Origin of the sequence: Bartonella sp. AA81SXKL, assembly GCF_042196945.1 — a bacterium.
Lineage (GTDB): Bacteria > Pseudomonadota > Alphaproteobacteria > Rhizobiales > Rhizobiaceae > Bartonella.
In genome coordinates this window covers 57,672-144,953 of the sequence record NZ_JBHIRH010000004.1, presented here as the reverse complement: position 1 = coordinate 144,953, position 87,282 = coordinate 57,672, and the positions used below count along the sequence as shown (strand labels likewise).

Annotated in this window: 66 protein-coding genes, 3 tRNA genes, 1 other RNA gene and 8 pseudogenes (1 of these 78 cut by a window edge); 36 read left to right on the top strand and 42 right to left on the bottom strand. The window is 37.9% G+C overall.

The features are described from left to right. The 4 genes and pseudogenes from ACFINZ_RS04000 to rpsL form a co-directional block, all read right to left on the bottom strand. A pseudogene (locus ACFINZ_RS04000) lies at positions 1-76 on the bottom strand (elongation factor Tu); the annotation flags it as partial. 62 nt (positions 77-138) lie between these two features. Then, on the bottom strand, positions 139-2,223 hold the full coding sequence (fusA, locus tag ACFINZ_RS03995; RefSeq protein ID WP_375632905.1) for an elongation factor G: 2,085 nt from the start codon (positions 2,221-2,223) through the stop codon (positions 139-141). A gap of 24 nt (positions 2,224-2,247) precedes the next feature. Next, positions 2,248-2,718 carry a 30S ribosomal protein S7 gene (rpsG, locus tag ACFINZ_RS03990; RefSeq protein WP_375632907.1) on the bottom strand — a complete coding sequence of 157 codons (471 nt, stop codon included), beginning with the start codon at positions 2,716-2,718 and terminating at the stop codon, positions 2,248-2,250. Positions 2,719-2,736: 18 nt separating this feature from the next. Beyond that, entirely contained in the window at positions 2,737-3,108 is a 372-nt protein-coding gene (gene rpsL, locus ACFINZ_RS03985; RefSeq protein ID WP_005773262.1) for a 30S ribosomal protein S12, read from the bottom strand. A gap of 488 nt (positions 3,109-3,596) precedes the next feature. On the opposite strand from rpsL, the gene xth reads away from it, so the two are divergent. The 5 genes from xth to ACFINZ_RS03960 all read left to right on the top strand — a co-directional run bounded on the left by xth (position 3,597) and on the right by ACFINZ_RS03960 (position 7,781). Then, entirely contained in the window at positions 3,597-4,379 is a 783-nt protein-coding gene (gene xth / locus ACFINZ_RS03980; RefSeq protein ID WP_375634813.1) for an exodeoxyribonuclease III, read from the top strand. Between the two features lie 125 nt (positions 4,380-4,504). Continuing rightward, positions 4,505-5,410 (top strand): transporter substrate-binding domain-containing protein, encoded by a 906-nt coding sequence (locus ACFINZ_RS03975; protein WP_375634815.1) that lies wholly within the window; start codon positions 4,505-4,507, stop codon positions 5,408-5,410. A gap of 141 nt (positions 5,411-5,551) precedes the next feature. Continuing rightward, positions 5,552-6,304, top strand: coding sequence for an amino acid ABC transporter permease (locus ACFINZ_RS03970; protein WP_375662114.1), 753 nt, complete (start codon positions 5,552-5,554; stop codon positions 6,302-6,304). 2 nt (positions 6,305-6,306) lie between these two features. Next, entirely contained in the window at positions 6,307-7,023 is a 717-nt protein-coding gene (locus tag ACFINZ_RS03965) for an amino acid ABC transporter permease (RefSeq protein WP_375621443.1), read from the top strand. Positions 7,024-7,034: 11 nt separating this feature from the next. Further along, complete coding sequence (locus ACFINZ_RS03960) at positions 7,035-7,781, top strand: amino acid ABC transporter ATP-binding protein (RefSeq protein ID WP_273791447.1); 747 nt, start codon at positions 7,035-7,037, stop codon at positions 7,779-7,781. A 104-nt stretch (positions 7,782-7,885) separates the two neighbouring features. Here the strand turns inward: ACFINZ_RS03960 and ACFINZ_RS03955 are convergent, their stop codons facing one another. The 6 genes from ACFINZ_RS03955 to ACFINZ_RS03930 form a co-directional block, all read right to left on the bottom strand. Next, a complete protein-coding gene (locus tag ACFINZ_RS03955; protein WP_375618569.1) occupies positions 7,886-8,677 on the bottom strand; it encodes a tetratricopeptide repeat protein in 792 nt (263 codons plus the stop codon). A 1,144-nt stretch (positions 8,678-9,821) separates the two neighbouring features. Next, on the bottom strand, positions 9,822-12,545 hold the full coding sequence (locus tag ACFINZ_RS03950; protein ID WP_375701177.1) for a valine--tRNA ligase: 2,724 nt from the start codon (positions 12,543-12,545) through the stop codon (positions 9,822-9,824). Between the two features lie 148 nt (positions 12,546-12,693). Next, positions 12,694-13,248: a DUF2497 domain-containing protein gene (locus tag ACFINZ_RS03945; protein WP_375632919.1), complete on the bottom strand. Its 555-nt coding sequence runs from the start codon at positions 13,246-13,248 to the stop codon at positions 12,694-12,696. A gap of 252 nt (positions 13,249-13,500) precedes the next feature. Beyond that, the gene (locus tag ACFINZ_RS03940) at positions 13,501-14,793 is read right to left on the bottom strand and encodes a TolC family outer membrane protein (RefSeq protein ID WP_375632921.1); all 1,293 of its coding nucleotides are present in this window, start codon (positions 14,791-14,793) and stop codon (positions 13,501-13,503) included. Between the two features lie 66 nt (positions 14,794-14,859). Further along, complete coding sequence (locus ACFINZ_RS03935; protein ID WP_375613722.1) at positions 14,860-15,534, bottom strand: protein-L-isoaspartate O-methyltransferase; 675 nt, start codon at positions 15,532-15,534, stop codon at positions 14,860-14,862. A 220-nt stretch (positions 15,535-15,754) separates the two neighbouring features. Continuing rightward, positions 15,755-15,828: transfer RNA gene (locus ACFINZ_RS03930), tRNA-Cys, on the bottom strand. A gap of 184 nt (positions 15,829-16,012) precedes the next feature. Between ACFINZ_RS03930 and ACFINZ_RS03925 the strand changes: the two genes are divergently transcribed. After that, a tRNA-Asn gene (locus ACFINZ_RS03925) sits at positions 16,013-16,087 on the top strand. Between the two features lie 1,393 nt (positions 16,088-17,480). On the opposite strand, the gene ACFINZ_RS03920 is transcribed toward ACFINZ_RS03925, so the two are convergent. From ACFINZ_RS03920 to ilvA, 3 genes are all read right to left on the bottom strand, one after another. Then, entirely contained in the window at positions 17,481-18,863 is a 1,383-nt protein-coding gene (locus tag ACFINZ_RS03920) for a DEAD/DEAH box helicase (RefSeq protein ID WP_375683980.1), read from the bottom strand. A gap of 290 nt (positions 18,864-19,153) precedes the next feature. Continuing rightward, a complete protein-coding gene (locus tag ACFINZ_RS03915) occupies positions 19,154-19,684 on the bottom strand; it encodes a hypothetical protein (RefSeq protein ID WP_375607472.1) in 531 nt (176 codons plus the stop codon). A gap of 35 nt (positions 19,685-19,719) precedes the next feature. Beyond that, the gene (gene ilvA / locus ACFINZ_RS03910) at positions 19,720-20,997 is read right to left on the bottom strand and encodes a threonine ammonia-lyase IlvA (RefSeq protein ID WP_375612449.1); all 1,278 of its coding nucleotides are present in this window, start codon (positions 20,995-20,997) and stop codon (positions 19,720-19,722) included. Positions 20,998-21,143: 146 nt separating this feature from the next. Here ilvA and ACFINZ_RS03905 point away from each other — a divergent pair. From ACFINZ_RS03905 to ACFINZ_RS03860, 10 genes and pseudogenes are all read left to right on the top strand, one after another. Then, positions 21,144-21,229 (top strand) — tRNA-Leu (locus ACFINZ_RS03905). Between the two features lie 527 nt (positions 21,230-21,756). Continuing rightward, positions 21,757-22,071, top strand: a pseudogene (locus ACFINZ_RS03900) (hypothetical protein). Between the two features lie 676 nt (positions 22,072-22,747). Continuing rightward, a complete protein-coding gene (locus tag ACFINZ_RS03895; RefSeq protein ID WP_375632929.1) occupies positions 22,748-23,050 on the top strand; it encodes a hypothetical protein in 303 nt (100 codons plus the stop codon). A 103-nt stretch (positions 23,051-23,153) separates the two neighbouring features. After that, entirely contained in the window at positions 23,154-23,486 is a 333-nt protein-coding gene (locus tag ACFINZ_RS03890) for a hypothetical protein (RefSeq protein ID WP_375632931.1), read from the top strand. A gap of 171 nt (positions 23,487-23,657) precedes the next feature. Then, positions 23,658-24,045: pseudogene (locus tag ACFINZ_RS03885) on the top strand (hypothetical protein). 49 nt (positions 24,046-24,094) lie between these two features. Next, positions 24,095-24,322: pseudogene (locus ACFINZ_RS03880) on the top strand (antitoxin). A gap of 60 nt (positions 24,323-24,382) precedes the next feature. Beyond that, positions 24,383-24,637: a type II toxin-antitoxin system PemK/MazF family toxin gene (locus ACFINZ_RS03875; protein ID WP_375637025.1), complete on the top strand. Its 255-nt coding sequence runs from the start codon at positions 24,383-24,385 to the stop codon at positions 24,635-24,637. 146 nt (positions 24,638-24,783) lie between these two features. Further along, positions 24,784-25,104, top strand: a pseudogene (locus tag ACFINZ_RS03870) (hypothetical protein). 3 nt (positions 25,105-25,107) lie between these two features. Then, a pseudogene (locus tag ACFINZ_RS03865) lies at positions 25,108-25,690 on the top strand (hypothetical protein). Positions 25,691-26,276: 586 nt separating this feature from the next. Beyond that, positions 26,277-26,955, top strand: a pseudogene (locus ACFINZ_RS03860) (phage antirepressor KilAC domain-containing protein). Positions 26,956-27,199: 244 nt separating this feature from the next. Here the strand turns inward: ACFINZ_RS03860 and ACFINZ_RS03855 are convergent. From ACFINZ_RS03855 to ACFINZ_RS03845, 3 genes and pseudogenes are all read right to left on the bottom strand, one after another. Continuing rightward, positions 27,200-27,730 carry a hypothetical protein gene (locus tag ACFINZ_RS03855; RefSeq protein ID WP_375632935.1) on the bottom strand — a complete coding sequence of 177 codons (531 nt, stop codon included), beginning with the start codon at positions 27,728-27,730 and terminating at the stop codon, positions 27,200-27,202. A gap of 36 nt (positions 27,731-27,766) precedes the next feature. After that, entirely contained in the window at positions 27,767-28,006 is a 240-nt protein-coding gene (locus ACFINZ_RS03850; protein WP_375633050.1) for a hypothetical protein, read from the bottom strand. A 486-nt stretch (positions 28,007-28,492) separates the two neighbouring features. After that, positions 28,493-28,941, bottom strand: a pseudogene (locus ACFINZ_RS03845) (DEAD/DEAH box helicase family protein); the annotation flags it as partial. Between the two features lie 594 nt (positions 28,942-29,535). Between ACFINZ_RS03845 and ACFINZ_RS03840 the strand changes: the two are divergent. Both ACFINZ_RS03840 and ACFINZ_RS03835 read left to right on the top strand, forming a co-directional pair. Further along, positions 29,536-30,144 (top strand): fumarylacetoacetate hydrolase family protein, encoded by a 609-nt coding sequence (locus ACFINZ_RS03840; RefSeq protein ID WP_375632937.1) that lies wholly within the window; start codon positions 29,536-29,538, stop codon positions 30,142-30,144. A gap of 143 nt (positions 30,145-30,287) precedes the next feature. Further along, positions 30,288-30,554: a LysE family translocator gene (locus tag ACFINZ_RS03835; protein WP_375635037.1), complete on the top strand. Its 267-nt coding sequence runs from the start codon at positions 30,288-30,290 to the stop codon at positions 30,552-30,554. On the opposite strand, the gene ACFINZ_RS03830 is transcribed toward ACFINZ_RS03835, so the two are convergent. After that, positions 30,547-30,759: a hypothetical protein gene (locus tag ACFINZ_RS03830; RefSeq protein ID WP_375632939.1), complete on the bottom strand. Its 213-nt coding sequence runs from the start codon at positions 30,757-30,759 to the stop codon at positions 30,547-30,549. The two genes, ACFINZ_RS03835 and ACFINZ_RS03830, sit on opposite strands and share 8 nt — an antisense overlap. A 796-nt stretch (positions 30,760-31,555) precedes the next feature. Here ACFINZ_RS03830 and ACFINZ_RS03825 point away from each other — a divergent pair. Next, entirely contained in the window at positions 31,556-32,956 is a 1,401-nt protein-coding gene (locus ACFINZ_RS03825; RefSeq protein WP_375632941.1) for an amino acid permease, read from the top strand. Between the two features lie 999 nt (positions 32,957-33,955). After that, the gene (locus ACFINZ_RS03820; protein ID WP_375632943.1) at positions 33,956-35,347 is read left to right on the top strand and encodes an amino acid permease; all 1,392 of its coding nucleotides are present in this window, start codon (positions 33,956-33,958) and stop codon (positions 35,345-35,347) included. 115 nt (positions 35,348-35,462) lie between these two features. On the opposite strand, the gene ilvC is transcribed toward ACFINZ_RS03820, so the two are convergent. The 3 genes from ilvC to ACFINZ_RS03805 form a co-directional block, all read right to left on the bottom strand. Continuing rightward, complete coding sequence (gene ilvC / locus ACFINZ_RS03815; RefSeq protein WP_375632945.1) at positions 35,463-36,482, bottom strand: ketol-acid reductoisomerase; 1,020 nt, start codon at positions 36,480-36,482, stop codon at positions 35,463-35,465. 1,065 nt (positions 36,483-37,547) lie between these two features. After that, on the bottom strand, positions 37,548-38,282 hold the full coding sequence (locus ACFINZ_RS03810; RefSeq protein WP_375632947.1) for a pyridoxine 5'-phosphate synthase: 735 nt from the start codon (positions 38,280-38,282) through the stop codon (positions 37,548-37,550). An 86-nt stretch (positions 38,283-38,368) separates the two neighbouring features. Further along, positions 38,369-39,490 (bottom strand): ATP-dependent RecD-like DNA helicase, encoded by a 1,122-nt coding sequence (locus ACFINZ_RS03805; RefSeq protein ID WP_375632949.1) that lies wholly within the window; start codon positions 39,488-39,490, stop codon positions 38,369-38,371. A gap of 1,040 nt (positions 39,491-40,530) precedes the next feature. Between ACFINZ_RS03805 and ACFINZ_RS03800 the strand changes: the two genes are divergently transcribed. The 4 genes from ACFINZ_RS03800 (at position 40,531) to ACFINZ_RS03785 (ending at position 43,920) form a co-directional block, all read left to right on the top strand. Continuing rightward, positions 40,531-41,457, top strand: a complete 927-nt coding sequence (locus ACFINZ_RS03800) for a D-2-hydroxyacid dehydrogenase family protein (RefSeq protein ID WP_375683982.1) — start codon at positions 40,531-40,533, stop codon at positions 41,455-41,457. A 231-nt stretch (positions 41,458-41,688) separates the two neighbouring features. Then, positions 41,689-41,814, top strand: coding sequence for a hypothetical protein (locus ACFINZ_RS03795; RefSeq protein ID WP_375632953.1), 126 nt, complete (start codon positions 41,689-41,691; stop codon positions 41,812-41,814). Positions 41,815-41,848: 34 nt separating this feature from the next. Beyond that, the gene (locus tag ACFINZ_RS03790) at positions 41,849-42,688 is read left to right on the top strand and encodes an MFS transporter (protein WP_375636784.1); all 840 of its coding nucleotides are present in this window, start codon (positions 41,849-41,851) and stop codon (positions 42,686-42,688) included. 404 nt (positions 42,689-43,092) lie between these two features. Next, entirely contained in the window at positions 43,093-43,920 is an 828-nt protein-coding gene (locus tag ACFINZ_RS03785; protein WP_375632955.1) for a TauD/TfdA family dioxygenase, read from the top strand. A 656-nt stretch (positions 43,921-44,576) separates the two neighbouring features. Here the strand turns inward: ACFINZ_RS03785 and ACFINZ_RS03780 are convergent. The 7 genes from ACFINZ_RS03780 to ACFINZ_RS03750 all read right to left on the bottom strand — a co-directional run bounded on the left by ACFINZ_RS03780 (position 44,577) and on the right by ACFINZ_RS03750 (position 53,471). Then, positions 44,577-46,376, bottom strand: coding sequence for an acetolactate synthase 3 large subunit (locus tag ACFINZ_RS03780; RefSeq protein WP_375676882.1), 1,800 nt, complete (start codon positions 46,374-46,376; stop codon positions 44,577-44,579). 270 nt (positions 46,377-46,646) lie between these two features. After that, entirely contained in the window at positions 46,647-47,519 is an 873-nt protein-coding gene (gene miaA, locus ACFINZ_RS03775) for a tRNA (adenosine(37)-N6)-dimethylallyltransferase MiaA (RefSeq protein WP_375634613.1), read from the bottom strand. A gap of 776 nt (positions 47,520-48,295) precedes the next feature. Then, positions 48,296-49,819, bottom strand: a complete 1,524-nt coding sequence (locus ACFINZ_RS03770) for a Do family serine endopeptidase (protein ID WP_375632961.1) — start codon at positions 49,817-49,819, stop codon at positions 48,296-48,298. A gap of 151 nt (positions 49,820-49,970) precedes the next feature. Continuing rightward, on the bottom strand, positions 49,971-50,909 hold the full coding sequence (gene hflC, locus ACFINZ_RS03765; RefSeq protein WP_375628861.1) for a protease modulator HflC: 939 nt from the start codon (positions 50,907-50,909) through the stop codon (positions 49,971-49,973). 2 nt (positions 50,910-50,911) lie between these two features. After that, positions 50,912-52,051 (bottom strand): FtsH protease activity modulator HflK, encoded by a 1,140-nt coding sequence (gene hflK, locus ACFINZ_RS03760; protein WP_375632963.1) that lies wholly within the window; start codon positions 52,049-52,051, stop codon positions 50,912-50,914. 119 nt (positions 52,052-52,170) lie between these two features. Next, entirely contained in the window at positions 52,171-52,680 is a 510-nt protein-coding gene (locus tag ACFINZ_RS03755) for a dihydrofolate reductase (protein ID WP_375632965.1), read from the bottom strand. Continuing rightward, positions 52,677-53,471 carry a thymidylate synthase gene (locus ACFINZ_RS03750; RefSeq protein ID WP_375618242.1) on the bottom strand — a complete coding sequence of 265 codons (795 nt, stop codon included), beginning with the start codon at positions 53,469-53,471 and terminating at the stop codon, positions 52,677-52,679. The genes ACFINZ_RS03755 and ACFINZ_RS03750 overlap by 4 nt, the downstream gene beginning before the upstream one ends. A gap of 213 nt (positions 53,472-53,684) precedes the next feature. On the opposite strand from ACFINZ_RS03750, the gene ACFINZ_RS03745 reads away from it, so the two are divergent. The 3 genes from ACFINZ_RS03745 (at position 53,685) to ACFINZ_RS03735 (ending at position 59,215) form a co-directional block, all read left to right on the top strand. Further along, on the top strand, positions 53,685-54,992 hold the full coding sequence (locus ACFINZ_RS03745; protein WP_375632967.1) for an MFS family transporter: 1,308 nt from the start codon (positions 53,685-53,687) through the stop codon (positions 54,990-54,992). 952 nt (positions 54,993-55,944) lie between these two features. Next, positions 55,945-57,255, top strand: coding sequence for an MFS family transporter (locus ACFINZ_RS03740; RefSeq protein WP_375632969.1), 1,311 nt, complete (start codon positions 55,945-55,947; stop codon positions 57,253-57,255). A gap of 652 nt (positions 57,256-57,907) precedes the next feature. Then, positions 57,908-59,215 (top strand): MFS transporter, encoded by a 1,308-nt coding sequence (locus ACFINZ_RS03735; protein WP_375636794.1) that lies wholly within the window; start codon positions 57,908-57,910, stop codon positions 59,213-59,215. A 68-nt stretch (positions 59,216-59,283) separates the two neighbouring features. On the opposite strand, the gene ACFINZ_RS03730 is transcribed toward ACFINZ_RS03735, so the two are convergent. Next, on the bottom strand, positions 59,284-59,589 hold the full coding sequence (locus ACFINZ_RS03730; protein ID WP_375618238.1) for a DUF2853 family protein: 306 nt from the start codon (positions 59,587-59,589) through the stop codon (positions 59,284-59,286). Positions 59,590-59,686: 97 nt separating this feature from the next. Between ACFINZ_RS03730 and ssrA the strand changes: the two genes are divergently transcribed. The 5 genes from ssrA (at position 59,687) to ACFINZ_RS03705 (ending at position 63,688) form a co-directional block, all read left to right on the top strand. Beyond that, positions 59,687-60,043: a transfer-messenger RNA gene (gene ssrA, locus ACFINZ_RS03725) on the top strand. A 179-nt stretch (positions 60,044-60,222) separates the two neighbouring features. Then, positions 60,223-60,774 carry an SspB family protein gene (locus tag ACFINZ_RS03720; protein ID WP_375636796.1) on the top strand — a complete coding sequence of 184 codons (552 nt, stop codon included), beginning with the start codon at positions 60,223-60,225 and terminating at the stop codon, positions 60,772-60,774. An 8-nt stretch (positions 60,775-60,782) separates the two neighbouring features. Next, a complete protein-coding gene (locus ACFINZ_RS03715) occupies positions 60,783-60,965 on the top strand; it encodes a DUF4169 family protein (RefSeq protein ID WP_375612011.1) in 183 nt (60 codons plus the stop codon). 10 nt (positions 60,966-60,975) lie between these two features. Further along, complete coding sequence (locus ACFINZ_RS03710) at positions 60,976-61,227, top strand: ribbon-helix-helix domain-containing protein (RefSeq protein ID WP_273788067.1); 252 nt, start codon at positions 60,976-60,978, stop codon at positions 61,225-61,227. Between the two features lie 121 nt (positions 61,228-61,348). Then, positions 61,349-63,688, top strand: coding sequence for an ATP-dependent helicase (locus ACFINZ_RS03705; protein WP_375636798.1), 2,340 nt, complete (start codon positions 61,349-61,351; stop codon positions 63,686-63,688). Between the two features lie 56 nt (positions 63,689-63,744). Here ACFINZ_RS03705 and ACFINZ_RS03700 read toward each other — a convergent pair whose 3' ends face one another. After that, the gene (locus ACFINZ_RS03700) at positions 63,745-64,374 is read right to left on the bottom strand and encodes a DapH/DapD/GlmU-related protein (protein WP_375636800.1); all 630 of its coding nucleotides are present in this window, start codon (positions 64,372-64,374) and stop codon (positions 63,745-63,747) included. Positions 64,375-64,510: 136 nt separating this feature from the next. Between ACFINZ_RS03700 and ACFINZ_RS03695 the strand changes: the two genes are divergently transcribed. The 4 genes from ACFINZ_RS03695 to ACFINZ_RS03680 all read left to right on the top strand — a co-directional run bounded on the left by ACFINZ_RS03695 (position 64,511) and on the right by ACFINZ_RS03680 (position 69,092). Beyond that, on the top strand, positions 64,511-65,092 hold the full coding sequence (locus tag ACFINZ_RS03695; RefSeq protein WP_375632977.1) for an SCO family protein: 582 nt from the start codon (positions 64,511-64,513) through the stop codon (positions 65,090-65,092). 26 nt (positions 65,093-65,118) lie between these two features. Next, positions 65,119-65,988, top strand: coding sequence for a 50S ribosomal protein L11 methyltransferase (locus ACFINZ_RS03690; protein WP_375632979.1), 870 nt, complete (start codon positions 65,119-65,121; stop codon positions 65,986-65,988). A 17-nt stretch (positions 65,989-66,005) separates the two neighbouring features. Beyond that, positions 66,006-67,832, top strand: a complete 1,827-nt coding sequence (locus tag ACFINZ_RS03685) for an aminopeptidase P family protein (RefSeq protein WP_375636803.1) — start codon at positions 66,006-66,008, stop codon at positions 67,830-67,832. A 921-nt stretch (positions 67,833-68,753) separates the two neighbouring features. Further along, positions 68,754-69,092 carry a hypothetical protein gene (locus ACFINZ_RS03680; protein WP_375680377.1) on the top strand — a complete coding sequence of 113 codons (339 nt, stop codon included), beginning with the start codon at positions 68,754-68,756 and terminating at the stop codon, positions 69,090-69,092. A 753-nt stretch (positions 69,093-69,845) separates the two neighbouring features. On the opposite strand, the gene ligA is transcribed toward ACFINZ_RS03680, so the two are convergent. From ligA to murD, 13 genes are all read right to left on the bottom strand, one after another. After that, positions 69,846-72,005, bottom strand: coding sequence for an NAD-dependent DNA ligase LigA (gene ligA / locus ACFINZ_RS03675; RefSeq protein WP_375701176.1), 2,160 nt, complete (start codon positions 72,003-72,005; stop codon positions 69,846-69,848). Positions 72,006-72,116: 111 nt separating this feature from the next. Then, on the bottom strand, positions 72,117-73,778 hold the full coding sequence (gene recN, locus ACFINZ_RS03670; protein ID WP_375683988.1) for a DNA repair protein RecN: 1,662 nt from the start codon (positions 73,776-73,778) through the stop codon (positions 72,117-72,119). Positions 73,779-73,784: 6 nt separating this feature from the next. After that, positions 73,785-74,678: an outer membrane protein assembly factor BamD gene (locus ACFINZ_RS03665; RefSeq protein ID WP_375632987.1), complete on the bottom strand. Its 894-nt coding sequence runs from the start codon at positions 74,676-74,678 to the stop codon at positions 73,785-73,787. 158 nt (positions 74,679-74,836) lie between these two features. Next, positions 74,837-75,721, bottom strand: a complete 885-nt coding sequence (gene lpxC / locus ACFINZ_RS03660; protein ID WP_375632989.1) for a UDP-3-O-acyl-N-acetylglucosamine deacetylase — start codon at positions 75,719-75,721, stop codon at positions 74,837-74,839. A 213-nt stretch (positions 75,722-75,934) separates the two neighbouring features. Continuing rightward, the gene (gene ftsZ, locus ACFINZ_RS03655) at positions 75,935-77,698 is read right to left on the bottom strand and encodes a cell division protein FtsZ (protein ID WP_375632991.1); all 1,764 of its coding nucleotides are present in this window, start codon (positions 77,696-77,698) and stop codon (positions 75,935-75,937) included. Between the two features lie 65 nt (positions 77,699-77,763). Beyond that, positions 77,764-79,065, bottom strand: a complete 1,302-nt coding sequence (ftsA, locus tag ACFINZ_RS03650; protein ID WP_375683989.1) for a cell division protein FtsA — start codon at positions 79,063-79,065, stop codon at positions 77,764-77,766. Further along, complete coding sequence (locus ACFINZ_RS03645) at positions 79,062-79,973, bottom strand: cell division protein FtsQ/DivIB (protein ID WP_375671905.1); 912 nt, start codon at positions 79,971-79,973, stop codon at positions 79,062-79,064. The genes ftsA and ACFINZ_RS03645 overlap by 4 nt, the downstream gene beginning before the upstream one ends. Then, a complete protein-coding gene (locus ACFINZ_RS03640) occupies positions 79,961-80,881 on the bottom strand; it encodes a D-alanine--D-alanine ligase (protein WP_375701175.1) in 921 nt (306 codons plus the stop codon). The genes ACFINZ_RS03645 and ACFINZ_RS03640 overlap by 13 nt, the downstream gene beginning before the upstream one ends. A gap of 237 nt (positions 80,882-81,118) precedes the next feature. Beyond that, positions 81,119-82,096: a UDP-N-acetylmuramate dehydrogenase gene (murB, locus tag ACFINZ_RS03635; protein ID WP_375634623.1), complete on the bottom strand. Its 978-nt coding sequence runs from the start codon at positions 82,094-82,096 to the stop codon at positions 81,119-81,121. Further along, positions 82,074-83,501, bottom strand: a complete 1,428-nt coding sequence (murC, locus tag ACFINZ_RS03630; protein ID WP_375634624.1) for a UDP-N-acetylmuramate--L-alanine ligase — start codon at positions 83,499-83,501, stop codon at positions 82,074-82,076. The genes murB and murC overlap by 23 nt, the downstream gene beginning before the upstream one ends. After that, on the bottom strand, positions 83,485-84,621 hold the full coding sequence (gene murG, locus ACFINZ_RS03625; RefSeq protein WP_375632997.1) for an undecaprenyldiphospho-muramoylpentapeptide beta-N-acetylglucosaminyltransferase: 1,137 nt from the start codon (positions 84,619-84,621) through the stop codon (positions 83,485-83,487). Before murG ends, murC begins: the two co-directional genes overlap by 17 nt. Beyond that, positions 84,614-85,768, bottom strand: a complete 1,155-nt coding sequence (locus ACFINZ_RS03620; RefSeq protein WP_375632999.1) for an FtsW/RodA/SpoVE family cell cycle protein — start codon at positions 85,766-85,768, stop codon at positions 84,614-84,616. The genes murG and ACFINZ_RS03620 overlap by 8 nt, the downstream gene beginning before the upstream one ends. A gap of 143 nt (positions 85,769-85,911) precedes the next feature. Beyond that, on the bottom strand, positions 85,912-87,282 hold the 3' portion of the coding sequence (gene murD / locus ACFINZ_RS03615) for a UDP-N-acetylmuramoyl-L-alanine--D-glutamate ligase (RefSeq protein WP_375633001.1). Its footprint extends 24 nt past the window's final position; 1,371 of the gene's 1,395 nt are visible here — the last part of the coding sequence; the start codon falls outside the window, past its right edge; the stop codon is at positions 85,912-85,914.

The following is an 87,282-nucleotide window of genomic DNA, read 5'->3' as shown; positions in this document are numbered from 1 at the left end:
TCTTCCCATGATCAACGTGACCAATCGTACCAATATTAACATGCGGTTTTGTTCGTTCAAACTTGCTCTTCGCCATTTGAGCTCTCCATTTTCCGTCCAAGCCAAGGACTAAGTTAAAAATTAATTACCAACCTGAAATTACGCGTATTTCTTTTGAATCTCCAAAGCAACAGCTGAAGGCACAGGCTCGTAATGATCAAACTGCATTGTATACTGCGCACGCCCCTGACTCATAGAGCGAAGAGTATTCACATAACCAAACATATTTGCCAAAGGAACCATTGCATTCACAACCGTTGCAATGCCGCGCGCTTCAGTTCCTGAAATCTGTCCCCGACGAGAATTGAGATCACCAATAACATCACCAACATAATCATCTGGTGTAACAACTTCCACCTTCATGATCGGTTCAAGAAGCTGTGCACCAGCCTTCTTTGCCCCATCACGAAAAGCCGCACGAGCAGCAATCTCAAAAGCCAAAACCGAAGAATCAACATCGTGATAGCCACCATCAATGAGAGTCGCTTTTACACCAAGCATAGGAAAGCCCGCAAGAGGACCTGACCCCATAACACTCTCAATCCCTTTTTGGACACCGGGAATATATTCTTTAGGAACAGCACCACCAACAATCTTTGACTCAAAAATAAAGTCATCACCATCATGAGGCTCAAAAACAATTTTCACACGAGCAAATTGACCTGCACCACCCGATTGTTTCTTATGCGTATAATCAATTTCCGCCATTTTAGTAATTGACTCACGATAAGCAACTTGAGGCTGCCCAACATTTGCTTCAACCTTAAACTCACGCCGCATACGATCAACAATAATATCAAGATGAAGCTCACCCATTCCAGCTATAATAGTCTGACCAGATTCCTCATCCGATTTAACACGAAATGAAGGATCTTCGGCTGCTAGACGGTTAAGAGCAATACCCATTTTTTCTTGATCTGCTTTTGTCTTCGGTTCAATTGCAATCTCAATAACAGGCTCTGGAAATTCCATCCTCTCCAAAATAACAGGCTTCAAAGGATCACAAAGAGTATCCCCTGTTGTCGTCTCCTTAAGTCCTGCAAGAGCAACAATATCACCAGCAAATGCTTCTTCAATATCCTCACGAGAATTTGAATGCATTTGAAGCATACGCCCCAAACGCTCTTTTTTCTTTTTCACAGTATTCTCAAGAGAAATACCTTTCTGAACTTTACCTGAGTAAATACGACAGAACGTCAATGAACCAACAAAAGGATCATTCATAATTTTAAAAGCAAGCATAGATAACGGAGCATCATCAGAAGATTCGCGTGTCGTCTCAGCCTCATTCTTTACATCAACACCCTTAATCGCCGGAATATCAATTGGAGAAGGAAGATAGGAAACAACAGCATCCAAAAGTGGCTGCACCCCCTTGTTTTTAAAAGCCGTACCACAAAGAACCGGATGAAACTGAACTTCTACTGTCCCCCTACGAATGAGAGAAACAAGCTGCTCGTTGGTTGGCATAACACCTTCCAAATAAGCCTCTGTCGCAGCTTCATCAACCTCCACAGCCATCTCAATCAATTTCTCGCGATATTCTTCAGCTTTCTCCTTTAACTCAGAGGGAATTTCACTTATCACTGCCGAGGCACCAATAGAACCATCCCACTTTAAAGCCTTCATTTCTACAAGATCAACAACTCCTTCAAAGTCATTTTCAGCACCAATCGGCAACTGCAAAACAAGCGCTTTAGCACCTAACCGAGAACCAACCATCTCCACACTACGATAGAAGTCAGCTCCTATTTTGTCCATTTTATTAACAAAAACCATACGAGGCACGCGATACTTCTCAGCTTGCCGCCAAACAGTTTCCGTTTGAGGCTCCACACCAGCATTTGCATCCAACAAGGCTATTGCACCATCAAGAACACGCAAAGAGCGCTCAACTTCAATCGTAAAATCAACGTGCCCTGGCGTATCAATAATATTAAAGCGACGCTTCCGACCGTCTTGCCCTTCCCAAAATGTCGTTGTCGCAGCAGACGTAATCGTAATACCACGCTCCTGCTCCTGCTCCATCCAATCCATTGTAGAAGCCCCATCATGGGTCTCGCCAATTTTATGATTCTTACCGGTATAGAACAGAATACGTTCAGTCATCGTAGTTTTACCAGCATCAATATGCGCCATAATACCAAAATTACGATAATCTTCAATTTTATATTCGCGAGCCATTATATTTGCCTTAGTTTAAAACTTCTACCAGCGATAGTGAGAAAAAGCACGATTAGCTTCAGCCATACGATGAACATCTTCACGCTTCTTCACGGCAGAACCACGATTATTAGCCGCATCCATCAATTCACCAGATAAACGCTCAACCATCGTCGTTTCATTTCGACCACGTGCCGCCGCAATCAACCAACGAATAGCAAGAGCCTGACGACGATCAGGACGAACATCAATCGGAACTTGATAAGTAGCGCCACCAACACGGCGTGAACGAACCTCAATATGAGGAGCAATATTCTCTAAAGCTCGATGAAATAGAGCCACAGGATCTGTTTTTACTCTTTTTTCCACAGAATCGAGCGCACCATAAACAATACGCTCTGCAACTGATTTTTTACCATCAAACATAATGGCATTCATAAATTTCATAATAACCAAATCACCAAATTTGGGATCTGGATTAATCTCACGCTTTTCTGCTCTATGACGACGGGACATTAGCTTTGTCTCTCAATATTATTTTGGACGCTTTGCGCCATACTTTGAACGACGCTGTTTACGATTCTTGACACCCTGCGTATCAAGTAAACCACGAATAATGTGATAACGAACTCCTGGCAAATCTTTCACACGACCACCACGAATCATTACAACAGAGTGCTCTTGAAGATTATGTCCCTCTCCAGGAATATAACCAATTACCTCAAATCCATTCGTCAAGCGAATTTTAGCAACTTTACGAAGAGCAGAATTAGGTTTCTTCGGTGTTGTTGTATAAACACGCGTACAGACACCACGCTTCTGCGGATTCGACTGCAGAGCAGGAACCTTATTACGTTTAACTGGCGCCACACGCGGCTTGCGAATCAACTGGTTTACGGTAGGCATGCAACCTTCCTCTTTTCGATCTACATTCGTCTCACCCAATCGGGCTTTTCTATTTTTATTTCTATCCACCCCAACAGAATCGGAACAGATATCTAAGTCTATACACAAAATCGGGCACACCTGCAAAAAACAGTTTACCCGACCATAAGCAGAGAAGGCAATAGCCTTTTGCACTAGCATTTGCTTTTAATCTTCTTAACACCTGTGAATGATCCGGTTCATATCCAAAACACCTGATTACATTCACATCGGTTATATCCATCTCTAATAGCGAGAACACGTACATTCGTCAAGAACTAAACAGCAGAAAGTTTTTAAAAATGAAAATAAATTAAATTTTAAAACTTTAAATTTGCTTTTACCGCTACTCTTGATAAATCAATTTACCATAGTAATATCCCCTATAAACAAAAAAACAGCGATGTGACTGTAGTAAAACATACATGCAGTAAATTGAATTGCATATTGGATATCTAATGATGAGCGCCATGAAAATAGCAACGTGGAATATTGCCGGGATAAAAGCACGACATGAAACATTATGTCAATGGCTGCAGCAAAGCCAGCCGGACATAGTCTGTTTACAGGAAATTAAAAGTATCGATGAAAATTTTCCACGCGATGCAATTGAAAGTTTAGGTTACCATATAGAAACACACGGACAAAAAAGTTTTAATGGCGTTGCGATTCTCTCTAAAAAAACACCAGATGAAGTGATCCGTCGATTACCAGGCAATGATAATGATAAACAAACACGTTACATTGAAGCTGTTTATTCAACAAACAAAGGTGTTGTTCGTGTTGCATCTCTCTATTTGCCAAATGGGAATCCTATTGAGAGTGAAAAATATTCCTATAAGATAGAATGGATGGAAAGATTATATACACATGCAAAATCATTGCTTGCGTATGAAGAACCTCTTATTCTAGCAGGTGATTATAATGTCATCCCCACTCCATTAGATGCAAAAAAACCTCAAGAATGGTATCAAGATGCCTTATTTCTTCAAGAAACAAGAAAAGCATTCCAACGTATTCTCCATTTAGGTTTTTATGATGCTATCCGGAATGTCACCGATACTCCCTCCTTCAGTTTTTGGGATTTTCAGGCAGGTGCTTGGCCTAAGAATAATGGGATTCGCATTGATCATTTATTATTATCACCAGAAGCTGTTGATCAATTAATTTGCGCTCATAGCCAAACAGAAGTAAGGGGATATCAAAAACCATCCGACCACGTTCCTGTTTGGATTAACCTTAATATCAATTAAGAAAGTAAAATCCTCATTTCATGAGACAACAAAAAAAATTCCACTCAAAAATAATAACTATGCTACAGCATATAAACAGTATATCTTAAGCAAATAAAATAAAAATAAATGAATGGAGGACATAAATGAAGAAATCATTATTAATGCTTATTGCAGCAACGTCCATTGGATTCTCAAGTTTCGCGCATGCTGAACATGATACTCTTGAAAAAATAAAACGAACAGGTGAAATTACTTTAGGTGTCCGTGAATCATCTGGTTTAGCCTACGCCCTTGGTAATAATAAATATGTAGGCTTTCATACAGAAATGGCAGAACGGATCATTGATGATATCTCAAAAAAAATTGGTAAACCAATTAAAATTCATTATCTTCCCATCACTTCTCAAAATAGAATTCCTCTCTTAAAAAATAAAACCTATGATTTTGAGTGCGGCTCAACAACACATGATATTGCCCGCAGTAAAGAAGCAGCATTTGCTTATACGACATACATTGAAGAGGTTCGGATTGCTGTAAAGAAAAACTCTAACATTAAATCTCTTGAGGATTTAAATGGAAAAACAGTTGCAACGACCACCGGTACAACATCTGTTCAACTTATTCGTAAAAATAAACGTGCAAAAAACATTCAGTTTAAAGTTTTAAAGGGAAAAGATCACGGAGATAGTTTTTTATTATTAGAATCTGGTAAGGCAGATGCTTTTGTCATGGACGCTTCAATTCTTGCTGGACATATTGCTAAATCAAAGAATCCATCTGATTATGTCATTCTTGATACTGTACTTTCAGTCGAACCTATTGCCTGTATGCTCAGATTAAATGACAAAAAATTTGAACAAACAATCAACGATAGTATCGTACGTCAGATTAAAGATGAATCACTGGAAAAGCTTTATAATAAGTGGTTTATGAAACCGATCCCACCTGCTAACACTGTTATGAACCTTCCCTTGTCAAAACAAACAAGATATGCTTGGGATCACCCAAATAATAAGCCTCGAGAAAGCTACGCGGAAAAAGATTTATAGAATTTAATAAAGAAGAACCACACTCTTTTGAAATTGAGTGTGGTTTATATTTTAATTCACTTTTTAATAAATTTGGCCTATGTAGATGCGCTTGGTTTATTGCCCTATTTGTGAATGACTAATTTGAGGGAATATCAATTAATGGACTTTTCTTTCCTTTGTAGAGATGACCTTACTCAAACATTGGTAACAGGATGCTTGGGAACTCCCGGTGTGAGCCATACCTATTTAGATACACTTCTCGATGGCTTTAAAAATACGGTTATATTGTCTATCACTTCACTTATATTAGCTGTATTGTGTGGTGTTATTATAGGAACAATGCGCACTTTACCCAAAACATCCATAATCAATTATATATTTCGCACTATCGGTACTATTTGGGTAGAGATTATGCGTAATATTCCCCTCCTTGTACAAGTGTTTTTGTGGTATTTTGTTGTTCCGAAGATTTATCCACCAGCGATGAAATTTTCCCCCATTCTCTTAATAACATGCGCATTGGGATTCTTTACATCTGCACGCATTGCTGAACAGGTTCGTTCAGGCATTGAAGCGATTCCTTCTGGACAACGCTATGCTGCTATGGCAATGGGGTTTACAACTTATCAAAGTTATCGCTATATTATACTACCACGTGCTATACGTGCAATTATGCCACCTCTTACTTCAGAAGCAATGGGGATTGTGAAAAATTCGTCTATAGCATTCGCCGTTTCAATAAATGAGCTCATGCAATTTCAATACCAAGCAATTGAAGAGGTAAGCCATGTTTACGAAAATTATTTACTTGTTACGATCCTTTATATTCTAATAGCCTTATTCGTATTCATTGTGATGACAGTCATTGAACAAATACTCAAAATTCCTAATTTTCAAATAAAGGGAAATTGAATATGATGAATTTCATAAGCTCTCAGTTTGGACTTTATTTTCCTTTCAATTTTTCCGACTTTGATTTTTCCTTTTTTACCTTTGATGTATTTCGTTCTTACATTTTATCAGGTTTACTCTTTAGCGTTTTTCTAACTCTTTTTGCAACGGTATTGGGGTTTGTTTTCGGTACGCTTTTAGCAATGATGCGCCTTTCTTCCATAAAACTTCTTTCTTGGTTTGCAATCAGTTACATAACAGCTATGCGTTCAATACCACTTGTGATGGTTATCTTATGGTTTTTCGTGCTTCTGCCTTTTTTAACCGGTATATCCATTGGTGCAAATAAATCAGCACTCATTACCTTTACCGCATTTGAAACGGCTTATTTTGCTGAGATTATGCGTGCTGGAATCAATTCAGTTCCGCAAGGACAAAAATATGCAGGACAAGCTCTTGGAATGACATATTGGCAAAGTATGTACATTGTCATTCTTCCTCAAGCCTTTAGAGATATGCTTCCAGTCTTTTTAACACAAGTTATTATCCTTTTTCAGGATACAACCCTTGTTTATGCCATCAGTGGTCATAGCCTTTTGAATGGTTTTGATATTGCTGCTAATAATTTTGGTGTAAAGCAAGAAGCTTATATCTTAGCAGCTATTTTCTATTTTGTTATCTGTTTTACACTGTCACAAATAGTTTTGTATTTACAAAAAAAAGTATCCATTATTCGCTAACAGGAAAAAAAATGTCTACTCATATGATCGAAATAAAAAATGTTTCTAATTGGTATGGCGAAATTAAAGTCCTTAAAAACTGTACAACCAATATTAATAAAGGAGAAGTCGTTGTCGTTTGTGGTCCATCAGGCTCAGGAAAGTCAACACTCATTAAAACTATTAACGCTCTCGTCCCTTTTCAAAAAGGTGAAATTTGGATTAATGGAATACCTGTTCATTCAAAAAAAACGAATCTGCCTAAATTGCGAAGTCAGGTAGGAATGGTGTTTCAACACTTCGAGCTTTTCCCCCATTTATCTGTCACAGAAAATTTGACAATTGCACAAATCAAAGTCCTAAAACGAAGCAAAAAAGAAGCACTTGAACGTGGATTGTTATATCTTGAGCGCGTTGGCCTCATTGAACACAAAGATAAATATCCTGGTCAACTTTCTGGAGGGCAACAACAACGTGTTGCTATTGCACGTGCCTTAACTATGGATCCACTTGTCATGCTTTTTGATGAACCAACATCTGCTCTAGATCCTGAAATGGTAGGTGAAGTACTCGATGTCATGATTAGCTTAGCAGAAGAAGGTATGACGATGATTTGTGTAACCCATGAAATGGGATTTGCGCAAAAAGTCTCTGAGCGTGTTATTTTCATAGATCAAGGAACAATTCTTGAAGACTGTTCATCTAAAGAGTTTTTTTCTGATCCGCAAGCAAGAAAACCGAGAACGCAAGAATTTTTGTCTAAAATCTTAAGTCATTAGCCATTAGATTATCAAAAAAAAAGCTATCTTTACTATGAACTTGTATACAAGAAAACAGAGTTTAATATAAGATGAGAGAATGTAAAAATATTACAATCAGATGTTTAAAAACTGTTATTCTTTAAAATCTCAGCAACCAGTGAAATTGCTGTACGTCTCTCAGATTCATTACAAAGAGCAAAAGCCTGTTCTTGCAAAGGATGAATCCAATTTTTGTCTTTTACGTTAGCTTTTTCATAGGCAGCAGTTAACATTGCTGCCCCACGGACAATTTTTCCTTCTTGAAGCAGTATATTTCCAAGCATTGCTTGGGCAGAAGGATTTCCTTTTTTTGCTGAAAGTTGAAACCATCGTGCTGCTTGTATAAGATTCTTCTCCCTTCCCTCTCCCTTTAAAAATATTTTTCCTAAATGATACTGAGCTTTAGGATTTCCATAGTTTACCGCAGCCTGCATATAAAGATGAGCAGCATAAGAAGGATCAGGTTTCACAGGTGATTGAGGAATACCTTTTTTTATATATCTCGCAAGTTTAACCAATGCATCAGAAACATAACTTTCATCCTCTGAACCAAGATCAGCACCTTTTTCAACAATATATGCAAAAAAATTATATGCCTTATAATCATTTTTAGGAACACCATCACCGTTGGCATAGATAGAGCCAAGTTTCCAATTCGCACCAATATGGCCTCTCTTAGCTGCACAACGTAATGCTGCAATAGCCTGATTTATATGCCCATTTTTATAAGCAGACATGCCACGTTTAAAAAAATAAAACGAACCATCATTCGCTTCTTGCAAGCTATTGACATCTATTACATAAACAGTCGAAAAAAATCCCCCTAAAATCACAACAATCGTGACTTTTTTCCATATCTGAAACCTATTAACCATTTCCCCCCCTATCTCAATTTTAATGATTATATCTGTTACAAATTTCTTTGTAGATATTTAAACTCTTTTTCTTAGTAAGAAGCATACGCGATTTTAAAGTAAAAATTTTAAAAGAAAAGACAAATAGATAAAAATCATCCAAAATGTTCGATAAAATTAAGTATCCATTTTTATATACAACAAATTGATTTTTAAATATAAATCATCATTCTATATTTTGTAACACATCCTTTAACATTCTAAGCTTTATCGATCTTAAAATTTTATACGTATGAGTAAAAATCGTTCAATAAAATAACGTACATTAAACAGCAACTTGAGAATGAAGAGAATACATGATGAATGGTAAGCGTTTAAATATAAAAAACAATACGAAAGATGGATAAATATAATGATGATAGTTAACTTATAACTTCACGACTGCCTTACCACCTTAAAGATGAAGTTTTTTGTCTCCGTCAATCTATAAACAATACAAGCTTTTTGTTTAACGGATTGCACCTGACATCATTTCACATGGGGTTACTTCATACTTTACACACAAGTTCTACCTCAGAATACTCACCACTACATACAAAAAATACCACATGTGTAATTTTACATGCCTTATATTGCTACTCTAAATGATGATATTTTACAGAAATAAAACAATGTTTTGATTTATAATGATGATTTACCTTTTTGCATATTGAATGAGGACCTCGAATATCGTAAGATTCTCTCATTCCAAACCTGTTCCATGTTAAATCAATCAAAACCATCCGCTTGCACATTACAAGCAGAGAGAGCTATGTGGATAAAAACTCTGTGTAAGAAAGAACTAAAAATGCCTCTTACGAACGGTTTGAGCTAAGGGTTATCCGGATATTGGACAGAATGGTGCCCCCCGGCGCTTGTTACTTCACAAGCATAAAGAAGGGAAGCTCAATGGATTTACCGTTATACCACTCATGATCTACGTCGTGGAATAGGCTTGGATGCCTTAAAAGATGTCTCTTTAATGATAAACATAAAACAATGGATTTCAGTAGAGATTTTATGATCGTTCATGAAAAACTAACAAAAGAAAAAGTTTCCTTTTAAAGAAGATCTATACTAGCCCTACTGGTATGCAATTATCTATCAAAAAAATAAAAAGTTGAAATCAATCTAACCGCTCTAAAGCAACAAATATTTTTTTCTGCGCTGCACGCAGTTCTACAACCCTGTTCCGCTCACGCTCAACAATTTCTGCTTTTGCATTTGCTATAAATTGGGGGTTGTTTAACTTAAGCGATATTTTTTCAATATCTTGTTCAATTTTACTGACATCCTTCCTCAAACGAACACGTTCAGCCTCCAAATCAATCAACTGTCCTAATGGTAAACAAAAAACAGCCTCTCCCAAAATCATTTGTGCCGATACTTCCGGAACTTTATCAGAGAAATCAATAACTTCAATACGCGCTAATTTTTTAAGAAGTGCATCATAACGCTTCACACGCTCTCGCGTTACTTCCCCTCCTTCGACAACAACAAGAGGTGTTTGTGTCGCCACTGGAATATTCATTTCAAAACGTACAGACCGAATCCCCGTGACGACATCAATAAGCCAATTAATATCATCAGCAGCTTCTTCATCTATCAATGTTTTCTCTGGCCATTTTGTCAATGCGAGCATATCCTCACGCTTGATGGCTTGCGTTTCTGTAAGAGACCACAACTCTTCCGTCATATAAGGCATAAAAGGATGAAGAAGTTTATAAACCTCATCTAAAACCCAAGCAGTACAAGCTTGAGCCTCATTTTTAGCATCTTCATTTTCCCCCTGAAAAATAGGTTTGAGAAGCTCCAAATACCAATCACATAATGTATTCCAAATGAAACGGTAAAGAGTGGCAGCTGACTCATTAAATTTATAGTGTTCAATACCAGTCGTAACCGCTGAAATTGTTTTAGATAACTCTGTTAAAATCCAACGATTAAGCGCCAATTTTGCTTGTTCTGGTTTAAAAGCTGGATCATGCTTCACACCATTCATCTGTGCAAATCGGGTAGCATTCCACAATTTCGTAGCAAAATTACGATAACCAGCAATACGGGAAACATCAAGTTTTACATCACGACCTTGTGCTGCCATAATAGCTAAAGTAAACCGAAGTGCATCAGCACTATATTGATCAATAAGCTCTAAGGGATCAATAATATTTCCCTTTGATTTTGACATCTTTGCACCCTTTTGATCCCGCACAAGAGCATGCACATAAACCGTTGGGAAAGGAACGTCACCCATAAAGTGAAGTCCCATCATCATCATACGAGCAACCCAGAAAAAAATAATATCAAATCCTGTCACAGATAAAGATGTTGGGTAAAAAGTAGATAATTCAGTCGTTTTATTTGGCCATCCTAATGTTGAAAAAGGCCAAAGAGCTGATGAAAACCAAGTATCTAAAACATCCGGATCACGGATTAATTCAACAACCTCACCATAATGAGCAAAAGCTGAATCTAAAGCCTCTTTTTCACTTTTTTCAACAAAAACCGTTCCATCAGGACCATACCAAGCAGGAATCTGATGTCCCCACCATAATTGGCGAGAAATGCACCAAGGTTGAATATTTTCCATCCAATTGAAGTACGTCTTTTTCCAGTTATCGGGAACGAACTGCGTTTTGCCTTGTTGAACAGCCTCTATCGCTGGCTTTGCTAATTCAGCAGCATGAACATACCATTGATCTGTCAAAAAAGGCTCAATAGGGACACCACTGCGATCTCCATGAGGAACCATATGGGTATGATCATCAACAGAAGCTAAATATCCCTGTTCTTCCATCAAAGAAACAATCTTCTGGCGAGCAACAAAACGATCAGATTTATCGAGATTTTCTACTAACATTTTTAATTCATCTGATAAAATCAAACCATCGAAAAATGCTTCATTTTTACGAAGAAAAATCTCGGCTTGCTGGGTAAAAATATTGATCAAGCGTAAATGATTACGCTGTCCTACTTCAAAGTCATTAAAGTCATGAGCTGGTGTGATTTTTACAGCACCACTTCCAGCTTCAGGATCAGCATGGCTATCACCAACAATTAATAACCTACGACCAACAAGCGGCAAAAGAGCATTTTTACCGATAAGATTTTTATAACGCTCATCTTCAGGATTAACAGCAATTCCTGTATCACCAAGCATTGTTTCTGGTCGTGTTGTCGCCACTGTTATAAAAGTTGTCGCATCATTTGGATCAAAAATTTTACCTTCAAGTGGATATCTAAAGTGCCACAAACGTCCTTGAACTTCTTTTTGCTCAACTTCAAGATCTGAAATAGCTGTCAACAATTTAGGATCCCAATTGACGAGGCGCTTATCCCTATATATCAACCCTTGCTTATAAAGCGTGACAAAGACTTCACGAACCGCCTGCGACAACCCCTCATCCATTGTAAACCGCTCACGCGACCAATCACATGAAACCCCAAGGCGACGCAACTGGTTTGCAATAACGCCTCCAGTTTCATAACGCCATTCCCAAATACGCTCAATAAACTTTTCTCTCCCCATTTCTTGACGCGTTGGCTCTTGGCGTTCTGCAAGTTGACGCTCCACTACCATTTGCGTAGCAATCCCAGCATGATCCATACCAGGCTGCCACAACACATTTCTGCCACGCATCCGCTGAAATCTAACTATTATATCTTGAATTGTCGTATTGAGCGCATGCCCCATATGAAGTGAGCCCGTAACATTAGGAGGAGGAAGCATAACGCAAAAAGGTTCTGCACCGCTTTTAGAACCAGCTCCCGCTTTAAAAGCCCCACGAGTCTCCCATCTCTTTGCAACCCGTTGCTCTATAGAGGCAGCATCATAGTTTTTTTCTAACATTCTATCCATCCATAACGCCGCTGAAAAACACAATATATGATCAAAACCTGATCAGAATCTCGTGAATCTCAGCCATTCACTAGAGAGCTCGCAAAATCGCAAACAAAATTCTCATAAAATGAAAAACATAAAAATAATGTAAAAATAATTAAGACGATTTTTTAATCGCCTTCATAATCTCTTCACGCAAAATATCTTCCAGCAAAATAGGCAATTTAGACTGTAACCATTCTGCTATAGCAGGACGCAACACATCCTTTGCAATCTTTTCTGCAGAAGAAATACAATATGCAGACAATTCCACATGACCATCCCTTCCAGCGTCTGACTGTGATTTCCTTATCTCATCTTCATATTCTTTTGCTTTATAAACAGAATTCCGTTCTTCAGAAGAAAGCTTCATCTTTTGCATATCCATACCAACTGTATTATTTTCTGCCTCTATATCCTCTTTCTCTTGCGTTATCTTCCCTCCTTGATTTTCAGAAGAAAGACCAATACGATCAGCTAAAGCTTTCATAGCATCATCAACCGATAAGGTTGTATCATAAATACCCTCGGATGCCACTTCTGAAGCATTCACTGCAACATCTTCATTTAAAAAGTGATCAGATTGAACCGCATTTTCTTCGATTATTTCACGAATAGATGTTAAAATTTCATCCATACTTGGCTCACGTAACACGCTTGAACTCTGTACCATACTTTACAACCTCTCAAAGACGCAACAACAAATAGAATCATATTTTCAGTGTATGCAAAAGAATTATAAGATCAACATGCCTCCTACGATATTTTCAAATATGCTTGTCATAAAGAGGGCGCTACACACAGTTTTCTACACTTATAAAAATAATATCTCGCCGCAATATCTTTCAACATATTCAACTGTTGATTTACTAAGCTTTTAAAAACTAAAATAATTTAATAAGATTCAAAGAGATACTTTTATGTATTATCGGATATATTTAATTGTTTTTAAACCTAAATAACTTGCAGTCAATTTACCAATAGAAGATTGAACACTATAGCTCGCCACAACAGCATTACGCTCTGCCATTGCAAGCGCAATCTGAGCATTAATCAATAGAGTACGAGAATTTAAAACATCCAGCGTCGTTGCTTGCCCTACGAGATTTTCTTGAACACGACCTTTCAGAGCAATTTCAGCAGCACGAACACTTTCACGGTAAGCAACAACAGATGAGCGTGCGCCCTCCAACTGAAACCAAGCAGAAGTAAGTGCTTGTCGCGTATTACTATGCGCCAAATCGAGTTGAAGCTGCGCCTGTCCAAGCTGTTCCCTTGATTGGCGAATTTGCGCAGACGTACGCCCTCCTTCAAAGATTGGGACACTTACTGACAACACTATCGATTTAGAAATGCCATCTTCTCCAACCCCGCTGTAGATTCGATTATAAGATGCAGTTGCAGAAAAATCAACTTTAGGGAGCAATGCCCCTTCTTTCGCCTTTACATTATAAACACTCGCATCGACTAAATATTTAGCATAAAGGATTGCTGGATGCATCACAACGCTCATTTGGTAAGCCATATCAAGGTTGACGGGAAAATCTTTGGCTACAGGTGGGCGTTTTAACTTTTCAGGATCAGAACCAATAACTTGTCGATACACTGCCTCTGCTGCTTTTACATCAGCACGAGCAAGACTCAGCTCTGAAACCGCCACGGAACGTGCAGCTTGAGCTTGAGCAAGATCAACATGCCCTCCTTCACCCACATCAAATTTTGCTTTATTGGAACGAACTTGTTCCTCAAGAGCTGCCAAATTTTCTCTCCGAAGATCGGCAACACGACGTGCGTGATAGACATTAGCATAAGCGGTCACCGCCTCCAGAAACGTATTTTGTTCAACATTACGAAGATATTCACGCTGAGCCTGCAACTTAACTTGAGCTGAAGAAAAGATATTTTGCGTGATAAAACCATCAAATAGTCTTTGATTTAATCTCACTCCTATAGATCCAGAAGTGACATAAGGACCTGTAAAAGACTTATTGCGCCCATAGTTCCCAACTCCCTCAACTTGTGGCAATAGCCCCGATCGCGCAATGACAACATCATCACTGGATATACGCACAGCTGCACGTTCACTATTCAACTTAGCATTATATTTATAAGCCTTAGAAAAGGCATCCATCAATGTTTCAGCACAAACAGCCTCTGATAGAAAAACACTCAACACCAGCAATAAACACGCCTGAAACTTCTTGTTTACTCTAAACATAATACACACAATAACAAACCCCAAATAAATTACAAAATTATCTTTTATTCACAAAACAAACAAGCACTAAAACACAAAACCAGGTGTTTTGAAAAAACAAGGAAGAGGCTTTACAGCGAGGTTAAAAGCACGACGAGCCGAGATGATCCCATCTTCTTTTATATAGATTTGTGCAACAGCAGCATTTCCATGCCCTTCAACCACAACAAGACGTCCACAGTCTTTCATTTGATCAAAGATACCTTGAGGAATAAAATCAACAGATCCCTCAATGAAAATCACGTCATAAGGTCCCTCAACGGCATATCCTTTCTCTAATGGACCATGAACGACAACCACATTATCACATTGATTCCGTTCTAAAGCTTCAAGAGCACGTTCAAAGAGAGATTTATCACTTTCCAGCGCAATCACAGACCCTGCAAGTTTTGCAAGCAACGCTGCACAATAACCACTATTTGCACCAATATCTAAAACAACATCTGATGATTTTACAGCGGCAAGCTGTAGTAATTTCGCTAGAGACGCAGGTTTCATCAAATAGCGTGCAGGAACCCCATCTTGCTCTGGACATAGAACAATATCAGTATCAAGATAACTTAACACTTTCATATCTTCCGATACAAAATCTTCACGAGATACCGTTAAAAAGGCTTCAAGAACTGATAAATCCGTTACATCGACTGTACGAATTTGATTGTCAACCATTTTGCGACGAAGCTCAGCAAAATCTGCAACCATAACGAATATTTTCTCCTAACCTACAAAAAACAAACAAAACAACGACAACAAGGGACGAAGATCTCTTAAACTATGGGTGTTAGAAAAAAGGATGCTACAGTCAACAATTAGATTTTAACTGTATAATCTCTCATACAAAAGCGTCTTCACAAGAATAGAGGGAAATAATCTATTTTCCTATACCTCATCTCCCCTAAAAGCCGTTTCGTTTAAAATCGGCTGGAGGCCTCGCCCGGAATCGAACCGGGATACAAGGATTTGCAGTCCTCTGCGTAACCATTCCGCCACGAGGCCTCGTCAACAAACATAAAGGTTTCAATAAGGGAAGGCAACGCATCCGTCAAGGTGTAGAAATATTCTCTCGCCTTTTTTCCTCTTATTACACAATTTATCATATTTTTTTTAAAAAAGTAATTTTATCCTTTGCAAATCAGTATTGCTTTGCTATAGCCTTTTCAATTAAATGATTGGGCACCGTTCCCCGGTAGCTCAGCGGTAGAGCAACCGGCTGTTAACCGGTTGGTCGCTGGTTCGAATCCGGCCCGGGGAGCCACTTTTCTTTTATTCTACGTAATTTATTGTTTTTTCTAAAGTTTTTAGACATGAGGGATTCGTTAATAAAAGTAATGGAATAGGATTTTTGCAATAAAATAGAAACGCAATATCCTACGGGATGTGTTTTTTGCAATGAACGCAAAAAACTGTTGATTCATTTTAAAATAGCACAAATAAGATTACTTTTCTCAAACCACCGCACCTCTATAAGAGGGCACTGCAATTATTTGCACATTATAAATTATAAATTACGATTTCTTTCATCAAAGATGAATTATTAAGCTCCATCAGCAATGAAACTGTCTCATATTTTTTTCCAAAGAAAGCATAATTTATACTCAATAAAGAAATTAAACTTAAAAACCTGCTCATGAAGCAATCATTTTGAAAAATGGAAGAAACAATAATCAAGGTCATATATTATCTCCATACACCCCACATAACCTCCTCCCCATCCTAAAAGCAAAAAACATAAAACAAGTCTGTAAACACTCCAACGTCTTATCTAACAGGTTGCCTCCTGCTAGCCACTTCAACGCTTTACAAACAACCTTGCCTTGTTCACCACACTGTCATAAAACGTTTAATACATAAAATCTTATAGGCTTTATATCCCCCAAATACTTTATATCCCCCCCAAATAATAGTGTTTTACAGTAAAAACCAAGATAACAAGCTAAATTGTTAAGAGTCCTGAGAAAGCCTTCAGAAATCATGACATTCTCGCTATTGTATTATGCAGTCACATGCTTTTTTAAAGAGATATCTCTTAAATCCCCCCAAGACTCTTTCACAATGACACCCGTAAATGGTATAAAATGAAATCGATTGATCAGCCCCATCTTTATTTATAATAAAAGCCATACCATCATACTATTTTCCAACTCTCAATCTCAGCAATCCCCCATTGCCTTTGAAAGAGTTTATAAAAATTATTTTATTTATTTTTCAAATGTTTATTTATATGACAACTTCACACATAACGTGCAAGCGAATACTTTTGATTGATCCGCATAAATAACTTAAAAATGAAAAAAATACGATATAATTAATTATTAAATATATAAAACAATGAGTTATTATTAGACATCAATTTTTAAAATTAAAAGTTATCATTAAAGATAAAACACATCCTTTATAAAAATAGTTTTATATAAATAAAATCTACTTTTATTCCCATTTAAAAAAATAGGAATAAAGCAAATAAATAATTGCCTCTACAATAAAGATTTTTAATAAATCCAAAAAGTTAGAAGTTTTCATTTCTAAAAAATGAAAACCTCTAAAGGATCTTCTTACTTTGACAAGAGTATTTTATAGCTCTTTTCAATTGAGAATAAATCAACAAAAGTAAAAAATCTCCAGTACATGATCTTTTTTCAAGACTTTATCTAAGCAGCCCTCTTAACTGATTTTCGAAAACGAAGAGGCTTTGCACGCTTTACTACTGCTTTTGCTTTTTTATGCCTCTCATTTTGAGGTGAAGAATTCTTCCGCTGCAACTGTGCGGTATCATCTTTTCGACCTAAAAACTGTTTTTGATGTTTAGATTTTTTAAAACGGCGTTCCTTATCGTTTTCTTTTTCTTTACTTTCTCGTACAATTGGCTTTTCTGGAAACGCTGCAAATTGTTCTGGAACAGCCTCAGCCACCAATTTCATACGAATCAAGCGTTCTATAGCACGCAAGCGGGACCTTTCTACCTTCTCATCAAAAAGCGTAAGTGCTACACCAGATGCGCCATTACGTCCTGTACGACCAATACGATGTACATAACTTTCAGCTTCATCTGGTAAGTCGTAATTAATAACGTGGCTTATCCCTGGTATATCAATACCGCGTGCAGCAATATCTGTTGCCACTAGGATCTGCACAGATCTTTCACGAAAAGCTTTTAAAGCAGACTGGCGAGCACCTTGTGATTTATTTCCATGAATTGTTGCGACTAAATATCCTACCTTTTCTAAACTACGTGTGACAGCATCTGCCCCATGTTTAGTTCGAGTAAAAACAATAACCGAATCAAAAGCTGGATTTGTCAAAAGTTTACTTAAAACATTCTTTTTTTCATTCGTAGGAACACAATATAATTTTTGGCAAATCTCTACAGCCGTAGTACCTTGAGGAACAACTTCAATTTTAACCGGATCATTGAGTAAACATTTTGCAAGCACAGCAATTTCCCTCGGCATTGTTGCAGAAAAGAGTGCTGTCTGACGCTCTTGATGCAAAAGCTTTGCAATTTGCTTAACATCATGAATAAACCCCATATCCAACATACGATCTGCTTCATCCAAAATCAAAAAACGAGATTGGGAAAGATCAACACACTTTTCACGAACAAGATCTCTCAAACGCCCTGGAGTCGCTATCAAAACATCCACACCTGCTTCCATACGTTTAATTTGTTTTAAACGTGATACGCCCCCAAAAATAAGACATGTTGAAAGATGTGCTCCTTTCGCCGCAGTGCGAATCGTTTCATCAATCTGAACAGCAAGTTCACGCGTTGGAGCTAAAATCAAAGCGCGTGCAGTTTTAGGGCAGCGTTTATCACCTAAAGCCAAAATCTGACTTAAAATAGGCAAACTAAATGCCAAGGTTTTTCCAGAACCTGTCTGAGCAACACCTAAAATATCGTGTCCTTTCAACATAACTGGAATAGCTTGTTCTTGTATAGGTTTAGGTTTACTCATCCCAGCAATGAATAAATTTTTAATCAAAAGAGTAGGCAAACCTAACTTTGTAAAAACATTTTCTTCTTTTATAGGCAAAATAAAATCTTTCCTTAGCTGAAGAACTCAAAAGAAGTAACCATCTGAACTCTCCACTCAAGAATCCGCGCAAGAGAAATCCCTGACATTTTAAATGAAGCAACGCCTAAAAAGCGGCTTGCGCAACTCATGAACACCTTGAAATCAAGATAAAGGCGTATAAACTTCACTTTACAAAAAGCCAACAAACCAGTCTAAATGCCTTCACCTCTATTATCTTTGGATTATGATAAAAAAGCAAGAACTTTACGAAATACATTTATCATGAATAAAAACAATATTTAGATCGTTTACTTTTTGATGATTGTGTCCATCGGTAAATGTACCTTGATAAAATCAGGATAAATCTCGAGAAAAACTGGATTTTGTAAAGTTTTTTGACCGCCATAAATTAAATACCATTGGTTTTTATCAAAAATCGCCAAAGTTTTATATTGAATGATGCGATCTTTCATCTCAAGAACTGTTGGAATTAAAGCATACAAAGTACCGTTATCAGTTTGTAAATACTCTATATTTTCTTTATCTAAATAATAAGCACCAGAAGGCAACCCCTCAAATTTCTTATGCAACTGTTGAAGAAAATCACTACGTAAAGCACTCTCTGTTGTATTCAATCGATGTGCCATCTCTTTATAAAGCCGCTCAGGCATATAACGAGAAATAGGCATAAAATCCCCATTTTTTATAGCATTATTGACATCAACAACGACTCTTGAAAGTTCATCTTTTTGTACTATTGTTGGCTGAGATGCTAAACTCTGTTGATTAACAATCAAAAAGAAAAATAGACTCAGCACCGAATAAAAAATAGGTTTCATCATTATACTTCTTGTTTTAGTAAAATTTCAGTTTCTCAAATAACAAAATCAAATAACGTTTGATCATCAGTAATATCACGATAACGCCAACCTAACGCTTGAAATTTTTCCTCTAAAAGACAAAAATTACCGTATTTTTTTGTTTCAATCGCAACCAATACAGAACCAAAGTTTCTCGCTGACTTTTTAAGATATTCAAAACGTACGATATCATCATCTGGTGATAATGTGGAAAGAAAATGACGCAATGCACCAGGATGTTGCGGAAAACTAAAAATAAAATATTTTCTCAACCCTTGGAAACGTAAAGAACGCTCTTTAATTTCTGGCAAACGCTCAAAATCAAAATTACCTCCTGAAATAACGAGAAGAATTTTTTTCCCCTTTAACTCTTGAGGAGGAATACTGTTAAGCGCATCAATCGATAAAGCACCAGCCGGTTCAAGAACCACACCTTCAACATTAAGCATTTCAACCATCGTAGAACAAACGCGGTTTTCAGGAACCGTAATGACAGAATCAGGGGGAAATTGCTTTAGAATTGTATAGTTTAGAGCACCAATTTCAGCCACAGCAGCACCATCTACAAAAGTGTCAATGCTTTCAAGCTTGACGCGTTTTCCACTCTCCAAACAAGCAAGCAAACTTGCAGCTCTTTGCGGCTCAACAAAACGAAGCTTTGTTTTCCAACCATATTCATGTAAAAACTTGCTCACTCCACTTGCCAAACCACCACCCCCTACTGGCACAATCATCAAATCTGGCTCACTTTCTCCATTGAGTTTTTTCCATTGTAAAGCAGCTTCACAAAGCACTGTTGCCTGCCCTGTAATAATGCGAATATCATCGAAAGGTGGAGCCATTACACCACCGCTCTCTACGACAAAGGATTGCGCAGCTTCATAACATTGATCAAATGTTTCACCAACCAAACGAATATCAATGAATTCTTTACCAAAAATACGTGTTTTTTCAATTTTTTGTTGTGGCGTTGTCATAGGCATGAAAATCACGCCTTTACGTTTAAAATAACGACAAACAAAAGAAACCCCTTGCGCGTGATTCCCCGCTGAAGCACAAACAAATGCAGAATCTGGTGATATACAGCTAAGCATTTCTGAAACAAAATTGAAAGCACCACGAATCTTATAAGACCGCACCGGTGTTAAATCTTCACGCTTTAAATAAATTTCTGCATCATACTTTTGACTAAGAAAATCATTTCTTTGAAGTGGTGTTTCAGCAAACACGTGATGCAATCCCACCATAGCTTTTGTGACGTCTTGAATAAATTGACTCATAACACTAATCATTTCATACTTTATTTACATTATAAAAGCTTTTTCTATCGATAAAGGAAACTATTGTCAGTCAAAATTTCACTAAAAAATGAAAAATGTTTCTTTTGTCATTAATTCTTGATTCAATAAAAGATATAGCTTATGAGAGAACTCACATCGCGGACGTGATGAAAACGGTAAACATAGCAGACTTAAAATCTGCCGGTCGAAGACCTTGCGGGTTCAAGTCCCGCCGTCCGCACCAGATTATCTTAATCTCTCTTATTTTCCAATGATTTATTAAAAGTCAAAAAAAATTAAAGCACCTTCTAAACCACCTTTCGTAACTTTATTATAACGCTATAAGACGGCACCGCGGTGGTACTAAAATACGAATCATTGCTGCTTTTTGAGGTACCTTTTTAGCACTTTGACCTCCTCCTCGTCTTTATAGGATGGAGAGGCAATCAGTATTGCTAATTTGGGATTGGCTTATACTCTTCATGACTCTTGTAAAACGACGCAAAAGCTCAGAAAAGAGATAGATGCAAAAGACAAAATAATAGATAAAGAAGCTGAAAAAATACGTGCACAAAAAGATGTGATTCAAAAACAAGAAGAGTTAATTCGAAAATCAACTGCTTCTAAGATTATTTTTCCTCGAATGGCAGTAAAAAATTGGCCCAAAAGTAGTTTCAAGTACTTTCTCACGACCATTTTTTCAAGACAGGCAATCACAACACGCTCTGTCATAGCGCACATATAAATACGCAACAGCCTTCATGGGGGAAGATGATCATCAATACACAAACCGTTCTCTGCCTTGATCTAGATCTAAGACAGGCTGGGCGATTTCTCGTGTAGACAGCAGTATAACAAGTAGCACTTGTCAATTTTGAATTTTGTCGTTTTAAAGGCGATAGTATGCGCTATTTGCGTTTTCAGCAATGGCTTACAAAAATGAAGATCACAACAGATAAAGTCAATGCCTCACAAGAAGAGATGATTAAGACGGTGTGTGCAAAAGGATACAATCCAAAAGATGACAACGAAGCAAATGCTTTAGCAATTTTATATTTAGTTAAAGAAGGAAATGCGCATGTCTAATGCAATGCCATGGATAAGATTCCTTTTGAATGACTGGAACAGTGAGATCGATGGAATGACATGAGAGCAAAGGGGCATTTATATAACGCTTTTCATTCGCATGTATGACAAAAAAGCACCAATTAAAACAGATTTTGAAATGCTTGCCCGCGCTTGCAATTGCTCGCAAAAAAGTTTGTAACTATTGTCGAATATCTCATAAAGAATGATAAACTTATTGAGAAAGATAATGGTTTGTCGAATACGCGCGTTGAAGAAGAGCTAAAAGATTTTACTGATAAAAAAGTGCACATATCGCAAATTCATAGTGAGGCTGGAAAAAAGGTGCACAATAAAAAACGCTATAAAAACACTTTAATGATTTTGCTGAAGCAAACGCTAAGCAAAACCAAGCTATAAAGAAACAGAATAAGAATATATATAAACTAAAACTATCATTTTAGTTAGCAAAAAAAACTGCTTCTGAAAGTTTAGAAACAAACGAACAGGTTGACGAACCAACAGAGGTTGCTGCTGTTGAGACCACATCAGAGCAAATCGAAACGGGTGTAGAAAAACAACCTTCCATTCACGAGCAAGAGAACATTACGAAAAAGCTAAACGGGTTAGAAATGACAGTGGCTGTCGTACCCCTGATGATTTCGAACCTGTTTATGATTTCGCAATCGAAGAGGGATTGCCTCCAGAGCGTGTCAAAGCCGAAATGGCAAAATTTCGAGATTTTTGGAAAGCTAGAACAGGCAAAGATGCACGCAAAACGGATTGGAAAGCAATGTGGCGCAACTGGGTGCAAAAAGCTATCGAGGATTTAGAGAACGGAAAAAACTATGGAAATCACTCTCAAAGGCAAAAAAGTGTAGATGAACGCATCTCAGACAGTATCCTTGATATCGGGCCTCGAGGTCACTTTGAAACACATTCACGAGATGATAACTCCGGAGTTTCCTTTAGTTTTGAAAAGTGGCAAGCATTGACATAACAGCAGGAAGCGATTGCCTTAGAAGCGTGTGATCAACTTCACGAATTGTTTTCAATAAAAGTGAGTAAAGAGGACATAACCAAGGCAATTTGGATGCTTTCGTGTGGTTCAAAAAATTTCGCAACAGGCAGATCATGAAGGTATGGCGCTTACCTATGGAATGGTTTTGGAAAGTGTTTCTGCGTGGTCACTCATAAAAACGGTTAAACGGATTTTATGCGATGAGGTAGAAGGTTTATCGGATACGTTTTTTCCAAACACTCGTGAGTTAGTAAAATTATGTCGTGATTTGGAAAATAGTCTTTTGACAAAAGCCAATCTTGTACACCAGGCTGTTTTGAACACCCGTGAAAAAAGGCTGAAAGAAAAGGCAATGAGAGAGAATTCAAGACCACTCACGTTGGTTGAAAAGCAAGTGAAAAACATTGCAGGTTAGCAAACTAGTGAAAATTTCTGATCATTTTGTGATTGGATGTGCATTTAAATCGACAAAATGGCACCGTACAGAGTGATTTAAAGATTTTATGATAAAAAATCTATCATATAAAACGCTCTGTACGGTCAAATTTAAGGCAAATAGACAAATTTGTAAAATTAGGATTAAAGCATGTTCATTTTAAAACATCTATTCTTAAAAAACCGTAAACAACCCATGCGAAAGAGGTTTGTTGCAACGGCAGTGGGTATGCCCCATGGGGGATGGGACAGAGGAGTATTTTTACAACCTCTACGAATACGAAGACGGCACAAGAGAGTGTGAAAAGTTTGATGGTGGTCAGTATTACAAAACACCTAAGAATGCGGATTTTAGTACCAAAGCGCAAGTAAAAGCATGGGTTTACGGTGGTGATATTCCGAAAAGCATTCTCAATTACGAACCTCTTATAGACGAGATCAACAGAGAGATAAAAAATATTGACTTTATTCAGAGTATATTGCGTATTGCTCTAAATGCGCTTCTTAAACATTTACACAAAAGCATAAAAAGCTATTGAATCATGGGCTTTATGTTATATTTTTATATAATATTAGAGAGGGCGTTTTATGCATACAACGAAATTACGTAAAGTTGGAGGATCAGTTATGCTCTCTACACCGCCTGCATTGCTTGATGTTCTTCATCTTACTGAAATATGCAAGTGGGTTTGGCTATAGATATCGCAAAATTACACTCTTGAAGAATTGTTAGCCCAATGTAATACTTCGGACGATTTTGCGGATAAAGATGTAGAGTGGTTTGATGCTAAGCTTGTTGGGAGAGAGCTCTTGTAATGAAGCGGGGTAAATTGGGTTTGTATCGCTTGACCCAACCTCTGTCTATGAGAAAAAGGAATGCGTCCTGTACTGATTGTGTCACCGGAGACGTTTAATCGTTTAACAAAAACACTCATTGTTTTGCCCATTACGAGTGGAGGAAATTTTGCTAGAATAGCAGGCTTTGCTGTTTCATTGGTGGGAACAGGGCTGCATACAACAGGTGTGATACGCTGCGACCAACCGCGTTCTTTAGATATAGTAGCGCGTAATGGGCGAAGTCTTAGCAAAGTTATCAACATTTCTTACTTGAATTTTTTCTACAATTTTTAATGTTTAAAAACACCAACTTTAGGTAAAAAATAAAAAAGCATAAGATCATGATTTTTTCTGTTGACAATCGGCTAAACAATTTTTCACAGAATAAAAATCAATATTTGACTAATGATGTCATTAATTATGACTCAAAAGAAGCAATGATGAAAGCTGTCATCACTAAGCCAATGTGTGTTGTTGGAGACAATAAAAGCACTGTTCGCTTTGAACCATCAACACCCAATAATCCATTTGTTGAAGTTTCTAATTAGATCTACGCACGTCTCAAGCGCGCCAATGCTGCAAAACTTCTTGTTGAGGCCAAGATGGTAGCAAAGCCTGACAAAGCAATTGAACACATTAAGCAAGTAGAAAAAGAACCCAACCAAATATTATCTGAAACAGTAACAGAGGAAACCTCTCTCGAAAAACCAAAAGAATCTAAAGCTTCCAAGCCATTAACCCCTACCCCAAAAAAGGCTTAAAAGTTGAAGTTAATCATCCACCAAAAATGGTATCTTCAACAGGCAAAAGATACCTTCACAAGCCTTCAAGCCCCTCGCCTTAATTGGGCTCTGCGTAATGCTCTAAACACTGCAGCAAAACAAGTCGAACGCTTTACTGAAAAGCAAGTTGCAGACATCTCATCAGCCCAAATAAAGCGTATAAGAAGAGGTGTTTATATTAAAGAAAAGGCGACAGCAAGGTTTCTTGAGACAGATATCATTGGTTCTGGAACACCAATACCTCTTAAATTTTTTCAAGCAAGAGAAACAAAACGCGGCGTAACTTACACACTGTTTGGAAAGAAAGAAATCTTACCCCATGCTTTTATCAAAGGTGGGCAGTTTTCCAAAGCGTGTTGAATTAAAAAAGCTGAATGGGAATGTGTTTCAAAGAGCCGATGGAGATCAATTCCCCATTGCAAAACAAAAAGGACCCTCCATTGCTAAAGTGATGTCTAAGCCAGAAATTGCAAGTGCTATTGCACAACATGCCAATGAAAGATTAACCAAAAACATACAGAGACAACTTGCTCGTCAAGAATACGCTGCCAACAAGAAAAGCTAAATTATGTTCTTAAGCTTTATCTATCTATTCCATATCCTTATGAGTTATGTATTATACACTTTGATTGCAATTTTAAGAACAGATTATCACTTATGTTTTGTTTTTTCCATAAAAAAGTCAATAAAATCAATTCAAAATGTACTTCCCAGCGGGTTGGCTTCGTTGCGGGGCAGACTAGTGCGAACTATCGCTAACGACAGAATTTTCAATTTGACTGTACATTTTACACTTAGCTCATTGATAAATAATAATTTCAATATGTACACTGTACAATATGTGAAACGTTTTCTTAGCAAAAAGTAATTCTTGTTGCTGGAAAATTCTATAGTAATAGGTATTTTCGAATCAGGTGCCTCAAAAACACCTTAAAACAACTAGCGGATTAGTTGCCGAAATAACTAATCTTCCGCAATTTAAAAGCTTTAACTCATTGTGTGCTACATGCATATAATAGCTTTGTCAGGTGTGGCTATGCCATATACCCCCTTCGGGGAAAGGCGTAACGACGGACTAGATGCCGTGTTTCTTAGTGCCCAGCACTCTTTTAGAATGTCATTAAGGAACGTCTAACATCTAAGAATTCTTTATGAATACCATTATTAAAATTACTGAATTATGTGGCAAAAGGCATGATGATATTATGCGTGACATCAAGAAAACGCTTGAAGAACTTAACGCCCTCAAATTTAAGGAGGTTGATTTTGGTGGGCACTACCTTGATAACAAAGGTGAAAGCCGCCCTTGTTATAACCTGCCAAAGCGTGAATGCTTAATTCTTGTTTCTAGTTACAGCACTGCCTTACGAGCAAAGATAATTGACCGTTGGAAAGAGTTGGAAAGACAAGTAGCTATTCCACAAATTGATTACTCCAAACCCGAAGTATTATTTGGTGCCTTAAATCATCTACAAAATCAAATTAAGCAGAAAAACTATGTTATTTCAGAATTAGCACCAAAAGCAAAAGCTTTAGAAGGCTTAAAACGCTCTGATGGTTTGTTTGGTTTGATTGAAGCCGCGAAGATGTTGGAGATAAGACCAAAGGATTTAACAGATTACTTGCGTAAAAATGATTGGGTGTATCGACGTGCTCCAAGTGGTCCATTGTTACCTTTAATCAGGATAAAATCAAAAAAGGATTCATGGACTGTTCTGCCATCACCATTCAAAAACCGGATGGAACAGAAAAGGTGCTGCCTTCAACAAAAATCACACCTAAAGGATTGGCGGCATGTTTGAGAGAAAAATCCATGGAGGTGTGCAATGAAGGTAAATACTAACTTCTTATGCGATTTATGGATGGCATTATCTCAATTTTCTAGGCATGAAAATATGAGTGATAAGATTGTGCTGCTCTGGTTGAGATCATGAGTTTAGTAGAAAAAGCTTTGATTTTAAAACTTCACGATGAAGTGCCTATCCTTCTTTCGATATCTTTCTCATCTGACGCTCCATAAAAAAAGCCCCACAAAAGTGGGATTGGATAAAATGATGTTCTAATCAATCTCGCGCTAATTATAATAAAGTGGCTCGCTACATCCACGGGCGCCTATTTTTTCATCTTCTACATAACGAGAATGCGCAAAATTCCGTACAAGATGATCATTGTTAGAGCCACCAGTCCAATCGCCTCCTCCCAACATAACATTTATGTCTACACGTAAACTGCTTCCTTGCTCCCCTGTATGCCATTTAGTCACGGGATAACAACCAGACAAATATTGCCAAACATAACCGCAACCATCCTCACAACCGATATGCGAAATCATCCGTCTATTGTTTGTATCAACGTGTCCTCCAGACGTCTTAGGAGAAGGCGCTTGATTGCCGACAATACTGGTTGCTTGATTACTTCCATACATGCATGGCGAAAACTCATCACTCGTCAAAAATCTCTTATTAACAGACCAAAAATCAAAGGCATGATTCGCATAGCTACGATTGCTCGTTATCGGAACACCATATGCCGACTTTGCATTTACACCTGTCCCTGATTGAAGATAAATATCAACCCAAATATTATGCCACGGATTGTAAACCATCCCTTCTGGACTACTACGTGGGCGGTGATTTAAACATCAAACAGAATTGGGCAAAACATCCCCCGCTTGATAACCCGATAAGAGATGACCTTCAATCTCACCAACATCCGCACATAGCGTATGAAATCCACCGATCTTTTCAGAATTATCCTCTGTATAGCCATCAGGAGCCGTTGGATTTTGCGAAAGCTCAAAGGATAGCTCATTCGTCTGATCTTTTAAGATGAGATATATATAATAATCCTTTCCTGCTTCAAGATCTTCGTCAAAAGTCATCCTTCCACGCCCTGGAACGCGGTAAAAGAGGTACCTACCCCCATTCTCTCCACCATGATAAAAGCGAAAACATGCCCCTTCATTGATCACAAGACCTTTTCTATTTTTCGGATCGGCTTCCAGAATTCTGCTAGGTTGATGAAAACGCACATTCTCTAAAAAATTAGTGGAAAGAGAACTTACCTTACCTTGAAGTTCAGAAAGACTGTCACTGTTCCTCTGTGCCTTCTCTTGAACTTCTGTCAATGCACTCTTCGCTTCTTCCGCTAACACTTTTGCCTCAGAGGCGGCTGTATTCGCAGAATTTGTCGTTGCTGTCACCGTGTCTAATGAACTCTTGACCTCTCCAAGCCCTTGATTCGTCGTATCAGCTTCTTCTTTTGCTTGCTCCGCAACACTCTTCGCTTCTTCTGCTGTCGATTTCGCAGTCTCGGCTACTTCCTTCGCTTCTACAACCAAAGGTTCTACCTTATCTGCCTTAACCTGCGCTGCTTCACAAATGATCAGATCAAATTCTGATAAACCGTATTTCTCTTGCGCATCCGCAATCACTTGGATTAATTGGTAAGTAGCAAACACCACAGTCATTGCATTTACTAATACTTTATTTGCTTTTTTTCAAAGCTTTTGAGCATCAGTTGATAGCTGATAGAGCGAGATCTGAGACATCGAGTTCGGCAGCAGCTTCTTTGTTTTTACGACGCTTGCCAACTTATGTATCAGAATACACCACAAAGGAACGAAACGGCACTTCTGTATAGCGTGTCCATTCTCTTATCGTTTTGTGACATCAAAGCCAGAAAAGGCACGAAAAACAAAACACGCTTGCCAGTTCTGGTTATTTGTTGTGCTATCTTAAAGCTGATAAAAATCTTCTCCGTTCCACATGCCACAATAAGTTTTCCACGATCTGCTTCTTTTAAACCATCACAGACTTTCTCATATTTTTGGATTTGTTGAAAAGTTATCCCTAATTGATGCCCTAATTGCTTTTACGACATTCCCAGCATTTTTCTTTGAAAGCGATTTTTTGCCTATAGAAATGCCGTTAAAATGTAGCTTTTTGCTTTTCACTCTTAAGCTCCACCCGCTGGGTGCGAGCACCCTCGCATTAGTATTCCGAGAGCCTGAAAGTATTGAATACGAAACAGATTTTTGCTTTTAGTGCTCATAGCACCTAGACATAGAAAAATATCCCATAATTCCGAGACACCCACAGAGTGGGCTCATTTATGATCGAACTTTAGGACTTTCAGACCCTACTAATCGCTGCGTAGACGAGCAAAATCACTCTTTAAGTAATAAAGTAATTTCAGAAAATTGGCAATCAAAATTAAAATAATCTCAAAGACTATAAGATTGGGCACTCTTCAAAAGAGGATAATGCGAAGAGCTGTCATCGTGGTTAGTCATCAACCCACACAATGCTTCTTTTCCAGAAAACGCAAAACACGATATAAGAAAAAATGTTGTTTGCAAAGTTTTCTCTTGCCTATACAAAGAGAAAATAAAAAATTTGGAGGGCTCCCATGATAAATGACATCTACTGTGTTGGATACAATTATGTTGAACATGTTCATGAACTAGGCAATGTTGTTGAAGATGAACCCGTTATCTTTAGCAAACCAAAAAGTTCACTCGTTTTAGGTAATGAAATTTATCTCCCTGATTTTTCCAAAGAAATACATTTTGAAACTGAAATTGTGCTCAAAATCTCAAAGGACGCTTTCATGATCATGGAGGCAGAAGCAAAAGAATGCTATGATGCCGTAGCAATAGGTCTTGATCTCACCGCGCGGGATTTGCAAACAAAACTGAAAGGAAAAAGGCTTCCTTGGCTTTTATCGAAAGGATTTAAAGGCGCTGCATACGTCTCTGACTTCATAAACAAGGAAAAAATAAACAACCCAATAACCTTTGCAATGAAGTTGAATAGCGAAACAAGACAAGTTGGCAATACGAAAAATATGATCTTTAGCTTTGAGAAGATAATCTCATTTTTAAGTCACTACATTCAGCTAAGACGTGGTGATCTCATATACACAGGCACTCCACAGGGTGTCGGAAAACTTTCTCAGTTTGACAGAATAGAATTGTATCTCGAAAATCAATTAATTTCAGAGCTAAAAGTAAAATGAATCATCAAATACTGACCTTTTTCATTGTTTCATTTTTTTAGTCATCTCACCGGGGCCGAATATGGCCCTTATCATCGATAATGCAACGAGATTGGGAAGAAAGAACGTATTTGTAAACGTTTTAGGATTGTGTACAGCAACATATGTGCATGGGGCATTTTCCACACCTAGGTGTATCAGCGCTCATTCTCAACAACAAAACGCTGTTTTTTTTAGTAAAACTCATGGGTGGCAGCTATTTATTATACATGGGCTTTAAATCAATTAAATCTGGAATACACAGCTTAAATTCAAAAGAAAGAAGTTCAACGAATGAAAAGCATGCTACGAGTGAAACAAAGCTTTTAACCAGCTATATGGACGGTTTTTTGACACAAATACTAAACCCAAAGTATCTATATTTTACATAGCAACTTTTCCAAAATTCTTAGCTTCTGGTGGTAGCATTAAAAAAGGTTTTGAACTTGTAACCATACATTCTTTCAACATCTTTGCATGGTTTACTTTAATGACCATTTTTATATCATTTGCCAGTACCGCCTTAAAAAAGCAGCGGGTAAAAGGCTCGATTAACATTGCGACAGGAACAGTTTTATCTCTGTTTTCTTTTTTCATTTTCTTTGGATAGTTTTATCTTTTGATAACAAATTGTAAAGTTAATAGAGCAATCTTTTCCTGATTCTGTCTCTCACTATGAATAGCTCAATCTCTAACAGAACTTATACAATCCCCAGTTCTTTTTTTCTTTGTATAACTGAATTACGTTGCATTTCTTTATCATACTCTCAAGGACGTTTGTGTAAACAATGTGAGTTTCTCGCAATATTTTATAAAATGTTACCAATATCTAAACAAAATCCTTATTCATCACTTTAAAAAATAAGCTATGATATTCCTCTTTTCGTTTATGAAACATAAAGTAACTTTTTGATTTATGATAGCACCATACAAACAAAAAAATGATTTTAAAAATCATTTTAATTTTCCATTACAAATTGTTCTTAAACTAAGATGAGAACTCTCGAGTGCTATTTGAGCAAAAATTAAAACTCTCACCATTATGAATAATAATAAATAATGCACTGATTACAAATAATAAGTTTCAAAAAATTATAAAAACTCCTGACAGTTTTCTGAAATAATTTTAAAAGCCCCACGTCTTTTAAAGAACAATTAATTTGTTATTAATAACAATAAAAAGCTCCCTATTCAAATATCTGTTACGTTATTTAAGAGAAAAACATTCTCTTTTTTCAAAACCATATTCCTAAAACATATTCTTTTCTTTATCCACACAAAATCATAAAAAACGTTTTTTTCCTTTACACCTCATTTATATCATGCTTCGATACAGAACAATGCATTTTTAGTGTAATTTAATCTCAAAATAATTAAAGGGAACCCCCAAAAAATGAGCTATAAACAAAATTTAAAAGATGGTCCTCAGATGAAACTACAACGTGGCCTAGATAACCGTCACGTACAACTTATAGCCCTCGGTGGAGCTATTGGAACAGGACTCTTCATGGGATCAGGAAAAACAATTAGTGTAGCAGGCCCTTCCATCGTACTCGTTTATGCTATTATTGGATGTGCCCTATACTTTGTCATGCGTGCTATGGGAGAATTATTGCTTTCTAATTCACAGTACCGGTCCCTTATTGATTTTTCAACCGATATGCTAGGACCGGGAATAGCTTTCTTTGTAGGCTGGAGCTATTGGTTGAGCTGGGTTGTAACTGGAGCTGCAGATATTATTGCCATCATCACTTATATGCACTTTTGGTGGCCAACGCTTAATCCATGGATTGCCGTTTTTTCTTGCATTGGTTTCTTTTTAATTTTTAATCTCTTTGCCGTAAAACTATTTGGTGAACTTGAATTTTGGTTTGGTCTTATCAAAGTCGTAGCAATTTTAGCATTAATTGTTGTTGGTTTTTATATGATCGCTACGAGCTTTACTTCTCCCAATGGTACTGTTGCTTCTCTCAATCACGTATGGAACGATGGAAATATCTTTCCGCGAGGAATGACAGGTTTTTTTGCTGGATTTCAAATTGCCATTTTTTCTTTTGTTGGTATAGAAATTGCAGGAACAACTGCAGCTGAAGTCAAAAATCCTAAAAAAGTTCTACCAAAAGCAATTAATGCAATACCAGTACGTATTGTACTCTTTTACATCTTCTCTCTCATCGTGATTATGTCAGTCACACCTTGGGATCAAATTGTTCCAGATAAAAGCCCCTTTGTTTCGATGTTTTGGCTTGCTGGTATTCCGATAGCTGCTGGTTTGGTAAACTTTGTCGTTCTCACCTCGGCTGCTTCTTCGGCAAATAGTGGTATTTTTTCTACTAGCCGCATGATATATGGGCTTGCAACACAAAAAGGTGCTCCTCCAATTTTAGGTAAGCTTTCCAAATATCATGTTCCAGCCAATGCTCTATTCTTTTCCTGCTTATGTATTTTAATAGGGTATACAATTGCCTCACTCTCTCCAAGCCTCATAAGTGCTTTCACAATTGTGACGAGCATCTCAGCTATTGCATTTTTATTCGTATGGTCTGTAATTTTGGTTAGCTATATTGTATATCGTCGCAATCACCCTCATTTGCATGCTGAATCCGTCTACAAAATGCCAGGAGGAGTTATCGTGTGCGGGATAATTTTAGTTTTCTTTGCTTTCATGCTCTATTTGTTAACGTTAGAAGAAGACACCCTAACAGCTTTAAAATACGGTATATTCTGGTTTATTTGCTTAGGCATAACCTATTTTACATTTGTAAAGAAAAAAATGACTCAAGGTAACAAATAAAGTCTATACATAAAACATCTCAAAAAAGGGTAATTTTAGTTACCCTTTTTCTACTTAACCTCCTCCCCAAATATCAAAAAACGACGATTCCTACCAGCGCCGGTTTGTGAACAATCCAGCTTATTAAGAGGGAATGCTGCTGATCATTTATATGGTTCACCTACATAAGGCTCTATGGGCTAGCCCTGCCCTGAACACTCACCACACATTCTAAAAATACTTAATGTGTAAAATGTTATATGCTTTATATCACTACTCTACACAACAGTATTTTACTGTATAATAGGATAAGAACGAGCTATTCTGTAAAGAATTCTCTATAAACTTCACTGACATTGTTTACTAATAAAACATGAGATTTTATCTAAAACTTTCCCCCTCAAAAAAATTTATATTCAATTTTTTATCAAAATTAAAAATGTAGCTCTAAACAGAATATATCTTAATAGCTATCTGCAATAAAAAAAGATTCTATGAAAATATTTTTCTATTTGTAATAAATTTTAAATATTAATACTTAAATGTAAATTTTAAATATATTTTTTAATTATTTAAATAATAGTTTAACAATTTAAACTTATTTTATTTATAAATAAAGTTTTATATTTAATAAATTTACAATTTTATTTATATTTTTATATATAAAAATATAAATAAATAAATAATTTTAAATATAAATATATTTATATAAAAATTACTATAAATAAATATAATTATTGTTTATATACAAATAATAATTATGTATAAAATAAATTATATTATACATAATTAATATTAATTATGTATAAAACATAAAAATCAAAAAAAATATAATAAAATTTATCTTTTGTTTATTATATATAAAATAATTATTCCATTAATGAATAATGTTCTTGCTTTATTCACATATAGTCATAGAAAAAAATTCCTTTACTCCTTAACCATAGCGTGTTCCGATAGAAGGAATTACCTTTTTTAGGGTAATTTTATTTAAAAATAACTAAGGAGAATTCCCCAAAAATGAACAAACAAAATTTAGAAAAAAAACCTAAGAAGAAATTACAACGTGGACTACATAACCGACACATACAACTTATAGCCCTCGGTGGAGCGATTGGAACAGGTCTCTTCATGGGATCAGGAAAAACAATCAGTGTAGCAGGGCCTTCGATTCTACTCGTTTATGCAATTATTGGTTGTGCTCTATACTTTGTCATGCGTGCTATGGGAGAGTTATTGCTTTCTAATACACAATACCGATCTTTTATTGACTTCTCAACCGATCTTCTAGGGCCATGTGCCGGATTCTTTATCGGCTGGACATATTGGTTGTGTTGGATTGTCACTGGAACTGCTGAAATTATTGCTATTGTCACTTATACACACTTTTGGTGGACTGAACTCAATCCGTGGATTCCTGTTATAATTGGTCTTATGTCCTTTTTAATTCTTAACCTCGTCGCAGTAAAACTATTTGGCGAACTTGAGTTTTGGTTTGGTTTTATCAAAATCGTAGCAATTCTAGTCTTAATCGTTGTAGGATTTTATATGATCTTTACCGGTTTTGTCTCTCCAAACGGTACGGTTGCTTCTCTTAGCCATATATGGAACGGTGGGAATATTTTTCCGCGAGGAATTACAGGCTTTTTTGCTGGATTTCAAATTGTTATTTTTGCTTTTGTTGGCATTGAACTCGCTGGAACAGCTGCTGCTGAAGTAAAAGAACCTCAAAAAGCTCTACCACAAGCTGTTAATTCAATACCAATCCGCATTGTATTCTTTTATATATTCTCTCTTCTTGTGATTATGTCTGTGACGCCGTGGGATCAAATCAGTCCAGAAAAAAGCCCATTTGTAACAATGTATGCACTTATTGGTATTCCAACTGCTGCAGGTTTGATGAACTTTGTTGTCCTCACAGCTGCCGCATCTTCAGCAAATAGTGGAATTTTTTCTACCAGCCGTATGATATATGGGCTAGCAACACAAAAAGGTGCTCCTAAATTTTTAGGAAAACTTTCTCGTAACCACGTTCCAGCTAACGCATTATTCTTTTCATGTATATGCATCTTATTTGGTTATGCAATTGTATCGTTATCTCAAACACTCATAGCTGCTTTTACAATTGTTACGACAATTGCCGCAACTTTGTTTATATTTGTATGGTCTATCATTTTGATCAGCTATATCATCTATCGCCGCAATCGTCCTCTCCAGCATACTGTCTCTCCTTATAAAATGCCTGGAGGTGTTGTTATGTGTTGGGCGCTTCTTATTTTCTTTGCATTCATTATTTATTTATTGTCATTAGAAGCTGACACTGCCATAGCTTTAAAATACACTCCAGCGTGGTTCATATTTTTAGGAATTGTATACTTTCTTTTTGGAAAAAAGAATTATGCAAAAAATTAAAAAATAAAGCTTATGTTTCCAAAAACATATAAAAAAGGGTAACTAAAGTTACCCTTTTTTTGATATTTATCTATAAAATTATAAAAGCTATTGACAAAATATCTCTGTAGAAGCTTCAATTACGCTCTTTATCAACCAAAGCGTTAGATTTTATCCAAGGCATCATAGAACGAAGTTTTTTACCAACTTCTTCAATAGGATGATTATCATTTAAACGCCGCATACTTTTAAAATGAGCAGCACCAGCTTTATATTCTTGAATCCAATTCGATGTAAATTTACCCGTTTGAATATCTTTCAATATACGTTTCATTTCTGCTCTAGTTTCATCCGTAATCACACGTGGACCAGAGATATATTCACCCCATTCAGCTGTATTAGAAATCGAATAATTCATATTTGCAATGCCCCCTTCATACATGAGATCAACAATCAGTTTCACTTCATGTAAACACTCAAAATAAGCCATTTCCGGCGCATAACCTGCCTGTGTTAATGTTTCATAACCTGCTCGAATCAGTTCAACAAGACCTCCACAGAGAACCGCTTGTTCACCAAAAAGATCAGTTTCGCACTCTTCTTTAAATGTTGTTTCAATCACCCCAGCACGTCCACCACCAAGTCCACACGCATAAGATAATGCTACATTATGTGCATGCCCTGAAGCATCTTGCGCCACCGCTATTAAGCAAGGAACACCACAACCCCGTTGGTATTCATGACGAACTGTATGCCCTGGACCTTTAGGAGCAATCATCACAATATCAACGTTTTTTTTAGGTTCAATCAAGCCAAAATGAATGCTCAAACCATGCGCAAAAGCAATCGCTGCCCCATCGTGTAAATGATCATGAATATGTTCCTTATAAATATCAGCTTGCAATTCATCTGGTGTTGCCATCATGATGAGATCTGCCCATTTTGCTGCTTCAGCAACACTCACCACTTCAAAACCATCAGCCATGGCTTTTTTAACTGTTTCCGATCCTGAACGCAAAGCTATTTGCACATTTTTAACACCAGAATCTTTCAAGTTTAAAGCGTGTGCACGCCCTTGAGAACCATAACCAACAATGGCTACTTTTTTCCCTTTAATGAGATTAACATCCGCATCACGATCATAATAAACACGCATAAAAAAATTCCTTCTTTCTCTATTTAAACTGGATTTCAGATTATTTTTATTCAATAAGAAACATTATCTACAGTGCATCACACACTTATAAAGACAAAAAACACCGCTTATAAGAACACAGCAATTGAATAATTTTAAAGTTTACATATTGCATAGAAAAAACTGTAGTCCCCAAACATTCCTAAAACATATACGGATCCCCAAATAAACTTCAACTGCTATTCTACAAAAACAATAATTACACAAAATAAGATTTCTAAAGAAAATTTAGCTAATATTCTACTCTTTTATCGTGCAACAAAACGCTATATTCTAAAAATTAAGATACAACATACAATTTTTAACATGAACCAAATCAATACAGATAGCAAGAAAAATTACAAAATAACAAGTATTGTGTTAATACAACTTTCAAAAGCATATACAACAATATCTTTAGAATAATAAAGAGGATGTTTTTACTTTTTACGTTCTTTAATATCCACGCCTCTCACGCGAAGAAGCCCCCCATACGTCCATTATGTTATCCATTTATGGCACCTTATAAAAAAATTTTAATATGCTCAAGCCCTTTTCAAGAATTCCCTATAATAGTGTAAGATTTATTGCACATCACTCTCTTTACTTCATAAAGCTACAAGTCGATATCATCATTCTATTTAACAGTTCCTATTGCATTCAGCTTATTCATAAGGAGATTTTACGTTATACTATTTACAGATAACCCAAAAATGAGCTCAAATATCAAGAAAATTTGTGTATTGATCCATTAAAATCCTACGCACTCCTTTATAATGGAAATACTTTCAAAACCCTATCTCTTCTCCATTCAAAGAAATTATAATAAGAAGATTTTAAAACTTCCTCATAATGGATAGTACAAATAAAAAACATCGCATACACTCAAAAACAAAAGATAGAAAGCAACCAATAAATAGAGGAACAATAGAATATTTATAATGCACGATAATAGTGCTATTTATCTAAGCAATATATTGTTTTTTTAAGATAAATTGGCAAACCTCTATAAAAATTTCTTTTCCAATTTTTATAGAGAGAAAAAGATTACGATAATAACCGGATAAAACGCTGAACAGTCTCATGTATTCCATACTCTAATGCATCAGCAATGAGCCCATGGCCAATAGAAACTTCATCAAGCCAAGGAATATTTTTGACAAGAGCAGGAAGATTCATAAGTGTCAGATCATGCCCTGCGTTTATACCTAACTGCAACTCTTTTGCTCTTCTTGCTGCTAAAACAAGTTTATTGAGCTCTTGATCTTGTTTTGTTTTATCCTGAAATGCACCACCGTAAGGTCCCGTGTAAAATTCCACACGATCAGCGCCCATTGCTTTAGCAATATCAAGACCATCGACAGTAGGATTAGCAAAAAGGGATACACGAATCTTTCTGTTTTTTAAATTCTGAATAATAGGTGCTAAAAATTCTGCATCATGAGCAAAATTCCAACCATGATCAGACGTTGACTGATCTGGATCATCAGGAACAAGGGTGATCTGATCCGCATAGTTTTCAGCGATATCCAAAAATTGATCACTGGGATAACCTTCAATATTAAACTCAGCTGTAGGAAAAGTGTTCTTGATTAAACAGTATATATCTGGCAAATCCGCAAAACGAATATGCCTTTCATCAGGGCGTGGATGAACCGTCAAACCTGCTGCTCCAGCAGCAAGCGCTATATGCCCAATATTCGTTATACTTGGCCACGGAAGATTACGTCGATTACGCAAAACAGCAACAGCATTAAGATTAACCGAAAGTTTTACCGCCATGCCCATTTCCATTTTTTTTATAGTATGTAACAAGATAGAAAAAAGGCATTTTTCATCTGAAACTTAGATGATATACACATTTTTTTCTATCGAACAATCGTTAAACGCTCTGCTGCGCGCGTAATTCCCGTATAAAGCCAGCGCGCATACATATCACGAAATGCAAAACTTTCATCAAACAAAACGACATTATTCCATTGAGAACCTTGCGCCTTATGAACCGTTAATGCATACCCATAATCAAAATCATCATATCGCTTTTTTAATTGCCATGAAATTTCTTGATCAGGGTTTTCAAACGCTGCTTTTAAAAGTTTAATCTTTGCTACCCCACGCTCACTTTCTTCTGGTTTCACAAGAAGATTAATACTTGGTTTAACGGTCTCCTTCTGTGAAGTCATCACCTTCCATAAAGAGCCATTCAACAAACCTTTAATAGGATCGTTTCGCAAACACACCAGCTTATCTCCCGCTTGCGGATAATCTGCTGTAAATCCCTTTAACACACGCAAACGCTGATTATAAAGGTGGCGTGTACGATTAACCCCTACCAAGACCTGATCAGCATCCAAAACCAATTGTTGATTGACCTCTTTACGTGTCACAACGCGCGCTTCTCCATAGTCACCATAAGCAATATCGCGTCCTTCACGTACATCCATAGCAAGACGTATAATCGGATTGTCGCGCGCTTGCCGATGAATTTCTGAAAGAAGAAAATCTGGTTTCCCATTAGAAAAAAAGCCCCCACCAGATATAGGAGGCAATTGACCTGGATCACCAAGAACAAGAATTGGCGTTCGAAAGCTCATTAAATCACGCGCCAATTGTTCATCAACCATCGAGCACTCATCAACAATAATGAGTTTAGCTTGTGCAGCAGCACTTCTTCGATTTAATGTAAATGTTGGAGCAATAGACTTTTTTCCTGTTATTTCATCGGAAACTTCCTCTTCTCCACGCGGACAATAAATCAGCGAATGAATCGTACAAGCATTGCTTGCACCTTTAGAACGCAAAACCTGCGCCGCCTTCCCTGTAAAAGCAGCAAATTGAACAGAACCATCAACTGTCTCTGCAAAATAGCGCGCAAGCGTCGTCTTACCGGTCCCCGCATAGCCAAAAAGGCGAAAAAGAGGAGAACGCCCTTCCCTCAACCACGCGGCAACAGCCTTTAATGCATTATCCTGTTCCCGTGAAAACTGCATAGCTTACCAACATAAGATTTGCATAAGAAGAGCAGTATTTTGAAAAAAAACGACTATCAAGAAAAACCTTTTTATTAAGAATTGCTGACACACGCCCATCTAACAACCTTCGTAGCACAATTATCAATTATTTACCCATTGCTTTTTCAAGATATTGTAAAAATCTAAATTTTATCTATACATCGATCTTCTTGGGAACACCTTATACTTATCAAATAAAATATCATTTTTTACAACAGTAACACCAACAATGGAATATGCATATCTTAAATTTAAAATAACACCTATATACGCTTTTTTTAACCAAAATTTAGAATAAGAAAAAGAGCATTGCAATTGCAAAAACCTCACTAGAAAAAATGTCCTTAACAGGATAAGAATAATGTCATTTTATGAATACTATTTTACACAATCAATCAGCTTTCTTGCACATAAAAATAAAGTACATCCACTATTACGAAATAATAATTAAATATATCAAAAACCTTTTAGCAGAAATAGAAATAGCTCTCAACAAAACTACTTAATCCTATGATGATACACCTATAAAGTTCCTATCGTCCTCTTATCATGATTTTAATAAATTTACTCTTCATGCTACAAATATGTTATATCTCAATGCATAAAGAGAGATATCACACTTATATGAAGCACGCTTTATCTCGCACAAATATGTAGTTTTTTCTGTTTCAACAATAAAATATGGTTCGTAAGTATGACCTTCTTGGTAGTCTATTATAGAAAACTGGAACATGGTTTCAGTCCAGCGTAGCACTTCAGATTCGTCCTCTAGAATATGAGAAAAGCGCAATTCTTCATCTATTGAGTCAAACTTTTTCTTTTTGTCGCAATGTTTTAAAGTTTATAAAAACTAACTGATTAATGCTGTTCTTATTGCTAGAAATAACAATAAATCAAGGGGTATAATTTGTTAATAGGCTTGGCGTTATGTCAAAATATCAGCGATGAGATTGCTTTTTGGTTGTTTTAGAAATGAAATAATGAGCTCAAATATTGATGAATGAAACGGAAGGTTTAAATTGAAAATATTAATTCCAGATGACTATCAAAAAGCCACTCTAACATTACAGTCTATTACAAAATTAATGACATCACATGAAGTGCTGGTTATAAATAATTTAGCTAAAGAATGTGATTTAGAAGATAAGCTCAAAGAGATCGATATTCTTATCTTAATCAGAGAGCGGACTATAGTTGATAGAAATCTTCTCCTGAAACTGCCAAATTTAAAATTAATCTGCCAAACAGTCCCTATAGGTTCACATATTGATATAGAAGCTTGTAGAGACTTAGAAATTGAAATATTAGACGGTGGTGGAGATCCAACTTCTGCTGCTGAATTTGCGTGGCTCTTAATTATGTCTGCGCGTAGAAAACTCTGTAAATCTGTATCTGATATGAAAAAAGGACGATGGCAAACAACATTTGGCAACCAAATGAAAGGGGCTACTCTTGGAATATTCGGGTTTGGGCGTATTGGTAAAATGGTTGCTCAATATGCTCAAGCTTTTGGCATGTCCATTTTGGTTTATGGGAGCGAGCGTTCAACGCAAGAAGCAAAAAATTTAGGTTATCATTTTACGCATTCAAAAGAAGAATTTTTTACACGTCCTGACATTATATCCATCCATTTACGTTTAAGTGATAAAACTAGAGAAATCATAAAATTAGATGATCTATTGAGCATGAAACCTCATGCTATTTTTGTCAACACAGCGCGTTCAGCTTTGATTGAAAAAGGGGCGATAGAAAAAATACTAAGTTTGGAAAATTCAACTTACTTTGCACTGGATGTTTATGACAGCGAACCAGTATATGAGAGCAAATTATTGCAATCAGATAGAGTTCTTTGCACACCGCATCTGGGCTATGTGACTGAAGAAAGCTTTGAGAATTATTTTGAAAAAGCTTGCCAAAATATAGCTTCTTTTATGAAGAGCACTTAATGCCGGCTGAGCCAATGTTTGTAAAATTTATCTTATGTCGCTAGCGTATCAAATTTGCACGACACATAATAGCTTATTTCCTTAAATGAAGCATATTCCTTAGCTTTCACATTAAGACCAATCGTATTGACAGATTTTTATGTAATCAGCATAAAATACCTAATTTATTGTTGCAAGCATTATTAAAAAAGGCTACTTTATTGGAATACAATTTAATTGGAGGGGGGCGGAGTGAGCAATAATAAATTTATAGAAAAGAATTATTATAGATGGATTATATTGCTTGTTGCCACTATCGCTCAAGCATCAGCTTGCTTCTTTGTTCAAGGGATTGGTCCTTTAGCTGAATTTTTTTAAGAAGGATTTCTCGCTTAGTGACTCTCAAATAGGTTTGCTGTCTTCAGCAGCGCAGTTCCTACCTATTATTGGATTACTTGTAGCTGGTGAATTACTAGACAAGTTTAACGAGCGCTATATTGTTGGAGTTGGCGCACTCGGCGTTTCTATCGCTCTTTTATTGGGAGCAATTGCAGAAAACTATATTTCCCTTTTGGTTTGTTTGCTCATTGTAGGGGGATTTTATAGCTCTGCTCAACCTGGTGGTGCTAAATCTGTTTCTGCATGGTTTCCACAATCGCAACGCGGATTTGCAATGGGAATAAGGCAAGCGGGGCTACCATTAGGTGGGGCATTAGCTGGGATGGTTCTTCCTGCGAGTGCGCTTGTCTATGGCATACAAGGTGCGTTTTTGGTCGGTGCCATCGTTTCTTTTTTAGGGGGATGTATCTTTATTATTTTTTATCACGCACCAGCAAAAGTTGTCGCTATCGTTCCAAAAAGCAAGGCAAAAGTTTCGTTCTATGCAAATGTAAAGTCTCGTCTTGCGATGTTAACTGCACCACATATGAAGAATATTATTTTTTCAGGCGTTTCACTTGTGATCGTTCAATATGTTTTAACCATTTTTATAACGATTTATTTTTATAGAATCTATCAGCTGTCCTTAAATAAAAGTGCTTATTTGTTTTTTGTTTCACAGGCTTCTGGTGCCTTAGGAAGAATTATTTTAGCAGCGTGGAGTGATCATTGTAGAAAAGGACGATTTTTTCCTGTCTTGTTTTGCATGATTGCAGTCGTTTTTGGATTTTTAATATTAATTTTAGGCATGAGTGGATCGATAATTTATTTAACTATTTTATCTGCTTGGTTAGTTTTTGGAGGAATGGGATAGTATGGACCTTGGGTTGCTTATATTGTAGACTCTTCGCCGAAAGAAAGCGTTGGCTTTTCTCTGGATTTAGCAATGTCTATAAATCAAATCGCAATTATTACTGCTCCACCATTATTTGGATTAATCTAAGATTTTACAGACACTTATTTACTAACATGGCTGATTTTAATTATTGTTTTTTCACTTTTCTTAATAAAAAATAGGGAAATATAATTGGGGAGGAAATTATAATGATAAATGAAAATACTTTTGAGTTGAGCAATGGCGAAAGAGACAAACTTTGGGAGGCTTTAGACCATGTTATTTATGATCCATACGGGTGGTATTGAATATTCGGTTGAGCTAAAAAAATAGCATTTTCGCTGCTACCACATAGAATATTGACAATTCTTATAAACCAAAAGGTGTCTATTACTCCTAGACCATATCTAATCTTTGAAAACCTTCCAATTGATAGACAAATTAATACGTCACCTAATCCTTATAATTTAGATGCGTCTTGTAAAAGTGGCTATATTAGCGAAAATTTAATTATGATGTTTTCTTTATTAATCGGAGAGCCTTATTCAATTAAATTTGAAGGCGAACATATAGTAAATAACCTTCTTCCTTTAGAGGATAATAAAAAAGATTATACAGGATTAGGATCTGAAGTTGAGTTAGATTTTCATATAGAAAATGCTGCACTAAAATTTATAAGAGGTTTAAATTTATCTCCTAAAGTGATCCTTTTATCTGGTGTTCGCAATGATGTTGATGGCCCGTTAACGAGAATATCTGATGCACGTCTCGCTCTAAAACTTTTAAATGAGGAGGATTTGAGGAGCTTAAGGGATAATTTATATATAATTAATGTTCCCTATAGATGGAGAAAAAATGGGGTAACCTCTACAAGTAAAGTACCCCTCGTTCAAGGGGTCGGTGAATTCCCAGATATCAGCGCTGTTTTTTATCCAGGCATGTTAGAGCCACAGTCAAAAAAAGCCAAGGAAGCTTTAGATCATTTTTATGAAGCTATTAAGGCTGTATCTTTTGGAATTGATGTACAACCAGGAAGATTATTATACATTGATAATAGAATGTCCCTACACTCTAGAGATAAATTTTTTGGATCATTTGATAGTTATGAAAATCCAATGCGATGGATTCAAAGAGTGTTTGTATCTGCAGATTTATGGAATCATAGATATATAGAACAAATAAAAGAAAGAATATTTAATTTTCAATGTTAATGTCCTGATAATGATATGATGTTGAGTATTATTCTGGTTTATATATTGACTACACACCTCATATGTATAGGTTTCTCCCACATAATCATACCTGATTATAAGCTATGGTGGCCAATTGATTTTCCATGGTTGCATTTGATCTTTATTATTTCTGCCCTTCCTTTCAAGCGCTAAGGGAACTCTCCTATCAAGCTCTTGAAAGAGCAATTTGGAGTAATTTCATAAGGCGAAATCAAAACATAGTGATAAACTTTTCTATTGTTTTCACAAGTATGACGGTTTGCATGGTTGCACCCTTCAAGCACAGTGGATTTTTCTTGCACGATGGAATCTTTCATATATGAGACAACATAATTAATTTATAACAGATAATTCAATGTATTATCTAAAAAATGCAACGAAATAGCTATTAATGTGAACATATGAATTAAAAAAACAAACATCGCGTACAAATAAATTCAAACATAATTGGGCACACGACTTATAACATTTTTTAGATGAACAAATAATAATACACCCCATGTCTTTAAACACAGAATGAAAATCATAAAATGAGCTCTAAGGATAATAGAAACTCTCCACAAAGAAGAGAAAGAGATGAAGACTCCAAAGACTTCATCATCACCATCCTTCACTATTTTATTAATATATTCATTTTATACAAGAATCTTTCCCTCAGAAGAAATAGCATTTGCAATAGCTTCTTCGCTTGCCTCATCGGGTAATAACATCTCATTATGGGCACATCCTGATGGGATCATAGGAAAACAATTTTCTAAATGATAAACACGACAATCGAAAAGAACAGGCTTATCACAGTCAATCATTTGCTGAATTTTATCATCAAGTTCATCGGGTTTTGAACAATGAATTCCTACGGCTCCATAAGCTTGTGCCAATTTCACAAAGTCAGGCATAGATTCCGTATAAGAATGAGAAAGACGATTACCATGCAGCAATTGCTGCCACTGGCGAACCATCCCCATATACTGATTATTTAAAATGAAAATTTTCACCGGTGTGTCATGCTGAATAGCTGTTGCAAGCTCTTGAATATTCATCTGAATGGAGGCATCACCAGAAATACACACAACAAGCGCATCAGGATGCGCTATTTGAACACCTATAGCAGCAGGTAAACCATACCCCATCGTTCCAAGACCACCAGAAGTCATCCAATGTTTTGGTTCATCAAAATGATAATACTGCGCTGCCCACATCTGATGCTGCCCGACATCCGTTGTAATATAAGCATTCGCATCTTTGGTAAAAGCATACAGCCGTTCAAGAGCATATTGCGGCATAATGACATCTTTTTTCTCCGCATATGCCAATGAATTACGAGCTTTCCAACGGTTAATTTGCGTCCACCACGCCTCACGGACTTCACTGTTAAACGCTGGTTGCTGTATCTTTAAGAGTTGCGTCATATCTCCTAAAACACAAGCCACATCACCAATAATTGGAACTTCTGCTTTTACAATTTTATTGATAGAAGAAGGGTCAATATCAATATGAATAATACGCGCATGAGGTGCAAATGCATCAAGGCGCCCGGTGATACGATCATCAAATCGTGCTCCAACAGCTAACATGACATCACAATCATGCATGGCCATATTAGCCTCATAGGTTCCATGCATTCCAAGCATTCCAAGCCAATTTTTACCGGAAGCAGGATAAGCACCAAGTCCCATTAATGTTGAAGTAATCGGAAAATCCCCCAATTGAACCAAATTACGTAAAAGCTGTATAGCTTTCATCCCCGATGAAATAACACCACCACCAGAATAAATAATAGGGCGTTTTGCCTCAACTAAAAGAGAAACGGCAGATTCAATAGCCTTAGTATTCCCTTTCATCGATGGAAAAGAATGTAAAAACTCCTGAACTTGAGGTGCTCTATAAAATCCTGAAGCAAATTGAACATCCTTAGGAATATCAATCAAAACCGGACCAGGACGACCTGATTGAGCAAGAAAAAAAGCTTCATGAATAATAGCCGCAAGATCATTGACATTTTTAACCAGCCAATTACGCTTCGTACAAGGCTTTGTAATTCCAACTGTATTAGCCTCTTGAAAAGCATTTGTTCCAATCACCGTTGTTGACACCTGCCCAGAAAAACAAATAAGAGGTATCGAATCCATAAGAGCATCTTGCAAAGGTGTAACAGCATTCGTTGCCCCTGGACCAGAAGTCACAAGCATAACCCCTACCTTCCCTGTGCTGCGTGCATAGCCTTCAGCCGCATGCCCTGCGGCTTGTTCATGGCGCACCAAAATATGCTGGAGTGTATCTTGGTGATAAAGAACATCAAAAATAGGCAAAACAGCCCCACCAGGATAACCAAAAATATGTTCAACGCCTTGATCTATAAGAGCTTGAACCACTATTTCAGCGCCCGACATTATTTTTCCATCTGCACTCTCTTGCTTTCTTGGATCATTTCTCATTTTTCCCACTCACCTACTTTATAGGACAATAAAAAAGCCCCTAACGGAGCTCATAAAAAAAGCCCCCAAAGGAGCCCATTACACAACACATACTGTATGATTACCCCCATTATTCCAACGTATAAAATATATAAAAAATTCCTTGTAGGAAGATTTCTAATTCCATTGATACCATTCGTCAATAAAAAATTATATTTTCTAAAAAATTTCTTTTTCACGAATTATCTTTTATCTTTCGATAAGTTTCTTTGCAAAGCTCTAACTCTTTTATCAAAAAGTAAGCACCCATTCTTCATCAAATTGATTACGAAACCATGTCATTTGTCTTTTTGCATATCTCCTCGTTTGTATTTTCACCGCTTCAAGAGCATTCTCAAAGCTTCTATATCCATCCAAATAAGCCATAAACTCAGGTATACCAATAGCCTTCATTGCTGGTAATGAAGAGGAAAGTTTAAGTTTTTTCATAGCCACCACTTCTTCTAAAGCTCCTCTTTCAATCATAGAATCCAAGCGTTTATGAATACGTTCATAAAGCAGAGGACGTGGTGGCATGAGAAGAATTTTTTCGGTCAAATTCGGCGCAATGATAGGTGTTGTTTTTTGTTTCTGCCACCAACTGAGCGTCTTACCGGTTGCATCATAAACTTCCAAAGCACGTACAATACGCTGTCTATCGTGCGAAGAAATTTTTTCAGCAACAACAGCATCAATCTGAAACAACTGGCGATAAAGACTTTCAGGTCCCTCTTTATCAAGCAGCAAACGCCACTTCTGCCGCACAACATTTGGAACATGAGGGATTTCCGAAATCCCCTCTAAAAGAGCACGAAAATAAAGTCCTGTCCCACCAACAAAAATAACTGATTTTAAAGAAAAAGTAGCCAATAGCTTCTCGACATCACACAACCATTGCCCTACTGAATAATTCAAAGTAGGACTCACATGACCATAAAGATAATGGGGAACAATCGCGATATCAGCCTCCCCCGGCCGTGCCGTTAAAATATTTAAAACATCATAAACCTGCATTGAATCAGTATTAATAATGAGAGCATTCTTTTCTTGAGCCATTTGCAAGGCAAGTTCTGACTTCCCACTTGCCGTTGGCCCCGCTATTAATGTAACTTTTCTCTGTGTCATGAATAGCAATTTCTCCCAATCAATAACTTATTGCAACATGCAGACACCACCAAAGCCCCCTATGAAATTTATAAAAAATGGGCTTAATAACAACACCAAAGGAATTTCCAAGCATTTTTGCTATCATAGTTCAATAGTAAACTACAGCCATAATCATTCTGTCCGTTAGTCCATTAAAAACAAACATATTCTTTGTCATTATTTATGAATAATAATACTGAGCTTAACCTATACAATCAAACAGCTTTATTTTTTCCTATAAAAACAGTATACTAATCTGCTTTATAATAGGAGATTCAGAACTTGTCTTCTTCACGCTCTCTTTTTTATAACTATTTCTTCATCCATCACCAAGAAAGGTGTAAATATATATATAACTAATTTAGTCTAATATGATTTTTCTCTAAGATAGTTTTTTTCAAACTGAAGTGAAAAAAACGTTCTCCATAGCACATAAAGTACAATCACAAAGGACTAAAAGTCTCACTAAATAAAACATTATTTATAATAATAATTGACTTAAACACAAAACATAGATCTCTTATGCAGCATTTCAAAGTCTAGGCTGTTGCAAGATTGGAAACTAGCAAATCTATGATGGTGCCAACTTGTACTTTTATTTAACGTAGAAACAGAGCTGCCCAATGGATTTTATATTGCACACCCCATGCTCTCTATCGTGAAATGAGCTTGAGAAACATTGGATATCACATGCCTGACTTGCAAAATATCCCATTACTAAGGCTGATAAAAAACAAAAAAATAATTTTTAAGGATCAATCCATTAGGAGCGTTACGAACCGTAACTCTCCATCTGGACGCGCTACAATAAATAGAGCATTTTTGCGTCCAGCTTCACGTAATTTATGAATACGTTTTTTAGCCTCATCAATTGTTGTGATAGAACTCTGATTGATATCAACAATCACTTCACCAACGCGAATACGCTTTTTATCCGCTGCACTATTTTGTGCAACAGCTGTCACCACTAATCCTCGAAGTTTATCTGAAATTGAATAACGATGACGCAAATCCTCTGTCAGTTCAGATAACGTCATTCCCATAAATTGCATTGTCACGTTTTTCGACAGATCTTGATTTTTTTTATCAGCAACTTCTTCTGTATCTTCATTTGGATCTGTTTCAATCAAACGTCCAAGCTTAACTTTTACTGTTTCTTCTTGCCCATTGCGTAAAATAGTAACGTCCACCACTTTTCCTTCTGAACTTTCTGCAACTAAACGCGGCAAATCACGTGCATGCTTAATTTTGGAATTACCAAAGGAAAGAATAACATCTCCAGTTTGTAACTGGCTATTATCTACATTATTTTCTTCCGTCTGTTCTATTTTACCAGCCACCAATGCTCCCACAGCATTGTCCAATTTTAAACTTTTTGCAATATCCTCTGTTACCGGCTGAATACGAATAGCCAACCAACCACGCCTTATTTCTCCAAAATCACGCAATTGATTAATAACAGAAAGAGCCATATCCGATGGAATAGCAAATCCAATACCGATAGATCCTCCCGAAGGTGAAACAATTGCTGTATTAATGCCAATGACTTCACCATTTCTATCAAATAACGGACCACCAGAATTGCCCCGATTAATTGCTGCATCTGTTTGAATAAAATTATCATAGGGACCAGCATTAAGATCACGGTTACGTGCAGAAATAATACCAACCGTCACACTTCCACCAAAACCATAAGGATTACCAATAGCCATAACCCAGTCACCAATACGTGCTTTTTCTGAGTCACCAAAACGCACAGCTTTTAATTTTTTACTTCCTGCATCGACTTGAAGCAACGCCAAATCAGTTTTGCTATCCTTTCCAAGAAGCTTTGCCTTTAGTTTTGTACCATCCGTAAAATTAACTTCAATATCATCAGCATCTACAATAACATGATAATTTGTAACAATAATCCCTTTTTGCGCATCAATCACAAAACCAGACCCTAAAGAACGCACCTTTTGAAATTGACTATCTTTTTGACCATCCTTGGGTATAAAAAAATCACTAAAATATTCCTCCAGCAATGAATCTTTTGGGATAACGGGTACCGAGGTGTTTGCATCCTGTTCTGTTCCTTCAACAGTCTGCGCCGTGGAAATATTCACAACTGTTTCCAAAAGCTCAGAAGCTAAATCAGGAATAGAAAGCAATGCCTTGCTTGTCTCGGCTCCCCAAGACAAACTCACTGATCCTGATAGAAACAAAGTCACACAAAAAACAACTCTTGTGATAAAAAACTTTAAAAACGTATTTTTACTCACGACACTTCTATCCATGACATGCCTTTAATCAAAGATGCAAAGAGCCCCACTAAATTTATATACGGAAAACCAGCACGGCTCGATACTCTCTACCACTTTTACCATAAAAGAAAATGGTCACAGATCATTCTTTTCATGCAAAATCTCGTATCTGCAATCCATTATTTTATCTATTCTCTCCCGATTTTGGATCAGTTTTACTGAGGCCAGTATTCATTGTCGGTAAGAATGCTTTATTTGCCTGCGGCGGATTACGAAAATAGAAAAAGAAATCCTCATTTGGAGAAATCACCATCGGTGTTTTCTCTAAATTCTTGTATTGTTCCATCGCCAACCAAAAATCGTAAAAAGACGGATTAGCCTCCCTCGCATTCAATAAAAGACGAATACTTTCAGCTTGACCTTCACCACGGGTAATTTCAGCATCACGCTTTGCAGCTGCTACAATTTCTTCATATTCACGATTAGCTTCTGCCACAATACGATCTCGCTCCTGCTGACCACGAGCCCGGATATTTTCCGCAGCAGCTTCACGTTCAGCTGCCATTTGCCGATAGACATCTTCTGAAACAGCATCAGTCAAATCGGTTTTACGAATACGCACATCAACAATGGCAATACCCAACGAACCTGCATCTACAGAAAATTGCTTCTGTACTTCAGCCATCATCGCGCCTCGTTCATCCGATAAGGCTGCTTTAAATTCTCGCTTACCATAAACAGCACGCAAAGCGTCAATAAACCGTGGTGCAAGGTTTTCACGTGCCGCAATTTGTGGACGCCCAGAAGCAATGCGCTGTAAAAACAACTTAGGATCTGTAATACGGTAAATAAAGAACGCATCCACCTCATAATACGCACCACCACGAACCTGTACAGATTGTGTAGGAACATCGTAACGCAATAACCGATTATCAACAATGATCATCTTATCGATAAAGGGCGCCTTGAAATAGATTCCAGGATTAGATTCTACCTGAACAATTTGTCCAAAACGCTTAATTGCTACCTGTTGACGAGGATAGACGATAAAAACGGACATCCACAAAATCATCAAAACAAACACTATAGCACTAAAAACAAACAAAAAGCGAGATTGCTGCATAATTAATCTCCTCCAGAAATACGAGAATCTAAGAGTAACGCAGGACGCGCTGATGTTGCCTTTACTTTTTCCGATGACTTGCTACGCAACAATTCGTTCAAAGGCAAATAAGGCATCGCTGGAGAATTTGCCTGATCAAGAACCAGCTTATTTGGTGAAGAAAGAATCCGCCCCATCGTCTCCATGTAGAGACGGTAGCGAGCAGCTTCTGGTGAAATCGCAGCCTCTCGAGCTATCGCCTGAAAACGTTCAGCACGCCCTGTTGCCTCTTCAACCATTTGTGCCTTTTCACCTTTTGCGATTTCCCGTGTGCGTGAAGCTTCACCATTTGCTAAACCAATTTTCGTAAAACGCACACGATTCCCCTCTTCAATCATTCTTCCACGTTCCTGCTCCGCCTGCTGAACAGAATTAAACGCAGCAGCAACCTTTGTCGGAGGAGCAGCTTCACTGATAGAAACACGGCTTATTTCGACACCAAGTTGATATTTATCCACAGTCAACTGGATAATCTTTCTAACGTCATTAGCAACTTCTTCTTTCTTGTCACGTAAAACATCATCAACCGGCCGCGAACCAATGACCTCACGCATTGCACTCTCAGCAACTTGGCGGACAGTTCCCTCTTGATCATTCACATTGAATAAAAACTGACTAGGGTATGAAATCCGATAATAAACGGAAAAATTAACATTAACGATATTTTGATCACTCGAAAGCATTAAACCATCACTTTGTTGCGCCTGACCGGGCTTCCCACCAATCGCGATTGTTTTTTCCGTTAAAGGTACTTTCATATAGGTCTCAATTGGCCAAAAATGAAAATGCAACCCATCACCAATAATGCCTTCTTTAGGGATGCCAAAGCGCAACTCTACCGCTTGTTCATTTTGCTGAACAATATAAATTGACTGGTATAGCCAAAAAAACACAATAAGCAGAAGGAATAAAACAGAAAAACTGCTTCTCCCGAATTGTTTAAACTGATCCTGCCCTTTGCGCAAAATTTCATTAAGATTAGGACCATTTTCACCACCATTACCGCCACCAGAACCAAAGAGATTCTTAGCTGGTGTTTTTTTGTCACCACTGTTTTTATCGCCACTCCACGGGCCACCACCATTTTGATTTGTCCAGGGCATTATCACCTCTTTAACTGATTACCACTACTCGAACACCAACCATTTGCTTGATCTTATAGGGTGTCTCTTACCTCATTACAATACAACTGATAAACCCTTCCACTTCATATTACAAAAAATTATTTCCGCTCATAAACAACAAAACGTGTCGGATGACTATCTTTATCCCCTTTTGGAATATCTTGTGTTTGCACAATAGTCCACTTTTCTTTATCAAAAACAGGAAAAAAACTATCACCTTCTATAGAAGCTAAAACTTCTGTAAGGAATATTTTATCAGCCATATGCAACCCTTGTTGAAAAATTTCACCCCCACCAATAATAAAAATTTCCTCTACATCATTTTGAGAAGCAACATTTGTTGCAAGAGAACAAGCTTGCGATAAAGAGTGAGCAACAACAGCCCCTTCAGCACAAAAGGTACAATCACGCGTAATGACGATATTTGTACGCTCTGGTAAAGGTCTCCCAATAGAATCCCAAGTTTTTCTTCCCATAATAATGGGCTTACGCAACGTCAAAGCTTTAAAGCGTTGCAAATCCGTCGATAAATGCCACGGCATTGCACCTTCACGACCGATAACACCATTTTCTGCAACAGCAGCAATTAAACAAATGGAAATCGTCATATTGCTACCGGCGCTTTAATATGGGGTTGTGCTTCATAATTAAGCAACTCAAAATCCTCAAATTGAAAAGAAAAAAGATCTGTTACCGCTGGATTTATGCGCATACATGGCAAAGCATTTGGTATACGAGACAATTGATATTTTGCCTGTTCAAAATGATTAGAATAAAGATGAGCATCTCCCAGAGTATGAATAAAATCGCCTATTTTAAGACCGCTTACTTGCGCAATCATCATCGTTAGCAATGCGTAGGATGCAATATTGAATGGAACACCTAAGAAAATATCCGCCGAACGCTGATAAAGTTGACAAGATAATTTCCCCTCCGCAATGTAAAATTGAAAAAGACAATGACACGGAGGCAACGCCATTTCCTCTATTAATGCAGGATTCCAAGCTGACACAATCAAGCGACGAGAATCTGGCGTTTCCTTAATCATCGTTAAAAGATTGTTAATTTGATCAATATGGCGTCCATCAGGAGCAGGCCAAGAACGCCACTGATAACCATAAACAGGACCAAGATTTCCCTTTTCATCAGCCCACTCGTCCCAAATTGACACACCATGCTCTTTCAACCAAGCGATATTTGTATCGCCTTTAAGAAACCACAAAAGTTCATAAATAATTGAACGTAAGTGTAGTTTCTTTGTTGTCAACAACGGAAATCCTGCTTGTAAATCAAAGCGCATCTGATACCCAAAAATAGATCGCGTTCCAACACCCGTTCGATCTGTCCGATCAATACCCTGATTTAAAACATGAGATAAAAGAGCAAGATATGATTTCATAGGGCTATTATGTCCGATTCTTCTCATTATAGAAAATAAAAACTGTAAAATCCGTACAAAGATAATTCAAATCTTTTTCCAAAAACATCTTACACAAGAAATTATCATGATCTGACTAAATTTTTGATGCAAAAGATAAAATACTATAGACAGCTTCTAAAAAAATGACATAAATGAACAAAGATGGATGAACATGAAATAAAGGGATCGACTATGGAAAAACAAGAAGCTTTAAAACCACATGATACAAGAAAACGTATCTGGGCTATCGTGTCCAGTGCATCAGGTAATCTAGTAGAATGGTATGACTTTTATGTTTATTCCTTTACATCTATTTATTTTGCATCACAATTCTTTCCCTCAGATGGCAATGACGTTACGCAACTTTTAAAAGCGGCGGGTGTTTTTGCTATTGGTTTTCTTATGCGCCCAATCGGCGGATGGCTTTTTGGCTTCATTGCCGATCGTTATGGACGCAAACGCTCAATGCTTATCTCTGTTTTTATGATGTGTGGTGGTTCGTTCTTAATCGCCCTACTTCCTACCTATGAAACCATTGGAATGGCAGCAGGAATTCTTTTACTTTTACTCAGAATGCTTCAGGGGCTTTCTGTCGGTGGTGAATATGGTACAACAGCAACTTATATGAGCGAAATCGCCCTCAAAAATCGCCGAGGATTTTTTAGCTCTTTCCAATATACCACACTGATTGGTGGTCAACTTCTAGCCAGTCTCGTTATATTCATTTTAGCGCTTTATCTCACCGAAGATCAGCTAAAAGCGTGGGGCTGGCGTATTCCATTTGCCATTGGTGGATGCGGCGCAATTGTTGCGATTTATCTACGCCGCACACTCCATGAGACAACGACCAAAGAAAGTCGTTCTAGTGCACAAGCTGGTAGTATTAGGGGACTTCTGAGCAACCACCGAAAAGCTTTCTTTCTGGTTATTGGCTTTACAGCTGGAGGATCGCTCACATTCTACACCTATACGACTTACATGCAGAAATATCTGATCACAACCACTGGCTTTGATAAACATACAGCCACAACAATCATGACAGCTGCACTCTTTGTTTTCATGTTACTCCAACCCCTCTTTGGTGCTCTTGCAGATAAAATTGGAACAAGAACTTCACTCCTTATTTGGAGTGTCTTATCTATTATCTTTACCATTCCTGGACTTAATATGATTGGTAGTACTGATAGTACATGGATTGCTTTATCAGTCATTACTGGAATGCTCTGCATTATGAGCTTTTATACATCTATCTCTGGCATTGTAAAATCAGAAATGTTTCCCGCTTCAGTACGAGCAATAGGAGTTGGGCTCTCTTATGCTATTGCCAACGCACTGTTTGGCGGTTCTGCTGAATATGTTGCGCTTGGATTAAAAGATCTTGGATATGAATCTGTCTTCTATTTTTATATAACCGGCATGATGATTATTGCATTCATCTCTGTTCTCTTAATGCCAGATGCTCGCAAAAAAGGGTATTTACAAGGAGACGATATTCATTAACCTTTAATGTTAAAAAACAAGGATTTTAACAAAAAAGCCCAGTATTCTGGGCTTTTTTATATTCTTTCCGATAGCAGTTTAAAGCTCACAATTTTTTATCCCTTCAAACACTCTAAAGAAGCAATGTTCCCTCCTGCACACGCCGCTTATAAAAATAAATGGCTTCATATTATTATGTAATAAATACTTCTTTTACTGAATTTAATTCACTGAAGATAAAAAACGTTTGATTTATTTTAATATTCCCATTCCCACTCAAAGTCGAAGACAAGTGATTATCTTTCAAGAAATTTTATCAATAATAAAGATTACACTCATGATTTTGTTTAATACGTTCTTAATGGTACCCCTCATGCAACACAAATCCTTTCATGAAAAATAGAAAATACCATTATATTATGAATTCACACACTTTTTTGAGAAACATTTCTCAATGCACCCAACTCCATTTCACAACGGCACTCGTGAATGACATAACGTAAAAGCCCCGTAAAGTATAAACATGGGCACTACTCTCTTTACACTTAATAAAAGTGCAAGCCGCTATCATTATATTATTGATGAACTCTTAATATTGTACTCCCCCTTAACACTTAAGATCATTCATAAAAAGTATTTTAACAGATACACCAACCTTGCATGCAATAGTCAATAACATCATTTTACGAAACAACATCAAGCATATAAACTAAAGAGTATCATATCTTCATAAACACTCTGCATATGCAAATAATTCACAATCAAACAAAAAATAATATTTCCTTAAGGATAGTAAAAAGCGTATGATTTACGCAATATAACAACACCATGAGCCCAAAACACCACTGATAGCTCTAGAAAAAATCTTTATGTTTCCCTAAAAAATTATCATGATACAATGGCGTTTTTATAATGCACATCGTAAATAGCTTTAAAAAGAAGAAAAGTTATAAATCTAAAAGGGGAATACTTCATGAATAATCAAACAACTTTAGATCCACATGATACAAGGAAACGTATTTTTGCTATCATATCCAGCGCATCAGGAAATCTGGTAGAATGGTACGACTTTTATGCTTACTCCTTTGCATCGGTTTATTTTGCATCACAGTTTTTTCCTGAAGATGAAGATATTGTTACACAACTGTTAAAAACGGCAGGAATCTTTTTTATTGGCTTTCTTATGCGTCCAATTGGAGCATGGCTCTTTGGCTGCATTGCCGATCGTTACGGACGCAAACGCTCAATGCTTATTTCTGTTTTTATGATGTGTGGTGGCTCTTTTCTCATTGCCATACTTCCCACTTATAAAACCTTGGGAATAACAGCAGCATTTCTTCTCCTTTTAGTCCGTATGTTTCAAGGACTTTCCGTTGGCGGTGAATATGGTACAGCAGCAACTTATATGAGCGAAGTTGCACCGAAAAATCGTCGCGGGCTCTTTGCTTCTTTTCAATATGCAACAACGATCTCAGGTCAACTTCTCGCAAGTTTTATAATATTTATTTTAGCCCTTTACCTTACTGAAGATCAGTTAAAAGCGTGGGGATGGCGTATTCCTTTTGTGATTGGTGGCTTTGGAGCAATCGTTGCAATTTATCTGCGTAGTTTGCTCCATGAAACAACAACCCACAAAAGCCGCTCTGAAAAACATGCTGGTAGTCTTCGAGAACTTTTTCGCAATCATAAAAAAGCTTTCTTTTTGGTTGTTGGCTTTACAGCTGGTGGATCACTCACATTTTATACATACACCACTTATATGCAAAAATATCTGATCACAACCACGGGCTTTGATAAACAAACCGCAACAACGATAATGACTGCCGCCCTCTTTGTTTTTGTGCTACTCCAACCCCTTTTTGGTTCCCTAGCCGATAAAATTGGAGCAAGAGCTTCACTCATTAGTTGGGGGGCATTATCCATTATCTGCACCATTCCTGTACTTAAAATGATCGGTAATGCCCATAATCCATGGACAGCACTCTTAATTATTATTGGAATACTCTGTGTTATGAGTTTTTATACGTCCATTGCTGGTATCATAAAAGCAGAATTGTTCCCTGCTTCAATCCGAGCAATTGGTGTTGGATTTGCTTTTGCCATTGGCAACGCACTCTTTGGCGGTTCTGCTGAATATGTAGCGCTTGGATTAAAAAATATGGGATACGAATCTGTTTTCTTTTTTTACATCGTTGGTATGATGGTCATTGCACTCATCTCTATTCTTCTTATGCCCGATATAGATAAAGGAGGATATCTCGATAAAGACGATAGACTTCATTAAACTTATTTTCTGGATAAAAAAGCCCAAGAAATTGGGCTTTTTTTGATCTCCTCTCCACCCTAGTAAAGAACGAAAAGCCCGCCCTACATTCGTCTTACAAACGACTCAGTTTCTCTTAAATTGTCTATAGTTACTGCCTCTTTATGTAATTTACTTGATAAGATTCTATGGGCAGCCCTACCCTAAATATTTATCACGATATCTAAAAAACACCTCATACGGAAAACCTTATCTGAGGCTTACCTCACCCTCCTAAATGATGATATGTTATGATACAATAAGATAAGTAAGGACACAAAATCCCCTTTTACATTACTTAAGCTTTATGAAATATTTTCAGTTTTTGGGCTTTCTGTTCATAAAGACCATCTCTTCTATGATCTTCCGGTATGATTCCAATAATTGCATTCTTCTCATAAAGTTTAAAGGTATCTTGATCTACTTTTCAATGTTCTCTCCCTTTAAATGCAATATGATAACTTTTTATTCTACAACACAAGTAAAAATCTTAAAACGAATGACAACATAACTCTAATAAATCATCTTAAAGAGTTTCCCTAAGAAATTGTTATAATACAATTGAATTTTTCTGGAAATCATAAACAATTATGTTTAGAAAATATGAACTATAAATCCAAAAGGGGAACAATTCATGAAAAATGAAACAACTTCAGCATCACAGGATGCAAGAAAACGTGTTTTTGCTATTATAGCAAGCGCATCAGGAAATCTCGTAGAATGGTATGATTTTTACGTTTACTCATTTGCATCAATTTATTTTGCATCACAATTCTTTCCCTCCGATGGTGATACGATTACGCCACTGTTAAAAACCGCGGGTGTGTTTTTTATTGGCTTTCTTATGCGCCCTATTGGAGCTTGGTTTTTAGGGTTTGTCGCCGATCGTTATGGACGTAAACGCTCGATGCTTATATCCATTTTTATGATGTGTGGTGGCTCTTTTTTCATCGCCATACTTCCCACCTATGAAACCTTAGGAATAACATCAGCAATCCTTTTACTTTTAGCTCGGATGATGCAAGGACTTTCAGCAGGTGGTGAATATGGTACAGCAGCCACTTATATGAGCGAAGTTGCCCTCAAAAAACATCGTGGGCTTTTTGCTTCTTTCCAATCTGCCACCCTTATTACAGGTCAACTTCTTGCCAGCTTCATTATATTTATTCTAGCATCTTATCTCTCTGAAGATCAGTTAAAAGCATGGGGATGGCGCATTCCTTTTGTAATTGGTGGATTCGGAGCAGTGATTGCGATTTATCTGCGTCGTTCTCTCCACGAAACAACCACGAAAGAAAGCCGCTCTCACAAACACTCTGGCAGTCTTAAGGAACTACTCACCAAGCATACAAAAGCCGTTGTCATAATTGCATGCTTTGCATCAGGAGGATCACTCACATTTTACACCTTTACGACTTATATGCAAAAATATCTGATCACAACCACCGGCTTTGATAAACATACCGCAACAACGATTATGACAGCTGTACTATTTATTTTCATCCTATTCCAACCCATAGCTGGTATCATAGCCGATAAAATTGGAACAAAAACTTTACTTATCATTTGGAGTATACTCTCTGTCATCTTTACATTTCCTGGACTCTGGATAATCGGTAATACGCATAATATATGGATTGCCTTTTCCGTCATTATTGGCTTGCTCTTCATTATGAGCATGTATACATCCATCTCTGGTGTCGTAAAATCAGCAATGTTTCCCTCTTCAATACGCGCATTAGGCGTTAGCATCTCTCATGCCATTGGTAACGCCTTATTTGGTGGTTCTGCTGAATACGTTGCGCTTGGATTAAAAAAGTACGGTCATGAATCACTCTTTTATTTTTATATAACCGTCGTGATGATCATGGCATTCATTGCTCTTCTCTTTGTCCCAAGTATGCGTAAAGGAGGCTACCTCCAAGAGGATGAAAAACATTAATCCTTTTTATCAACGAAAAAGCCCAAGAAATTGGGCTTTTTTTATCATTATCACAAATTTAATATTGTTTAAATTTTATGAAGTGCATTAAGTTGCTTAGCAACTAGATAATAGAAAGTCATACGACTTTTTCTACGCTCTCCAGACATCATCTCAGCCACTTTTGAAACAGCCATTTTAGCACTCTTCTCATCAGCTTCTAAAACATCTTGAACCCATTTTTCAACACGTTCTAACTCTTTTGGATCCGACGTAGCAACAAGCGCTGCATCCTGCTTTTTCATCACCAAAGCTAAACGACGGCTAAGTCGTTCTACTGCTGCTTCATCGGGATTTGAATCATATAGTTTAATATCTGCTAAATTATTTGTCATTTTGCATCATCTCCTCTCCAAAAATGAGCGGACTATATTTTACAGCCGCACCATATAGCTCCATAAATAATTAGAGGATTAAAAATATTAACAACCCCCCCTTTTCCTAAGACTGTTCTTCATCTATATTTAGAGTGCTGGTTTACCAGCTATGGTAATAAATGGACGATGAAATAAACCTATTGGACCCGGGGGCGGTACCCGGCGCCTCCACCAAAATATAAGAAACCAAAGTTATATTTTGGTGGGGGCGAAATAGGATCGACAAGGGTGTAAAGATCGCTCTTTTACTCGGCATTGTACCACCGTTATCGGGCTAAATGAGTAGTTGCAAATGACAACTATGCGGAAGCACGTCTCGCCGCTTAAGGTGGTGTGAATGTTTCAATTTAAGTCTTAAACCGTCGCAGGTTTAAGCGGGGTTCGGAGGCACCTGGCAACAGAAGCCTTCACTTTTTTAAATGTTGTTGATTGATCTTTCAGACATTATCAGACATTATTTACCATAGAGTTTCGTATTTATTCGATTTATTGAGGTGTATCGTAGAAAAAATCTGCTAATTTAAAATATATTCTATCACACAATATCAATACGCCCCATTCTGCTACGTGAAATAAAAGGAATAAACTTCGATGGTTAAAGATCAAATCCGTTACGATATTCTCGTTCAGGATGCGCTTCGTGGAGTTATCCGTAAAGTTTTATCGGAAGTTGCCAAAGCAGGTCTTCCGGGAAATCATCATTTTTTTATAACTTTTTTGACAAATGCCCCAGGCGTTAAAATTTCTCCTCGGCTAAAAAATCGCTATCCCGAGCAAATGACAATCGTCTTACAACATCAATTTAGAGATCTCAGTGTTTCAGAAACAGCTTTCGAAGTAACCCTCTCTTTCAGGGAAATAACCGAAAAGCTCGTGATTCCTTTTACTTCCATTCAGGTCTTTTATGATCCTGTAGCAGCATTTGAAGCAGCATTTGATCTGCCCTCAAATCTGACCTCTGGAGAAAGTGAAAATTCAGAAAATACCTCAACTACGCCCATTACCTTATCAAACAAACAAAAAATAGAAAATACGCTTACAAAAGAACAAAATCTCAGTACAAATAAAGAACCTTCAAATAACGATGCAAAACAAAATCAAAGTGCTGATGTTGTCTCTTTAGATTCCTTTCGGAAAAAATAATTTTTTTCATGACTGAATTGATTAATCTTCGCCAATTTCGAAAACAAAAAAAACGTACAGAAAAATCTCTTTGTGCTGAGCAAAATCGTTATCGTTTTGGACGAACAAAAACTGAAAAAAATTTTGAGCAGCAAAAATCTTTAAAAATGCAAAAATTTCTTGATCAAAATCGTTTGCGAAACGACGAATAAAGGTGGAAAAATGCACGAAAATAATTCTATCGATTGGTCAAAAGTCATTCCACGAAAGATATCTGTTCGCGTTGATGGACACGCAACAAGCGTCTCTTTAGAACCACCATTTTTAGATATTCTAAAAGATATAGCCCGCAAAAAAGGACAATCTTTAGCCTTTATTATTACCGATATTGATAGCAAAAGACCACAACAAGTAAATCTTTCGGCTTCGTTACGCGTTTATGCCCTTCAAAGCGTTCTCACCCAACGCCTTTAATGTTTGTGCTTATTTTTTTTACGTTCTCTTTCAGTCTGTTCAACTGAAACTGTTGTGACTTTTTAAGAGAAGTTTTTTTAATCTAGAACTTCAATGAAAAAAAGACTACAAAAGAGAGATAATGAGTAATTTTTCTGATCATACCATACCTTTCTTTGAAGAAGATTCCCCTCCAGACCATGATAAGAAGAGCTCTGGTTTTTTCTCCCATACTCTAAAAGAACAAAAATCATATAACACAGACTATTTAGAACAACTCAATCCAGAACAGCAACAAGCTGTTATGAATACTGAGGGACCTCTTTTAGTTCTTGCAGGTGCTGGTACAGGAAAAACGCGCGTTTTAACAACCCGTATTTCTCACATTTTACGCTCTGGACTTGCCTCTCCTCAGCAAATACTTGCTGTCACTTTCACCAACAAAGCAGCACGTGAAATGAAAATACGTATTGGTGAACTTATTGGAGAAGTTGTTGAAGGTATGCCTTGGCTTGGAACCTTTCATTCCACTGGAGCTAAAATTTTACGCCGTCACGCAGAGCTTGTTGATTTAAAAAGAAACTTTACAATTCTTGATAGCGATGATGTTCTTCGACTTTTAAAACAACTTATTCAAGCTGAAGGATTAGACGATAAGCGTTGGCCCGCACGAAACCTTGCCATGATGATTGATTCTTGGAAAAATCAAGGACTTTCACCAACACATATCTCAAAAAGTGATGCTCATTCCTTTGGTAACGGCATGGGACGTGAACTTTATCACAGTTATCAAAATCGATTAAAAGATCTTAATGCTTGTGATTTTGGTGACCTTCTACTTCATTCTATCTCTATCTTCCAACATAATCCAGATATTCTTCGCGAATACCATTCTCAATTTCGTTATATTCTTGTCGATGAATATCAAGATACAAATACAGCACAATATCTTTGGCTTCGCCTTTTGGCCCAACATCCTCAAGGTCAACATGTTAATCTTTGTTGTGTTGGTGATGATGATCAATCCATTTATGGATGGCGTGGTGCAAAAGTCGAAAACATATTACGTTTTGAAAAAGATTTTCCTTCTGCTAAAATTATTCGTCTAGAACGCAATTATCGCTCAACATCCCATATTCTTAAAACCGCCTCCCATCTCATTGCTCATAATGAAGAAAGACTGGGAAAAGTCCTTTTTTCTGCTCAAATAAAGAGTGAGGAAGAAAAGGTAAAAATTCATTCAGCATGGGATTCGGCAGAAGAAGCACGAGCAATCGGAGAAGAAATCGAACGCGCACAACAAACCGGTCATGCATTAAATCATATGGCTATATTGGTACGCGCATCATTTCAAATGCGTGAATTTGAAGATCGTTTTGTAACACTTGGCCTTAATTATCGCGTCATTGGTGGTCCTCGTTTTTATGAGCGAATGGAAATACGTGATGCCATGGCTTATTTACGCGTTGTTGTCCAACCTACTGATGATTTAGCTTTTGAGCGTGTTATTAATACACCAAAACGCGGCATAGGAGATGCAACCCTGCGCATTCTTTATGAGAGTGCACGTGCACGTGCTGTTCCTCTCTTTTCTGCTGCCGCTGACATCATTGAAACAGATGAATTAAAGCCTAAGGCACGCAGTGCGTTACGAAGCCTTATTGAAAACTTCCGCCGCTGGCAAAATATGCTTCAAGACACTCCTCATAGAGAACTTGCCGAGATTGTCCTTGATGATTCTGGTTATACAACCATGTGGTTAGAAGATCGTTCACCAGAGTCTCCTACAAGACTAGAAAATCTTAAAGAAATGATTCGTTCCATGGAACAATTTGAAAATCTTCAAAGTTTTTTGGAACATGTTGCACTCGTTATGGAAACGGAAAATAATGAAAATATGGATGCAGTCAACATCATGACACTTCATTCAGCCAAAGGGCTTGAATTTGAAACAGTTTTTCTTCCAGGTTGGGAAGAAGGACTCTTTCCCCACCAGCGCTCATTAGATGAAGGTGGACGTTCAGGATTAGAAGAAGAACGGCGTCTTGCTTACGTAGGTCTAACAAGAGCAAAAAAACATTTGCATATATGGTTTGTATCGAATCGAAGAATTCATGGACTTTGGCAACCTGCTCTTCCCTCCCGTTTTCTAGATGAATTACCAGCAGAACATATAGAAGTTGTAGAAATGCAAACATCCTATGGTGGTTATGGAAAATCTTCCTTTCAACATCACGATTCCTTTTATAATGACTATGCAACAGCAAGACAAAAGCGTACACAAAAAAACAAAAATATTGAAGGGAAAGTTATCTCTCAATCAATCTCTCATGTACCATCAGATTTTTCTGTCAATGATCGGATTTTTCACATAAAATTTGGTTATGGTCGTATTACAACAATAGACGATCATAAATTGACAATAATGTTCGAAAAAGCCGGAGAAAAGCGTGTACTAGACAATTTTGTAAACAAAGCTTAATTACAAGTAAACCACGATCAGTTTTTTCAAGAAACCACTTTATTTTATTCTGAATGTCATTTCCATTTACGAACAAAAGCTTCAATGGGCAAATTTTGCATATCAGGCAATGCGTTGTGAATTTTATCAAGCGGCCAATCCCACCAAGCCATATCTAAAAGGCATTCTATGACATGATTGGGAAAACGCATCCGCAACCGTTTAGCAGGCACCCCAACAACAATCGTATATGGCAAAACATCTTTCGTTATAACAGCGTTCGCGCCAATGATAGCGCCATGACCAATTGTCACCCCAGGCATAATAACCGCACCATATCCAATCCACACATCATGCCCAATAATAACACGTTTTGCACAACGCCTTTCACGAAAAACACTATCTAATGCCATATAACGAAAATATTCGTTTGGACGATAGGTTATTTTATGCGTTGAAACGCGCTCCATAGGATGCTCCAACGCATTCATCCGTACATGAGATGCAATAGAACAAAAGCGCCCAATATCGCTATAAATAGCCTCACTATTACGCTCTAAATAAGAAAAATCTCCAACGGTTACATCCCGTAAAATCACCCGCTCATTAATTTCCACATAGCGCCCTAATTTACAACCATGCAGCCGCGCTGTCGTATGGATACGAGGCTCACTTTCATGAAATCGAAGATCTTTCTCAATATTCATACATCTTTCACCAATGTTTCATCAATAGATATGGAAAGACATACCAATCAAGCCAATAAAATCAACCATGAAACAAACATTGCAAAACAAACCTGCCGATGTTACAATTTCTCAATCTATCTAAGAGAGTCAAACTATGAAAAATGTAATACGCATCTTGGGGCTGACAATCATATTTCTTGCAGGTGTTTTTATTTATGATACGCTGACAAATAAGCCTTTAGGTGATAACTTTACTCTCACTGATTCTAATGGAAAAAATATTACTGAGGCTGATGTTCGAAGCAAGCCTTCAATAATTTTTTTCGGCTTCACTATGTGTCCTGAAAGCTGCCCTACCACACTGATGAATCTTGATCGATGGCTTACAGCCCTTGGTCCTGAAGCTGATAAATTAGGTATATGGTTTGTGACTGTTGATCCTGAACGTGACACACCAAAAGTACTCCATGATTATCTCAGTAATTTTAACAATAAAATTGTTGGCATTAGTGGAGATCCTGATAAAGTTCATAAAATGGTCAATTCTTTCAACATCGTTGCTGAAAAAGTTCCTGAAACAGATGGAAACTATACATATAACCATACAGCAGCAGTTTTTTTACTCAAAAAAGGTGGAAAATTAGCTGGCGTTATCCGTTATGACACGAAAGAAAGCGATAGCGAATTAAAAGATGAAATCGCCATTGAACGGTTAAAAAAACTCATCTTAAACTAAAAAAGCCGATCAAAAGAAAGAACAGCATGTCGCAACAAATTCGCCTCTATTATACTGCTTCTAAAAATGAAGCAGAACGGTTCTATACCCTTATAGAAACAGCCTTTGACGAAGAAGGTTATCCTCTTGCTCTTACAGAGATAGATGAACAAAATGCTGTATATGAGCTTTCTCTATATGTCGATCAAGACAATCAAGAGAACGCATTGAAACGTTTTGCCAAAATTCTTTCTATAGATTTTGATAAAATTAATATGGAAGTTTTACCCAACATTGATTGGGTACAAAAAAGCCTAGAAGGACTAAAACCTGTGCAAGCTGGTCCTTTTTTCCTTCATGGAAGTCACAACCGAAACGCCATTCCAGCAAATGTTCTCCCTATTGAAATTGAAGCTAATCAAGCTTTTGGCACCGGACATCATGGAACAACAGCCGGTTGTTTAGAAATGATCGCCAAAGTCATGAAACACGAAAATCCCCAAAATGCCCTTGATCTTGGTACTGGGAGCGGTGTACTAGCCATTGGCATAGCAATGCTCAAACCAATTACTGTGCTTGCATCCGATATTGACCCAATTGCTGTTCAAGTTGCACAACACAATATCGAATTCAATGATGTCAATGAATATGTTACAGCTATTACAGCAACAGGTTTTGCCCATGATGCAATTGCATCACGAGCCCCTTTTGATCTCATTGTTGCCAATATCCTTGCTAATCCGCTTATTGAACTTGCGCAAGAAGTGGTAACGGCACTTCAAAAAGAGGGGTCACTTATACTCTCTGGAATTCTTGAAGAACAACATGCCCATGTTTTGGAGATTTATATAAAACAAGGACTGAAGCATATCGAAACATACCACCGGCAAGGATGGGTTACGATACACCTGAAATAAAATAAAAGGACGTCGTTATGTATCAATCTTTTGAGGCGACAACAAATCCTGCTTATGCAGCAGAACGCATTTCTTGCCTTCGTAAAGAACTCAATCACCTTGGACTCGATGGTTTTCTTGTTCCGCGGTGCGATGAGCATCAAGGAGAATATGTCCCCCCTCATGCTCAACGTCTTAGCTGGCTAACCGGCTTTACTGGCTCAGCTGGGATTGCACTGATTTTAAAAAACAAAGCCATCATATTTACAGATGGGCGATATAAGCTCCAAGTTCGCCAACAAACTGATCCTGATATTTTTAATTATGAAGATCTCATAACTTGTCCTCCCTCACAATGGCTTGAAAAAAATGGTCAAAAACTTTCTATTGGCTTTGATCCATGGCTCCACACGATTGCTGCCACCGATGCATTGAGAAATGCATTAGAAATGAAAGCAGGTGGAAAACTTGTAGAAGTTCAACATAATCCCATTGATCTGCTCTGGCATAATCAACCAAAATTACCACAATCTGCCTTATCAATTCACCCTCTCAAATATGCTGGGTGCGATACAAATGAAAAACTCGCTTTGATTTACAAAGATATACAGCAAACTCATGCAAATGCTTTTATTTTTACAGACCCCTCTTCCATTGCATGGACATTCAACATACGGGGCAATGATGTTTCCAACACGCCTTTTTCCCTTTGTTTTGCTCTCATTCCACTTAACGAAACACCAGCTTTATTCATTGACAGCAAAAAACTTGGTGTAGAACAGAAACAATATCTAGAACGTTATGCAAAATTATATGAACCAGAACAGCTTATTCCCAAGATCAAAGAGTATGTTCAAAAAGGGACAGTGTTTGCCTTAGATCCACAGCTAACATGCGAAAAATTACGAACTGTTATTGAAGAAAAAAATAGCTCTTTTATCACACTTACTGATCCTGCTGCTCTACCACGTGCCATTAAAAATGACACAGAACTCAATGGCGCACGCAAAGCGCATCTACGCGATGGTGTTGCCCTAACCCGTTTTTTTTCTTGGTTAGATAAACAAATACCAGGGTCAATAAGTGAAATTTCCGCTGCTCAAAAATTAGAAGAATTTCGCATAAATACAGCAAAAGAAATGGGAGAAAAACTTAAAGATCTTTCTTTTGATACAATTTCAGCAGCAGGAGAAAATGGTGCCATTATTCATTATCGTGTAACAACGCAAACAAATAAACAACTCAAAACCGGTGAACTTTACCTCGTTGATTCAGGTGGACAATATCGTGATGGTACGACTGATGTCACACGCACCGTAGCAATTGGGAATATTGGAGAAGAAGAAAAACACTGTTTTACGCTTGTTCTCAAAGGCATGATTGCTCTTTCAACTATCAGATTTCCAAAAGGCACACGAGGACAAGACCTTGATTCTCTTGCACGCATTGCATTGTGGAAAGCTGGTTTTGATTATGCCCATGGCACCGGTCATGGTGTTGGATCTTATCTTTCTGTCCATGAAGGACCGCAAAATATTTCTCGCAAAGGGTGCCAAGAACTCATCTCCGGTATGATTCTTTCAAACGAGCCAGGCTATTACCGCGAAGGCGCTTTTGGTATCCGTCTTGAAAATTTGATGATTGTGAAGCCAGCACAAAAAATTGATGGTGGAGATATAGAAATGCTCTCGTTCGAAACACTCACACTTTGCCCCATTGATCGACGGTTAATCCTTCCAGAGCTTTTGACACAAGAAGAACGGCAATGGCTCAATGATTACCATGCGCGCGTTTATCAGATGAATGCACCTTACTTGAACGAAGAAGATAAAAAATGGGCAAAAGAAGCAACAATGCCCCTTTAAATGAAGCAACGTATAACTTTTACTCTTTCTACAAAACACAGGATCTTCTCTTTTTAAGGGAAAAATATGTATCTGCATCAGGAAATACAAAAAATATTTCTACAAGATACTTCAAGTTTTTTGCTGGTACGGTAAACGCTAACCTCGGTGAAGCAAGATGAGATACACCTATACGTGGTAATACTTATCTTGGCGATCTCCATCTAGACATTATTATATCCCTATTTCTTTTATATGGAAACTTTCGTTATATTTTGTAATCCTCCGCATCGTATTTCTAAAACACCTATTATAACCAGCTTATTACGCTGTTTGGATTCAAAAATTCTGCATATTTATTCGAATAAATTTTACCTTTTTGTTTGCTTCATAATGATAATTTATATTTTTAAATTCTTGAGTTATTTTCAACAGCTGTAATTCCTTATAATACATATTGCTACAATAAAATAGAATCTGCTATGAAATAAAAGTTAAGTATTTAGAATTTAAAAGAAATAGCATGATGATAACATCAGCGTTAAGGTTTTTTATTTATTTGCATAGTTAACAGTACAATATTATTTTCTAGACTATTACTTATTGTTGAAAAACGTTATCTACAATATAAATAGTTTCCAACTGCACAGTATGAAAACAACATATATGGAGGTATATGTTTTTACCTGAACATGTCATTCAGCTAAAAAATTAACAACAATAACAGAGTATATGAAAAACTACATAACACAAAAACAGTCACATAAGTAAAGGAGATTCAAACTCTCTACAAAATTTCACAAATACTTTGAAAAAGACACAATAAAGCGTGTATCTTATGGCTTGTTAGTTAACAAAATCTTAAGCACAGATCTTAATAAGCTATATCCTTATCCAGTATTTTAGAAATAAAGTGATTATCCTAATGCGTATAGTTTTATTTTGTTCCATAATATTATTTTTGGATACTATATTGGGCCTTCTGTATTGAAGAAAATTACTAAATTTAAGCGAGTTCCTATTGCTGTATTTTCTGAAAATCAAGTCATTACTCCAAATAAGTACGATAAATTATACGAAGAGTACGTAAAGACACAATATCCTGATAATATATACGAAGAGCGTCTAGAAATTGCGAAAAAATATCTGGATAATAAGAGTTATGGTGTATATCATGTTCTAAACCCTGGTATGATAGTGCTAATTCCTGAAAATAAATCTTATCCATGCGAAAGTTATTTGGTGTGCATGCCTTGTGGACTTATTACAGAGAGAGTATAATAAAAAATTTCCAGCATTATCCCTACCTACCTACATACATAAGTTACGTTCTCAATATAATTGGAAAGAAAGCGATTTCATTTGGGCAAAAAATCTGGTCATGAACTCGACAGATCTAATGTTTAGATATGCACGAATGGTATTTAATTCTGAAATATTCTCAGTCCAAATACTAGCTCTAATAAACGAAATTTCCTATGCTGAGAAATTTGAGAGAGATGAAGGAAGTCAGAAAAAAATTATGCTGCTAGACGCATTAGCGAATATCCGAAATTTTGTAATGAAATTGGACAAGTGTACCATCTAATAATGCCTGATAAGCATAGATACCAGTAATCTTTTATAATTCAACATAATAAACAACTCGCAGTTATATCCCTTATTCATTTATAGCGGAATGTTTTATTATATTTTGTAATCTTCCGCGTTATATTTCTATTACGTCATTATAATTGGTTTATTACGGCATTTTGGATTAAATTATACATATTTGTTCAAAAATTTTACCTTTCTTCACAGTAATAATTTATATCTTTTACTAATAATAACCTTGTATATTCTTCATCATAATAGTTTAAGTTTAATATTTAAGTTCAACGTTAATCATTTTTAATAACTTAATAAATATCAAAATATATGGCGCTCTGTTTTTGCAAAAAACAGCCCCTATTATCCCCCTTTTTGATTTCATCCCCCCAAAAATGTAAGAGAGATAATCATACAAACAGCATACGATCTTCTGGAAAAATCCCTCTAAACATTATGTTTCTCAATCAGCTGTAGCCAAGCCTCTTCATCGATAACCTCAACACCTAATTCCTCAGCTTTAGCCAATTTGGAGCCCGCTCCAGGTCCTGCAACAAGAAGATCTGTTTTTTTAGAAAGTGAACCAGATGTTTTAGCCCCTAATCGCTCTGCCAATGCTTTTGCTTCATCGCGTGACATATGCGCCAAAGTTCCTGTAAAAACAATGATCTTCTCTGCTATTGGTGAAGAATCTGCTATGATAGGCTCCTCATCAAGAGGTATTACTTCTTCAAGCAAAACAGATAAAATCTCACGGTTATGCGCTTCTTGATAAAAATCAACAATTGCGCTCCCTACCTGTGGTCCAATTCCTTCGATATTGGTAAGCTCTATCCAAGCCTCATTTCCTTCTTCATTTTCCTTATCACATGGCATAAGTGCTTCCATAGCCGCAGTCTCAAAAGCTGTATAATTTTTATAAGCGCGTGCAAGGCGGCGTGCATTCACTTCGCCAACATGACGAATCCCCAATGCAAACAAAAAACGGCTCAACGGAATTTCTCGGCGCGCATTAATGGCATCATACAATTTCCGCACTGAAACAGTACCAAAACCTTCCATATTTTCCAAACGTATCAAAGACTTTTCTTGGCGCCGTTGTAAAGTAAAAATATCGGCTGGTGTATGAATACAAAGCGCCTCATCTTGAGCATAGAAAAAAAACTCTACCTGTTTTTTACCCAAGCCTTCAATATCAAAAGCATTGCGTGAAACAAAATGACGAATACGTTCAATTGCTTGTGCAGGACAAATAAGCCCCCCTGTACAGCGACGCACGGCTTCTCCCACTTCACGAACAGCATGACTCCCACAAGCTGGACACAAATGAGGAAAAATAAAAACAGCAGCATCTTTCGGGCGTTTTTCAATGATAACATCAATAACTTGAGGGATCACATCACCAGCACGTTGTACAATCACGCTATCACCTACACGGATATCACGTCCTTCACGAATGGGCTCTCCTTTATGACCAATTCCCTTAATATAATCCTCATTATGCAAACTAGCATTGGTCACCACCACTCCACCAACAGTAATAGGCGTAAGACGTGCAACAGGTGTCAAAGCTCCCGTGCGACCAACTTGAATGTCAATATCTTCCAAAAGCGCTATCGCTTTTTCTGCTGGAAATTTATGGGCGATAGCCCAACGCGGCGAACGAGAAACAAACCCCAAGCGCTTTTGGAGCATCAAATCATTGACCTTATAAACAATGCCATCAATATCATAGCTTAAAGAATGACGGCATTCTTCGATATCGTGATAATAGCAAATAATGTCTTCTACTGTCTTAAAGACTTTTGTTAATGGATTGATAACAAAGCCATACTCTTTTAGCTTTTTCATCATCTCCATTTGACTTTCTGCCAATATTTCACTCACCTCACCACAAGCATAAGCAAAAAATTGAAGTTTTCTGCTAGCGGTTATCCGTGAATCAAGCTGACGGAGAGAACCAGCCGCCGCATTTCGAGGATTGGCAAAGGTTAACTTGCCCTTCTCTTGTTGGCTGATATTCAGTGCTTGGAAATCCTCCCGCCCCATATAAACTTCACCACGCACCTCAATGATACCAGGAAAATCACCTTGCAAAACTTGTGGAATATCAGCAATTGTTCGGGCATTTGCCGTCACATTTTCACCGACAGTTCCATCCCCACGCGTTGCCGCACGCACAAGCTGCCCCTTTTCGTAGCGCAAAGACAAAGATAAACCATCAATTTTTGGCTCCGCTGTTATTTCCAACACTTGTGTTTCTGGAAGCCGTAAAAAACGACGAATACGCTCAACAAATTCAGTAACATCTTCAGAGCTAAACGCATTATCAAGTGAAAGCATAGGCTGTACATGAACAGATTTTTCAAATTTTTCAGAAATTGGTGCTCCAATTTTATGTGAAGGAGAATCAATACGTATAAGCTCTGGAAAAAGAGCTTCAATTTCTGCATTACGACGACGTAAAGCATCATATTCTGCATCAGAAATTTCAGGCTGATCATCACGATTATAAAGCACATCATGACGTGCAATCTCTTTTGCCAACCACTCTAATTCACGTTCTGCTTCAACAGCTGTGAGATTTTTATATGCATCTTTGTTCATAAAATCTATTCCAAATTACAAGCGCTGCCACAAGGGCCTCCCACGCCTCCTCATCAAGTGAATCTCAATAAATATAAGCTTTCTAGTATTTTTATCGCTGACTAATTACCTTTATGCGAGAAGCTTTTGAGCCGCTGCACGCGCTTCTTCAGTAATCTGTTCTCCAGCCAACATACGGGCAATTTCTTCTGCACGCTCATGTTCTTTCATTTTATGAATCGCAGTAACAAAGCGTCCTTTATCATGACTCTCAATTTTTGAAATAAGAAAATGACCATGCGCTTTCGATGCAACCTGTGGAGCATGCGTAATAGCGAAAACTTGGACATGTTCTGATAAGCGTTGCAACCGTTGCCCAATAGCCGCTGCAACAGCCCCCCCAACACCTGTATCAATTTCATCAAAAATCAGCGTCGGTGCTGATCCTCGATCAGATAAAACAACTTTTAATGCCAGCAAAAAACGAGATAATTCACCGCCAGAAGCCACACTAAGCATCGGCCCAGCACGTGTTCCAGGATTTGTCCGCACCCAATATTCAATACGATCACATCCCTCTGCACTCCGCTTTTCCACATCACTTTGCATTTCAACAATAAATTCAGCCCTCTCTAACTTCAATGCCGGCAACTCAGCCATAACACTTTCAGATAAATGCTTTGCTGTCTCCCGACGCTTTATTGTTAAGGCTTGCGCCAATGTATCATAATTTTTCTTTGCCTGCTCTGCCTCATCTTCAAAACGTGTCAATATAGTCTGAGCCTCTTCAAAATCAGCGAGTTCTGCGTCCATTTTATCGCGTAACTGAACCAATTCATCCGCAGAAACTTGATATTTACGAGCAAAACCCCGAAGAGCAAAAAGACGTTCTTCTATCCGTTCCAATTCATCAGGTTCAAAATCTAATGCTCGTATTGCCGTCTCAATACCTTCTTGTGCTGTTGCAAGTGCATGCAATGCCTCATCAATAGATTTCACCACAGGTGCAATAAGTTCTTGCGCCTCAGGAATTTTCCGCTCCAAACGCCTCACCAAATTAGAAAGCACTGGGATTGGTGATTTTTGACCCGTTAAAAGATCATCTGCTTCTTTAATATCTGTTGCTATTTTTTCTAATTTAAGCATATCAGCACGACGAAGAGAAAGAGCTTCCTCTTCACCAACTTTAAAATCAAGCTTTTCAAGCTCTTCTACACACGTACGAAGATAATCAACCTCCCGTACAGCACTCTCTACTTTAAGACGCTGCCGTTGCAAACGCTCCTCAAATTCACGCCATGAGTGATAACACTGACGCAAATTTTCCACTTCATCTTCAAGACCACCAAAGGCATCTAATAATTGGCGATGTGTAGCAACATCAACAAGCGCACGATCATCATGTTGTCCATGGATTTCAACCAGCAAACGGCCAACACTCCGCATCAATGCAACACTAGACACCTGATCATTGATAAAAACACGGCTACGTCCATCACTTGATTGCACACGTCGTAAAATAATATCACCCTCATCATCAAGACCATTCTCACGAATAAGTTGACGTGCAGGATGTGAAACAGACACATCAAAAACAGCTGTGACCTGCCCGCGGTCAGCCCCATGACGCACAAGCGAAGCATCACCCCGCCCCCCTAGAGCAAGTGATAAAGCATCAAGGAGAATAGACTTCCCCGCACCCGTTTCTCCAGTTAAAACCGTCAACCCCGCTGTAAAATTAATATCGAGCGTTTCGATCAAAACAATATTATGAATCGAAAGCTGTACCAACATAGAGAATCAACGTATCCTCTTCTTGTCACCACCTAAAGCATTTGAGATCCAAGAAGATTTATGCTCACGTGGCGATATTTTATTCTTCTGCAAGAGATTATAAGAAAATTTATACCACTCACTTTTGGGATAATTACGTCCTAAAATAGCTGCTGCCGTCTGTGCTTCCGCCGTTAAGCCGAGAGCAAGATTAACTTCAGTCAAGCGGAAAAGTGCTTCTTCAATTTGATTTGTATCAGAATACTCCTCAACCACGGTACGAAACCGTCTACTTGCCGCAAGATAGCGCCGTCCCTCTTCATAATAACGGCCAATCTGCATTTCTTTACCAGCCAGTTGTTCGCGACCAAAACGGATTTTATCCTTAGCATCCTTGACATACTCAGAATTAGGATAACGCTCTATAAGAAGCTGCATAGCAGCAATAGCACGTTTCGTGTCACGTTGATCACGCGTAACATCAGGAATCCGACGGAAAGAAGAAAGACCAATAATATAGTATGCATAAGCCGAGTCAGTCGACCCTGGATAAAGAGTAATATAGCGTTGAGCCATACTAATTGAATCATCATACTTTCCGAGTCGATAATTAGTAAAAGCACCCATGACCAAAGATTTACGTCCCCAGTCTGTATAAGCGTACTGTTTTTCAATCTTCAAAAACTTCTTCGATGCGTCCCCAAGCCGCCCACTTTCAAGGCTAGCAAGCGCCTGATTATATAAAACATCTGGTGGCTCTATTTTCAAAACATAAGCAGATGGATCAAGGGTATTTTTCTCTTTAAAGAGGCATCCCGCTAACATACAGGTGCTTCCCAAAAGCACCACCCCCAATATCTTGCGTACAATGTTAGATTTTCTATATGTCATATTTCCAATGCACACATGAGATTTTTTCATAGTTTTTCCGGCCTCCACAGAATATCACCTTGTAGCAATAACAATTTATCAAAGGTTTTATACCATATCACTTTAAAATCCACATAACCAATTTAGCAGTTTAGGTCAATCATCCCCTTAAAAATCAAATAAACGATAAAAAAATCTTGTCAATTTTTTTACTCTTTCTCTAAAAAGCTTTTTTCATAATATGATTCGTCTGCCAAAACAGCCTTCACCAATTGCGCATTAATTCTATGCCCACTACAATAAGAACGAAATAATCCAATAAAAGGTGCCCCAAGCAAAGCAGTATCACCAATCGCATCAAGCATCTTGTGCCGAACACATTCATTCTCCCAATAAGGACCATCGGGATTTAAAATTTTATCATTAAGGTCGATAACAAGAGAATTTTCCAAAGAAGCACCTCTCGCCTTTCCAGAAAGCCTTAATTCCTCCACGTCTTTGATAAAACCAAAAGTGCGCGCACGTGACAAATCATCCCTAAACCCTCGTGTGGTAAGATCAAAACTGAAATGTTGCTTACCAATAGCAGAAGAAGGAAAAGAGATCGTTATATCAAAACGACGTCCATCGAATGGCAAAAGCTCTGCAACACCATGAGCTCCTTCAACCCGCACCGGCTTTTTTATAATGAAATAAGAACGCAACGCATTTTGCTGTACAATACCAACATCTTCAAAAGCTTGGCAATATAGCCACGCTGAACCATCCAAAATAGGAATCTCATTATGTGACACTTCAATAACAAGATTATCCAAATTATAAGCAGCAATTGCCGCCATCAAATGTTCAATTGTTTCAACCCTTACATCTTCATCTCCAAGTACTGTTGATAATTCAGTTTCTCCTGTTTGCGATGCATGGGCTTGAAATATTTTCTCTGTTCCGTCTAATCCACAACGCTTAAAAACAATACCACACCCAACATCCGCTGGACAAATCTTTACCACTGACAAACAGCCACTGTGAACGCCAATGCCCTTAAATGTTACTGCTTTTTTAAGAGTAGACTGATATTTTGGTACTAAATTCATCATATCATTTTATTAAATTGCTTGTACATCTTTTAACAAAATTTATAAAACTATAAAAAATATTCATAGTAAATAATAAAAAAAAACCGCTTATTATAAGCGGTTTTTTTTAACAAAGTATTTTATCCAAAAAACAGTAATATATTTTACTGTATAATTTTTGTCTGATCATTAAAGAAATAATAAAATTTCTTACTTTACCTCATTTTTCATCAATTAATTTGCCTGACGACGTAAAAATGCTGGTATTTCCAACTGATCTTCTTCACTTATAAAAGTACGCTGATCTTGTGGTACCTGAGGATGCAGCTCACCAGAACGACGTGGAACATAAACAGAAGCATCTTGAGAAAGCGCCTGAGAATTTTTATTGTAAACATGAGACTCTTTCTGCTGAGACGATCTAACAGCAGGCTCCAACCTCGCTTCTGGCTCAGCTTCTTCACGATGTGTCAAGCTCTGTTTCAAACGCTGCCAAAGATTACGAGGACCTTGATCAGTCACAAATGTTCTTTGACTTTGTCCATGAGCAACAGGTGGAAAATCCTTTAACTCAGGCATACGCATTGGAGCGCGCGCTTGCATTTGTTTTGGTTGCACTGGCTTTTCTTTTTGCTTCACAAGCCCTGTCATCTCATCAAGAACATGCGCTGTTGCCTCCATACTCACAGGAGCCGTCATCGCCTGTTGAGAACCACGGCTTACTTGCATACGAGGCACATTTGATCTCTGTTCCTGAACAGCATTTGAACCATACGCAACAGCATTCGTCGCACTTCGTGTCGTCATTGAGTCTGCAGGATGTGCAAAAATTTGACTTTTGGGACGGAACTGTTCTCCGGTTGATTTACCCTTCTCTATTTCAAGTGATTCGATTACTTCTACCATTGACTCAGAACGCAGAGGCGAAGATTGAACATGAAAAGAACTGTGTGACGTTCCAGGATCGCTCTTGCGTATTGAAGAAGCAGTCCTTTGAATCTGAGGATGAGAGGACTGAACCACATCACTAACTTCACGATCAATACCGGTGGCAACCACAGAAACACGAATAACACCTTCCAATGACTCATCATCAATAGCGCCAAAGATCACATTCGCATCAGCATCTACTTCTTCACGAATACGATTAGCAGCTTCATCAACTTCAAAGAGAGTCATATCACGACCACCCGTAATAGAAATCAATAAACCACGCGCCCCACGCATAGAGGTATCATCCAACAATGGGTTTGCAATAGCAGCTTCAGCCGCAGCCAAAGCACGCCCATCACCAGATGCCTCACCCGTTCCCATCATGGCTCGACCCATTTCGTGCATAACAGAACGAACATCAGCAAAATCAAGGTTAATCAAACCCTCTTTAATCATCAAATCCGTAATGGAAGCAACACCAGAATAAAGCACTTGGTCAGCCATAGCAAAAGCATCAGCAAACGTTGTCTTATCATTTGCAATACGGAAAAGATTTTGATTGGGAATAACAATCAATGTATCGACAGACTTTTGTAATTCTTCAATACCAGCCTCTGCCGTTTTCATACGACGTGCGCCTTCAAACTGAAACGGCTTTGTCACAACACCAACAGTCAAAATACCTTTTTCACGCGCTGCGCGAGCAACAACGGGAGCAGCTCCTGTTCCAGTTCCTCCCCCCATACCAGCAGTAATGAAAACCATATGAGAGTCTGCAAGATGATCAATAATTTCATCAATACATTCCTCCGCCGCCGCTTGTCCAACTTCCGGCAAAGCCCCAGCACCCAAACCTTCTGTCACAGCTGCCCCAAGTTGGATAACACGTTCAGCCTTTGACATAGCCAAAGCCTGTGCATCCGTATTTGCAACAACAAAGTCAACTCCCTGAAGACCAGCATTTATCATATTATTCACGGCATTCCCGCCACCACCTCCAACACCAAAAACGGTAATGCGTGGCTTCAATTCCGCGATATCTGGCCGATGCAGATTAATCGTCATTTTCTTTTCCTTCTCATAAGACACCGCAAGCCAAAGCGATGAAATTTATCCAACTAGACACTTAACTAAAAACTCTCACGCAACCACTGACCAACACGCTGAAAATATCCACGCGTGCCCATCGATAAATGATTTCCTGCCGCCTGCATTGTTTTTTCTTCAAACCCCACCAATTGCGGATAAATTAACAACCCAACAGCAGATGTAAACGCCGCCCCTTTTGCAAGAGAAGGAAGCCTCGAAATACCTAAAGGCCGCCCGATACGAACATTTCTTCCTAATATAGTACGTGCCATTTCTGGCAATCCTGTTAACTGGCTTGCTCCCCCAGTCAAAATAACACGTTTACCAATGATATGACCAAAACCAGAACGATTTAAACAATCACGGACCATTTCTAAAATTTCTTCAACACGCGCACGAATGATACGCCCAAGAACCGCGCGAGGATATTGAGTTTCACGCTGATCACTCCCAATTTCTGCTACATTAATCATTTGCCGCTCATCAGCACTTGTTAAAAGTGCTGAACCATAAACAACTTTTAAACGTTCCGCCTCTGTTAAAGACATAGAAAATCCGCGCGCAACATCAAGAGTCACATGATGCCCCCCAACAGCAAGAGCATCCGCATGAATAAATTTCCCCTCAAAAAACACTGAAAATGTTGTTGTTCCACCACCAAAATCAATACATGCAGCCCCTAAACGCGCCTCATCATTCATCAAGACAGCAAGACCACTTGCAAAGGGAGTAGCAACCATTGCTTCAACACTCAAATGTGCACGATTAATACAAGTTTCTAAATTACGCAAAGAGGCTGTTTCTGCTGTTACCACATGCACGTCGACACCAAATGTTTCCCCTGCCATGCCAATAGGATCAAAAATTCCTTTATCTCCATCCAATACATAAGAAACTGGAACTGAGTGCATAACATGACGTTCAGCATCAAAGGCTTTACGCGAAACATCTGAAAAGGCCATACGCATATCACGCTTGGTGACTTCACGACCATTCAAATGGACCTTTCCATTAATCAAAGCACTTTGTAATCGACTTGAGGAAAAATTCACAATCACTGAATCCACCACCAAACCCGCCATTTTTTCTGCCGCATCAACAGCCAATCTTATGGATTGTTCTGCTGCAAACATATCCATGACAACACCAGATTTAATACCACGTGAACGCTGCACTCCAAAGCCTAGAATTTCCGTAGAATGTGTACGACCATGTAAATAGTGCGCATGCTTCAAAGGACGCAAACAAGCAATAAGACAAACAATCTTACTTGAACCGACATCAAGTACCGTTAAAAAACGTGTTTTACGCCCCTTCAAATGATGTGATCTGAGTAGCATCATAGGCTTCCTGCCTTTCGCGCTTTTAAAATACGTTCTTCTTCTGCTACAGTAGTATGATAACGCTCCAACGTTTCATCTGATAAAGAAACAGTAATTCGATCAGCAAGACGTAAATCAACACTGAGAATATCGCGAGATAAAAGATCTTGCATTGTACCGGACGAAGAAAGAGAAGAAAGCCTTTCAAGAGCACCATTTTCAGGCAACATAACGCGCATTCCATTATTCAAAACAAGATCCCAACGTCGATCACCTACCCGCACAAAAGCACGAATACGATCATATACTTCCGGATAGACTGACAGCGCTTGAATAAACACTTTAGCAGCATTTTGTGCACCCTGCCCAACCACAAGAGGTAAATCCCGAACAATTTCTCCTTTAAAAGGCACAATGACACGACCTGTATTATCAACAATATCCATTATGCCATCATGTTGCCAAATGGCATAGGGTTCACGCTCCACGATGGAAATGCGCATTCTATTGGGATAAATTTTCTGAACATTAGCCGATTGCACCCAAGCCTGTTTTTCCAACAGAGAACGCGCTCTTTCAACATCAAAAGTGAATATAGAAGGCGCAACATCAAGTTTTAAAATTTTAAAAATATCCTGCTTTGCCAAGCGCTTATTACCGCTTATATCGACATGAGTGACCACAAAACTACTATCCAATATGATCGTATTTACGATCACAGTCATCTGACCACTTGATGAAAGTCCATAAAAAGCCGTAACAAAGAAAAACCATACAACAGCAAAAGAGCCGAAATGGCGTGGAATATGAATATTGACAAAAACAAACTCAAACATAAACCGGAGAAAACGACGATAAAGACGTGGCAAAGCCGGCACTGAAAGCACCTCCATCGGAACATTTGTTTTATTAACATTCAACGCATACATGATGCGTCCTCCACCATCCATTGAACAATATCGCCGTAAGTACGGCCGCTCGCTTTTGCAATATCAGGAAGAAGAGACGTCGATGTCATACCGGGTTGCGTATTAATTTCAAGCCAAACCAATTCTCCCGTTTTCTCATCAAAACGAAAATCAGAACGGCTAACACCTCGACACCCTATCGCCTGATGGGCTGCTAAAGACATTCTTTGCACACTTTGGTAAATATTTAGTGAAAGTTGTGCAGGACAAATGTGAAGAGAACCACCCGTTTTATATTTCGAGTCATAATCGTAGAATGGAAAGTGTTTATCGGGAAGAATTTCACACACATCCAGCACTTCATTCCCCAAAACAGCACAAGTCAATTCACGACCAGGAATATATTTTTCAATCATCACCTCATCAGCATACCCCCACTCAGCTCCCCCAATACTATGCGGCGGTGCTGCTTCATTTTCCTGGACAATGACAACACCAAAACTTGATCCTTCACACACAGGTTTAATTACATAAGGAGGCTCCATGGGATGCGTTTGTCCCAAAGCAAAGCGGCTCATGATACGAGAAGGAGCAACACAAACCCCAAAATTTTCAACGATAATTTTTGCACGTCCCTTATCCATTGCCAAAGCGGATGCCATCACACCAGAATGGGTATAAGGAATTTTTAAATATTCAAGAATCCCCTGGATCCGGCCATCTTCACCAAATGGACCATGCAATGCATTGAAGGCAATATCGGGCTGCAACTGTTCAAGAACAGAAGCAATATGAGCGTCAACATCCACGCGGCTCACGCGATACCCCTGCATCTCTAGAACATCAGCACACGCCGCCCCCGAAGATAAACTTATAGACCGTTCAGAAGAAAAACCTCCCATTAACACAGCTATATGTTTATCTTTCATAATAAATCACCCTCTTTCGCATACTATATGTAGTCTATATAGAATACATCAGCACCACATACAGGAAAAACAAAGTTTATCCTTGCGAATCAATAACCTAGCATTTTGCATAATGAATCAGACTCAAAAGCCTGATGCAAGAGATTCTTTGTTAATTTATTGATTCTTAATAGAATTTTTTATTATCTCTTTGAAATGACTCAATTTTTTATTTTCACTTTTTTAGTGAACAATAAATCAATGAAATGGATCAAAAGGAGAAACACTTCGACCACGCTCAAATTGACCAATACGCTCTATTTCCCATTGTAAAAGGTGGGCTGAATTTGCAAAAACACGCGCACGCACTGTTTCTCCCAATGCTTCAAGATCATATCCTGTTGCTTGCCCTGTATTAATCATAAAATTACAGTGCATTTCACTCATTTGAGCGCCACCAATCTGTAAACCACGACACCCTGCTTCATCAATCACGCGCCACGCGGATGTATTCTCAGGATTTTTGAAAGTTGACCCCCCTGTTTTTTCGCGAATAGGTTGCACTGTTTCTCTGTGGAGGGCAACTTCATCCATAGCAGCACGAATATCATCTTTATTGCCGAGTCTTCCTTCTAATAAAGCAGCCGTAAAAATAAAATCTTTAGGAATATCACAATGGCGATAGGAATAATGCATATCTTTCACACTCAAGATATGACGTTGCCCTTTACGATCCAGCGCATAGACCTCGACAACACGCGCTGCAGTTTCAACACCATTCGCACCCGCGTTCATTTTGAGAGCTCCTCCAAGACCTCCAGGAATACCATGATAAAAATGAAAACCTGCAATCTCAGCTTCTAAAGCGGCAGCAGCTAAATGTTTATCCGCCGTACCAGCACCAACTAAAAAGCCTTTTGGAGAAACTTGCTTCACTTGCCCAAATTTTTTTGGCGAAAGACGAATCACAACACCAGGAACCCCCCCATCACGCACCAGAAGATTAGAACCAATACCGACAATTGTTACAGGAACAAATTCAGGCAAATTTTGAAGAAAGAGAGCCAAATCTTCTTCATCAACAGGCTGATAAAAAAGCTCTGCCAACCCGCCCGTGCGAAACCACGTTACCTTACGCATCTCAACATTAGGTGTAAGCTTTCCTCTCACGCCACCCAACAGTGGTTGCAATTGCGCCAATAGCGCCTCACCATCAATGTGCTGAAAATTTACCATGACCATCCAATACCGCTAATTGATGAGGCAACGCACAAGCCCATTGTGTGATATTGCCAGCACCAAGAAAAACAACATAATCCTCTGCCTGAGCAAATTTTGAGACAAGAGACACGACATCTTCCAGACTATGTATCAAGCGCACATCACGATGACCCGCCATTTTAATATGCTCTACCAATTCTTGAGAACCAAATCCTACAATAGGCTCTTCACCAGCCGCATAAACGGGCGTAATCAACACTGTATCTGCATCATTAAAACAAGCAGAAAAATCATCAAATAAATGATACAAACGTGAATACCGATGGGGTTGTGCAATCGCAATAACACGCCCTTTTGCACTCTCACGTGCTGCACGCAAAACAGCCTTTATTTCAACAGGATGATGTCCATAATCATCAAATATTTCAATGCCACGCCAATTTCCTGTTCGCGTAAAACGCCGTTTTACTCCGCCAAATTCTGCTAAGCCCCTTTTTATAGCTTCATTTGAAATGCCTAGTTCATGCGCAATAGCAATCGCCGCCGTTGCATTAGCAACATTATGCTGCCCTGCCATGGGCAAAAGCAAATTTTTCAACTCAATCTTTCTTCCTGTTTTGCGTGAGCGAACAAGAACATCAAAATGCGTTTTTTGACCATCCATCGAAAGATTAAGAAAACGAACATCCGCTTGTGGATTTGCACCATAAGTGATCACCCAACGATCATCAATACGGCCCGCCAATGACTGAACCTCTGGATGATCAAGACACAAAACAGCAAAACCATAAAAAGGAACATTTTCTACGAATTGCCGAAAAGCCTCACGCACAGCATCAAAACTTCCATAATGATCCAAATGCTCAGCGTCAATATTAGTAATAACAGCAATATCAGCAGGCAGCTTTAAAAATGTACCATCACTTTCATCAGCTTCAACAATCATCCAATCGCCATCTCCTGTACGAGAATTCGTACCATAAGCATTAATAATACCGCCATTAATCACCACTGGATCAAAATGACCAGCATCAAGAAGGGCTGCGACCATTGATGTGGTTGTTGTTTTACCATGTGTACCACCCACCGCAATTGCACGCCGAAACCGCATCAGCTCCGCCAGCATTTCTGCACGTCTGACAAGCGGCAAATGTCTTTCCTTTGCAGCAATATACTCAGGATTTGTTTTTTTAACGGCAGTAGAAAAAACAACAACCTCTGCATTCCCTAAGTTTTCAGCACAATGACCTATATGAACGTTAATTCCTTTTTTCCGCAAACGTTCAACATTTGCACTTTCAACTTGATCTGACCCTTGAACTTTATAGCCAAGATTATAAAAAACCTCCGCAATTCCACTCATACCGATCCCCCCGATTCCGATAAAATGGATAACGCCTATATCAAGTGGCATTTTCATTAAAAAGCTCCTCTTTTATATCTGACAACAATCGCCCTGCAATTAAGGACTCAGCCATATCAGCAAGGCAACGGGTTGCATGAGGTTGTCCAACTTTTTTTGCAGCAAGCGCTTGTTTTTCCAATAAATGGGGCGCACAACAAGCGTGCATTAAAAGAGAAAAAAGCTTTTGTGCATTTAAATCTTTTTCTGATACAATTTGCGCACCACCTACACGAGCAAGCAGAGCTGCATTGGCAGCCTGATCATGATCTAAAGCATGGGGATAGGGAACAAGCAAAGCAGGTCTACCAATCACCGCTATCTCACAAACGGACGAAGCCCCAGCGCGCGACAAAATAAAATGAGCATGTGCCATACGTTCAGCCATATCATCAAAGAAAGGAGCAACTTCTGCTTGTACGCCCATATCACGATAGATTTTGATCAACCTTCCTGCTTCACCGCGGACTTGCTGTACAATTCGTAAACGTTTACGGTTCTTATCATCAAATAAAGCAATAGCTTCTGGAACAATATGTGAAAAAGCAGAAGCCCCTTGGCTACCTCCAAAAATCAAAAAATTAAATGGCTTTTCTCCCTCTGAAGAATGATAAGGAATTTTGGCCGCCTTCAACACAGCCTCACGGACAGGATTCCCCGTCAAAAGTATTTTATGAGCATAAGCGCCTTTTGGTGACAACAAACCACCAGCGATTGCACGCACAAAAATTGCCAACACCCGATTGGCACGCCCCATAACAGCATTTTGTTCATGAATAAATGTTACACGCCTCGTTAAGGACGCAATAAAAAGAGGAGGAAAGCTCGGATACCCCCCAAATCCTCCAACAAGAACAGGACGTAATTTATAAAACAACGCCAACGATTGCCCCATCCCCCTTAGCAAAGACCAAAACGTCTTTATCAGAGCAAAAGGATGGCGTCGTGTAAATGTTGCCGATGAAACGATATGAATATGCCCTTCATCAAAGCACCGAACAAAAGGTCGTGCTCTTTCATCTGTTATTAAATGAACATCATATCCACGCTGCCTTAATTCAACAGAAAGGGCTTCAGCAGGAAAAAGATGTCCACCTGTACCACCAGCCACCAAAACAATAACTTTTTTATCATTCATAAGGGGTATCCAAGACAGAAGAGGAAGAAAAAGCTGAAAGGCGCGCTTCTGGCCAACGACGTGTTAAACTGAGCAAAATGCCCATTGAAAACGCAATCGCCATCATCGAAGAACCACCATAAGAAATAAAAGGCAATGTCATGCCTTTTGGAGGAATTAAGTGAAGATTAACGGCCATATTAATCGCTGATTGAAAGCCAATCATCATTGCTATGCCAGTAATACCAAGACGTATAAAGGAATCACGTGTATTCATGGCTATATACAATGAACGCATAACGATAAAGCCAAAAAGCATCATAATTAATAAACAAAGAATAATACCATATTCTTCAGCAGCAACGGAAAATACAAAATCTGTATGGCTATCAGGAATGATACGTTTTACTGTTCCCTCCCCAGGGCCTTGCCCAAACCAACCACCATTCAAAATAGCCTCACGTCCTACATCCACTTGAAACGTATCCCCTTCACCTGTCAAAAAACCATTAATACGCTCGCGCACATGATGCAGAAAAAGATAAGCTAAAATAATTCCTACAACGCCTAAAATGAGAAAGAGAAAAATAATGGTAAGAGGTACACCAGCAATAAAAAATAGCCCCCCCCATGTTGCACTTATTAAAACTGTTTGTCCAATATCAGGCTGCAAAACCAGAAGCACACAACAAATGGCATAAAGTAGAATCGCTAACGTATAACCCAGAATTCCCCTCCTGCGTATCTGTTCTGAAAAAAGCCAAGCGGACATAACCACAAAAGCTGGCTTCATAAACTCTGAAGCCTGTACAGAAAAACCAAATAGTAGAATCCACCTCCGTGCTCCCTTTAATTCTGGACCCCAAAATAAGGTTGCAACCATAAGAGCAAGCGTTACAATGAGCAAAAGAGCACATAAACGACGAATATTAGAAAGCGAAAAAAAGGAAATGGTAACCATCGTAAAAAATGCTGAAATGCTAAAAATGATATGCCACCGAACAAAATAAAAACTATCAGCAATTCCGATTTTTTTTGCAATAATAGGGCTGGCAGCAAAAGACAGCATAATGCCAATTCCCATTAAAATTAAACAAGCTGCAAAGATAGAGCGATCAATCGTCCACCACCAATTAGCAATTGGATCTCTATCTGCACGCGTCACCATGATATCCACCTTATCCATTTTATAAATTATCTCAAAGTGATATGGTTCCCCAGCCTGTTTAACAAACACTTTAAAAACTAAATTACACAAAAAAAGATTCTGGAGTCTTAACGCAAAAATATTTTTTTATAACTGATGCTTTTTTATTGTAACTGCATCACAAAAGAGACAAATGCTTCGCCTCGCATTTCATAATTTTTAAATTGGTCATAACTTGCACAAGCAGGTGACAAAAGAACCGTCACCTCTTTTTCCTTACAACCCATTGCGTCAACAGCTGCTTCACGCACCGCATTTTTCAAAGTTAAACTCATAGAAAAGGGAAAAGCAGATCCAATAGTGCGAGCAAATTCTTCTGCCGCGCTCCCAATCAAATAGGCTTTACGAATTTTAGGAAAAAATTCTCTAAGAGACTCTATCCCTCCCTTTTTTGCCTGTCCCCCAACAATCCAAAAAATATCATTAAAGGTGGAAAGCGCAGGAGCTGTTGCATCTGCATTAGTAGCCTTGCTGTCATTGATAAACAAAACCGCCCCCATTTTACGCACCTGCTGCATACGATGATCCAACCCTTTATAACTTGCTAAATGCTTGTTCACAGAAGGATCAGTTATTTTTAAAGCCTGCAATGTTGCTAATGCCATAAGGGCATTTTGCGCATTATGACTCCCACGTAACACCGCCATAGGAGCAAGATCTGCAAGCATATGGCGCTGTCCTTGACGAACAGAAAAGAGCTTGGTCCCATCTGCATAAAAACCATTTTCAACAAAATGATCCTTGGAAACTGCCTCAATTTGCTTCCCATCATGAAGTAACTGTTGATATAAAACCCGACAAGCTGCATCATCAACTGAAATGAAAGCCTGAGAAGCCTGAGCAATCAGATGCCTTTTGGTTTGCACATAACAGGCAAAACTCCCATGTCGATCAATATGATCAGGTGTTAAATTCAATAAAAGTCCAATGGTCGGCTGAAGAGAGGGAGTAAGATCAATTTGAAATGATGAACATTCAATCACATAGATACGTTTTTTAACAAATGGCTTAAGCGTCAATATTGCCTTTCCGATATTCCCCCCCACCTGCACATCATAACCCATTTTTTCCAACAAATGCGCAAGTAAAGCCGTTGTGGTTGACTTTCCATTCGTCCCCGTAATCGCAATGAAAGGAACATCTTGGTCACAAAAACCATAATGCTGTAAAAAATGCTGGCGCGCACGAACAAATAATTCAATATCACCGATAATTTCTATATTTTTTTTTCGTGCTTTTTCAACAACCCAATGGGGTTGAGGATAATTTAAAGGAACTCCAGGAGCTACAATCAATGCAACAAATTCTGACCAATCTTCATAACGGAGATCTCGCGTTGGAATATTGTGCCGAAAAGCCATCTGCACGCTTGAAGGACTATCATCCCACGCCACCACTTCTGCACCGCCACGCATCAATGCTTGTGCCGTTGCTAGTCCAGACTGTCCCAACCCAAACAGAGCAACTTTTTGACC

Coding starts and splice junctions, on each gene's coding strand:
- fusA (WP_375632905.1), bottom strand. CDS start 2,223: ATGGCTCGCGAATATAAAATTGAAGATTATCGTAATTTTGGTATTATG.
- rpsG (WP_375632907.1), bottom strand. CDS start 2,718: ATGTCCCGTCGTCATAGAGCAGAAAAGCGTGAGATTAATCCAGATCCC.
- rpsL (WP_005773262.1), bottom strand. CDS start 3,108: ATGCCTACCGTAAACCAGTTGATTCGCAAGCCGCGTGTGGCGCCAGTT.
- xth (WP_375634813.1), top strand. CDS start 3,597: ATGAAAATAGCAACGTGGAATATTGCCGGGATAAAAGCACGACATGAA.
- ACFINZ_RS03975 (WP_375634815.1), top strand. CDS start 4,505: ATGAAGAAATCATTATTAATGCTTATTGCAGCAACGTCCATTGGATTC.
- ACFINZ_RS03970 (WP_375662114.1), top strand. CDS start 5,552: ATGGACTTTTCTTTCCTTTGTAGAGATGACCTTACTCAAACATTGGTA.
- ACFINZ_RS03965 (WP_375621443.1), top strand. CDS start 6,307: ATGATGAATTTCATAAGCTCTCAGTTTGGACTTTATTTTCCTTTCAAT.
- ACFINZ_RS03960 (WP_273791447.1), top strand. CDS start 7,035: ATGTCTACTCATATGATCGAAATAAAAAATGTTTCTAATTGGTATGGC.
- ACFINZ_RS03955 (WP_375618569.1), bottom strand. CDS start 8,677: ATGGTTAATAGGTTTCAGATATGGAAAAAAGTCACGATTGTTGTGATT.
- ACFINZ_RS03950 (WP_375701177.1), bottom strand. CDS start 12,545: ATGTTAGAAAAAAACTATGATGCTGCCTCTATAGAGCAACGGGTTGCA.
- ACFINZ_RS03945 (WP_375632919.1), bottom strand. CDS start 13,248: ATGGTACAGAGTTCAAGCGTGTTACGTGAGCCAAGTATGGATGAAATT.
- ACFINZ_RS03940 (WP_375632921.1), bottom strand. CDS start 14,793: ATGTTTAGAGTAAACAAGAAGTTTCAGGCGTGTTTATTGCTGGTGTTG.
- ACFINZ_RS03935 (WP_375613722.1), bottom strand. CDS start 15,534: ATGGTTGCAGATTTTGCTGAGCTTCGTCGCAAAATGGTTGACAATCAA.
- ACFINZ_RS03915 (WP_375607472.1), bottom strand. CDS start 19,684: ATGAAACCTATTTTTTATTCGGTGCTGAGTCTATTTTTCTTTTTGATT.
- ilvA (WP_375612449.1), bottom strand. CDS start 20,997: ATGATTAGTGTTATGAGTCAATTTATTCAAGACGTCACAAAAGCTATG.
- ACFINZ_RS03875 (WP_375637025.1), top strand. CDS start 24,383: ATGCGTCCTGTACTGATTGTGTCACCGGAGACGTTTAATCGTTTAACA.
- ACFINZ_RS03855 (WP_375632935.1), bottom strand. CDS start 27,730: ATGGTTTACAATCCGTGGCATAATATTTGGGTTGATATTTATCTTCAA.
- ACFINZ_RS03850 (WP_375633050.1), bottom strand. CDS start 28,006: ATGACTTTTGACGAAGATCTTGAAGCAGGAAAGGATTATTATATATAT.
- ACFINZ_RS03840 (WP_375632937.1), top strand. CDS start 29,536: ATGATAAATGACATCTACTGTGTTGGATACAATTATGTTGAACATGTT.
- ACFINZ_RS03835 (WP_375635037.1), top strand. CDS start 30,288: ATGTGCATGGGGCATTTTCCACACCTAGGTGTATCAGCGCTCATTCTC.
- ACFINZ_RS03830 (WP_375632939.1), bottom strand. CDS start 30,759: ATGAAAAAAGAAAACAGAGATAAAACTGTTCCTGTCGCAATGTTAATC.
- ACFINZ_RS03825 (WP_375632941.1), top strand. CDS start 31,556: ATGAGCTATAAACAAAATTTAAAAGATGGTCCTCAGATGAAACTACAA.
- ACFINZ_RS03820 (WP_375632943.1), top strand. CDS start 33,956: ATGAACAAACAAAATTTAGAAAAAAAACCTAAGAAGAAATTACAACGT.
- ilvC (WP_375632945.1), bottom strand. CDS start 36,482: ATGCGTGTTTATTATGATCGTGATGCGGATGTTAATCTCATTAAAGGG.
- ACFINZ_RS03810 (WP_375632947.1), bottom strand. CDS start 38,282: ATGGCGGTAAAACTTTCGGTTAATCTTAATGCTGTTGCTGTTTTGCGT.
- ACFINZ_RS03805 (WP_375632949.1), bottom strand. CDS start 39,490: ATGCAGTTTTCACGGGAACAGGATAATGCATTAAAGGCTGTTGCCGCG.
- ACFINZ_RS03780 (WP_375676882.1), bottom strand. CDS start 46,376: ATGAGAAATGATCCAAGAAAGCAAGAGAGTGCAGATGGAAAAATAATG.
- miaA (WP_375634613.1), bottom strand. CDS start 47,519: ATGACACAGAGAAAAGTTACATTAATAGCGGGGCCAACGGCAAGTGGG.
- ACFINZ_RS03770 (WP_375632961.1), bottom strand. CDS start 49,819: ATGGATAGAAGTGTCGTGAGTAAAAATACGTTTTTAAAGTTTTTTATC.
- hflC (WP_375628861.1), bottom strand. CDS start 50,909: ATGCAGCAATCTCGCTTTTTGTTTGTTTTTAGTGCTATAGTGTTTGTT.
- hflK (WP_375632963.1), bottom strand. CDS start 52,051: ATGCCCTGGACAAATCAAAATGGTGGTGGCCCGTGGAGTGGCGATAAA.
- ACFINZ_RS03755 (WP_375632965.1), bottom strand. CDS start 52,680: ATGACGATTTCCATTTGTTTAATTGCTGCTGTTGCAGAAAATGGTGTT.
- ACFINZ_RS03750 (WP_375618242.1), bottom strand. CDS start 53,471: ATGAAATCATATCTTGCTCTTTTATCTCATGTTTTAAATCAGGGTATT.
- ACFINZ_RS03745 (WP_375632967.1), top strand. CDS start 53,685: ATGGAAAAACAAGAAGCTTTAAAACCACATGATACAAGAAAACGTATC.
- ACFINZ_RS03740 (WP_375632969.1), top strand. CDS start 55,945: ATGAATAATCAAACAACTTTAGATCCACATGATACAAGGAAACGTATT.
- ACFINZ_RS03735 (WP_375636794.1), top strand. CDS start 57,908: ATGAAAAATGAAACAACTTCAGCATCACAGGATGCAAGAAAACGTGTT.
- ACFINZ_RS03730 (WP_375618238.1), bottom strand. CDS start 59,589: ATGACAAATAATTTAGCAGATATTAAACTATATGATTCAAATCCCGAT.
- ACFINZ_RS03720 (WP_375636796.1), top strand. CDS start 60,223: ATGGTTAAAGATCAAATCCGTTACGATATTCTCGTTCAGGATGCGCTT.
- ACFINZ_RS03715 (WP_375612011.1), top strand. CDS start 60,783: ATGACTGAATTGATTAATCTTCGCCAATTTCGAAAACAAAAAAAACGT.
- ACFINZ_RS03710 (WP_273788067.1), top strand. CDS start 60,976: ATGCACGAAAATAATTCTATCGATTGGTCAAAAGTCATTCCACGAAAG.
- ACFINZ_RS03705 (WP_375636798.1), top strand. CDS start 61,349: ATGAGTAATTTTTCTGATCATACCATACCTTTCTTTGAAGAAGATTCC.
- ACFINZ_RS03700 (WP_375636800.1), bottom strand. CDS start 64,374: ATGAATATTGAGAAAGATCTTCGATTTCATGAAAGTGAGCCTCGTATC.
- ACFINZ_RS03695 (WP_375632977.1), top strand. CDS start 64,511: ATGAAAAATGTAATACGCATCTTGGGGCTGACAATCATATTTCTTGCA.
- ACFINZ_RS03690 (WP_375632979.1), top strand. CDS start 65,119: ATGTCGCAACAAATTCGCCTCTATTATACTGCTTCTAAAAATGAAGCA.
- ACFINZ_RS03685 (WP_375636803.1), top strand. CDS start 66,006: ATGTATCAATCTTTTGAGGCGACAACAAATCCTGCTTATGCAGCAGAA.
- ligA (WP_375701176.1), bottom strand. CDS start 72,005: ATGAACAAAGATGCATATAAAAATCTCACAGCTGTTGAAGCAGAACGT.
- recN (WP_375683988.1), bottom strand. CDS start 73,778: ATGTTGGTACAGCTTTCGATTCATAATATTGTTTTGATCGAAACGCTC.
- ACFINZ_RS03665 (WP_375632987.1), bottom strand. CDS start 74,678: ATGAAAAAATCTCATGTGTGCATTGGAAATATGACATATAGAAAATCT.
- lpxC (WP_375632989.1), bottom strand. CDS start 75,721: ATGATGAATTTAGTACCAAAATATCAGTCTACTCTTAAAAAAGCAGTA.
- ftsZ (WP_375632991.1), bottom strand. CDS start 77,698: ATGACGATTAATCTGCATCGGCCAGATATCGCGGAATTGAAGCCACGC.
- ftsA (WP_375683989.1), bottom strand. CDS start 79,065: ATGATGCTACTCAGATCACATCATTTGAAGGGGCGTAAAACACGTTTT.
- ACFINZ_RS03645 (WP_375671905.1), bottom strand. CDS start 79,973: ATGTATGCGTTGAATGTTAATAAAACAAATGTTCCGATGGAGGTGCTT.
- ACFINZ_RS03640 (WP_375701175.1), bottom strand. CDS start 80,881: ATGAAAGATAAACATATAGCTGTGTTAATGGGAGGTTTTTCTTCTGAA.
- murB (WP_375634623.1), bottom strand. CDS start 82,096: ATGGTAAATTTTCAGCACATTGATGGTGAGGCGCTATTGGCGCAATTG.
- murC (WP_375634624.1), bottom strand. CDS start 83,501: ATGAAAATGCCACTTGATATAGGCGTTATCCATTTTATCGGAATCGGG.
- murG (WP_375632997.1), bottom strand. CDS start 84,621: ATGAATGATAAAAAAGTTATTGTTTTGGTGGCTGGTGGTACAGGTGGA.
- ACFINZ_RS03620 (WP_375632999.1), bottom strand. CDS start 85,768: ATGGTGACGCGTGCAGATAGAGATCCAATTGCTAATTGGTGGTGGACG.